The following is a 115,037-nucleotide window of genomic DNA, read 5'->3' on the forward strand; positions in this document are numbered from 1 at the left end:
GCGCCAACTTTGCCGGAAATATTTCCCGTCAGCCGATCAGCCGGTCGAAGTCCATGCGCAGGTCGTCCATCATCCTGATCGCGGCCGCGCGGCCTCCGCCGAACACGCCGCCGCCCGGATGCATGAACGGGCCCACCAGATAGAGCCCCTCCACCCCCGGCACGGCGATATTGCCATAATCGGCGGTCGGGCGATGCGCCATGGTCTGGTAGAAATAGGGCGCGCAGCCATGGATGTCGCCGCGAAGGAAGCTGTTGGGCGAATGCCGCTCCATATCCAGAGGCGAATGCACGACGCGCTTCAATATGTTGTCGCTGGTCAGGTTGGAGATGAACTTCTGATAATGCGCCAGCGTCTTGTCCGCTTCCGCTTCCTTGACTTCATCCCAATAGGAAGCGTCATGGCCTTCCAGTTCGTAGGGCGCGAACTGCACGCCGTAGAAGATGCCGCCCCCTGCCGGGGCGCGAGTGGGATCGTTGATCGCCATGTCGCCGCCACCGGCCAGCCGCCGTGCCGACATCCGCCCCCTGCGCAACTGGTCGAAATCATCGAGCAGTTCGCTGAGCTTGACCGTGTCGATCATTTCCAGCAGCACGCCTTTCTGCGCGTCGCCTCCGGCGATGAACCGGGCCGGTTCCTTCAAGGCATAATGGCTGACCTGCACGGAAAAGGCCGCCTGGGTGACCCGCTCGCCGCGTTGCAGGACGGGTTCGGGCACGCCTTCCACGAAGCGGCGCAATACCGCCGGGTGAAGCCCCGCCACGACGCCATCCCTGGCCGTGATGACGCCGCCATCAGCCAGTTCGACCCCCGTCGCCCGTCCGCCTGAGGAATGTATCCGCGACACCTGCGCGTTGCAGCGTATCTCCGCGCCGAAACTGACGAGCGCGCGGACCATCGCGTCGGTCAGCTTGCCGCTGCCGCCCACCGGCTGCGCGAGGCCGAAGGTGTGAACCAGCCCCGGCCACAGCACCGCGCCCATGCCGGTGCCCAGTTCATCGGGCATTTGGAGATTTTCAGTGATGAAGCGCGCCAGCAACAGGCGCAGCTTATCGCTCTTGAAGCGCTGGCATACGATATCCAGCGTGCTGCGCTGCATGGCGTTGAACAGGTCACGGCCTTCTTCGCTCTGGTCCAGCATCGCCATGAACGCGCCCATCGGCAATGGCGGCGAATAGAGGCCGTTCACGAACATCGGCAGCATCGCCATGGACGCCTTGGCAAAGGCGCGATAGGCCTCCGCATCTTCATCCCCGCAAGTTTCCGCTATGCTTTGGCAGGTGCGGTCCAGGTCCTTGTAGACGCTGATCGACGTCTGATCGATGAAGATCGCCGCCAGAGCGACGTCGGCATAGCGATATTCAAGGCCGAACTTGCTCATCAGGCCCAGCTCGTCCTGCGTGATCATGGGATTGCCCAGGATCAACTGGTGAGCGGTCGAATGCTCATCATGATAATAGCCGGGCAAGGTCAGTTCCGTGGTGACGACGCCGCCGCCCACATGATCTTTTGCTTCCAGCAGCAGGACCTTCTTGCCCGCTTTCGCCATGTAGCAGGCGGCGGTCAGCCCGTTGTGCCCCGCACCAACGAATATGATGTCGTAATCGGCCATTTCCGCATCCTCTCCGCGATATGTTGGCCCGGTCATACCGGCATGCGGAACCGCGATGAATTAGGCACATGAATGTTCCTGCCCGTCCCCCTTTGCGGAGCCCGCGCGCCTGTTTATCATCGCCCCATGATTTCAGAGCATGATGCCGGCAGCCTGATCCCGCCTGAGGAATTTCCCGCGCTAAGCGGCGAAAGGCTGGACGCGCTTTGCAGGCTGGCGGAAACCATCGAGGTGAACGGGGGCGATCGCGGCGCGCCCATCCGCCATATGTGCGCGCTGCTGGGCGACCGCTGGACCAAGCTGATCCTGCTGGTGCTGAACGCCGCCGCGCCGCTGCGCTATTCCGAATTGCAGCGCCTTATCTGGCGCCTGGGCAAGGATGAGCGCCCCATATCGCAACGCATGCTGACGCTGCGCCTGCGATCGCTGGAGCGGGACGGGCTTGTCGACCGGAACGTGCAGTGCGTCATGCCGCCGCATGTCGAATATTCGCTGTTGCCACTTGGCCAGCGGCTGAATGCGCAATCCGACCGCTTGATCAATTGGATCGCGGAGCATCGGGAAGAATTCATCGCCGCCCGGCGCGAATTGCCGGAGGATTAAGACGCGGATTGCCGAGCCGCGATGTCCTTTGATCCCGCCGCAGCTATCCAGACCCCCAATATAAGCTATCGAGCCAAATCGTTTTTCAGCCCCCATCCCCGGTTCTAGCCACGAGCAACGGACGGGAGAGGATATCATGGATCTGGCAGGACGGCGCATACTCATAGTGGGTGGCGGCATCGGCGGGATGGCCGCCGCGATCCGCTTTGCCGAAGCGCAGGCGGACGTGACCTTGATCGACATCGATACCAACTGGCGGGTCTATGGCGCAGGCATCACGATCACCGGGCCGACACTGCGCGCCTACCGGCGGCTTGGCCTTCTCGAACAAATCAGGGAGAAAGGCGCTATCACCAATGGTTCGCGCATCTTCCGCTATGACGGCCTGTTGCTGCACGATCTCGACGAGCCGGTGCTGGAAGAAGGCCTGCCCGCGACCGGCGGGATCATGCGCCCCGTCCTGCACCATATCATGCAAAGCCGGGTACGCGAGCTGGGGGTCACGGTTCGCCTGGGCATGACCGTCATGGAACTGAAAGAGTGGCAGGACGGAACAGAGGCGGTCTTCAGCGACGGTTACAGCGGGCGCTTCGACCTTATCGTGGGGGCGGACAGCATCTATTCCGGTGTGCGCCGCATCGCCTTTCCGCATATGGGCGAAGCAGCGCCCACCGGCCAGGGCGCGTTCCGGGTATCGATGAAGCGGCCGCCCGATGTGGAGCGCGGCGAATTTTACTTCGGGCATCGCTATCCGGTGGGGATCACCTGTTGCGCACCCGACTCCTGCTATCTCTATTTGCTGCCGCCGCACGAATATGGCGACCGCATCCTGGGCGATGATGAAGTCCGGTCGGAACTGCGTGAAAAGCTCGCCGATTTCGGCGGCAATGCCGGTTGGATACGCGACCATATGACGGACAGCGACTGGGTGAACTACCGCCCGCTCGCCGCCGCCTTGCAGCCCCGGCCCTGGTATAAGGGCCATATCGTCCTGCTGGGCGACGCGGTGCACGCCACGACGCCGCACCTTGCCTCCGGCGCGGGCATGGCGGTGGAAAGCGCGCTGGTGCTGGTGGAGGAACTGGCCCGCGCATCCCATGTGACGGAAGGGTTGCAGGCCTTTGAGGACCGCCGCTTCGATCGCTGCAAGCATGTCGTGGACACCAGCCTTGCAATCGGGCAGATTCAATTGTCCGGCGGCCCCGCCGAAGACGCAGGCGCGCTGCTGTCGGGCGCGCTCCACAGGCTGGCGGAGGAATATTGACGCCGCCGGGCTGCGCGGCCTGACCGCCATTCAGGCCGGTTCGATTTCCACCGGGACGCTGGCCAGCGCATGGAGCGTGTTGTTGATCCGCCGCTCCACTGGTCCCGCCAGCCTGATCGAAGCGATGCGGGGCAGCAGCGCCTCCAGCATCAGGTCGGCTTCCATGCGCGCCACCATTTGCCCCAGGCATTGATGGATGCCGAAGCCGAAACCGACATGCCCGCTCGTCTGGCGGCTGATGTCGAAACGGTCTGGCGCTTCCCATTTGCGCGGGTCGCGGTTGGCGGCCGCCAGGAACAGCAGCAGCTTCGACCCTTCCGGGATCACCATATCTCCAACCGGGACATCGCAAGCAGCGGTGCGAAAAAATGTCTGCACGGTCCCATCCCAGCGCAGGCTTTCGTCCAGCACGCGCCGCAGCAAGGCGGGGTGATCGCGCAGGGCCGTCCACTCACCGGGGAAACTCGCAAAGGCAAGCATCATCTGCGCCAGCCCGTTCACGGTCGTGTCGACGCCAGCCGACAGGAAGGACCGCACCAGCCGCTCGGCCTCGTCCGGCGTGCATTCTCCCCTGTCCGCCGCTTCATAGACCGCCATGCCCCACCCGCCGGGCGACAGATTCTCGCGCTTGCACGATGCGGCCACCCACCCGATAGCATCGGCCGCCTGTTCCATCGATCGGGCAAGCACAGCGTTGCGCGGGCCGAAGGCGTTGAATGTCGTCCCGGCGTAGGTCAGCAGATGCTCCCGCCCTTCCCTGCGCAGGCCGATCGTGTCCGGGAAGACCATCATCGGATAGACTTCGCCCAGATCCCGGACGGCATCGAAGCGGCGCATAGCCACCAGCCGTTCGGCCAGTTCCCCGGCCCGCTCCGCCCAGACCGGGCGCAGCGCGCGCAGGGCAGGCAGCGACACGATGCGGTTCATGAGCGTCCGCGTGCGATCATGCAGCGGCGGGTCCGCTTCCAGCAGCAGCGAGGGGGGACGCCATGGCTCCTCGCGCGCGAAATCGGTCAGGCCGACCCCGCGCCCCGAACAAAAACGCTGATGGTCGCGCAACGCCGCCGACACATCGTCATAGCGCGCCATCGCATAGCATTGCAGCCGCTCCAGCCACAGCAGGGGACCGGCGTCCCGCAGGGCGTGGTGATGGGAATAGGGGTCCGCCAGGAACGCCTCGTCAAAGGGATCGAGGTCGAGCGAGGGGACAGCCCCGGACCCGGACGGCTGGGTTGACATGGCGGCCTCCATCAAAAAAATCCGGCGGCGCGCGCCGTGTGGACCGCCTCTGGCGGGGCCGTGAAAAAGGGTCCCGCAAGCGCGCGCCATTGTGGAAAGGCCGGAGAGGCGCGAAAATGCTCCATATGATCTTCTATCCTGTCCCATCTCACCATGAGTTGGTAGCGGGCCGGATCGATCGTCAGGCTGGCGACTTCATAGATCATTCTTCGCTCTCCTCCCCTGCGGGTAGTTCAGGCGGCGCTGGAACGGGAATCCATTTTGTCGATAGCTGCCAGCAACGTCGCCGATCCCGGATCGGGCGCGCGGCCCCGCATGAGCGAAGCGAGCATCAACTCCCGTCACTGATCAGCGTGCCGCCGTCGACCACCAGATTATGGCCGGTGACGAATGCGCCCGCAGCGGACACCAGGAAATGCACTGCGCCCGCGACCTCCTCCGGCAGGCCGGGGCGGCGTAGCGGCGTCATCGCCATGCGCCGCCGCATGAAGGACTCGTCAGCCATTAGCGGCCTGGAAAGTTCGGTCGCGATGAAGCCGGGCGATACCGCGTTGACGCGCACGCCCCTTGGCCCCCACTCCACCGCCAGGTTCCGCGCCAGATGCGCAATAGCCGCCTTAGTCAAGGCATAGCTGTTGATCGCCCCATTGCCCCGCAACCCCGCCAAGCTGGAAATCAGGACCGCCGCGCCACCACCCGCATCCGCGATATGCGGCAGGGCTAGGTTGCACAGCATCACCTGGCTGCGCAGGTTGATCGCCATCACGCGGTCATAATCGGCCATGTCCAGGCTTGCGAAGGGACCGGGCCGTCCGGTGATCCCGGCATTGCAGACCAGAATGTCGATCCCGCCCAGCGCAGCCGCCGCGCCATCCACCAGCCGCTCCAGCGCCGCGTCGTCAGAGACATCGCACGCAATGCCCGTTTGCCCCAGTCCGGCCGCCACGCGGGCCGTATCCTCGCCATCCTCGCTGGAGATGATCACCCGAGCGTCCGCGGCGGCCAGCGCCTGCGCGATCGCCTTGCCGATGCCCCTGGTGGAACCCGTGACGATCGCCCGCTTGCCGGTCAAACCGAACATCGCGCCTCAGTCCGGCTTATGTTCGGGCAGGGGCTGGCCGTCATGCAGATAGGCGGGCGCTTCGATCAGGACGAAGGCGATGCGGCACGGCTTGTCGCTGGTATTGCGCCACAGATGGTTGGTGCCGCGCTGGATGATGATGCCGCCTTCGCCAATCGTCTTCTTGCGGCCGTCCTCCAGTTCCAGTTCGATCTCGCCCTTCATGACGATGCCGTAATCGATGCTGTTGGTGCGGTGCATTGGGCTTTCCTTGCCCGGCAGCATGTCCACGATCCGGATCACCGATCCCTGGTTCAGCGTCAGCCCGGCGTCGCGCTCCCTCCCGTCCGTTTCATCGTTATTGTCGGCGGGAACGGTCGCCGTCGTCCACAGCAGCAGGAAAGCCGCATCGCCGCCGGGGATCATCCGCGTCGGGCTCACATCCTCCGACTTGAACGTGGCGCGGCCATTGTCATCATGCCCCGTCACCACCCGCTGAACCGGCGGCAGCCCGGAATCGCTCGTCTCCATGAAAGCCTTCCTTTCTCCAGAATATGCGGGGCGCGGATCAGCCCTTCACGATCCTCTGTTCCAGAATCCCGAAGGGTGACCGGCCGCCGGGCCCGCGCCCTTCCATCCGCACGCGATCGCCAAAGGACATGAAGGGCGTGCGCGCCGCGCCTTCGTCCACGATCTCGATGCCCCGCCGCTCCGCAATGCAGGAGGAGCCGACCTCGCGAAAGTTCGCGTTGGACACGGTGCCTGACCCGATGACGGTGCCCGCCGCCAGATCGCGGGTGCGCGCCGCATGGGCGGCCAATTCGTGAAAGCCATAGCCCATGGGTTCGCCATTGGCCGCGCCGAACCTGTCGCCATTCCAATCCACCAGCAGGTCGATGCACACTCTGCCGTTCCGCCAGCCATCGCCCAGTTCGTCGGGCGTGATGGCGAAGGGCGCCATGCTGCATGGCGGCTTTGCCTGTATCCAGCCGAAGCCCGTCTTCATTTCCGGTCCCGCCAGAGCCCTCAACGACCAGTCGTTGATCTGCACGATCAGGCGGATATGCTCCATCGCCTGCTGCGGCGTCACGCCCATCGGCACGGCATCGACGATGACGCCGAATTCGCCTTCAAAATCGATGCCCAATTCCTCGTCCGGGAATTTCACATCATCATAGGGACCATAGAAACGATCGGACACGCCCTGATACATGAGCGGCCTGTCGGTCTCCACGGGGTCCATGCCGAAGACCTTCTGCATTAGGTCGCCATGGCTTTCATAAGCCGACCCGTCCAGCCATTGCCAGGCGCGCGGCAGCGGCGCGGCAAGCTGCGTCACGTCCAGCTTCGCGGGAAAATCGGATATGGCGCGCAACGCGGGTGCGGCACTGGCCCAGTCTTCCACGGCCTGTTGCAGCGTCGCGAACGGGGCAAAGGCATAATGGCCGCCGTCGGGCGAAACCAGGATCAACCTGCCATCCGCTGTCCCGTCCCGCAGGGTTGCCAAGCGCATGCCGTCTCTCCTTTCGCCCCTGCGGCTGGTCTAGGGCGCGGCACGATGCGGGACAATGCCATCTCATCAATAGGAGTCATCGCCGCCATGGTTGGATTCCGCATTGACCGGGATGATAGCAGGCATCCACGCTATCGCCTTCGGTTCGGCTCGCCGCTGAGCCATCGTGCGGCGGTTTTCGATTGTCATGGGAAAGAGGCATATGGCGCGCGCAATCGTCTTCGACGCTCCGGGAAGCGCGATATTGGAGGAACGCGATCTCGCGCCGCCCGCAGCCGGGGAGATCGCGGTGGAGGCGGATGTCTCCCTCGTCAGCGCGGGCACGGAAAGGTCGCTGCTGACCAAATTCCACCGCTATCCGGTGGAGCCGGGCTACAGCATGGCCGGGCATGTGACCGCCGTAGGACCGGACGTGACCGCCTTCGCCCCCGGCGACAGGGTGATCGTCCATAGCGGCCATGCCAGCGCCACCGTCATCGATCAGCGCTTCGCCCTTCGCATTCCCGCCAATGTCGCGTCGGAAGATGCCGCCTTCTTCACCATCGGGGCGATGGCCGTCTACACCATCCGCCTCGCCGCCCTCGACATAGGGTCGCCGCTGCTGATCCTGGGTCAGGGCCTGATCGGCCTCGTCACCACGCAGGTTGCGCGGATCGCCGGGGCCGCGCCGCTGATCGTCACCGATGTGGTGCAGGAACGGCTCGATCTGGCGCGCGAACTCGGCGCTGACCATGGCTTTCGCGCTGACCAGTCCGGCGAACTCGCCGCATTGGCCCGGTCGCTTCCCGGCGGCGGCCCAGCCGCGGCCATTGACCTCAGCGGCGTGCCCTCCACCATAGAGACCGCCCTTGCGCTGACGCGCCGGGGCGGACGTGTCATTCCCGCCTCGATGATCCCCGGCGGGCATCAGGTTGATATATTCGGCCGCGCCTGGATCGAAGGACTGTCGATCGTCGGAGCCTATTTCAACGCGCGGCCCTGGTCGCTGGACGCGACCGAAGTCACCTCTCCGCTCGACTGGCCGGTGCGGCCCTACAGCGCCGGGCGGCTCCAGGGCACGGCCATGCCCACCAGCCTGGAGGACGCCGCCATTTTCCTGCGCCTGCTGGAAAATGGCCGGATAAAGCTCGACCGCATCGTCACCGAAGGGGTCGACGCCGATGATGCGCCCGCCATGTTCATGCGGCTGCCGCAGAGCGACGCGCTGGGCAGCATCATCCGCTGGCGCTGACCTTGCCCGCTGCTATTTTCTGCTGCCCAGATAGGCGATGATCGCCCGGCGATCGTCTGCCTTGGGTATGGCCAGCGGCATGCGGTTGCCCGGCGCGACCTTGGCGGGCGCAGCCAGATAGGCGTCCAGATTGGCGGCCGTCCAGGAAAGGTTGAGCTTCTTGAGCGCGGGGGAATAAGCATAGGCCGTGCTCGCCGCCTTGCGTCCAGCTACGGTCGTCAGGTCCGGCCCGGCCTTTCCGCCCTTGCCACTCACGCTGTGGCACATGGCGCAGCGCTGCGCGAACAAACTGCCTCCCCGCGCGGCATCACTTCCGGCCTCCGCCTGAGCCGGTGCGAACGGCGCCGCCAGAAGGCAGGACAACAGGACGGCACCGGCCATCCTTGGTCCGGCTGCAAAATATGCGAATCGAAATGGCGGCATCAACCTCTCCTCTATTAATATAAATGAGTATACTCACTTTCTTAAGTTAGCAACCATGGCTCCCGTGAGCGACAGCGCGATAAGGCTACCGAAAAAGGCTGGCAATCCGGCGGAGATCGGGCGAAAGCGCGCTGAAACAACCGAAAAGGGAGCAGCGTCATGCCTTTCACCAGCCTTCTCGTCCCGTCCTACAAGCAGATGCTCCAGGCCCTGTCCCGCTGGCTGGACAAGGCGCAGGCCGAAATCCCGGAGAAGGGGGAAGCGCTGCTGTCCTCGCGCCTCGCGCCCGATATGTTTCCACTGGCGACGCAGATCCGCTTTGCCTGCGTGCAGGCCATCGAAGGCGTCCACCGGCTCAAGGGCGAGGAATTGCCTGCGCTGGTGAACACGCTCCTGGAGGAAGGGCGCAATGCGGGCGAGCGTCCCGGATCATTCGCCGACGCCAAGGCGCGTATCGATGAGACGGTGGCCTTGCTCGACGGCCTGTCGCCCACCGCGCTCGATGTCGATCCCGATCAGCCGATCGCGCATGAACTGCCCGCTGGCATCATCTTCGATCTGACGGCGGAACAATATGCCCGCGACTGGACGCTGCCCCAATTCTATTTCCATGTGATGATCGCCTACGCCATCCTGCGCAGCGAAGGCGTCAGCCTGGGCAAGCCGGATTATGTCGCGCATATGTTCCCCTATCTGCGCCCTGGCACCATGCCTGAAAATTGAACGGCAGGGGACAGGGGCCGGTCAGCCTCCGGTCCCCACTCCAAGGGCGGATACCGTCATCCACACCGCCATGCCGATCATCATCAGATTCTCGGTCAACGACAGGAAGCCGAGCGGCACATTGCTGGAGCCCCCGACGCAGGCGCATTTCAGTTCCCGCTTGTCGATGTAGACGGCCTTGATCACCGACACCGCGCCCACGGTTCCGATGAACAGCGCGATCGGCACCGACAGCCAGGTGAGCGCGCCAGCGATCATCAGCACGCCTGCCAGTCCTTCGGCGAAGGGATAGATGGTGGCATAGGGCACCCACCGCCTGGCCAGCAGGTCGTAGTTCAGGAACATGGTCGAAAAGCTTTCGACATTCTGGAGCTTGAGCAGCGCCAGCACCGCCATGCTGAACGCGATGAACCATTCGGCCGCATGGATCGTCAGCGCCGTTCCGAAGGCCGCATGGCTGGCCGCCAGCGCCATCAGCGCGGTCATAGCGAACAGGGCGATCACCGGCTTGTAAGTCGTCGCGTCGGGGTCAGCGACGGTCATCCCGAAATAGCGGCGCAGGTCGTCATAGCCGCCGATCCGCTTCCCGTCGATGAACGTCTGCGGGGTGGTTCTGACATTATGATCCGCCTTGAACGCGTCGGTTTCCTCGCGCGAGGTCAGCCATTTGTCATCGACCGCGAAGCCTTTGCTCTCCAGAAGATGCTTTGCCTTCAGGCCATAGGGACAGACATGCTTGTCCATCACCATCCGGTACAAGGTGGCGCGGCGGGGGTGGGTTGAACTGGTCATGACAGCGGCTTTCGACTGGATTGCACTGAGATGACACCCATATAGGGTCCGTACCATGGTACGGAGTCAAGAGGTGAAACAGCTTACCATAGCCGGTCTGGCGCAGGGTGCTGGCATCGGGGTCGAAACGGTGCGTTATTATCAGCGGCGCGGATTGCTGGAGACGCCGGAACGGCCCGGAAGCGCGAGCAGTGGCGGCGGCGTGCGGCGTTATGGCGAGGAGGATGTCAGGCGGCTGCGCTTCATCCGCTCGGCGCAGGCGGCGGGCTTCACGCTTGAGCAGATCAAGGAACTGCTGGCGCTGGACGCCACCGATGACCGGGCACGGGCGCGGGCGCTCGCCAGGGAGCGGATCGCGGCGCTGGACGTGAAGATCAGAGAATTGGAGCAGGCCCGCGCTTCCCTGCGGCGGCTCGCGGAAGAATGCGGCAGCGGCTCCGCGGGGCCCTGCCCCATCCTGACCTCTTTCGACCAGCGCTGAGGCTGGTCAGGCGTCGCGCCATTGTCCGGGTTGCAGCCCGTCCAGCGTCCACTCGCCGATCCGCCACCGCACCAGCCGCAGCGTCGGATGGCCGACCGCCGCCGTCATGCGGCGCACCTGCCGGTTGCGGCCTTCCCTGATGGTCAGCGCAATCCAGCAGTCCGGCACGCTCTTGCGAAATCGCACTGGCGGGTCGCGCGGCCACAGATCGGGAATGTCGATGCGCCGCGCCTCCGCTGGCAGGGTCATGCCGTCCTTCAGCCTCACTCCGCGCCGCAACTGGTCCAGCGCCGCCTGCTGCGGATCGCCCTCCACCTGCACCAGATAGGTTTTGGGCATCTTGAATTTGGGATCGGCAATGCGAGATTGCAGCCTGCCGTCATCGGTGAGCAGGAGCAGCCCTTCGCTGTCCAGGTCCAGCCGCCCCGCCGGATAGACGCCGGGCGCATCAATGAAGCCGGACAAAGTCGGCCGGGCTGTTTCGGATCGCGCGTCGGTGAATTGCGACATCACGCCATAAGGCTTGTTGAACAGGATCAGCCGCGCCACGCCGTCAATCCCCGTCCAGCGCGACGCTGCCCTGATCGATCAGGGCGGCGATCAGCGTCAGCCAGGCAGGATCATCGGCGGTCTCCGGGCCCGGCACGACATGATCCTTCGCGCAAATCTGCCGCGCAAAGGCGGCGGCTGCCCCGGCACATTCGAAACCTTGCCCATCGGCGAACAGGAACAGGCTGCCGCCGTCCCGCCGGATGAAGGAAAAGCGGCTGGCAGGATTGCGCAGCAGCCCGCCGCCCTCTGCCAGATGGGCTTGCAACTCCCGCCGTGTCACCGGCCGTTCGGGCCGCCAGTCCGCCTCGGCATATTTGGGGCTGCTATTATATTCGCCGAACCAGCGGGCAAAGCCGTCCGCATCCATCAGCCTGTCCGCGATCATGGCTTGCAGCCGGGCCAGAGCGGATGGAGCAATCTCGCCCGGGTTGTCCTGCGCCCGCAGGTCCGGGTCGGCATAGCGATCATCTTCCTCCAGCCGGTCGAGCAGATGATCGCACCAGCCGCCGATCAATTCGCTGCGGGACGGCGCGCGAAACCCGATGGAATAGGTCATGCAATCATCGCCCTCGGCGACGCCGTCATGGGCGAAGCCGGGCGGGACATAGAGGATGTCGCCCGGTTCAAGCACCCATTCGTCCACCGCCTCGAACTCCGCGAGCAGGCGAAGGTCGTCATGCGGCAGCAACGCGCTGTTTTCGTCGCAGCGCGGGCCGACCCGCCAGCGCCTTCTGCCCAAGCCCTGGAGCAGGAACACATCATATTGATCGAAATGCGGTCCCACCCCGCCCTGGTCGGCGGCATAGCTGACCATCACATCGTCGATGCGCCAGTTGGGCACGAAACGGAACGGATCGATCAGCGCGGCGACTTCGGGCACATGATGATCGACCGCCTGCACCAGCAAGGTCCAGCGCTGGCGGCCCAGCTTGCCGAACCGTTCCGCCGCGAAGGGCCCGTGATCCAGCGTCCATGTGCCGCCCTTCTGCCGGATCAGGCGGGATTCCACGCCTTCCTCGCAGGCGAGTCCCGCAAGCTCGTCAGGCTCCAGCGGATTGGCCCATGCCGTCCATGGATTGCGGATCAGCAGCGGTTTCTTCTGCCAATAGTCGCGGAGGAAAAGGTCGATGTCGAAATTCAGGATCTGCATGGTTGCTCGCACGGCTGACCGGCTTTCCCGTGCAGCCATCGGCCGGGAATGTCAAAGCGGGCCGCCACCCGCGCGGCGCCGGGCGTTGATCAGCCGAACCAGTTCTTCGTCCAGCGCCGACAGGAAGCGCGAACGGTCCGCCTTGCTGAAAGCGGCGGGGCCGCCGATCTGGTCGCCGCCCGCACGCAGGTCGGCCATGATCGCCCGGACGGCGATGGCGTTGCCGATCGATGCGCTGGTGAATGGCTTGCCATTGGGCGCGATCACCGCGCCGCCCATTTTCAGGCACCGATCCGCCAGCAGAATGTCCGCCGTCACGACGACCGTGCCTGCCGTCACCCTCTCCGCGATCCAGTCGTCCGCCGCGTCGAAGCCGTCGCTCACCACCGTGCGGCTGATCAGCGGGTGGGTGGGGATGCGAAGCGGGCTGTTGCTGACCACCATGACCGGCACCTCATGGCGAAAGGCGACCTTATAGATTTCCTCCTTCACCGGGCAGGCGTCGGCATCGACCAGTATCTGGATCATCGTCATTCGCCACGGCGTTCCGCCCGCGCGAGCCGCCGCCCGGTGCTCAGCGTCTGGATGACGAACAGCAGGATCAGGATCGTCCCCGCCGATCCCACGAAGATGTCGAAGCCCGATATTCTGCCGAACAATCCCGGTCCGTTCCCCAGCGCCATCATCGCCGCCGTCAGCGCGATCAGCATCAGCCGCAATTCCGTCGGCCCCGCGGCAAGGTAGGACAGTTTGAACTCGCCCAGCACGCGGGCGGAAAGATAGGCGTGGATCGACAGCAGCAGATATCCCGCCAGCGCCACCATCGCGATGTCCATCGTCACGAACGGACTGAACCCGATGCCCATCAGGATCAGCAGCGTCGCCAGCCCGTCGCAGCTATGGTCGATGAAATAGCCGTAGGATGGCCGCTCGATCCGGCGGAAGCGCGCGATGCTGCCGTCCATAGAATCCCCGAACCATTGCACGACATAGCCCGCAATCGCGAGCAGCAGCCAGGAGGAGCCGAAATTGCTGGCGGCATAGCCAAGGAAGATCATGAACGCACCGGCCATGCCCACCGCCGTCAGCAGGTCGGGCGTGACCCAGCGCGGCATCCGGGCGCAAAGCCAGTTCAGCAACTGCCGTTCCCTGGCGGCGAGCCAGTTTTCCTGAATCCTCGAAAGAGCGGGCGCGGGCCGTAATGGAATTGTCATATCGCCATATGGAACGATGCGCGGCGATGAGCAACGTTCGAAATCGCTCCACAGCGCGATCTCCGGCCACCTTGACGCGCTCCTTGACGAGCGTAATCTGCGCCTGATCCGCATCCGACAGGGTTGAAGCTCCATGGAAGACCATCTTCCCAGCGCCTGCCCCTTCGGTCAGAAGGGCGATGACCGCAAGTCCGCCGCCGCCTCAGCGGGCGGGGGCACGGTCGACCCGGACCTGCGCACCCGCGATTTCGCCGAGGCCCGCGCCGTCCTGCGCAGCGATCAGGCACGGCAGGCGGGTTTCCTTGCCGAGCAGGTGGGCCGGATCGGCAGCGCCACCCGCCAGCCCATCCTGTTCCTGGAGGGCGAGGCGCACCGGGTCCAGCGCAGCGCCACCGCCCGCTTCTTCACGCCGAAGATCGTTACCTCCCGCTATCGCGAGCTGATGATCGAACTGAGCGACAGCCTCATTTCCCGCTTCCGCAGGGACAGGCGCGCGCGGCTCGACCAGATGAGCCTGGAACTGGCGGTGGCGGTGGCCAGCCAGATCGTCGGGCTGACGAACAGCGACCCCGCCGGTCTCGCCAGGAGGCTGGACGTGTTCTTTACCGGCGACTTCCACCGTCCACGGGGCAAGCTGGCGGCCTTCGCCTTCTTCCTGCGCTCGCAGTTTCGCGTGCTGGCCTTCTATTATCGCGACGTCAGGCCCGCCATCCGGGCGCGCAAGAGGCAGCGGCAGGACGATGTCATCTCCCACCTGATCGGCCAGGGCTATAACGGGCGGGAGATATTGACGGAGTGCCTGGTCTATGGCGCCGCGGGCATGGCGACGACACGCGAGTTCATCGTCATGGCCGCATGGCACATGCTGGAGCGGGAGGATCTGAAAACCGCTTTCCTGACGGCGGACGAGGGCGGCCAGATCGCCCTGCTTGAGGAATTGCTGCGGCTGGAGCCGGTCGTCGGCTATCTCTACCGCCGCATGCCGCAGGATGCTCCCGCGCAGCCGGGCGCGGCCATCGCGGTCGATGTGCGGGCGGCGAATACGGACGCGGCCGCCTTCGGCGACCGGGTGTGCGAAGTGGTGCCGGGACGGCAGGTCAGCGCGAAATATGGCAATGCCGGGCTGTCCTTCGGCGATGGCGAGCATCGCTGTCCCGGCGCGCAGGTGGCCTTGCAGGAAAGCTGCCTGTTCCTGGACCGCCTGCTGCGCGTGCCGGGCCTGACGCTGGAACACGCGCCCTCCCTCGCCTGGAACCCGCTCGTCACCGGATATGAACTGCGCAACGCGGTGATCGCCTGCGATTGAGGGCGGCTGTTCGTCGCACAGGGTGGACACAATGCGGCGGCGGCGCAGAATTTCAAGCTGGCGGCCTGGGATGATATCGTGAAGGCTGGGCCTGACGGACTAGGCCCAGCCGCTCCAACCCGCAGCCACTTTGGGCGGCCCTTGCATCCTTTTGCCCGCCTGTGCCGTTTCGCCTACAGGGAGATCGTCTATGGCGGGGCCTTTGGAGGCGGGTTTCTGGGGTTTCGTCGGCGGATCGGCGCTGCTGATCGGGGCAGGCGTCGGCTATGCCGCCCGCCTGCCGCAAAGACTGATCGCCGCGATCATGGCGGTGGGATCGGGCGTGCTGATTTCCGCCGTCGCCTTCGACCTCATGGACGAAGCCTATGCGCGGGGCGGTTTCGATTCGACCGCGGCGGGCTTTCTGGCCGGGGCGCTGGTCTACACGATCGCGAATATCGCCGTTTCCCGCTCCGGCGCGAAGCATCGCAAGCGATCGGGATCGAACCCCGCTCAAAGCCAGGCATCGGCGGACAGCGGCTCCGGCGCGGCCATCGCCATCGGCGCGCTGCTGGACGGCATTCCAGAATCGGTGGTCATCGGCCTCAGCCTGCTGCATGGCGGCGGCGTCAGCACGGTGACGGTCGCGGCGGTGTTCCTGTCCAACGTTCCCGAAGGGCTGTCGAGCGCGGCGGGCATGAAGAAGGCGGGGCGGGGTCCGATCTACATCTTCGGCGTGTGGGGCGGCATCGCGCTTGCTTCCGGCATCGCCGCCCTGCTCGGCTATGTCCTTCTGGCGGACGCGAGCGCCGACCTGATCGCGGCCACCACGGCGGTTGCCGCTGGCGCGATATTGGCGATGCTGGTCGACACGATGATCCCCGAAGCGACAGAGGAAACGCATGAATTTTCCGGCCTCATCACCGTGGGCGGTTTCCTGCTGGCCTTCATGCTGTCGAAGCTGGGCGGCTGAACCCCTTTTACCCGATCATCATCAGGCTGGCATTGCCGCCCGCCGCCGCTATGTTGATGGAGGTGGAAACCTCCTCCAGCAATCGGTCGAGGCAATAACCCTCCCCTTCGGCATGGACGGGCACTATCGGACCTTCGCCACCGGCCAGTTCCTGCGCCATGGCGGTGATCATGTCCTCGTCCCCTTCGACAAGCGCGGCGGCATAGGGGCCGTCAGGGCGCGACGGGAAACAGGCGGCGACCGGGGCGGGCAGGCCGGATGGCAGGGCCATGCCCTCAACCACACCCCGGTTGCCGGTCGCCAGAACCGCCGCCATCTGCCGCAGCAGGCCATGGCCGGTGGAGGGGCGCAGCAGGATCAATCCGCGCGGATGCAGCGCATAAAGATTGCGTTCCCCCACCGGCCCCGGCAGCGTCAGTTCGACGCCAAGCGCCGAAGCGCTCCCCGCCCGCCGCGCATAGGCGGCCGCATCGCCTTCCCCCCGCTCCTCCAGCCACTGCGCGAACGCCTGTAGCGGCGGCGGCTGGCTGGCGCGCATGGGAAAGGCAGGCGCGGGCATAGCAAGGCGGCCAAGGTAGAGCGGCCCGCCCGCCTTGGGCCCGGTGCCCGACAGGCCGCGCCCGCCAAAGGGCTGCACGCCGACGACCGCGCCGATGACGTTGCGGTTCACATAAATGTTGCCCGCCTTCACCCGGCCCGTGACTTCGGCGATGGTGGCGTCCAGCCGCGTGTGCAGGCCGAAGGTCAGCCCGTAGCCCGTAGCGTTGATCTGGTCCACCAGCGCATCCATCCCCTCGCGGCGGAAGCGCAGCAGGTGGAGCACCGGCCCGAACACCTCCCGGCGGACATCGGCGATGGATTCGATCTCTATGATCGTGGGGGGCACGAAGGTGCCGTGGGCTGTTCCCGGCGGCAGCGGGCTTTGTTCGACCGCGCGGCCCAGCGCCCGCATGGCCGCGATATGCCGGTCGATGCCGTCGCGCGCCTCCGCCGTGATGACGGGGCCTATGTCGATGTTGAGCGCGTCGGTGCGGCCGATGCGCAGCTCCGCCATAGCCCCCTTCAACATGGTCAATATCCGGTCGGCGACCTCCTCCTGCACGCACAATATCCGCAATGCCGAACAGCGCTGGCCCGCGCTGTCGAAGGCGGATGCGATGACGTCCGCCACCACCTGTTCGGGGAGCGCGGAGGAATCCACGATCATCGCATTCTGCCCGCCCGTCTCCGCGATCAGCGGGATCGGCGCGCCCGATCGCGAAAGGCGCGGCGCAAGCTGGCGCTGGATCAGGCGCGCAACCTCGGTCGATCCGGTGAAAATGACCGCTGCGGTTTCCGGCGCATCGACCAGCGCCGCCCCGATGCTGCCGTCGCCGGGGACCAGTTGCAGCGCATCGCCGGGCACGCCCGCGTCATACAGCAGCCGCACGGCTTGCGCCGCGATAAGCGGCGTTTCCTCGGCAGGCTTGGCCAGCACCGGATTGCCCGCCGCGAGCGCCGCCGCGACCTGACCTGTAAAGATGGCGAGCGGAAAATTCCAAGGACTGATGCAGGTGACGGGGCCCAGGGCCGTCTGCGCGGGGCCGAAGGAAGCACGCGCCTGCACGGCATAATAGCGCAGGAAGTCGATCGCCTCGCGCACTTCCGCGATGGCGTTGGGCATCGACTTGCCCGCTTCGCGCACGATCAGCCCCAGCAACAGCGGCATCTCCGCCTGCATCGCATCGGCCGCCCGCTCCAACATGGCGGCGCGTTCCGCGACCGGCACGTCCGGCCAGCGTGACCCGGCCGCGCGGGCCGCAGCCGCGCGGGCATCGCCGGGCGTGGCGTCGGTGACATGGCCCACGACGTCGCGATGATCGGCCGGGTTCAGCACCGGGCGCGCCAACCCTCCCCCCTGCTCCGGCGCTGCGGCCCAGCCGGTCGCCGCGCTGTGGCGCAGCGCCTGAGTCAGGCTGGCGAGCACGCCTTCATCCGTCAGGTCCAGCCCCGCCGAATTGCGGCGGTCAGGATATAGCTTGGATGGCAGTGCGATCTGGTCATGCCCCCGCCCCGGATGAGGCATGGCCCGCACCAGAGAAACCGGATCGGCGATCATCTCCTCGACGGAAACGGCGGGATCGGCGATGCGATGGACGAAGCTGCTGTTCGCCCCATTTTCCAGCAGGCGGCGCACCAGATAGGCCAGCAGCGTCTCATGCGTCCCCACCGGGGCGTAGATGCGGCAGGGACGGTTCAGCCCGCCCGCGCCAGTGACCCGCTCGTAAAGCGGCTCGCCCATCCCATGCAGGCATTGGAACTCATAATCGCCGATCGCGAAATCCGGCCCGGCAAGGTGATAGACGGTGCTGAGCGTCTGCGCATTATGCGTGGCGAACTGCGGAAAAACCGCGTCCCTCACCGCCAGCAGCTTGCGGGCGCAGGCGATATAGGCGACGTCGCTATGCACCTTGCGGGTATAGACCGGAAATCCGGCCAGCCCGTCCACCTGCGCCCGCTTGATCTCCGCATCCCAATAAGCGCCCTTAACCAGCCGCACCATGATGCGGCGGCCGGTACGGCGGGGGGGGGGGGTCCAGTCGATGACGAAGGGGCAGCGCTTGCCATAGGCCTGCACCACGAAGCCAAGGCCGTTCCATCCGGCGAGGTCCGGGTCCAGCGCCAGGCCTTCCAGCAGGTCCAGCGACAATTCCAGCCTGTCCGCCTCCTCCGCATCGATATTGAAACCGATGCCATAGCCCTTCGACAGCAGCGCCAGCCGCTTCACGGCGGGCAGCAGTTCGGCCATGACGCGGTCCGCCTGCGCGCGGCTGTAGCGGGGGTGGAGAGCGGACAGCTTGATCGAAATGCCCGGCCCGGCATAGACGCCGCGCCCCTCCGACGCCTGACCGATGGCGTGGATCGCCCGCTCATAATCGGCATGATAACGGGCCGCGTCCGCAGCAGTCGCCGCCGCTTCGCCCAGCATGTCATAGCTGTAGGTGAACCCCCTGGCCTCCATCGCCTTCGCCCGCCTCAGCGCTTCTCCGATCGTCTCGCCGGTGACGAACTGCTCCCCCATCATCCGCATCGCCAGGTCCACCGCGCGCCGGATGACCGGCTCCCCGGCGCGAGCGACCAGGCGGGTGAGCGCCGCGCCCAGGCCGCGATCATCGATGCTGCCCGTCAGCTTGCCAGTGACCACCAGCCCCCAGGTAGCGGCATTGACGAACAGCGATTTGCCCCCACCCAGATGCGACGCCCATCGCCCATGGGCGATCTTGTCGCGGATCAGCGCGTCTCGCGTGTCATCATCGGGAATGCGCAGCAGCGCTTCGGCAAGGCACATCAGCGCCACGCCTTCCTGGCTGGACAGGGCATATTCCCGCACCAGCGCTTCGACGCCGCTGCCGCCGGGCTGCGCGCGCAACGCCGTGACCAGCGCGCGGGCGGTCCGCGCGATGGCTGCGCGCGTCTCTCCGGGCAAGGTGGCGGCGTCGATCAGCGGCGCCAGCGCTTCCGCCTCGTCGCGGCGGTAAGCGGCGGTGATCGCCTGCCGCAGCGGCGTCGCGGGACGGATCGGGGGCGCGAAATGCGCGAAGGGTGCGTGATGGGTCATGCGGCCGCCATGATAACAGCCCACACGGCATTTTGCCTCATCTCTACTGGTTCAGGGACCGGATTGTCCGCAAGCCATGCGCCCCAGCAAGGTTGACGGACGCGATTTCCGCAGTAGAGCTTCGCCGGGAAAGTGATCAGCCCTTCACCTTTTTGCGGGGCTGGTGCGGTGGAAATTGCATGATTGGCAAGGAAGCATGACAAACAGCAAGTCGGCCCTGGACGGCATCCGCGTTATCGACATGAGCCGTGTGTTCGCTGGCCCCATCGGCGCGCAGATATTGGGCGACCTTGGCGCTGACGTCATCAAGGTCGAACGGCCCAAGGTGGGCGATGACGGGCGCGGCTATGGCCTTGCATGGGTTCCGGGCAAGGATGGCCTCGACACGCGCCAGTCCAGCTTCTTCACCGCGTCCAACCGCAACAAACGGTCGATCACCGTCAATCATTCCAAGCCCGAAGGGCAGGCGATCATCCGCGAGCTTGTGAAGACGGCGGACGTCCTCATCGAAAATTACAAGGTCGGCGACCTCAAGCGCTTCGGCCTGGATTATGAAAGCCTCAAGGACATTAATCCGCGCCTCATCTACTGTTCCGTCACTGGTTTTGGTCAGACCGGGCCGATGGCGGCGCGGGCGGGATATGACGGGCTGTTCCAGGCGATCGGCGGCATGATGGCGGTCACCGGCATCCCCGATGGCCAGCCCGGCGCGGGGCCGTTGAAGGCGGGGCCGAGCCTTGTCGACTTCATCACCGGCCATAATGCCGCGCTCGCCGTGCTGGGCGCTCTCATGCACCGGGAACGGACGGGCGAAGGGCAGTTCATCGACATCGCCCTGCTCGACAGTTCGGTGGCGATGGTCAGCCACATCATGCAGGATTATCTGATCGGCGGCGTCGCTCCGCCCCGTTTCGGCAATGGCGGCAATGGCGGCGGCCCGGCCGACGTCATCTCATGCAGCGACGGCATCATGTATCTGAGCGCGGGCGGCGACGAGCATTGGCGGCGCCTGACCGTGCTGATGGAGCAGCCGGAACTTTACGAAGACGAACGGTTCAACTCCAACATGAAGCGCGCCAAGCTGAACCGCGCCGAGTTGATGGACATCATCAATGAATGGAGCCGCGCCTTCACCACGGCGCAGTTGCAGGCCATGTTCGACGATGCCGGCATCCCCGCCGCGCGCTACAACGATCTGGCCGAAGTCTGGGACGAACCGCAGGTCCAGCATCGCAAGCTGCGCGCGGCGACTCCTCATCCCTGGGCGGAAAGCGGATCGGTGGACCTGATCGCCAGCCCGCTCGCCCATATGTCCAGAACGCCCGCCACCATCCGCACGGCGCCGCCCCTGATCGGCGAACATACGCAGGAGGTGCTGAGCGCCATCGGCTATGACGACGCAGCCATAGCCGAATTGCGCGCCAAGGACGTGATCTGAGCTAATTCTTGCGCCGCTTCAGGCTTGGCACACGCATGTGAGATCGTCACCCCGGACCTGATCCGGCGTGATGATTCTTCTCTGAGGTTGCCAAAGCATCGGACCGGGGGCGACGGGAAAAGAGCCCGTAAGCCGATCGCGCCCTAACGTTCCTCCAACTCATTGAAGACGGAATGGACGATCGAGGCGCGTTCCTCATTGTTGAGGTCGATCGACACCGTGATCGCCGTGTCGATCGGCGCGTCCGTCCTGTCCTCTTCCAGCGGCGCGGCGGCATCGCCTCCGTTCACCGCCTCGCCGACGCTGTTTTCCCGGCCCACGGGCGTGACGAAGATGTCGGTGCGTTCAAAGCCATGTTCCTGCACCAGCCGCTCGATCGCCAGTTCGGCGTCGCGGCGCGTGGGGAAGACATGCTCTATCGTCGTGCTCATATGAACTCTCCAAATCTGGTCACTTCCGGCGTTCAGGTCGGTCCGCCGCTTCCGTCTGGCACGGCAAGAGTGGATCGCGGCCGCTTTGGTTCCTTGGGGATGGGGCAGGAACGCTGAACGGGCGGCTTTGCCCGATGGATCACGCGGCAGGAGGATGCGATTAGCGCTGCCGCTCGTCGCAAATCGATTGCGCTGTCCCGCTGGCCGGGCAAAGAGTGGGTGCAAAGGGCGGGGGAAGAAGCGATGTTCATGAAGTTCAGTCCGCTGGCATGCGCGGCCGCGATCCTGGCCGCCCTCATGCCCGCGGCGGCGCTTGCGGACGATCCGCAAGATCCCTCGATGCGCAGCGCGGCGGCACGCGCCCGCGACCGCGCCGCCATCAAGCAGATGAACCAGCGGCAGCTCGCCTATGTCCGCCAACGCGATGCGCGCAACGGCGTGACCTATCGCGTGCCGCGCCGGGACCGCGACGCCTATGAAAGCGCGCAGGCCGACTATGCGCAGAAAATGGCCGCCTGGCGGCGCGCGGTGGCCGCATGCAATGCGGGCCGCTGGGAATATTGCGACGATTGAGCAGACCAGCGCTGGGGCGGCACCGCACGGCGCATAATGGGTAAGCCCTTCGCCCTTCGGACGGCCCGGCCATTTTGCTCTATCGTCGCGCCATGCTTTTCAACCCGTCCTGCCGCAATCGGGCGAGTTCCCATTGTTTTGCATGGTTCGACCGGGGCAGGCGGATAGCGCGCCGTCTGGCGTTCCGCTATGCCCTGCACTCCATAATCGGGCTTCTGTTCCTCGCCCTGTTCCTGCGCCAGATTGACCTTGGCGGCGTGATCGCCATCGCCAGGCAAGTCTGGGTTGCGCCTCTCGTCATCGCCCTGCTCGCCTATGCGATGGATTTTCTGCTCCGGGCCGTGCGCTTCTGGATGGTGCTGGAATCGGTTTCCGGCCGCCGCCTGCCGTTCCGCCGCGTGCCCGGCCCGTTCGTCGCCAGCTTCGGGATCAGCGACCTGCTGCCGTTGCGCGCGGGCGACGTCTTCCGCCTGCTCTGGTTCCAGCGGCAGATGGCGCTGCCCGCGAGCGGGGTGCTGGGCGCGATGATGGTCGAACGCTTCCTCGACCTCGCGACGCTGCTTCTGCTCGCGGTCGCGGTGGCGGGCTGGCATCTGGACGGCCACTGGCTTTTCTACCTCGCCCTGCTCGCGGGCGGCTGCATCGCCACGCCGATGCTCACGGCCGCCGCCGGGCGGTGGGCCCGGCGCTCGCGCACAATGCGGTGGGCGTGGATCAGGGGGCTGGTGTCCGCGCTCGATACGTTCCGCATCCTCCGCTCGCCTGGGCTGGCGGTGAGCGTGACCGGCCTCTCGCTTGCGGCCTGGCTGCTGGAGGCGGCGGTGCTGCTGGGCGCGTGGATCAGCCTTGGCGGCGCGGCGGAGGCATGGGCCGCGCCCATGGCGGCGTTCGTGACCAGCACGCTTGGCACGCTGTTTCCGGGGCTTCCGGGGCATTTCGGCACGTTCGAACTGTTCGGACTGGAAATGTTCGCGCGGGTCGGCGTCGCGCCTGACTTCGCGGCGGCCGTGCTGTTGCTCGCCCATCTGATGCTGTGGGCGCCTACGGCCCTGTTCGCGATCGGCTGGCTGCCGTTCAGCCGGTCACGACAGGCGGCGCACTAAACCGATCGCGCGCTGCCGGATGCCGGAGCGGTGGGGCGAAGCGCTCTCGTCCCGCCCCCGATGCGCCCGGAACCAGTCATAGCTGTCCGCCAGCATGCCGCTATTGCCGTGGCGCGGTTGCCAGCCCAGCGCCTTCAGGGGCGCGACATCGAAATAGCAGTCACGATGATAGGTGCGATATTGCCAGGGCACCAGCGGCGACAATCCCGTCAGCCGCAGCGCCCCCAGCACGGCCATGGCGGGAGCGGCTGGCAGGCCGGTGACGCGCGACCGGCTTCCCGCATGCGCGATCAGCCCTTCAAGATCCCCTCGCAGCGTCCCGAACCTGTCGGTTCCCACATTGTAGCTTCCCGTCCGCCCGCGCGAGAGGAGCAGCAATATGGCGTCTATCAGGTCATCGACATGGATGAACTGGATGCGATTGCTCCCGTCGCCGATGATGTAGAGCCGCCGCCCCTCAGCGATCCAGTGGAACAGGATCTGGTAGATGCCCAGCCGCCCCGCGCCCAATGTCGCGCGCGGACGCACTATGTAGAGCGGCAGGCCCGCCGCGCCGCAGATCTCCGTCACGATCCGCTCCCCCGCCAGCTTGGACCGGCCATAGCTTTCGAACGGCCGTGGCACCGTCTCATCCGTGATCGGCCCCTGGGGAGGCAGGCCGTAGACGGCGGTGCTGCTGACATGGACGAAGGCGCTCGCCCCCGCCCGCACCGCTTCTTCCGCGACCAGGCGCGACCCTTCGACATTGACCCGCCAATAATCCTGCCCCGCCCCCGATTGCGCGACCAGCGCGGCATGGTGGTGCACGGCATCGACGCCCCGCATCGCTTCGGCAACCGTCCCACGGTCGCAAATCTCGCCCTGATGAAAGCCGATCCCGGCAGGCAGCGCGGGATCGCGCACGCGATCGAGCACGCGCACCCTGTCGCCCCTTTCATGCAGCCGCTGCGCCAGCCGCGCGCCGATGAAGCCCGACCCGCCGGTAACAAGATGCGTCTTCAAGCAAACCGCCTTTCAATCGCGTGCAGCGCGTTGCGGTGGGCGATGGCCATCACGGACCCCTGCGGATTGGCGATGGTCGGCCCGCACATCAGCGATGCGTCGGCGATGCGCAGCCCGTCGCCATCATGCACCCGCCCCCAGCTGTCCGTGGCGCTCAACCGCCGGTCCTCCCCCATCGGGCAGGACGCGAAGACATGCACCGACGTCAGCATGGCCGACCTGCGCGGCAGGCGGCCGGGCAGGGACGCGAGTTCATCCACCGAATGAAGCATGGGAAAGCCCGGCAGGCATGGCTGCACCGCCTCCGCCCCGGCGGCGAACAACGCGCGCATCAGGTGCCTCAGGCCGTCATACAGGTCGTCCAGCGCGCCGCCCTCGTGCCGCACCGACACCAGCGGATCGCGCATCAGCGGCAGGCCGCGCACCCGCGCATGGCCGGTGCCGTTCTGCACATAATAGATGCCCATGCGCGCCGCATCCGCCGCGATCCGCCGCCGCATCTGCGGGCTCCCCGCCAGCGCGAGCGCCAGCAGGGCGGGCGAACTGATCGAACAGCCGATGCCGAAGCACGGCTCGAACATCTTGATCTGGTGCACGGGATCGGGATCGCCCGGCCGGTTGACCGGCCTGTCGAACAGAGCCACTGCCTTCAGCATCGGATGAAAGCGCAGGCTGTTGCCGACATTATGCCGGAAGCCGGAACGCCGCAGCAGCGCGGGCGTCTGCACCGCGCCGCAGGCGATGAAAAGCGCGTCCGCCTCGATCGTCACCTCGCGCCCCTGGTGCAGCGTGGCGACATGCCACCTCTTGCCCAAGCGCCTTATGCGCAGCGCGCGCATGTTCGCCATCACCTGCCCGCCCGCCTTGCGGAACCGGGGGACGAAGGTCGCGCTCATCGACTGCTTCCGTCCGCTTTCATAGTCATAGAGGCGCGGGGCCTGGATCGTCTCCCACCCCAGCTCCCCGGCCCCGTCGCCCAGCCGTTGCGACAAGGGCGGCGCGCTGCCGGGCAGGAAGGCGATGCGCGCCGTCTCCTCGCAGGCGGCGAAGTGTGGGGCCAGCAGGTCCGGCGCCAGCTGCTCCACCCGGTACGCCTTCGCCCATTGCTCCAGCACATAGGGCGGCGTGCGGTGATAGAGGCCGCGATTGACCTCGCTCCCGCCGCCGACGCAGCATCCCTCGACATAGCTGATCGACGGCTTGCCGAACGCCATGCCGATGCCCGCATTGCGATATTTCCGCAGTATCTCGTCGCCGGAAAAATGCGCGCAGGCGTCCAGCGGCAGGTCGTCCCCCTCCTCCACCAGCAAGGTTTCGTAGCCAGCCTCGGCGCACAAGGTAGCGGTGACCGCGCCCCCCGGCCCGGAACCGATGACGGCGACATGCGCGCGCAGCCGGTCAGCCATGCGGGTCCTCGTCCGGCCACAGGCCAAACAGGGAAAGGCTGATGTAAAAGGTCATCAGCATCCGCGCGGCACCGATGGGCGATGCTTCCCAGCTTTCCATCTGCCGCAGCCTTTCCGCCGGTGGCAGCCGGTGAAAGGGCCGCCGCCGCCGGACGATGGGCCAGGCATCGAACAACAGCGTCGCCGCGCGCAGGGGCGGCCGCAGATAGGCGGGCATCCCGGCGAAGCTGTCCAGCACGAACCGGCTCGCCGCTTCGGACCGGCCGCTGGCGCCCTGCTCGCGCAAGGCTACCGTTTCGGCAAGCGCCCGCACGGTGGCGGCGAAATCAGCAGGCATGCTGGAACAGCGGATCGTTGAAGTCGCGGAAATCGCGGCCCCGGATCAGCACCCGCACGCCTGCCCGGCGCGCCGCTTCGCCGTCGCGATCGTCCCGGTCGCCGATCATCATGGTCCGTTCCGCCGTCGTGTTCGCCTGCGCCATCAGCCACAGCAGCCCCGCCGGGTCCGGCTTCAAACGGCCCACATCCTCCGCCGCAACGGTCAGATGCGCCGACAGGCCCAGCGCCGCCAGCTTGTCCTCCGCCTTGTAATCCGAAAAGACCGCGACCGCCCGCCGCCTGCCCAGCTTTTCGAACAGCCCATCCACTCCGGGCGTGCGGTGGCGGCGCAGCAGGGGCAGCGGCCGCCGCTCCATCCACTCCGCCACGGTGGCGCGCACGGCGTCGGGGCAGCGGCCCGCCAGCCTGTATTGTTCCGATACGAAGTCCGCCGTCATCCCGCTCCCCATCGTTTCGCGCTGACGGCGGTAGGCCGACAGGGTGCGCACCGCCGCAAGGCTGCGGGTGCGGATCGCGTCCCCCATCAGCAGCCTTGCCATCCGCCACCGCAGGCTGCGCTGGTCATAGAGCGTCCCGTCCATGTCGAAGACGATCAGGTCGAATGCGTCCCAGGCGATCGCCGCACTCATTGCCGTGCATAGACCGAACCGGGCGCGGACAGGTCGCGCAGGAAAGGCAGGTCGACCAGCGACAGCGCGGCCAGCGTCATCACCACGACCAGCGCCGCCGTCATCAGGCGGCGCGACCGGAACAGCCGTTCGGGGCGCGACGCCACCGACCCGCTGCGCATCGCCAGCCAGAAATAGCTGGCGAACAGGATGGCGATGAACGGCAGGGCGAAGATATATTCCTCCCGGTAACGGATGAAGAACACCGCCAGGAAGAATGCCGACAGCATGGCGTAGAGCAGGCAGGATACCGACAGGGTTTCGGCAGTATAGCGGCCGAACGACCGGCGGTAGCGGGCCAGCAGGTCGGCGCCGCCATCGGCCGTGATGTCGCGATATTCGGCCAGCCGCTTCGCCGCCATCAGGAACGCGCCGCCCATCCAATAGGCCAGCATCAACGTCATGGGCGCTCGGCTGAACGGTTCGACCATTGTCCAGCCCAGCATCAGGCGGATGGGGTTGTTGATGCTTTCGCTCAGCACATCCAAATAGACGCGATCCTTGGTCCGCACCGGCGGGACATTGTAGATCAGGCCCGACAGGACGAAGGCGGCCGCCGTCCATGTGAACAGCGCGCCCAGATGCGTCGCCAGCCAAAGCCCCACGATGACCAGCAGCAGATATTCGGTATAGACGATGGGCGGCGACAGGCTGCGGTGGACGGCGGTCCGCGCCGATTTCAACGGGTGGAATGCGTCGAAATCCCGGTCCAGCCATTCGTTCATGACATAGTTGGCCGATGCGATGGCGATGGCGCTCAAAAGGCCGATCAGCACCGTCAGCGCCTTCGTCTCCGTCGCCGGATCGCGCAGCAGATGCGCCAGGATGATGCCCGGCACGATGAAGATATGCTTCGTCATGTGATCGAGGCGGGCGATGGCGATATAGTCGCGCAGACGCCCTGGTTGCGAAGGAATCGTTCCGGCTGTCGCCGCTTTGCTGTTCATGTTTCTACCCCACCTCATTGCGTTTCACTCGCGTTCTTCTGCGGTGCGCCCCGATAGATGACGCCGTCGCCCAGACGCGCCACGCGGATCAGCTTCAACCGGTCGGCCAATTCATGCTCTGGCGGCATGTAGAAGCGCCAATCGACCTTGTTCAGGAACACGACATAGGCATCTCCTCGCATCAGATCGGCGCGCGCCCGGGCAAGCTGCGCCGCATAGGGAAAGGCGGGCTCGTCGCGGCCCGTGCGCAGTTCGAAGACCATGGGGATGTAGCGCGCCGGGCGGCGCAGCAGATACCCGATCGCATCCGCGCCATTGCTGTAGAGCACGGCATCCCTGGGCAACGCGGCGACGGCGGCGATGGCGGGCGAATGCCGCCAGCTCAGCGACGCATAACCTTCGCCATGGCGATAGACGTCATGGGTGCGCACCGCCGTGCGCACCGTATGTCCCGCGATCATGATGCAGGCGACGCCCGCCAGCGCGGCGCGCAGCCAGCGCGTCCCGCCCCGCGCCATTCGCACCCGCGCCAGCGCGATCGTGACCGCCATCACGCTGGTGCCGTAGATCGGATAGGCATAGCGGCTGTTGAGGTGCAGATTGGCCTCGATCGCGGTCGCCAGCACCATGAACGCCAGATAGGTGAAGAAGAAGAAGGCGAGCGGCAGGGCGATCAGCCCCGCATCCGCCCGTCCCTTGGCCGCCGCCCGCAGCGCGCGCCGCCCGTGCCGGACGACAAGCGCAAGCCCCGCCCCCAGCGCGATCAGGAACAGCGCGCCCCGGATCGGGCCGGGCACATTGCCGGGAACGATCCACGCCGTCAGCGCCTCGAAGCTCAGCCACCAGTCCCCGGCGGTCATATTGCCCAGCCATTCGAGCGGGCGTCCGGTCGAACGCCCGGCGGCCAGTTCGCTGACGACCGCCCAACCGGCGAACAGCAGCATCGAAGGAAGCGCCACGCGCGCCACATTGGCGATCCGCTCGCCAAGGGTGCGGCGCGGCTGGATCAGCAGGAACAATGCCATGGCCGCGCCCAGCGCCGGTCCGGTGAAGCGCGTCAGCGACGCCAGCCCGACGCCTATGCCGATGGCATAGAGCCAGCCTTTGTCATCGCTCTCCACAGAGCGGATGAAGGCGGCGAGCGTCGCCAGGATCATGGTGATGAACAGCGGTTCCGACATGGCGAGGCCGTAAAGTCCCACGCTCTGCGGGGCGATGATGATCAGCGCCGTGCCCACGGCCGCGGGAACGGTCCGGCCGCTCGCCACGCGCAGCACATGCCAGGTCAGGAAGGCGTTGAGCGCGGTCAGGACCAGCCCGATGCTCCACGCCGCCGCCGAAATATCCAAGCCCGCCGCCGCCACCATCTGGAGCAGCCCGGGATAGAGCGGCGCGTCCCATGGCATGGGCGACAGGTTCATGTAGCGCACGCTGTCGGGCCAGATGCCGATGCCATGGCGGGTGGACAGCATGAACAGCATGGTGGCCAGCAACGGAAAGCCCACGGCGCAGAGCTGGTCCTGCCACGGCCGGGATCTGGCCTGCGCAATCGCTTCGCCGGGCTGGTACGGGTACATCAGCCCTTCCCCCGCCCGCCGGAAACAAGGCGCTTCACATTGCCCGCGACGAAACGCAGCACGGAATCGGGGATGCCGCGCGCCAGGATGCTGTCCAGCCCGTCCACAAGCTGATCAATCTCCTCCCGCGTCACGGTGAAGGGCGGCATGAAATGCAGCATGTCGCGCGCGCCGGGCTGGAAATGCACCAGCACGCGGTGCTGTTCGAACAATTGCCGCGCCAGCGCGCCGATCAGGACGGTTTGATAGGTCAGGAACAGCGGATTGCTGGAGATGTCGACCAGCTTCGTCGCCAGATCCTCGCCGAAGTTGAAGCGAACCGCGCGGAACAGCCCGCGCCCCCGCACCTCCAGCAGCGTGCGCGGATATTTGATGTGCAGCGCCTCCAGCCGCGCCTCCAGATAATCGCCCATCAGCCGCGCATTGTCGATCAGCCCGTCTTCATGCAGCGTGTTCAGCGTCTCTATCGCAACGGCGCAGGTTTCGCCGATGCCGCTGAAGGTCGAGCTGTGCAGGTTGCAGTCGTTGCGGTTGCCATAGGCGCGTTCGAACAGGTCCCGCGACGTCACCATCGCGCCGATCGCCCGCTTTCCGCCCCCCAGCGTCTTTGCCAGGGTGACGATGTCTGGCACGGTATCTTCATGCATGAAGGCGCAGAAGCGGCCCGTGCGCCCGCAACCCACCTTCACCTCGTCGAAGATGGACAGGATGTCGTTGTCGCGGCACAGGCCGGCGAACTGCTCCAGATAATGGGGCGGCGGCACTTCGCAGGCCGTGCCCCGGATAGGTTCGATGATCGCGGCGATGATGCTGTTGCCTTGCGCGCCCGTCTCGGCCGCGATCGCGCGGCGCAGCGCGTCGATGTCGCCATAGGGCACATAGACGACATTCTCCTTCGGCACGCCCAGCAGGAATCCGGTATGGACGTCGGTGGCGGTGGTCAGCGCCAGCGCGCCATGCGTCTTGCCGTGGAAAGCGCCGCGCATGCACAGGAACTTGGTCTTGCCCTTGGGCGTCTGGATGCGTTCGGCCAGCTTCATCGCCGCCTCGTTCGCCTCCGCGCCGGACGTGGCGAAAAAGCTGGTGTCGAGCGGATCGGGCAGTATCTGCGCCAGATTATAGGCGAGCGCCGCTTGCAGCTTGTGCGGCGCCAGCTTGATGATGTCCAGCACCTGCCGGTCATGGCACAGCCGCTCCGCCGCGACGATGCGCGGGTGATTGTGGCCAAGGCCCGCCGCGCCCATCCCGGTGGAAAAGTCCAGCACCTGCCGCCCGTCCGCCAGATGCAGCACCGTCCCCTCGGCGGCGCGCACGTCCAGGCCGTCAAGGCCCAGCACCGCATAGATTTGAAGCAGATGGCGGTTGAGATGCGCCGCGTAGAGCCGGTTGGCGCGCCCCATGTCCATGTCCAGCGCCTGGTCCAGCGTCAGCAGGTCCGGCTGCTCGTCCCATGCCGTCGAATAAGCGTTCTTATATTGTGTCGCCATGGTGGCAGGCCCCCTTCTCTCGCTGTGACGGGGCCAGTCTATGCGGCGGAAATCGGCCGCGGAATCCATGGATTTGTATACGCCGGATGGGACGGGGGCCTACCCCTTTGAGCCATCCCCTTTTACCTCCGCCGCGCGCTCATAATAGATGGCGGCCAGCGCGGTGCGGTTGGTGATCCGCAGCTTCTGGAAGATATTGTGCAGGTGGATCTTCACCGTGCCTTCGCTCGCGCCCAGTTCGCGCGCGATCAGCTTGTTGGACAGCCCCCGGCAGGCATGACCGGCAATCTCCATTTCCCTGGGCGTCAGGGCCGAAAGGCCGGGCGCCATGTCCTCGTCCCAGACGGGATCGGCCATGCGCGCTATCTCGTCGCTCAGCCAGCGCTGGCCCTTTGCGACCTTGCGCAGGCAATCGATCAGCGCGTCGGGCGCGGATTCCTTCAGCAATATGCCCCATATGCCGTTCGCGACCGCTTCGGAAACCTGCGCCGGGGTGATGGTGGCGGTCAGGAATATCGGCCGCACCGCCAGGCCGGTGCCACGCAGCCGCCGCAGCAGCGCCAGCCCGCTGACATCGGGCAGGTTGATGTCGAGCACGGCGATGTCCGGCTTCACCCGGTCGATCATGGCGAAGGCGCCAGCCCCGTCGGTGGTCGCTCCCGCGATGCGGAAATCCGCCTCCATCCCCACCAGTTCGGCCAGCCCGCGCAGGACCACCGGATGATCGTCCATCAGAAAGACGGAATGGACGGTCACGACAGCGGCACCTCGATCGTCATGGCCAGTCCCGGCATATAGCGGTCGATCGACAAATTCCCGTTCATGTCGCGAATCCGTTCATGCAGCGAGCGCGGCCAGTTGGGCGTTTCCGCTTCGGGCACGGTCATGCCGCACCCATTGTCGGCAATGACCATCTTCAACCCTTTTTCCTGCCGCTGCAACTCCACCATCAGCCGGGTCGCGCCGCCATGCCGGACGGCGTTGGCGGTCGCCTCGCGCAGCAGCTGGGTCAATTCGCCGGAAATCGTCCCCGGCGCTTCCATGTCGGGCGGCATGACCGACAGCGCGATCTCGCAACCCCATTGGTCGCACAGCGCATTGACGCTCCTTGCCAGGGATGAGGACAGCATCTGCGGCGGCACGCTTTCCAGATTGCGGCTATTCTCCACGAACAGGCGGATTTTCCGCTGCTGCTCGATCATCATGCGGCTGACGCTGTTCAGCGGGTCGCGCGCCTTTTCCGGTATCGCCGCCCCCACCATCTTCAACTTGAGCGATGCGGCGGTCAGTTCCTGGAGGACGCTGTCGTGCAGGTCGCGCGCCAGCCGCACCCGTTCCTGATCGCGCGCATTGTCGGCAATGGCCTGCACCAGCGCCAGCCGCTCCAGTTCATGGCCGATCCGTTCCGCCGTGATCTTCGTCAGATGCTTGGCGTCCTCATGCAGGTCGCGCGCGTCGATGACGAACAGCCGCCCGGCGCTGCTGCTGCTGTTGAACGGGGCGGACCGCACTTCCGCCGGAGCGGGAGAAAGGAGGCCCCAGCCAGCGGCGGCGGCGATGGCCTGCAATTCGGACATCTCCGTCCTGCGGGACAGGTCGTCCTGCGCCAGCCCCCCGGCCCGCGCCTGCCAGAAGGCGGGGTCGGATATGTCGCGCAGCCGCAGCCCGTCCGGCTCCCGCAGCGCCACCGTCCCGCCATCCTGATCGTGCCACAGCAGCAGCAGGCGCTCCGCCCCCAGCAATCGCGATGCGTGGTCCAGCATGTCGCGCAGCCATGCCTCCCTGTCCGCCGACGCCGGGGCGAAGGACCAGGCCGCCAGTTGCGCGAAACGATGGCTGCTGCGCGTCAGGCTTGCGCCGAAATAGCCCAGCATGGCCGCCGCGATCAGAAAATAGGCCGACCGCATGATGACCACGTTAAGCTCGGATTCCCCGTCCTGAAGGTCCTGCCATCCCACCGCGACCAGCATGATCTCCATCGCCACCGCGCCCAGCACCGCGCCCTTGATCCCCCACCGCATGGTCGTCGCCAGCAATATGAAGGGCAGGAAGGGGAAGAAGGGGCTGGCCAGTTCGCCGGTGAAATAGACCAGCAGCGTCAGCGCCAGAACGTCCACGCCATGGTGGATGACGTGCAGCCCGCTCGTCAGCGGCCAGCGCGGCGACGCCAGCCTCAGCCACAGCGCGAAGGCGAGATAGGCGCCCAGAACGACATGCGCCTCGCCCAGGAGACCGGATGGCCGCGTCGGGTCCAGGTAAATGGCAAGGGCGGCGAACAGCGCGGCGACCAGCCTGCCGGTCGAAATCAGGCGTTCGGGATCGGTTTCTATCCTCAGCCCCCGCCACAACCGGCTATGCCACCTGCTGGCCGCCGGGGTGCTTGGCCGATGTCTTTGATGCCTGGGCAAGGTCATGATGCAGGCCGAAAATGTCACAGAAGGCCCGGAGCGGCAATTGCGATTCCGGCTATGCGCGGGAGGAAGGATCACCATGGCGCAGCCCCGATCGAACGCCCTATTCACTGGCGCGCCGCCGATCTATAGCGGGCCATGATCGCAATTCATCCCCTGTCCGATCTGCCGGAAATCCGTGCCGCCGACGACTTGCCGCTCCTGCTGCGCCACTCCCTTGAAAGCGCCGGTCTGTGGCCGCCCGCCGCCGGAGACGTGCTGATCGTCACGCAGAAGATCGTGTCGAAGGCGGAGGGCCGCCTTGTCGATCTGGAGACGGTGGAGCCCGGCCCGGCGGCGGTGGAACTGGCCGCAACCGTGCGCAAGGACCCGCGCCTTGTCGAACTGGTCCTGCGCGAAAGCAGCGCGGTGGTGCGCGCCGTGCCCAATGTGCTGATCACCCGCCACCGGCTGGGCCATGTGATGGCGAACAGCGGCATCGACCGGTCGAATATCGGCGCGGGCGGCGGAGAGCAGGCGCTGCTGCTGCCCGAAGACCCTGACGCGTCGGCGCTGGCGCTGCGTTCCGCGCTGGGCGGCGAACTGGCGGTGGTGATTTCGGACAGTTTCGGCCGTCCCTGGCGTCATGGGGTCGTGGGCGTCGCCATCGGCGCGGCGGGCCTGCCTTCGCTGGTCGATCGCAGGGGCGGGCAGGACCGCGACGGCCGCCGTCTGGAAGTCACGCAGATCGCGCTCGCGGATCAGGTCGCCACCGCCGCCACGCTGGCCATGGGCGAAGGGGACGAAGGGGTGCCCGCCGTCCTGATCCGCGGCCTGCCGGTCCCGGCGGGGGAAAGCGGCGCCCGCGCCCTCGTCCGTCCGCTGGAAGAGGATCTGTTCCGGTGAGCGGCCGCGTCACCGTCCTGACCGGCGGCGTGGGGGGAGCCAAGCTGGTGCTGGGCCTGATGCAGGCCGCCCAGCCCCGCCAAATCACCGCCATCGTCAACACCGGCGATGATTTCCGTCATCTGGGCCTCGCCATCTCCCCCGACATCGACACGCTGCTCTACACCTTATCGGGCAAGGCCAGCGCGGCGCAGGGCTGGGGACGCGAAGGCGAAACATGGACCTTCATGGACGCGCTCAAGTCTTTGGGGGGAGAGGACTGGTTCCTGCTGGGAGACGGCGACATGGCGTTGCATGTCCTGCGCACGCATTGGCTGGCGCAGGGCGAGACGCTGAGCGCCGTGACCGCCCGTTTCGCCGCCGCATGGGGCCTTGACCTCTCCATCCTGCCGATGAGCGACGATCGCGTGGCGACGCATGTGGCGGCTGATGGCGGCGAACTCCCCTTCCAGCGCTATTTCGTCGAGCAGCGCTGCGCCCCCGCCGTCCGCGCGATCCGCTTCGAAGGGGCGGAGCAGGCCCGCCCCGCGCCGGGCGTGATCGATGCGATCGGCGATCCCGAAGCCCGCGCCATCCTGATCGCGCCGTCCAACCCGTGGCTCAGCGTCGATCCCATATTCGCGGTGCCCGGCATCCGCGATGCACTGGCCGCCGCGCCCGCGCCTGTCGTCGCCGTCTCGCCGATCGTCGGGGGTCAGGCGGTCAAGGGCCCGACCGCCAAATTGATGGGCGAACTTGGGCTTGAGGTAAATAATCAGGCGATCGCCGCCCATTATGCGGGCATCATCGACGGGCTGCTGGTGGATGAGCGCGATGGCGGCGAAGGGCTAGCGATCCCCCATGACATCGCCGACACGCTGATGAAGTCGCTGGATGATCGCGTCCGGGTCGCGCGCGCGGCGCTGGCGCTGGCGGACCGGATCGCTGCCGGGCGATGAGCTGCTGGATCGTCATCCCGATCAAGGAACCCGCCGCCTGCAAGACCCGGCTCGCGCCCGTGCTGGACGAGGCGGGACGGCGCGAACTGGTGGCGGGGATGCTGCGGCGGACCTTCGCGGCGGCAAGCGAGGCGGGCGGCAAGGTGCTGCTCCTTGGTCCGTCGCGCCATGGCCTGCCCGGCGAGGTTCCCCTGCTGGCCGACGCAGGCCTTGGCCTCAACCCCGCGCTTGAAGGGGCGAAGCGCGTAGCGCTGCTTGAGCGCGTCGACCGGCTGGTCCTGCTGTCGGCCGACCTGCCGCTGGTCACGGCGCAGGATGTCGCGGCGCTCGCCGCCCTTCCCCCGGACGTCCTTGGCGCTGCGCCGGACCGGGCGGGCCTTGGCACCAACGCCCTTTCCCTTTCCCTTCCCGCGGCGGCGGACTTCCGTTTCCACTATGGCGAAGGCAGCTTCGCCGCCCATCGGCAGGAAGCAGCGCGGCACTCGCTGCCCTTCCTTCCCATCGTCCGCCCCGGCCTCCAGTTCGACATTGACGAGGCGGCGGACCTGACCGCCAGCGCTCATCCCGGCTAGACGAACGCGCACGGCTTTGCGACAACCGGCGTTGCAATAAAGCGGCGCGCGGCTAACATGCGGGCGAGGCCGGTAACTGGCGCAAATCATAAATGGAGACGGACAATGGCGGTAGGCAACGCAATCAAGCAGCAGGTGCGTCAGACGGGCATGGCGGACCCGCGTCCCGTCAAGCCGCTGGAATTTGACGGTCCGCTGCCCCAGCCGACGAAGGACATGCAGCAGATCCGCGCCGATCTGGACCGGGCGGGCTATGCGATCGCGGCGGAGGTGATCACGGCGGCGAAGGCGCGCGAGATGCGTGACTTTCTGGCGGCGGAAATCGCCCGCGACGAAGCGATTGACGAGGAACGGGTGCGCCGCTTCTACACCGACAGCGACGACCTCAACCGCCGCATGTCGGGCGCTGAACTGGTCAACCGCCATGCCTTCTTCCGCGACATATTGGAACATGAACTGCCCTTGCAGATCACGAGGGAATTGCTGGGGCCGCAGACCCATAATGAATCCTATCTGATCCACAGCTATGGCGCGAACGTCACGCGTCCGGGCAGCGCGCAGCAGGCCATCCATCGCGATCGTGGCGGCAATGTGCCGCTCAGCGCCGGGGCCGCCCAGACCCGCTTCATCTGGTGCCTCGACGATTTCGTCGAGGAAAATGGCGCCACCCGCATGGTGCCCGGCAGCCATCGCGATACGGAGCCGCAGTCCTGGACCGTGCGATATGAATCCGTGCCTGCCGAAGCGCCCGCCGGATCGGTGCTGATCTATACCGACATGCTGCTCCACGGCACGGGCTCGAATGTGTCGTCCGGTCTGGAGCGCGCGGGCGTCATCGTCGGCTATTGTCCGCCCTGGTGGAAGCCGATGATCAATTTCCCGATGACCACCGATCCGCAAGTCCTGAAAGGATCGTCCACGACGCTGCGGCAGCTGCTGGGCTACAGCTCCGTTGCGATCGGCTTCGACGAACCCTGGACCCATGCGCCCCAGGCGGTGAAGGACCTGCTCGTCACGCCGACCATGGAATGGTGAGCAAGCCGCTGTAGCGGCCTTCCACAGCGCAGCGAAAGATTCACGCCTGTTTCTACGCAAACAGGCGTGAATCGGCTGGCGCTAACCCGCGAATGCGGATAGAAACCGCTTCCGGCAGCAGAATCACCTGCCGCGGGGCCACCCCCATCGCGCCAAAAAACGGGAGAGCAGGATGCGATTTCACTATGCAGAAAGCATGACCCCCATCGCCAATTATATTCCCCTGGCGCAGGCGGCCGAGGCGAACGGCTATGCCGGTTTCACCATCCCCGACAGCCTCATCTATCCGCAGGCGTCCGATACCAGCTACAGCTATACCGACGATGGCGGCCGCGAATTTCTGGAGAACAAGCCCTTCATCGAAAGCTTCATCCTGGCGACCGCGATCGGCGTCGCCACGAAGACGCTGGAAATGACGACCAATGTCGTGAAGCTGCCCGTCCGCCCGCCGCTCTATTCGGCCAAGCTCGCCTCTTCGATCGCCGCGCTGACCGGCGACCGTTTCAACCTGGGCGTCGGCCTGTCGGTCTGGCCGGAGGATTACGCCGCCATGGGCGTCCCCTATGCCAAGCGCGGCAAGCGCTTCGACGAATGCATCGCCATCGTCCGGGGCCTGTGCGCGGGCGGCTATTTCGAATTTCACGGCGAATTTTACGATCTGCCCCCGGTCAAGATCAATCCCGTCCCCGGCAAGCCCCTGCCGATCCTGATCGGCGGCTTTTCCGACGCGGCGCTGAGGCGCGCGGCGCAGAATGACGGGTTCATGTATGCGGGCGGCAATGGCGGCACCGACGAACTGGCGGGCATGGTCGCCAAGATCAACGGCTACCGCGCCGAAGCGGGAACGCAGGACAAGCCGTTCCGCCTGTTCGCGACGGCGATGGGCAGGATCGATGCCGATGCGGTGAAGCGGCATGAGGATCTGGGCGTCACCGACATGCCGGTCGCGTTCCGGAACCTCTATGCGGTGGAGGAGGACACGCAGCCCCTGTCCGGCAAGATAGACGATCTCAAGCGCTTCGCCGACGAGGTGATCGCGAAACTCTGAGCGCGAAGGCCCCATGAGCAAGCCTCTCCCCAGCGAAGCGGAACTGCGGCGCATGGCCGCGCGCGAGCCGCTCGACGTGCTGATGGCGCGCGCGGCAGCGGTGCGCGATGAAGGGTTCGGCGCGCTCGTCACCTATTCGCGCAAGGTGTTCATCCCCCTGACGCGCCTGTGCCGGGACGTCTGTTCCTATTGCACCTTCGCCCGGCCGCCCCGTCCGGGGGAAAATTGCTACCTGACCCCGGACGAAGTGCTGGCGATCGCCCGCGCGGGCGAAGCGGCGGGGTGCCGGGAGGCGCTGTTCACGCTGGGCGACAAGCCCGAACTGCGCTACCGGGCGGCGCGCGAAGAACTGGCGCGGCTGGGCCATGCCAGCACCATCGACTATCTCGCCGCGATGTGCCGCCTCGTGCTGGCGGAAACCGGCCTGTTCCCCCACGCCAATCCCGGCGTGATGACGGCAGCGGACATCGCCGCACTGCGCGACGTCACCATCTCGCAAGGGCTGATGCTGGAAGGGACGGCGGAAAGCCTGACCGCGCGGGGAGGCCCGCATTTCGGCTCCCCCGACAAGATGCCCGCGGCGCGGCTGGAAACCATCCGGCTGGCGGGCGAAGCGCGCGTGCCCTTCACCAGCGGCATATTGATCGGCCTGGGCGAAAGCCGCGCGGAACGGATCGACGCGCTGCTGGCGCTGCGCGGCCTGCACCGGCAGCATGGCCATATTCAGGAAATCATCGTCCAGAATTTCCGCGCCAAGGCGGACACCCGCATGGCCTTCGCGCAGGAGCCGGACCGTGACGAACTGCTTTGGACGATCGCGGTGGCAAGGCTTGCCTTCGGCGCGGAAATGACGATCCAGGCGCCGCCCAATCTTGCGGGCAGCGGCTTTGGCGCGCTGATCGCGGCGGGCATCAACGATTGGGGCGGCGTGTCGCCGGTGACGCCCGATCACGTCAATCCCGAAGCGCCCTGGCCCGCCCTCACCCGTCTGCATGACGAAACGCAGGCGCATGGCGGCATCCTTGCCGAACGGCTGGCGGCGCATCCGCCCTATCTGCTCGACCTCGACCGCTGGCAGGCGCCCGGACTGCATGGCCGCCTGCGCGAAGCAATCGACACGCACGGCCTGCCGCGCGTCGACGGGTGGCGCGTGGGGGCCGCGATGCCTGTCCCCGCCCTGCATCTCACCAGCGCTCGCCAACCCCGCGACCCGCGCGTTGCTGGGGCGCTGACGGCGCTGAGCCGTGGGGAACCGCCCCAAGAAGCCACCGTGACGGCCCTGCTGGGGGCGCGGGGCGAGGACGTAAGCGCGGTCTGCGCCGCCGCTGACAGGCTGCGGGCTGCCACAGTGGGCGACGCGGTCAGCTTCGCCGTCAACCGCAACATCAACTACACCAACATCTGCTTCCACAAATGCGCCTTCTGCGCCTTTTCGAAGGGTAAGACCGCCGCCGAGCTGCGCGGCCCGGCCTATGATCTCGACTTGGCCGAAGTCACGCGCCGCACGGCGGAGGCATGGGCGCGCGGCGCGACCGAAGTGTGCATGCAGGGCGGCATCCATCCGCGCTATACCGGCCAGACCTATCTTGATCTGCTGGCGGCGGCAAAGGCTGGCGCGCCTAGCATCCATGTCCACGCCTTCTCGCCGCTGGAGGTGCGCCACGGCGCGGTCTCGCTCGGGATCGGGGTGCCCGCCTTCCTGTCGATGCTGCGCGACGCCGGGCTGGGCAGCCTGCCCGGCACCGCCGCCGAGATATTGTGCGACGATGTGCGGGACAGCCTGTGCCCCGAAAAGCTGACAGCGGGGGAGTGGCTGGACACGATCGAGGCGGCGCATCAGGCTGGCCTGCGCACGACCGCGACGATCATGTACGGCCATATCGAACGCGCGGAGCATCAGGCGCGCCACCTGCTCGCGATCCGTGCCTTGCAGGCGCGCACTGGCGGCTTCACCGAATTCGTGCCCCTGCCCTTCGTCGCCATGGAAGCGCCCATCTATCTGAAAGGCCGGGCGCGTCCCGGCCCGACTTTCCGTGAGGCGGTGCTGATGCATGCGGTCGCCCGTCTGGTGCTGCATCCGCTGATCCCGAATATCCAGGCGTCCTGGGTGAAGATGGGCGAAGCGGGCGTGCGCGCCGTCCTGGCCGCCGGGGTCAATGATCTGGGCGGCACGTTGATGGACGAGAGCATTTCACGCGCGGCGGGCGCGGCGCACGGTCAGGAATGGCCGCCTTATGTCATGGAGCGCGTGATCCGGGCGGCGGGCCGCACGCCTCGCCAGCGCGACACGCTCTACCGCGCGGTTCCGGCCGAACGCATGGGGGCCGGGCGGAACGCAGCGCCGCTGGCCGCCGCAGAACAGATGCCGCCACGGCGGCGGCAGCACAGAGTTTTGGAGGTAATCGAACGAGCATGACGCACGCAAAGCCAAGCATCGCGGTTCTGGGCGGCACCGGGCATGAAGGCGCTGGCCTCGCCGCGCGCTGGGCGCGGGCGGGGTACAGGGTCGTGATCGGCTCCCGCGACGCCGCGCGCGCGGCCGAAGCCGCCGGCGAGCTTGCGCGCGCATCAGGCGGCGATGTGACCGGCGCCAGCAATGCCGAGGCGGCCGCCGCTGGCGAGATCGTCGTGATCGCCGTGCCCTACGCCGCGCAACGGGCGCTGGCGCGCGAGGTGCGTTCCGAAATCGAAGGCAAGATTCTGATCGACGTCACCGTCCCGCTCATGCCGCCCAAGGTCGCACGCGTGCAACTGCCCGAAGGCGGATCGGCGGTAGAGGCGCTGCAACGCGAACTGGGCGAAGGCGTCCGCGTCGTCTCCGCCTTCCAGAACGTCGCCGCGCATCAGCTCTCCACCCTGGACGAGCCCGTCAATTGCGACGTGCTGGTCGCTGGCGACGATGTCGACGCGCGCGAAACCGTGTGCCAGCTGGCAAAGGCGATCGGCATCACCGCCTGGCACGCCGGGCCGCTCGCCAATTCAGCAGCGGCGGAAGCCCTCACATCGGTCCTGATCGCCATCAACAAGCGCTACAAGGTCGCGAACGGCGCAGGCATTCGCATCACCGGCATTCCCGGCCAGCCCTGATCCGGTCACCCGCTCGAAACGGACATCAGGCCGGGCAGGCGATGCGGGATATGTCCCGCGCATAGGGCATCGCGCCCCGGCCGGATGCCCTCAATCCTTCCCGGCCTGCTTTCCGCCATGGGCCAGCCCATCAGCGACTATCGCCGCCAGCGTTTCCTCGGCCCGGCTGCGAACCGCTTGATCCTTGGAATCAAGGTCATGGCGGAGCCATTGGGGAGCGCGCTCTATCACGCTCAGGATGATGGCCTTTGTCGTGTCGTCCATTGCCGGAGCTTATGGCGGCTTCACCGGACTTTGCAATCAACATCCGTTTACGGCCGCCACAGGCTGGCTTGTGATGAAATCGCCAAAACCACGCTCTGAGGGCAAGGACGCCGACCGCGGCCAACAATCTACCCTCTCGACGTCTTGCGTGGTTTGAATGCCGGTCCCGCATTGGCGTCAGGACGGGCAATCCCCTCCAGCGCGGCGGCGCCATAAAGCGCAGCAGCAGCCTGGAGCAGGGAGACGGGATAACGGGATGGGCCGGAATTGCGGTCGCCAAGGGTTCGTTCAGGCATGATGCCTCCTTCTCCCGCGCTCAGGCGCAGGCATGAAAGGATGGAGAGGGGCAGACAGGATCGCGCACGCGCCCGGCCGCCATTTGGGTCACGGCCCCGGAAGGCGGGGACTCAGGCCTGCATTGAAAATTCGCGCATCGCTTCACTCCCAACATGGTGGGGGAACACGATCCTGGCGTAGCCGCCCTGGCTCGTGCGCTTTAGCCGTTGGTCACGCGGAGCAAGCTGCATCCCTTCAAAAGCCGCGGGCCTGCCAATGTCATCATCCGGTGCGAAGCCACGCACACCGCAAAGGCATTCTCTACATAGCAAGTAGAGTTTTTAGCGCAAACCAAGATTTCCTTAACATCCGCGAAAGCTGGGTTTCACAACGGCTTCCCTTGCCCGACATTGCTCCAATCCACATTGCGCGTCGCGTACATCACGCTTGCAAGCGCGATCAGCAGCAGGACCGATCCGATGAGCAGCGACCATGCCTCCAGATTGAGGAGCACGAATAGCAATGCGTAAAGGCCGGTCAGCAACGCTCCTATGAACTGGCCGCGTTTCCAGCTTTTCAGGACTGCTGCGCTATAGGCGGAAAGCAGGGCGATGATCGTGCCCGCGCCCGCGATATAGGCGGCGGTGAACCCGATCAGTTCGGCGAAGGCGAGCAGCAGCACGAAGAACAGCACCAGCGCCGCGCCGGTCAGCAGATATTCCGCCGCCGCGACACGCGCGCCGCCGACGATGTCGAACAGCAGGAACGCCAGAAAGGTGAAGCCGATGAACAGGAAGCCATATTTCACTGACCGGTCCACCTTGGAATAAAGGTTGACCGGCTCGACCAGCCCGACGGTGACGGCCTGCGAACTGCCGCCGATGGCTTCCGCAGGCCGCGCGGCCGTCACGGACAGGCTGACCGGATCATCCAGAAGCGGCGGCCCCAGATCCTCCATCGCCACGGGCGGCTGGCCCAGCGCCAGCTTGTCGATCGCATAATGCGCCGCGAACCCCTTGTCCGAAATGTCGCGCTTTTCCGGCAGGAAGGCACCGCCGAAACTTGGGCTCGGCCAGCTTGACGACACGTCCCACCGGGTCGTGCCGCCGCGCGGCACAAGGCTCAATGACCGGCTGCCGCGCAGGCCGAAATCATAGGCGACGCTCAACTGCCCCTCGCCCGTCCAGGGGAGGAAGGCGAAGAAGCCCTGACCGCCTGTCGATCCCGGTCCCTTGCCCGGCTGCACCGCCAGCGCCTTGCCCCCGGCGGACAGGGAACCGCCATTGGTCAGCCCGCGCGCGTCCGAAGCGCCCATGCGCAGTTCCGCGCGCTCCCACAGCAACCGGTCGGCGGAGATGCCGAAGCGCGGCAGATCCTGCGGCAAGGCAAAGCGCGCGGTTCCCTTCACCCGCGCATCATACAACACGCTGCGATAGATGGATTTGCGCCGCTCCTCCGGCCCGACGGTGGTGGTGACGATATTTTCGACCGGCGAGATGTAGAGCAGCTTTTCGACCTCGACCGCGCGGGACACGGTCTGCCCGTTGACCTGTTCCGATTGCTGCTGCGTGGTGCGAAAGGGGACGACGATCACCGGGCCAGCGATGATCTGCGGCCCGCCCCACCCCGCATTGATGGCGTCCTGCGCGGTCCGCGACTGGTTCTGCCGGTCCCAGACAAGCGCATAGACCAGCATCAGGGGCACGATCAGCGCCAGCGCGACCAGGGCCGCGAACAGGAGCTTGATGCCGGGCGAACGCGCCTTGCGCGCGCCTTCAACTGAACCTTCGGTCACATCCGCTCCTCTGCAATCCGGTTCGCAAGTGATCCGTATAGGCAGCAGCGGGGCGCAGGCATAGACCCGCTGAGCCGTGGGCTGCCACAAGGTTTGACCCGCTTTCGCAAAGCGCGCTAGTCAGGCGGTCTCGCGAGACAGGAGAGGCGCGGCCGAACATGATCGATCCCAAGGCGCTTCGCACCTTCCTGGCCGTGTGCCGCGCCAATTCGATCAGCGGCGGCGCAAGGCTGCTCAACATATCGCAGCCATCGGTCTCCATCGCCATCGCCCAGCTGGAGCAGTCGGTGGGCACGCCGCTGCTGGAACGGTCGCGCGCCGGGATCGCGCTGACGCCGGAGGGGCGCGTCCTGCTCCGCCGCGCGCAGGCGCTCGACAGCCTGATCAAGGATGCCGATGAGGAACTGCGCCTCTTCAAACGCGGGATCACCGGGCCGCTGCGGGTCGGCGGAACGCCCGGCGCGCTGGTCAGCCTGCTGCCCGGCGCGGTGCGCTATCTGGAGGAAGAGGTCGGCGACTTCGCGCTGCACGTGATGGAACGGGCCGATTCCGATCTCGCATCGCTGCTGCGGCAGGGGGAAATCGAACTCGCCTTCGTCACGACCGGCATCGACGTGCCGCCCGATGATCTGGATGAGCTGACCCTTTCCCAGGACCCCTTTTCCCTGATCGTCGGACGCGCCAATGAGCATCTGCCCAGCCAATTGTCGTTGAAGGAAGTGGCCGGCCTGCGCTGGGTGCTGCCCGAAGCGCGCGGCGCTTTCCGCCGGCAGATCGACGCGCTGTTTCTGGCGGCGGACGCCCCGGTGCCGCGCGACAGCATCCGCTGCGATTCCCTCCTTTCGACCAAGGCGATCGTGCGCAGCACCAGCCGCGTCACCATCTTACCTAGGCAGGTCGCCGCCGCCGAACTGTCCATCGGCGTGCTGCGCGCCATCGCTGTCAAGGAAGCCGTCTTCCCGCGCAGCATCGGCATAAGGAAGATCAAGGGCAGGCCGCTCACGGGCATGGGGCAGCGGCTGCTGGACTATCTCATCCATAGTTCTGGCCTATATCCTGCCCAAGAATGATTATTTTTCCTTGATGGAAATTTGGCGCATGACGTCCCCGCCAGAATGACAAGGCCGGGAGAGTGGAACGTGCGGCAGCTTATCCATGATGTGCGCATCTTTGACGGGACAGGCAGCGCGCTCGTTCCCGGAGCCGTGCTGGTGGAAGGCGACAGGATCGCCGCCATCCTGTCCCCGTACGCGGATCTCGACGCCATCGCCGCCGATGTGCGGATCAACGGCGGCGGCGCAACGCTCATGCCCGGCATGGTCGACGCCCATTGCCATCTCAGCTGGGGCTCGTCGGTCGAGAAAATCTACCATCAATTCCTCCTCCCGGCCGATGAGCTGAAGGCCGCCGCCTGGCGCAACGCCCGCGTCCTGATCGACCATGGCTTCACCAGCGCCTATTCCGCAGGCGCGCTGGGCGAGGATATCGAACCGGACCTCGCCCGCGCGATCGAAGCCGGGGAAACGCCCGGTCCCCGCCTCGTCCCCTCGACGCTGGAGCGCAGCCCGGAGGGCGAGGAAGGCGTGGAGACCGGCGACGTCTTCAACGGACGCGGCCCCGATGCGATGCGCGCTTTCATGGCCCATTGCCGGGACACCGGCGTCAAGTCGGTGAAGCTCGTCATCTCCGGCGAAGATGCGCTCAAGCCCGGCTCGGCGCAGGACATTCTCTACACCGAAGAGGAAATCGAGGCCGCAGGCGAAGCCGCCAGGGCGAACGGCCTCTGGATCGCCGCCCACAGCTACAGCGGCCGCGCCATCAGCCTGGCGATCAAGGCTGGCGCGCGCATCCTCTATCACTGCTCCTTCGCCGATGAAGCCGCGATCGACTTCATGGCAGCGCATAAGGATGATTTCTTCTACGCGCCCGGCCCCGGCGTTTCGGTCGCCGCGCTGGAGGCTGCGCCCCCGCCCCATATCGACATGCGCGCCATGAAGGATAGCGCCACCGAACGGCTGCAACTGGAGGCGAACATCGTCCCGGAACTCAAGCGCCGGGGCGTTCGCATCCTCATAGGCGGCGATTATGGTTTCCCCTTCAATCCCCATGGCCGCAACGCCCGCGACCTCCAGCATTTCGTGGATTATTACGGCTTCACCCCCGCCGAAGCGCTGAGCGCCGCCACCATGCTGGGCGGCCAGTTGATGGGGCAGCCGGTAGGCCTTGTCCGCGAAGGCTATCTTGCCGACCTGCTGCTGGTGGACGGCGATCCCACGCAGGATGCCGCCATCCTTCAGGACCCGGCGCGCCTTATCATGATCATGCAGGGCGGCCGGATGCACAAGGCCCCGGCCGCCCGGACGGCCACGGCCTGAACCAAAAAGCGAGCCATTCGACACAATGTTCGACGTCGCCATCATCGGATGCGGCCCGGTAGGGGCATTTGCAGCGAACCTGCTGGGACAGGCGGGGCTTTCCATCCTGCTGGTGGAAAAGGAAGCGCATCCCTATCCCCTGCCCCGCGCCGTCCATCTCGATCATGAAATGATGCGCCTGTTCCAGTCGGCGGGCGTGATCGGCCGGGTGGCGGGCGACATGCGCGATACCGAAGGCCATCTGCATGTCGGCGCGGATCACGGCGTCATCCGCTACATGGGTACGGTCGGCCGCCCCCGCCCTTTCAGCTGGTCCAGCGATTATTTCTTCTATCAGCCCGAACTGGAGGAGCATCTTCGCGACGCGCTGACGGACCTGCCCAATGTGCGCCTGTGCTTCGGATCAGCCTTCGAAACGCTGGAACAGGGGGAGGATGGCGTCACCCTGACGCTGCAAGGCGGCCGCAGGGAACGCGCCCGCTACGTCATCGCCTGCGACGGATCGCGCAGCACGGTCCGCAAGACGCTGGGCGTGACGCTCGACGATCTGGATTTCGAGGAACCCTGGCTGGTGGTCGATGCCGAGGTGGACGGCCCTGTCCGCTTCCCGGACCTGTGGGGCGTGCCCGAAGCAGCCGACCTGCAAAATCTGTCGGTGATGATGTGCGATCCCCGTCGTCCCGCCACCATCGTGCCCGGCCGGGGCAATCACCGCCGCTGGGAATTCATGCTCCTTCCCGGTGAGGATGATGCCGCGATGATGGAGCCCGCCGCCGTTACTGCCCTGCTCGCCCCCTATCTGGACGGCGTGCCCCACCGGATCGTCCGCGCGGCGACTTACCGCTTTCATGGCCTCATCGCCGATGAATGGCGCAAGGGGCGCGTCTTCCTGGCCGGGGACGCCGCGCACCAGACGCCTCCCTTTTTCGGTCAGGGCATGTGCCACGGCCTGCGCGACATCGCCAACCTCGCCTGGAAACTGGAACTGGTGCTGGCGGGCCGCGCGCCCGAAGCCTTGCTCGACAGCTATCAGGCGGAGCGTGATCCGCATGTGCGCGCCGTCATTTCCGCCGCCGTGGACGCGGGCCGCTATATCTGCATGCTCGATCCCGGCGCGGCCGCCACGCGCGACGCCAGGATGCGCGATGCGGCCAGGGACGTGCCGCACGGCACCGCCGCCGACCTCATTCCACCCATCGAGGCGGGCATCATTGCGGCGGGGACGCCGGGCGCGGGCGAACGGTTCATCCAGCCCACCGTCGCAGGCCGCCTGCTGGACGACATGACCGGCGGCGGATGGCGTCTTTTCACCCGTATTCCCGCCGGTGCCCCCGATGGAGTGACAGTCGTCCCGACCGCCGGTCTCGACGACAATCATGCGATCGATGACTGGCTGGACGCGCAAGGCGCAGAAGCCGTGCTCGTCCGCCCCGACCATTATGTCTTCGGCACCGGCGAGCCTGCCGACCTCATCACCATATGGGAAGGAAAGCTCCGGCCATGACAATCACCCTGGCCCAGGCCCGTTCGATCATCGACGCCGCGCTCGCCCACGCCCGCGCGCAGGATGCACAGCCGCTCGCCATCATCATCCTGGACGCAGGCGCGCACCCCGTCGCCTTCGCGCGTGAGGATGGGGCCAGCCTCTTCCGCTTCGACATAGCCAGGGCAAAAGCCTCGGGCGCACTGGGGATGGGGGCGGACACACGGACCATCGCGACCCGCGCCGCCTCCAACCCCGCCTTCTTTCAGAGCGTGGTGGCCGTCACCGGCGGCCAGCTCGCTCTGTCACCCGGCGGCGTCATCATTCGCGATCTGGAAGGGCGAATGATCGGCGCCGCCGGGACCAGCGGCGACACCGGCGACATGGACGAAGCCTGCGCCATCGCCGGGATCACCGCCGCCGGCCTTACTTACGGAGCGCAATCATGAAGCTACGCAGCATCGAACTGGCGCTGCCCCACGCCGCGGAGGCCGCCGCTTTCCTGACCGGCATATGGGGCATGGCCCCTGCCGAAGTCCGGGGCGGCACCCATTATCTGCGCGGTTCCGGCCCCTTCCCCTATCTCGTCGCGCTCGAAGAGTCGGCGGAGCCCTATGTCCGCTCCACCACCTTCACCTGCTCGCCGGAACGGCTGGAAGACCTCAAAGCCAGCATCGCGCGCGCCAAGCTCCCTGCCCGGCCCGTCACCTCGGAAGATCCCGGAGGCGGCCATGGCATCATCGTCGAACTGGCCGAGGGCGAACTGTTCCGCTTCCTCGCCGATGCGAGCGAGGCCGCCCCGCTCGAAGGCAAGGACCTTCCCGTAAAGCTCACCCACGTCGTGTTCAACGCGACCGATGCCGAAGCCACCGGCGCCCTGATCGAACAAGCGCTGGGCTTTCGCGTCTCCGACCGGACGAAGGGCATGGTCTTCGTCCGCTGCAACGAATCCCATCACTCGACCGCCTTCGCCCGCGCGGGCTTTTCCTCGCTCAATCACATCGCCTTTGAGATGGCGGACATGGACGCGGTGATGCGCGGCATCGGCCGCCTGCGCGACCATGGCATGGCCCCCGCCTGGGGCCCCGGCCGCCATGGCCCCGGCGCGAACGTCTTCGCTTATTTCATCGCCCCCTTCGGCCCGGTGATCGAATTTTCCACCGCCGTCGAAAAGGTGGCGGACGACTATCAGCCGGGCGCGCCGGAAGACTGGACCTGGCCCGAAGGCCGCATCGACCAGTGGGGCATGTCCGACAAGGATTTCGCAGGGCTCCGCGCCGCCGAGGAAAAATTCCGCCACCGCCGCGACTGGACCCCGCAGCCCCTCAATGAGGAACAAGCCTGATGCGTTACATGAGCTTCCGCCGCCCGGACGGCACTCCCAGCTTCGGCCGTCTCGACGGCGGCACGATCATCGAACTCACCGGTGCGCCCAGCCTGAAAGCCGCGCTCGCCGCAGGCAATCTCGCGAGCCTCGACGAAGGCAGCCGCTACGACCGTGCCGACATCGTCCTGCTGCCGGTCATCCCCGACCCGGCCAAGATCCTCTGCGTCGGCCTCAACTATGCCGAGCATGTGAAGGAAACCGGCCGCGAGCAGAAGGAGCATCCCGCCATCTTCGTCCGCTATGCCGACAGCCTCGTCGCGGACGGCCAGCCGATGGTGAAGCCCAGCGTCACCAGCCGCTTCGACTATGAAGGCGAGCTCGCCGTCATCATCGGCAAGCCCGCGCACAAGGTCGCCCGCGCCGACGCCATGGCCCATGTCGCTGGCTACGCCTGCTTCAATGATGGCTCCGCCCGCGACTGGCAGCGCCATAATATCCAGTTCACCCCCGGCAAGACCTTTCCCGGCACCGGCGGCTTCGGCCCCGCGCTGGTGACGCCGGACGAGGCGGGCAGCCTCGCTTCGCAGCGCGTCCAGACCCGCCTCAACGGGGAACTGGTGCAGGATCAGCCGATCAGCGACATGATCTGGGATATCGCCACGGTCATCGAATATATCTCCGCCTTCACCCCCTTAAGCCCCGGCGACGTCATCGCCACCGGCACCCCCGGCGGCGTTGGCGATAAGCGCCAGCCCCAGCTCTACATGAAGGCGGGCGACAAGGTGGAAATCAGCATCGGCGTCATCGGCACGCTGACCAATCGCATCATCGACGAACAGTAAATAACAAGGGGAGAGGAAAACATCATGCGCAAGTTCACCACACATATAGCGCTGGGCAGCGCCAGCCTGATCGCGCTCGCCACGCCCGCCATGGCGCAGGATACCGCCACGGCATCGCCGCAGGCATCGGAAGACGCGTCCTCGGACATCATCGTCACTGCCCAGCGCAAGGCGGAAAAGGTGACGGAGGTGCCGATCTCCATCACCGTCGCCAATCAGGCGCAGCTGGAACGGCAGCAGGTCAACACCCTCAATGACCTGAACCGCGTCGCGCCCAGCCTTGAAATCCAGCAGGCGCCCGGCCAGAATACCGGCGGCGGCGGATCGATCCGCGGCATCGGCACCCAGACCTTCTCGGCAGGCGCGGTCGCTTCGGTCGGCGTCGTCGTGGACCAGGTCAGCCAGGGCAATGCGAACATCAGCGACCTGTTCGACGTCAGCCGCATCGAAGTGCTGAAGGGTCCGCAGGGCACCCTGTTCGGCCTCACCACCTCGGCGGGCGTCATCAACATCACCACCAACGCGCCCGATCCCAGCGGCTTTTCCGCCCGCCTGCGCGGCGAACTGTCCGACGCGGGCACCGTTGGATCGAAGTTCGGCAATCAGGTGCTTCAGGGCGTCGTCAACATCCCCCTCGCCCCCAACGCCGCCGTTCGCGTCTCCGGCGTCGCCAACTTCCGCCAGGGCGTCAACCGCAACGCGACCACCGGAAAGCTCAACGACAATGACCGCTGGGGCGTTCGCGGCCGCCTGTTGTGGGAGCCCACGGACAATCTCATCGTCAACCTGATCGGCGACTATGCCAAATCCCGCGCGGAAAATGGCGGCGACTTCTTCACCTTCGTGAAGACCAGCGGGCCGGGCACGGCGCTTGGCGGACTGCTCGCCGATCCGGTGGGCATCACCGCCCGCCTTGCAAGCTGCGGCGTCACGCCGCGCGAGGGCAATCAGGATTATTGCACCAGCCAGTCCTATGTCGGCCACACTGAAAATTACGGCGGCTCGCTCCAGCTTGATTATGACGCCGATCCCTTCACCATCACCTCCGTCACCGCCTATCGCCGCAGCAGCGAAACCGGCTTCGGCGCGGCGAGCTTCGTTTTCCGGGGTGACCCGCTGGAACTTCAGGTTGCCAACGGTCCGGTCAACCGGCGGCTGAGCCTATTCACGCAGGAATTCCGCATCTCCTCCCCATCGGATCAGTTTTTCGAATATACCGCTGGCGCTTTCTTCTCGCATCAGAAGCAGACGCGCGATCCTGAAACGCTGGCGGTTACGGTCGTGCCCTTCCCCGGTCTCGTGATCCCGATCACGTCCAATCCGGGCGCGGACGACACGATCATCGACCGGTCGCTGGCCTTCTTCGGCCAGGGCACCTTCCACCTGACGCCCGCCCTGCGCCTGATCGCGGGCGGCCGCTACACGACCGACCGGCTGTCATTGGACCGCTTCAATTACGCCCCCGAATTCGCCGCCGATCCGGTGCAGAAGGAGGTTCTGGACGTCGATAATTTCTCCTGGAAGCTGGGCGCTCAATATGACCTCGCCCGTAACATGATGGTCTATGCAACCGCCGCGCGGGGGTTCAAGGGCGGCCAGATCGCCACCCCGGCTTCCAGCGCCGCCAATCCGCGCCTGCCCTATGTCGTGCTGCCGGAAATCCCGACATCCTATGAAGCAGGTCTCAAGGCGACGCTGTTCGGCGGCTGGGTCGCCGACCTCAGCATCTTCTACAGCAAGATCAAGAATTTCCAGGCGCAGCAATGCACGGTCGACAATACGGGCGTCATTTCCTGCGATCAGCGCAACATCAACGGCGTGAAGTCACGGGGCGCGGAAATCAACTTCTTCGGCAAGGTCTTCGACGGCCTGTCTCTGAACACCGGCTTCATCTATGCCAAGGCGACCTATCCCGGCGGCTTCCTCGGCACCGACAGCACGAATATCGGCGGCACCCAGCTTGCCTATGCGCCCAAATATAAATTCACCCTGTCGGGAGAATATGAGGCCCCGGTCACCAGCAGGTTCAACGGCTTCCTGGCCGTCGACACCGTGTGGAAGTCGCGCGTCCGCTATGAAGCCAATTCGAACCGCGAAACGACCTTCCGGCCGCATTGGCTGGTCGGCGGGCGGATCGGCATCCGTACGGAAGATGATCGCTTCAGCGTGGCGGTGTTCGGGCGGAACCTGTTCAACGTGCATGAACCCTCACTCATGCAGAGCGCCTTCCCCTATACGACGGACACGGGAGAACAGAATATCGGCGCGATTTACGGTCCCCAGTCCTTCCGTCAGGTCGGCTTGAGCTTCGACGCCAAATTCTGATGAAGGAGAGGCCGCGCATGGACATGGCAGCGAAAATCGCGGCTCTGGGCCAATCCCTTGGCCCCGATGTGCTGCAATCCGTGCGCGATCTCTTCACCGAAGAACAGGAGAGGCTGGCCGCATCCCAGCCAGCCTCCTTCACCGGCATCTCCTACGGCCCGCACGAACGCCACCGCCTCGACCTCTACGCCCCCCAAGGCGCACTCTCAGCGCCCATCCTCATCTTCCTCCACGGCGGCGGCTTCCTGAAAGGCGACAAGGGCAGCGCAACTAACTGGCCCAACGCCAATGTTGGCCGCATGGCGGCGCAGTCTGGCTTCGTCGGCATCGTCCCCAACTACCGCCTCGCCCCCGATCACCAGTGGCCCGCAGGCCCCGAAGATGTCGCATCCGTCATCGCCTGGGTCAAAGCCAATGCCGCGCAGCATGGCGGCGATCCCGGCCGCATCGTCCTCGCCGGAACCTCGGCAGGCGCGGTCCATGCCGCTGGCTATATCAAGCGTTCAGGCACCGCCGATATCCGCGCCGCCATCCTGCTGTCCGGCCTCTACGGCTACACCCCGCTCGATGAACGCGACACGCTCTATTATGGCGACCCGTCCCTCTACCCCGGCCGCATGCCGCTGGAGGCCGTGGCCTCCACCACCCTGCCCCTCTTCATCGCCTGCGCCCAGCATGACCCCGCCCGTTTCCAGCAGGAATTCCTCGCCCTGCTCCAGGACCGTCTTGCCCGGCACGGCACGATGCCGCGCGCCATGATCGTCAGCGGCCATAACCACTACAGCCTGCCCATGCATCTCGGCACGGCCGACCGCCGCCTTGCCGACGAAATCAGCGCCTTCATTCACGACACAACAAACTAAACCCAAATAGGGAGAGAGACATGATCGACCGCCGGACCCTGCTCGCCACCGGCGCGGCGCTCGCCGCCAGCCCCGCGCTCGCCGCCGCCGACAGGCTGAGCAACCGCAGCTTTCCGCAAGGCTTCCTCTGGGGCGCCTCCACCGCCGGGCATCAGGTCGAAGGCAATAATGTCGCCAGCGACCAGTGGCTGCTCGAAAATATCCAGCCCACCATCTACTCCACGCCCTCCGGCGACGCCGCCAACAGCTTCGCCCTTTGGCCGCAGGACATGGACCTCGCCAAGGGCATGGGCCTCAACAGCTATCGCTTCTCGCTCGAATGGGCGCGCATAGAGCCTGAACCCGGCCTCTTCTCCATCGCCATGCTCGACCATTACAAGCGCATGATCGCAGGCGCTCGCGAGCGGGGCCTGAAGCCGGTCGTCACCTTCAACCACTTCACCGCGCCCCGCTGGTTCAGCGCCATGGGCGGCTGGACCAACAGCGAAGGCATCCGGCTTTTCGCCCGCTTCTGCGACCGCGCCGCCCGGCATCTGGCGGATGGCATCAGCCACGCCATCACCTTCAACGAGCCGAACATCCTCCTCGTCCTGCGCGCCGTCGTCCTGCCGCCGCAGGTGCTCGAAGCGCAAAAGGCCATGCTCGCCGAAGCCGCCCGCCGCATGGGCACGCCCAAATTCACCGCCCTTAACGCCGCCAACATGGACGATCTCAACGCGATGCAGGCGAACCTCGTCCCCGCGCACAAGGCCGCAAGGGCCGCGATCAAGGCGGTGCGCGGCGACCTTCCCATTGGCCTCTCCCTATCCATGTTCGATGATCAGGCCATCGGCCGCAACAGCATCCGCGACGCGAAGCGGCGGGAGCTTTACGGCAACTGGCTCGAAACCGCCCGCGCCGACGATTTCCTGGGCGTCCAGAATTACGAGCGCAATATGTGGAGCGGCAAGGGCAAGCTCCCCCCGCCCAGGGGCGCGCAGCTCAACTATAGCGGCGCGGAAGTCTACGCTCCCTCCCTAGCAGGCGCCGTCCGCTACGCGCATGAGGCGGCTGGCGTCCCCATCTTCGTCACCGAACATGGCGTGGGGACAGATGATGACAGCATCCGCGCGCGTTTCATCCCCGCGGCGCTCGCCGAACTGCAAAAGACCATCGCGTCCGGCGTCCCCGTCATCGGCTATTCCCACTGGTCGCTGATCGACAATTTCGAATGGATCTTCGGCTATCGCCCCAAATTCGGACTGCACAGCTTCGACCCGCAGACTTTCGCCCGCATTCCCAAGCCAAGCGCGGCTGTCTACGGTGCCATCGCGCGCGCCAATGCGGTCTGACGGAACATAAGAGAGGAGACCTGATCGATGAAGCATCTGGCCCTGGCCGTCCTGGCTCTGGCGATCGCCGCCCCCGCCGCCGCGCAGATGAATATCGAGCCTGCCGCCAGGCCGAAGCTCGCCGAAATCCCGCTCTACCCCGCTTCGAAGGATGCGGACAGGGAGCAGTGGGAGCGTATCAGCGGCAGATATGGTAACGTCGTGATCGACAACCGGACAGTCCGCAACGTCACCCGCCCGGCCATCACTCCCTATCTGCCCGATCCCGCCAAGGCGACCGGCGCGGCCGTGGTGGTCGCGCCCGGCGGAGCCTTCATGTCCCTGTCCATGTCGAGCGAAGGGGAGGATATCGCCCGCTGGTTCGCTGATCAGGGCATCGCCGCCTTCGTCCTCAAATACCGCCTCAACGAAACGCCGCGCGATCCGAAGGCTTTCATGGCCGCGCTGGGCCAGCGCATGGCCCAGGCCGCCCGCAACCGGGCCGGAGCGGATGTCAAGGAACCCCGCGCCACCCAGGACGCGCTCGCCGCCCTCGCCCTGATCCGCAGCCGCGCGAAGGAGTTCCGCATCGATCCCGCCCGCACCGGCATGATCGGCTTTTCCGCTGGAGCCATGACGGCCTTGAACGCCGCGCTGGAAGGAAAGGGCAGCGCCCGCCCCGCCTTCATCGGCTATATTTACGGCCCGATGACCGCCGTTGCCGTACCGGCCGATGCGCCGCCCATGTTCGCAGCCATCGCGATGGACGATGGCCTGTTCAAGAATCAGGGCTTCGCCATCGCCGAAGCCTGGCGCGACGCCCGCCGTCCGGTCGAGCTGCACGCCTATGAACGTGGCGATCACGGCTTCGGCATCGGCCGCCCCGGCACCACTTCCACCGGCGTCCTGCCCCAATTCGCCAGCTGGCTGCGGATGCACGGACTGCTGAACAAAGACACGCCCCAGTGACCGGGGCCATCTCGATCCGGCGCGAGGCCGCGATCAGCTTCCTCATCAATGCAGCGCTCAGCCTTGCCTTTTTCACCGGCACCTTCGGCCTTGCCTCCCGGCCCTTGAACTGGGGCGCGCCCGGCGGCCTGGCGTTCGACTTCATCCCCCAAAGCGCCGCCGTCGCGCTGATGAGCGCCCTTGTCCCCCCGCTCCTCGCCCGGCGGCACTTGTCCGGCCGGCCACTGCGCCCCGTCCTGCTACGCGCCCTCCTGCTCGCGGCCGGCGGCGCGATGCTGGGCGGCCTGCTTGCCTTCTTCACCCGGACCAACGCCCCCATCGCGCTCCCCGCCGCCCTCATCCTGAAGCTCGTCTATGGCGGCACGCTCGGCGCGCTCGTCACCACCGTCGCCCTGCGAAGCCTTCTCCGCCCCTGACCATCAGAGGACCAGTCCCATGATCCGCCGCCCCTTCCGCCTCGCACTGCTGCTCGCCTGCACCGCCTTTGCAACGCCGCTGCTCGCCGACGATCTGGCGGACGGCTTCCAAAATCCGCCGCAAAGCGCCCGCCCGCGCGTCTGGTGGCACTGGATGAACGGCAATATCACCAGGGAAGGGATCGACAAGGATCTCGACTGGATGGCCCGCATGGGGATTGGCGGCGTCCAGAATTTCGACGCCAGCCTGATGACGCCGCAGATCGTGCCCCGGCGCCTGTCCTACATGACGCCGGAATGGAAGGACGCCTTCGCCCACGCGGTCCGCACGGCAGACGCCAAGGGACTGGAATTCGCCATCGCCTCCTCGCCCGGCTGGAGCGAGACGGGCGGTCCCTGGGTAAAGCCCGAAGATGCGATGAAGAAGCTCGTCTGGGCGCAAGCCGATGTGAAAGGCGGCCGCCGCTTTACCGGCCCCCTGCCGGTGCCGCCGGGCGTCGCCGGGCCTTTCCAGAACGCGCCCCTCACTGAAGCGCTGCCCGGCGCGGGGGAGGGCGCAAAGGCCCTTCCGCCATTCTACCGCGACGCGCGCATCCTCGCCTATCCCGTAAAGCCTGCCGCCCTCCCTGTCCCTCAGGCGCGCCTGCCCGATGGCAGCACGGTCGACGCGGCCGCCCTCTCCGACGCCGATCTCACCAGCGAAGTGACGGTGCCAACGGGCAGCGCGGCCCAGCCCGGCGCGCTGATCCTGGACTATGGAAAGCCCGTCACCGTCCGCGCCGCCACCATCTTCATCCCCAATGCCAAGCCGCCCTTCCGCGATCCCGCTTACCGACCCGTTCTGGAGGCGGAGCAGGGCGGCGGCTGGCGCACCCTCGGCAGCTTCGCGCTGTCCGAAGCGGCGAGCACCATCTCCTTCCCGGCAGCCACCGCCCGCCGTTTCCGCGTCGTGCTGCGCCCCAATGACGCGCCGCCCGCGCCGGGCCTTGGCGATGGCGCGCCGGGCGCGCTGGTCGCGGACTTCTTCGGCTCTGCCACCAAGGCGGCGCTGCCGATCGGTGAGCTTCGCCTGTCCGCCGAACCCCGCCTTGACGGTTTCGAGGCGAAGGCGGGCTTCACCGTCCTGCGCGACTACAGCACTTTGCCGGTGCCCGCCGCCTCCGCCAAGGGCGCGATCGATCCGGCGAAGGTGATCGACATCACGAAGCACCTTCGCCCCGGCGGCACGCTCGACTGGACCGCGCCAGCGGGCAGCGACTGGCGCATCCTGCGGCTTGGCTATTCGCTGACCGGAAAGGTCAATCACCCCGCCACCGCCGAAGCGACGGGCCTCGAAGTCGACAAATATGATCCCGCCGCCGTCCGCCGCTACATCGAAACCTATCTCTCCATGTATCGCGACGCGGCCGGGCCCGACTGGATCGGCGCAAGGGGCATCCGTGCCCTGCTGACCGACAGCATAGAGGTTGGCCCGTCCAACTGGACCCCCCGCATGGTGGAGGAGTTCGCCGCCCGGCGCGGCTACGACCCGCTGCCCTATTTTCCCGCGCTCACGGGCGCGGTCGTCGGCTCGCCCGCCCGCAGCGAAGCCTTCCTCTACGATTTCCGCCGCACCCTCGCCGATCTGCTGGCGGACGCCCATTATGGCACCATTGCCAAGGTCGCCCATGAAAATGGCCTGAAAGTCTATGGCGAAGCGCTGGAGGATGGCCGCCCCGTGCTGGGCGACGACCTTGCCATGCGCCGCCACGCAGATGTGCCGATGGCGGCGCTCTGGACGTGGAACCGCGATGGCAAGCCGCGCCCGACCCTGCTCGGCGACATGAAGGGCGCGGCCTCCGTCGCCCATATCTACGGCCAGAATATCGTCGCGGCGGAATCGATGACATCGGCCTTCTCTCCCTGGGCCTTCGCGCCTTCGGACTTGAAGCGCATCATCGACCTGGAGTTCGCGTCCGGCATCAACCGCCCGATCGTCCACACCTCCGTCCACCAGCCCGCCGATGACAAGCTGCCCGGCCTGTCGCTCATGATCTTCGGCCAATATTTCAACCGGCATGAAAGCTGGGCGGAAATGGCCAGGCCCTGGGTCGATTACATGGCCCGCACCGCCTATCTGCTCCAGCAAGGCCGCGACCATGCCGACATCGCCTGGTTTCCCGGAGAAGACGCGCCGATCACCGCGCTTTTCTTTAATGGCGCGCCCGCTGGCCTGCCCAGGGGCTATGCCTATGACTTCGTCAACGCCGACATCCTCTCCAACGTCCTGAAGGTCGAGGATGGCCAACTCGTCGCCCCCGGCGGCGCCCGCTACCGCGCCCTCTATCTCGGCGGGTCCAGCCGCGTCATGACGCTGCCCACCCTCCGCCGCATCGCCGCGCTGGCGGACGCGGGCGTCCCGGTCATCGGCGAAGCGCCCCAGCGCGATCCGGCGTTCAAGGATGATCCGGCCGCCTTCGCCGCGCTGGCCGATCGCCTCTGGAAAGGCACCACCACGGCCAGGCCGCGCATCATCCCCGGCGCGGACCCGGACGCGGCCATGGCCCGCATCGGCATCGGTCCCGATTTCCGCATCACCGGAGGGGCAACCGACAGCGACTATCGCTTCGTCCATCGCAGGCTGCCCGATGGCGACCTCTATTTCGTCAACAACCGCCTCAACCGCGCGGAAAAGGTCGAGGCCCGTTTCCGCATCACCGGCCGCCAGCCCGAAATCTGGCGCGCCATGGATGGCAGCGCCGCGCCCGTCTCCTACCGCACCGAAGGACAGGAAACGGTGATCCCGATCGACGTGGGGGCGGAGGACGCCTTCTTCATCCTCTTCCGCAAGCCAGCCACCGCACCATCGGCGGCCATTCCCGCCCCCGCCCCGCGCCGGATCGCCACGCTGGACCGGGCCTGGCAGGTGCGCTTTCAGCCTGGCCGCGGCGCGCCCGCATCGCTCATGCGCCACCTCTCTCCGCTGAGCGAGGCGGCAGAGAACGGCGTCCGCTACTTTTCCGGCATCGCGACCTACAGCAGCCGTTTCACCTTGCCCAAAGCCGCAAAGCGCGGCCAGCCCCTGTGGCTCGACCTTGGCAAGGTCGGCGACCTCGCCGAAGTCCGCGTGAACGGCCAGCTAGCGGGCACCACATGGTTCGCGCCCTACCGGCTGGACATCGGCCGTTTCGTCACCTCCGGCAGCAATCAACTGGAAGTGAAGGTCGCCAACCTCTGGGTCAACCGCCTTATCGGCGACAAGCAGCCGGGCGCTGAAAAGATCACCTTCACCGCCGCTCCCACCTACAAACCCGATGCGCCCCTGCGTCCCAGCGGCCTCATCGGCCCGGTGACGCTATGGGCTGACTGAATGATCATGAACCGCAGACATTTCATGGGTTCGGCCGCCGCCTTCATGGCGGGCGCGGGTCATCATAGATAATGACTTTGCGGGAGACCCCGATGGCCTGTTTCAACTGGCCCATCACCTCCTATCCCCGTCCGTCCGCATCCCCATGATCATCAGTTCGCACCTGCCGCCCCGGTTCGGCGGCCCCGCGTCCGCCGCGGAGGGGATGGCGAAGGCGAAGGAACTGCTCGCCGTCATGAAGGCCACTGGCGCAGCGAAGCTGTTAGCGGGGTCTGAATCATCCATTCCCTCGCGCAGGTCGTGGAAACCAGGCCCGGCAACGGCCGCCATCGTCCATGAAGCGATGCGCGCGGGCAGGGACGATCCGCTCGTCTATGCCGCTGGCGCCGGGCTCACCGAACTGGCGCTGGCCTGGCTCGCCGAACCGCGAATTGGCCGCCGCCTGAAACTTGTGTGGATTGGCGGGGGCGAACATGCCGGAACCGGCTATCCCCCTCCCGGACCCGATGAGGCGGAGTTCAACGTCTCGATCGATCCCATCGCAGCCCAGATCATCTTCAACGAATCCGACATCGACATCTGGCAAGTGCCCCGCGACGCCTACCGGCAGATACTGTTCACATCGGCGGAGATGCAGGACCTCGCCACTTCAGGCCCGCTCGGCCGCTTCCTGCAAGGGCAACTGGACGGCATGGCGTCCAAGCTGGCGAAGATTCCCGGATTTTCCGCCATGCCCGCCACGGAAGTCCATATCTTGGGCGACAGCCCCCTCGTGACGCTGACCGCGCTGCTGACGCCGGTCCAGCCCGATCCGTCCTCCAGCCGCTACATCCTCAAGCCCACGCCGCATCTTCTGGCGGATGGACGCTATCGGGAAAACCCCAACGGCCGCCCGATGCGCGTCTACACATCGATCGACGCAAGTCTCACCATCCGCGACATGGTGAGCAAGTTCAGGGCGCGCCGCAAAATCCCGTGATGGTGATGTCCTTCCCAAACAACATTTGACCTGACGGCGCGATCTGGGCGAAGCCCTGCGCCATGCTGAAGGTCGATCACGCAGTCATCATCGGAGGAGGGTTCAGCGGAACCCTGCTCGGCATCAACCTGCTGCGCTATGGATCGCTCAAGGTCACGATCATCGAGCGGCAGGCGGACCGGCTGGGGCGCGGCCTTGCCTATGGAGCGGCGCAGGAGGGGCATATCCTCAATGTCCGCGCCGCCAATATGAGCGCACTGCCTGATCAACCGCGCCATTTCGTGGATTGGCTGGAACGCGAAGGACTGGGCCGTGAAAGCAGCTTCGCCACCCGCCGTGACTATGGCGCCTATCTCTGCGCCTTGCTGGAAGAGGTGAGCGGCGCGGCGCAAGGCAGATTGACGACATTGACCGGCGATGCCGTCGACCTGCTTCGGACCGGCGAAGGGGTCCGCGTCCTGCTACGCTCCGGCGAGCATGTGAATGCCGCCATCGCCGCGCTGGCGCCGGGCAATCTGCCGCCGCATGACCTGCCCGCCTTCACCGGCCTGCACAGCGCCGCCTATGTCAATGATCCCTGGGTTGCGGGCATTGCGGAGGGGCTGCGTCCGAATGACGAACTGCTGCTGCTGGGCAGCGGACTGACGGCGGTCGATTGCGCGCTCAGCCTTGACAGCGCCGGGTTTCGCGGCCGGATCATCGCGCTGTCGCGGCGGGGATTGTCGCCCCACGACCACCGGCCGCCCGCGCCCCATGATGCGCGCCGGGAACGGCCGAAAGGCAGCCTGTCCCAACTGGTCAAGACTGTCAGAACCCGCAGCGCGGACATCGGCTGGCGCAATGCCGTCGATGAATTGCGGCCCTTCATTCAGGATATGTGGCGCGCGGCAAGTCCCCAGGAACGAAGCCGCTTCCTGCGCCATCTGCGCCCTTATTGGGACGTGCACCGGCACCGCGTCGCGCCGCAGGTGGCGGAACGGCTCGCCCGGCTGCAAGCGGAGGGCCGCCTCCAGATCCGCGCCGGAAAGGTGGTGAAGGTCACGCCCGAAGCTGCGGCGCTGCATGTCCGGTTGCGCGGACGCGGCCAGTCGGCGGCGGAAACGATCCACGCCGCGAAGGTCATCAACTGCACCGGCCCGCTCGGCGACCTGCGCCGCACCGACGACCCGCTGTTGCGGCGTCTCGCCGGACGGGGCGACATCCGTCCCGATCCGCTGGCCATCGGCATCGATGTCGATCGCCAGTGCCGCGCGATCAGCAGGGACGGCGCGGCGCAGCAGCGACTGTTCGTCGTCGGCCCCATGACCCGGGGCGCGCATTGGGAAATCGTCGCCGTCCCCGATATCCGGCGGCAGGTCTGGGCCCTCGCCCGTGAGATCACCGGCGCCCACTGGGTCGCGGCGGAAGGTCTGTAGGCCCCCCACCCCGCCATCCACCTGCTGCTGACGGAGCAGCAACGATCATCAGCGCTGTGCAATTTCAAACAGCCGCCTGGCAGGACCGCATAGAACCCGCCGTGAAATCAGCCATTTAGCAAAATGGCACAGCCTTTGCGACGGCTCCCCCGTCCGATCCGCACAACGCGGACAAGTTTCAACATCAGGGGGAACCTCCTTGTCCAGAAAGACCCATTCGTCGCGAACGCGCCCTATCCTTGGGGCCAGCATCCTTGCCCTGTTCGCGGCTGGCCATGCGCCCGCCGCGCTCGCCAGCGAAGCCGCCGCTGCGGCGGACAGCGCCATCCCCGCCGATGCGGCTGATACTGCCGAAGCGGATTCCGGCTCCGGGATCGTCGTCACCGCGCAGCGCCGCGAGGAACGGTTGCAGGATGTACCCGTCGCCATCACCGCTTTCGACAAGGACCTGTTCACCGTGGGCGGCCTTGGCCGGTCGGCGAACGAAGTGCTGAACTATGTGCCCAACGCGTCGGCGGGCACGCAGCAGCATGGCCGCCCGCGCTGGTGGATTCGCGGCGTCGGCGCGGGCCAGCAGCAGCTCGACCTTGCCAGTCCGGTCGGCTTCTACCTGGACGATGTCTATATCAGCAACTCCAGCGCCACCGGCCTGCCGCTGTTCGACCTGGAGCGGGTGGAAGTCCTTCGCGGTCCCCAAGGGACGCTGTGGGGCAAGAACACGACCGGCGGCGCGATCAACGTCATTTCCAAGCGTCCCTCGCTGAACGGCCAGGACGACAGCTATGTGAAGCTGGAATATGGCAGTTACGACAACAAGATCGCTGAAGGCGGCATCGGCACGACAATCGTCGATGACAAGCTGGCGGCGCGCCTGTCCTTCCGCTTCGACGATCGCGGCGGCCGCTTCGACAATCTCTACACTGGCGGCAAGTCCAACGAGATCAAAGACAATGTGATCCGTGGCCAGCTGCTCGCGAAACCCACGGATAATCTTCAGGCGCTGCTGAGCGTCCATTATCGCGATTATGACACGGATGGCACTTACTGGACGACCGCCAGCTACGCCGCCAGCGGCGTGGTGCGCAACGGCTATGTGCCGTCGACCGATATCAACGACGTCAGCATCAACGCGCCAGAATATAGCCGCAACAAGCAGTTCGGCGGCTCGCTGCATGTCGATCTGGATCTGGGGGGCGCTGCGCTGACGTGGATCGCGGGCTATGAGCGGTTCAAGACGCGCGGCGCAGGCGATGGCGACTATACGCCGCTGGAAATCTCGCGCAGCTATTCGGCGGCGCGGACCAGCCAGTGGACGCAGGAACTGCGCCTCGCCTCCAACGGCAACGACCGGCTGAGCTGGATCATCGGCGCATTTTACTTCAACGAGAAGATCCGCTCCAACGCCTTCTCCGCGACCCTGCCGCAGACGGCGGTGCCAGCGCTGGCGATCACGCCCACGGCGCCCACGCCAGCCTTCAGCGAAACGGCCTACCGGCACAAGGCCGAAAGCGGTGCGGTGTTCGGCAGCACCACCTTCCGCTTCACCGACGCGATCAAGCTGACGCTGGGCGGCCGCTGGACGCGGGAGACGAAGACGCTGGATTTCGACAGGCGGGCGTCTGCTGGAGCTTCGTGGAGCAATTATGCCCAGTGGTGGAATAGTTACACTGGCGCTATCGGCGGTCCGGGCACTTTCGGCAATGATCTGAAACGCACCTGGGACGCCTTCACCTATGATGTGACACCATCGTGGAACATCGATTCCAACAACCTCATCTATGCGAAATTCTCCCACGGCGTGAAGTCGGGCGGCTTCAATACCGCCGCGACCTTGCCCGTCGCGCTAACGGCCGTACGGCCCGAAAAGCTCGACGCCTATGAGATCGGCTATAAATCGACATGGCTCGACGGGTTGCTGACGTTCAACGCAACGGCGTTCCATTATGATTACAAGGACGTGCAGGTGAATGTCGTCGGCCCCAATCCGGGCGCCGTGGGCGGAGCGACCGTGTCCTACCTCCAGAATGCGGAAAAGGCCAAGGTCGATGGCGCCGAGTTCGAACTGACGCTGGCCCCCGCTCAGGGACTGAAGTTCAACGCGGCGCTTGGCTTGCTGGACACCGAATATCAGAAGTTTCAGGTGCTGAACGGCGGCGCGAACCTGGCAGGCGCGCAGTTCGTCCGCTCGCCCAAGGTGACGCTCAATGCCGGTGGCTCCTATCGTTTCGCGCTGGCCGATCTTGGTACGATCGAACTGGCGGCCGATGCCCGCTACCAGTCGCGGCAATATTATTTCGTGACGCCGCAAGATGCGGACAATCGCTATTATCTGACGCAGAAGCCCTATACGCTGACCAACCTGCGCGTCACCTATACGACGCCCAGTGAGAATTTGAGCATCACCGGCTTCATCAACAATCTGTTCGATGTGCGCTACCTCAACCACTCGCTGCCGGGCGCCAACTTCGCGCAGCCGTCGAACCCGGCCTTTGGCCAGACAGGCGACACCGTCGCCTGGGCCGATCCCCAGACGCTGGGCGTGGCCGCGCTTTTCCGCTTCTGACGTGGAAGGGGCCGGGCGATCCCCGGCCCCTCCGCAAAAAGAATAGGCGCCGGGAGTCCTCCCGGCGCCTATTTAATTTATATTTCAATATGTTGCGTGATAACTTGCAAGAATAATCGGTTCGATCAATTTAATAGTTCACTCAGCAGCAACGGGCAATGCAGAAGCCTGACGGCCTAGCAGCGGCAGCACCTCTTCGCCGACGCGATAGGCTTCCTCCAGATGCGGCGTGCCAGCCAGGATGAAGGCATCCGTCCCGCGCGCGATCAGGTCATCCAGCCGCGCCGCGCATTGCTCATAGCTGCCCACGATGCCCAGCGCAGGCCCGCCGCGCAGCAGGCTGAAGCCGCCCCACAAATTGGGCGCGACGATCAGGTCGTCATAACGGCGCGCGTCGGCAGGGCGGAGCGCGGCCTGACGCGCCGCGCCCACGGAATCGCTCCCCTGCCCGCCCCAGCGCTGGCGCGCCTCCTCGCTGACATTGGAAAAGCCCTTTTCGATATCGGCCCAGGCTTCTTCCTCGGTGGCGCGGGCGACCAGGTCGACGCGGACCGCGCATTTCTGCTCGCCGCCCAAAGCCGCCGTGCGTTCCTTGACGCGCGCGAACTTCTCGCCCAGTTGCTCGAACGGCTCCAGCCAGGACAGATAATAATCCGCATGACGCGCAGCGGTCTGGAGCGCGGCGTCGGACGAGCCGGAGAACCAGATTTCGGGGAACTCCTCCCCCCGCAACGCTGGCGCGAGGCCGCCCGATCGCAACTGGTAGAAGGCTCCATCATAGGAGAAGTCCGAAGCGTTCCAGACGCCCTTGAAGATGTCCAGAAATTCGCTCGTCCGCCCATAGCGGTCGTCATGGGCGAAGCTGTCGCCCCACCAAAGCTGCGCCGGACCGCCCCCGCCCGTGATGATGTTGAACAACAGCCGCCCGCCCGTCGCGCGTTGAAGGCTGGCGGCCATGCGCGCGGTATGAACCGGATTGCCGAAGCCCGGCTGGAACGCGATCATGAAACGGAAGCTCTTGGTCTCGCGCGCGAGCAGGGAGGAGATCACCCAGGGATCGTCGGTGTTGGGAAAGGACGGGATCAGCCCGCCCTGAAAGCCCACAGCTTCCGCCGCCTGGGCGATGGCCGCCAGATGATCGATATAGGTGAAGCCATCAACCTCTCCGTCGCGGTCCCGGCCCGGCGCGATGTTGCCGGGCCGCAGCGGCGACCAGTCGCCCCGCTCATAACCGCTGGTCTGGATGCTGTTGTGGCAGCCATGGGTCGGCAGCCGCCAGTAAAAGTCGATGGACATGGATTGTCTCCTCAGGCGGCCTGCCGCGCTGCGCTGGTCAGCGCGCGCAGGCGAGGCAGAAGATGCTGGCCGATGCGGTAGGCTTCCTCCAGCGTGGGCGTAGCCTCCAGCACCAGTTCGGTGATTCCGATGGCCGCGAAACCGGCAAGGATTTCAGCGGCCTCGTCATAGCTGGCGACCAGCGTCCCCGGCGCAAGCGGGCGGTCCTGCGCGTCACGCTCCGCGGTCTGCCTGTCGTCCCGCACCAGCAGCGGCTGGATAAGACCAGCGGCGACGCTCCGGCCGTCCGCCAGTGCGTTGAGCCGGGCGATGTCCTTCGCCAGCGCCTCTGTGCTGGCGGGGGCGAAGAGATGCACATCCGCATGGCGGCCCGAAAGCGCCAGCGCCGCATCGCCGCTGCCCTGCAAATAGACGCGCGGGAAGGATGCGCGGTTGAGCGGCGCGTCAAAGCCGCCATTCTCAACCTCGAAATAGCTGCCCTTGAAGCTGAAGGGCCGTTCCCGATGCACGCCGCGCGCGACCGTCAGAAACTCGTCCAGCCTCTGCGCGAGATCGCCGTCGCTGACGAAGTCCGCCTGCGCCTCACGGCCCGCCGGGCCGGCATCGGGCGCGATGGCCCAGCCGAGGCGATCGTGGGCCGCGCGCTGGAAAGTCGTGGCCTGCTTGGCCGCATAGACGGCCGATCCCACCGAAGCGGGAAATTCCGGCACGACATGAATGTGCGGCACCGCGCGCGCGATGATGGCGGCGATGATGCGGCTTTCGTCGGCCTCGATCCGGTGACGCACGAACAGCCCGTCAAAGGCGGTCTGCGCTGCCGCTTGCGCCACTTGCAGAAAATAATCGAAGCGGTTCTGTGTGCTGACGCGGCGGTCACGCGCCAGCGCGGGCAGGCGTTGCCACGCGCCCGGTTCGGACCTTCGCGGTTCGGCGGCAGGATCGAGCCGCCAATGGATGGAGAGCGTCATGCCGCATCCCTTTCCTGCGGGAAGGCCGGGTTATCGAGCGTCCCGGCGAACACGCTTTCGCTGAGTGGACGGCGGCTGTTGGGCGCTTCTGCGCCGTGGAACTGCGGGTCCAGCCCTTCAAGATCGCCCCTGCGCCCCAGCGCGATGATCGCTTCGACCGCGAAATCCTCAGGGATGTTCAGCCGCTCGCGCGCGGCGTCCTTGTCGAAGCCGCCAATGCCATGCGTATGCCAGCCGAGCAGCAGCGCCTGATGCGCGAAATTGGCCCAGGCCGCGCCCGCGTCGAAACTGTGCGAGGGGTTCGGCGCGCGCTCGCCGCGATAATCCAGCTCCCTTGCCGACAGAATGATGATCAGCGCCGACGCCTTGGCCGCCCATAGCTGGTTGCGCGGCACCAGCAGGCTGACATAGGTTTCCCACAGTTCCTCTCCCGGCCGGGCGACCAGGAACCGCCACGGCTGCGCGTTCATTGCGGACGGCGCCCAGCGCGCAGCCTCGAAAGCGGTGTGGAGAACGGCGTCGGGCACCGCTTCGCCGGTGAAGCTGCGCGGCGACCAGCGGTTGGTGAAGAGGGGATCGATGGGGAAATCGGCTATACGGCTCATCAGCGGGCCTCTCTGCTGGGCAAATGGACAAGGTTGCCGGCGCTTTCTGCTGCATCCGCGCCGGATGTGAGTTCGGCCAGGATCTCATCCTTCAACCGGTGAAGCAACGGCGCGCGCCGGTCGCGCGGATGGGGAAGATCGACTTCCACTATCCGGCGGATGCGGCCGGGATTGGGCGACATCACGATCACGCGATCGCCCAGATACAGCGCTTCCTCCACATCATGCGTCACCATAACCATCGTCGATCGCTGCGCCATCCATATCCGCTGCAATTCATTCTGGACGTGAACACGGGTGAGCGCATCGAGCGCGCCCAGCGGCTCGTCCAGCAACAGCAGCTTGGGTTCCGTCACCAGCGCGCGGGCGATGGCGGCGCGCTGGGCCATGCCGCCGGAAAGCTGGTGGGGATAGGCTTTCTCGAACCCCTTGAGGTTTACCAGCGCAATGTGATCGGCGGCGATCTGCGCGCGGCGCGCCTTGGGCGTGCCGGTGTTGAGCAGGGCGAGTTCGACATTCTGCTCCAGCGTCATCCACGGGAACAGGCGATGATCCTGGAACACGATGCCCCGGTCCAGGCTGGTCGTGGCGATCCGCTCGCCATCCAGCCGCAGCTCGCCGCTATAATCGGTGTCGAGCCCGGCGATCAGCCGCAGCAAGGTCGATTTGCCGCAGCCCGACGCGCCGACGATGCTGACGAACTCGCCCGGACGGACATCCAGATTGATGTTGTCGAGTATCTTGCGCGGCGCGCCGCCGATATCGAAACTCTTGTGCAGGCCGCCAACCGTCAGCGCGCCCCGGCTGATGCTCGCGGGTGCGTGCTCGTTTCGGGCTTGGGGGTGAAGGCTCATGCCGTTACTCCGTGTCATGATTGCGCTGGTTGCCAGCGCAGCAGGGACTGGCGCAGGCTGCGGAACAGCTGGTTGATGATGAAGCCGAGGATGGCGGTGACGCTGATCACCACCAGCATGATGTCGAGCCGCTGCTGAACCTGCGCGGCCTGCATGGCGACGCCCAGGCCCGCACCCGCGCCCGTCAGCAATTCCGTGCCGATGGTGGAAATCCAGGCAAAGGCCAGCGCCTGGGTAAGGCCGGTCATCACCAGCGGCATGGCGGCGGGCAGCAGAATGAAGCGGATGCGCTGAAACGTCGAAAAGCGGTAGATGCCGCCGACTTCCAGATAGCGGCGCTCCACCTGCGCGACACCGGCATGGCTGTTGAGCATGGAGGGGAAGAAGGCGGACATGCTGACCACGATCAGTTCCGTCCCCTCGCCCACGCCGAACCACAGGCCGATGAGGGGCAGCCAGCCGATCATCGGCACCTGCCGCAGCGCATGCAGCAGCGGCCCCAGCAGCCGGTCGACCGGCTTCCATATACCCATGGCGATCCCGGCGGCCACGCCCAGCGGCGCGCCTATGGCAAGGCCGGTGAAGGCACGCTCAAGCGTCGCCAGCGTATCGCGCAGCAGTCCGCCGTTGCGCAACAGTTCCGCCAGCGCCGACGCCACTGCGGCGGGGGGCGCGAAGGCCGAAGGATGGGCGCTCCCCTGCCACTGCCACCAGAGGAAGAGGAACAGCGGCACGATCAGGCCGACGCCGAGGCGGACGGGCCAGCGGGTCAGTTGATGCTTCATGCCGCCCTCCAGCGCGTGGCGCGGCTTTCGACCCAGCGCGCGCCGCGATCGAGCAGGAAGCCGATCAGGCCGCTGACGACCACGCCCGCCAGCACCACATCGATCTGGAATAATTGCCGCCCCATCTCCATCATCTGGCCGATCCCGCTGTCCGCCGCGAGCAGTTCAGCCGCGACCAGCACGACCCAGGCGCGCGTCAGGGAAATGCGCAGGCCGGTCAGCACGGCGGGCACCGTCGCGGGCAGCAATATGCGGCGGACCAGTTGATGCAGGCGGAGCCGGTAGATTTTCGCCACGTCGAACCAGTTGCGCGGCACGCCCCGGATGCCGTCGAACGTCGCAAGCGCCATGGGGAAGAAAGCCGCGATCGCCACCACCGCGATCTTGAAAGGCTCGTCAATGCCAAGGAACATGACCATCAGCGGCACGAAGGCGATGACGGGCACTTGCCAAAGCGTCAGGAACAGGGGCGACAGAGCGGCATCCAGCAGGCGCGACAGCGCCAGCGCCGCGCCGAAGATCATGCCCGACACGGCGCCGATCGCGAAGCCCACCAGCAGCCGGTGCAGGCTGTCTCCCACATGCCGCTGCAACTCCCCGGACCCGGCCATATCGGCAAGCGCCTTGGCGACGCCGCTGGGGGGCACCAGCACCTGCTGCGGAAACAGTCCGGTCAGGCAGGCAAGCTGCCATGCGCCAAGGAGCAGGACCGGCGCGGCGAAAGCGCCAACAGGCAGGTTGCGCAGCCGCAGGACGGAAGCCCCGGAAGGAAAAAGCCGCCCCGCCATCAGTTCCGCGCTCCGCCTTCGCGCGCCCAGAACTGCTCCAGTTTCAGGTCCTTCAGCGCCTTGTCGACGAAGCGCTCGTCCAGCAGAGCGCCGGTATCGACCTTCTTGCGGATCAGGCCCCGCTCCAGCGCATAATCGGCGACCGACCGGTAATGCTCTCGCACCGCCGGCCCGAATATGGGCGAGAAACGCTCGCGCCAGGCAATGCCGGACTCGGCATAATCCTTCGCCACGATGTCCTCTGGCAAAGCGCCGCGCGCCGCCCGGCGGATCACTTCGGCCTTGTTCGCCTCATCCGACGCCCAGGCGGCGGCGCGAACGAAGGCTTCCACCACCAATTGAGTCAGATCGGGATGCGCATCGACGAAATCGGCCCGGCCGAACAGCTCCGCGCGCATCTTCCAGTCGGCGGGGGCCTGCTTGGTCGACCAGATCACCCGGCCGATACCCTTCTGCTCGACCAGCAGTCCGTCCGACAGCAGCACGGCCGCATCGACGCTGCCCGACTGCAATGCGGCCGGAGTGGCGGACGGGTTGATGTTGACGATCTTGAAGTCGCTCAGCTTAAGGCCGCTGCTGTCGACCAGCTTGGAAAAGGGCAACTCCCATGGCCGCCCGCGATGCAGCGCGATCCGCTTGCCCTTGAGGTCGGCGATGCTCCTGGCGGCAAGGCCCTTGCGCACGACGATGTAAACATCCTGGCCTTGCCCGACTGGCGCGACGATCTTCAGCGGCACGCCGCCAGCAACGGCGATCACGGCGGGGAAGTCGCCATAGGAAGCGAAGTCGATCCGCTTGCCGGAAAAGCCTTCGTTGATGAGCGGCCCGCCTACCGCCGTCGATACGGGAGTGAAGACCAGATCGACGCCCTTCTTGGCCAATTGCTCCTTCAGCCAGCCCTGTTCGATCACCACGCCGTTAACGCCATTATACACCTGCTTGCCCTGATAGGGATAAGCGATGGAGGCGATGGTGACCGTCTTGACCTCGCCGCCGCCAGCCGCTTCGCCCGATCCCCCGCACGCCGTCAGCAAAGCGCATCCGAGCAGCGCCATCGCGGCGGCAAGCCATGCGCGGGCTTGGGACAGGAAAGACACGCTGTTCTGATAGGCCACTATGAAAGGCTCCGTATTGCCGACCATGTTGAGCCTTTCCCTTGCATGTCGTGTGCCAACCCGGCTTTGCGCGGTCCTGCTGCGGTCCATGCGGCGCATGGGGCGTCACGCTGCTGATTTTGCCGCAGACGCGCGCGGCCGACTGCGCGAAATGAAGCGGCAGCGCTGCCCGGAACCGCGCCTCCGCGTCTGTTCTGCGGCTGGCATGAGCCTTGCGACGCAATTTGTCCTGATGTTGGATCCGGGATTGGCGCTATGCAGCGGCAGTCCCTAGATGGAGGAAGAGGATGGTGAACAGCGTCGCGGAGCGGGCCGCCCTGGACAGCGTCTGGGTGACGCGATGTCCGGTGCCCGCCGCGTCGGGCGTCGCTTGCGCCAAGGGCTGGATGGCGGAAGCCTTCGGCCAGCAGGGGATCGCGGTCAAGCGCGTCCATGAGCTGGGTTTGAACCTGGTCGCCAGCGATCCTGAAAACCAGGCGCGGCACCTGTTCCGCGAAGGCGGCAATATCCAGGCGCTGGCCGCCCGCGCATTGGGCGCGCCGACCCGCGTGATCGGGCTTACCTGGATCGACGAGCGGCAGGCGATCATGGTGCGCCCCGATGTCGGCGTCATGGACCCCGCTGGTCTGAAGGGATTGCGCTTCGCCCTGCCCGGCTATGGCCGGACCCATGGCGAAAGCATCGCGCGCGGCATGGCGCTCCAAGGCATCAAAAGCGCGCTGGCGCTGGGCGGGCTGACGCTGGAAGATGTCCAGTTGATCGAAGTCCCCGCACCGCCGGTGGAGCAGGCCAGCGTGGCGGGCATGCGCCGCCTGTGGCTGGGCCTTGAATGGCTGGCGGCGGGCCGCGTCGATGCGGTTTATGTGAAGGGCGCGGCGGGAGCGGAGGCGGCGCAGCGTCTGGGGCTCGAAACCGGGATCGATCTGGACGCCTATCCCAGCCGCCTCGCACGCGTGAACAACGGCACGCCGCGGCCGATCGTGGTGCACCAGCATATGATCGACCATCATCCCGGACTGGTCGAATGTTTCCTGGAACAAAGCCTGCGCGCGGCCGATTGGGCGGCGGGCAATCCGGGCGAACTCAAGGACATCATTGCCCAGGAAACGCTTTCCGGGCGGGATGGCGTGGAAGCCGCCTATCGCAACAATTTCCACCGCGCGCTGCATCCCGACCTGTCGGAGGAGCGTGTCGGCATGTTGAAGATTCAGGCGCAGTTCCTCTGGCTGCACGGCTTTCTGGAAGCGCCCGTGGACGTCGGCGCGTGGGTCTGCGCCGATCCCCTTCGCACCGTGCTGGAACGGAGATCGGCCCTTGCGGCATCCTTCTGACTGGCGCGTTGAAAGCTCAACTAGGCCCGCAAGATCATTTTCTACTAAAACAGAAGACAATTAGCTGCTATCCTCCGTGCGCCGGCAATGGAGGAAGCATGAACAACGGTTCGCACAGCCGCGCCGAAGACAGGGCGCAGGTCGGTCTGGTATCGGCAACCAATGGCGATGGCCGTCCCTTGCTGGCCTATGACAGCGACCGGCATCATGCCGTTGGCCCCCGCGCCCGCGCGCTGATATTCAACGATCCCCGTTCTCGCGCCCTGCTGCCGCTGATCGAGCGCACCGCGCCGAGCGATGCCAATGTGCTGATCATGGGGGAAACCGGCACGGGCAAGGAGCTGGTCGCCCGCTATGTGCACAGCCTCAGCAACCGGGCGCATACGCCCTTCGTCGCGGTCAATTGCGGCGCCTTCTCCGAATCCCTGATCGAAGGGGAACTGTTCGGTTATGAAAAGGGCGCCTTCACCGGCGCCAATGTCGCGCGGCCTGGCTGGTTCGAAGCCGCCAATGGCGGGACACTCTTTCTGGACGAGCTTGGCGACCTGTCGCTGCCCCTGCAAGTAAAGCTGCTTCGCGTGCTGCAAGAGCGGGAAGTCGTGCGCCTGGGATCGCGCAAGGCGGTGCCGCTCAACGTCCGCGTGATCGCCGCGACCAATGTGGAATTGCAGCAGGCGGTGAACGAAGGGCGCTTCCGTTCGGACCTGTTCTACCGCCTGCAAGTGGTCGCCATTCCGCTGCTGCCCTTGCGGGAACGGCGCGCGGACATCCTGCCGCTGGCCCGCCATTTCCTCGAAATCTACGGGACCCGCACGGGCGCGAACCGGCTGGAATTGAGCGCGGCGGCAGAGGAAGCGTTGTTCCAGCATGGCTGGCCCGGCAATATCCGCGAGCTGGAAAATGCGATCCATCGCGCCACGCTGATCTGCGAGGATGGCCGCATCCTGCCTGCCGATCTGGGATTGAGCGACCTTGGCGATCCGGGCGAACCGGCTGCTGACCCCGCTTCTCTGGAGGAAGCGGTCCGGCCCTTCATCGCCCGGCTGCTGAAGGGCGGCCATGACCAGTTGCTCGACCGGCTGGTGGCCTTCACGGTGACAGAAGCTTTCCGCCAATGCGGTGAAAATCAGATCAAGACGGCGGAGGCGCTTGGCATCACCCGCAATGTGGTGCGCACGCACTTGAAGAATCTGGATTTGATCTAGGCGTTAAATCCCCGATCCTCCCCATGCCGCAGGCGCAGGGAGGATTGATGACAGCGGCCCGCCCACGCTGAAAAACCAACAGCCCTGCTGCTCAATATGCCGCACTCCATTACGCGCCTCTCCCGCTAAACCCGCGCATATCCGCCATTTCCGCGATTGGCACGGCTCTTGCGATTTTCTCCCGGCAACCAAGTGGAGAGATGCGCGCCGTGCCGACTTCAGCCAACCCCGCCCCTGTAACAGCCAGCAAGCCGGATGAGATCTGGTTCACCCGCTGCCCCGTGCCCACCGCCACCGGCATCGCCTACAAGCTGGGCTGGCTGAGTGAAAGTTTCGAGGCTGACGGCATCGCGCTCAAGACCTTGCAGGAATCCGGGTCCGAACTTGGCCGCCACCATTATGACCACCGCCTGCCGACGCTGATACGCGAGGGCGGCAACATGCTGGCCATCGCCGCGCGGGCGCAGGGGGAACCAACCAGGCTGGTCGGCCTGACCTGGATCGAGGAAAGCCAGTTGATCCTCGCCCGGCCGGACTCCGGCATCCGTTCCGCCGCTGATCTCAAGGGCAAGCGGCTGGCGCTCCCCGGCTGGAGTCACAATGATATCCCCAGCCACGTGCGCGGCACCAGCATCGCGCGCGGCATGTCGCTGGCGGGATATAAGGGCGCGCTGGCATCGGCCGGACTGACCTTGGACGATGTGGACCTGATCGAAACGCCCGACCGGCTGCGCAACATCGGCGGCAGCGGGCGCGACCTGCAACCGCGCGGGCAGGGTCAGCGCAGCGCCGTCGGCCGCCTCTGGCCGATCGAGGCGCTGGTGGAGGGCAAGGTCGATGCCATCTATGTGAAGGGCGCCGCCGCACTGGATCAGGCGCGTGAAAATGGCCTTACCGTCGCGATCGACCTTGATGCCCTGCCGGACCGGCGTTTCCGCGTGAATAATGGCACTCCCCGCCCGATCACGGTCCACCAGAGCCTGATCGACGATCATTTCGATCTGCTGGTCCGCTTCCTTGCGGTCACGCTGCGCGCGGCGGATTGGGTGGCGGAACAGCCGGACCGGCTGCGCGACATCCTGGCCTATGAGACGGAAGGCAGCGCCGGGGCGGTCGACCAGGCCTATGCCCGCCTGCACGAAGGACTGCATCCCACGCTCGACGCGGAACGACTCTCCCTGTTCGAGCAGCAGAAGAAGTTCCTCTTCACCCACGGCTTCCTCGACGCGGATTTCGCCCTTTCCGGCTGGATCGACCCGCGCCCGCTGGAAGCCGCCCGCGCCCTCAATGAACAGCGTCCCCAACTGGCCGCACTCTCCGCCTGAAAGGAAAGATCATGTCTGACGTCAACGGACTTTCGAAAGATGCCATCGCCTTCGTGCTGGAAACGGAGAAGGACGCGCGCCGCGCCTTCCGCCTGCTGCGCGACAGCCGGACCATTTCCGCCAGCGGAACCCTGTTCTTCGCCGTCCGGGTGCCTGATGAAGAGAAGATCATCACGCTGAACTATGCCGGGCTGTGGGAAGACGACCCGGATCAGGCCGTCACCAGCGTCATCGGCTTCGACGGCACGCTATATTGGGGCAACGCTCCCGGCGGCGCGGCGCGCTACCTGAAAATCTTCAGGAAATATCCTGATTTCAAGGCGATCAGCCACGTCCACACGCCGCATCTGGGCGCTTATTCGCAGGCGCATTCGGAACTGCCGCTGCTCTACGTGCCCAACCGCCGCTTCCGCTTCACCGCGCAACTGCCCGTGTACATCAACCGCCGCCAGCCCGAACCCGACTTCATCCTCGATTCCATCGAGAAGGATCGCGAAGTGCCCGGCATTGTAGAGGCCAATGGCGGCGCGACGATCTGGAGCTGGAAGGGCCTGCGCGACCTCACCAACAATATCGTGCTGCTGGAGGAAGGCGCGCAGTTCCAGATATTGGGCCAGGCGCTGGGCGGCTCCAAGCCCTTCGGCCCCGGCGTGCTGGAACAGCAATGGAAGATGGGCAAGCTGGTGCCGCCCGATGCGCGCGTCGACGATGACGGCACGATCCACCTGCCGGAAACCGCGCAGGCTGCCGAGTAGGCAAAGGCGCCGGACCTGCTCTCATTCCGTTCGTCCTGAGCCTGTCGAAGCCGCTCCGCTCAGTAAAAAGGCTTCGACAGGCTCAGCCCGAACGAGGTCAGACAGTGCCATGCACAGCATAATGCCCAACGCCAGACAACACCGGAGCATCCCATGTCCCAGAAGAAGCGCCAGCTCGCGCTCGCCGTATTCCTCACGCGCCACGGCCATCATCCCGGCGCATGGCGTCAGCCGGGCACCGCAGACACCGGCAAGCCGGATTTCCGCTATTGGGCGAACCTCGTTCGCACCGCCGAGCGCGGCAAGCTGGACGCGGCCTTCTTCGCCGACTTCGTGGGCCAGAGCGGCGACAGCACCAGGGGGATCGAGCGGCGCCACGCCTTCCTCGATTTCGAACCGCTGACCGCGACCGCCGCGCTCGCCAGCATCACCAGCCATATCGGCCTGGTCGCGACGGTGAACACCAATTTCGAACAGCCCTACGCCCTCGCCCGCCGCTTCGCCTCGCTCGATCATATCAGCGGCGGGCGGATCGGCTGGAACATCGTGTCTTCGCTGGCGGACGGCGCGGCCAGGAGCTTCGGCATCAACCAGCCCGCCAGCCACGCCGAACGCTATGCCCGCGCCCATGATTTCGTGGAGCTGGCCAAGGTGCTGTGGAACAGCTGGGAAGACGACGCCTTTGAAGGCGCGGACAAGGAAAGCGGCGTCTACCTGAACGCCGATGCGGTGCATCCCGTCCATTATCGCGGGCCTTATTATCATATCGACAGCGTGCTGGACATGCCGCGCCCGGTTCAGGGCTATCCGGTCTTCGCGCAGGCGGGCAATTCGGAAGTCGGCCGCGATTTCGCCGCCCGCCATGCCGAGATGATCTATGCCGCCGCCCAGTTCATCGAGGATGCGCAGGCATTCTACAAGGATGTGAAAGCCCGCGTCGCTGGCTATGGCCGCGATCCCGATACGTTGAAGGTCATGCCTGGCCTTTCCTTCACCATCGGCTCCAGCCTTCAGGAGGCGCAGGACAAGTTCGGCGCGCTGGAGGAGAAGGTGGATTTTTCCGGCGACCTCAACCTCATGGGCCAGGATGTCAGCGCCTATCCGCTCGACGGGCCGCTGCCTGACCTGCCGGAGCCGGAAAACGGCAAGGGCCGCTGGCGGCAGCTCACCGCCTTGGCCCGGCGCGAGAATCTCACCATCCGCCAGCTTTTCCTGCGCTTCAATGCCGTGCGCGGGCATCGGGTGGTGCTGGGCACGCCCGGCGACATCGCCGACCAGATCCAGGACTGGTTCGAGCGTGATGCCGCCGATGGCTTCAACCTCATCCCGCCGCTGCTGCCGAGTTCGCTGGAGGATTTCGTGGACCTGGTGGTTCCCGAACTTCAACGGCGCGGCCTGTTCCGCACCGAATATGAAGGCGCGACCCTGCGCGAACATCTGAACCTGCCGCGCCCGGAAAATCCCAATGCACGAACAGCCCCGGCCGAGGCCATTCTGGAGTCTGCCGCTTAGCATCGCTGTGGCTCCCGCCTCCGCAGGAGCGCCTTGCACTGAAAAGGAGTGCCTTCATGTCCAACACCCTCGATACCCTCTGGTACACTCGCTGCCCCGTCCCGACCGGCCTTGGCATCGCCATTCAGCAAGGCTGGCTGGAAGAAGCCTTCCGCGCTCAGGGCACACGCCTTTCCTCGCTCCTCGAATCCAGCGATTTCGCCAAGCGGGAGTCGCATTTCTCCCACACCGTCCAGAACAGCGTCCGCCACGGCGGCAATATTCCTGCGATCAGCGCGCGGGCGCGGGGCCGCGACACGCGCGTCATCGGCCTGTCCTGGGCCGACGAAACGCAGTTGATCCTCGCCAGCCCGGAATCCGGCATCACCTCCGTCCGTGACCTGAAAGGACGGCGCTTCGGCCTGCCAAACTGGAAAAATGTGGAGATCGACTTCAGCCGCGCCCAGGCCATTCGCGGCCTTGAAAATGCGCTGCGGCTGGAGGGGCTGGAAGTATCCGATGTCGAACTGGTCGATCAGGATATCGAAACCCACTACAGCGATGGCCAGGCGCAGACCGTCGGCGGCACGCTCGCCTGGAACGGGCGCAGCACCAGCCGGGCGCGCGCCAATAATCTGGAGCTGATCGCCCTGCTGCGCGGCGAGGTGGACGCGATCTTCCTCAAGGGCGCGAGCGGCGCGCAGATCGCGCAGCAGTTCGGGCTGACGACCGTCATCGACACCGGCATCCATCCCGATCCGCTGGTGCGCGCCAATAATGGCACGCCGCGCACTCTGGCGGTGGACGGCCATCTGATCGACAATCGTTTCGATGCCGCCGTCACCATTGCCGAACAGGTGCTGCGCGCCGAACATTGGGCGCAATCCCACCCATCCGAAGTACGCCGCTATCTGGCCCGCGAAACCAACAGCAGCGAATATTGGGTGAGCATCGCCTATGGTGAGGATGCCCATACGAAGCTGAAGACCGGCCTCGCCGAACAGTCGATCGTGGCGCTCCAGGACTTCACCGACTTCCTGCACCGGTGGAACTTCATCCCGCAAAGCTTCGACGTGCGCGAATGGATCGACACGCGCCCGCTGGAAGCCGCGCAACCGCTCGCGCTGGCCAGCTGACGCAGCCCGTGGGGAAGAGGGCCGTGGGGGAGAGGGCCGTGGGGGAGAGCGGACTATTGCAACGCAGCCCGCTGCTGCGCTGCCTTGCCATCTATGGTGAGATGCCGGGCCGGTTCCTGTTGACCGCCGTCCTGCTGGCGGCGGTCAATATCGCGCTGGTCGGGCAACAGGTGCTGGTCGGCCATGCGGTGCAGGAAGCGCAGCATGGCAAACTGGTCGTCGCGGGGCCTGACAGGCTTGACTATCATCGCGCCTGGTTCTGGGTCGTACTGCTCATCGGCCTCTCCCTCGCGCGCGCGGTGGTGCAATATGGCGCGGGGCTCCTCTCCCTTTCCATCGGCCAGCGGCTGCTGACGATATTGCGGGCGCGCATTCTTGTGCAGATCCAGCGGCTCGACCTTGCCTATCACTGGCGGCACGGCGTCGGCGAGATGGTGACGCGGATGACCCGCGACGCCGACAAGGTGCGTGACGCGCTCATCAACTTCTGGCGGCAGATTTTCGAAACCGGGCTGATCGTCGCCATCTCGCTTGGCCTGCTCTGCGTCTATTCCCCCTGGCTGGCGCTGCTGCCCGCGCTGCTGCTGGCACTGGGCATCGCGCTCCTCTGGTCAGAGGCGGACACGCTGGTCGCGCTCGACCGGCGGATCGGCGACGCCTATGACGCAGTGACGCAGGATCTGTCCGAAGGCGTGAACGGCGTCCGCGTCATCAAGGCCTTTTCGCTCGGCGAAGCGCGGGCGGAGCGTTTCCGTGCCCATGTCGATCTGTTCCGCGCGGAAGCCAAGGCGGCGATCCGCCATGCCTCCCGCCGCGTGCCCCTGCCCCAGACGATCATCGCGCTGTCCCATGCCTGGGTGCTGGGCTTTGGCGCATGGATGGTGGCGCAAGGGACTCTGGGCGTGGGCGCGCTGGTCGCGGCCATGCTGGTGGTCAACACGCTCGTGCTGCGGATAGAGGGGATTGGCCGCCTGTTGCAGGTCATCGCCGACGCGCGCGCTTCGGCCGCGCGCATCTGGGAAGTGCTGGACGCGGAACCGGTGATCCGGTCAGGGGCAAAGCCGCTGCCTTCCGGCCCATTGGGCGTCCGTCTGCGCAACCTGTCCGCATCGCCGCTGGGCGATGGCGCGGCGGTTCTGCGCGATCTTGGCCTGACGGTGCAGCCGGGGGAAATCGTCGCGCTGGTTGGCGCAACCGGATCGGGCAAGAGCATCCTCACCGCCCTGCTCCCCCGGCTGGTCGAGGTGGACGGCGGCGCGGTTGAAATCGGATCGGACGAAAGCGGATGGCAGGATATTCGCGAGTTGGACCTGCGCGAACTGCGCCGCCGGGTGCATGTGCTGCCGCAGGAAAGTTTCCTCTTTTCCGATACGCTCGCGGCCAATCTGCGGCTGTGCGCGCCCGATGCGACGGAAGCGGAGCTGCGCGCGGCGCTGGACCATGCCGCGGCCGGAGAGTTGCTCGACCGCCTGAGCGAAGGGCTGGACACGCGGGTCGGCGACCGGGGCGCCACCCTGTCGGGCGGACAGCGGCAGCGTGTCTGCCTCGCCCGCGCGCTGCTTGCCGATGCGGACATTTTGGTGCTGGACGACGCCACCAGCGCGCTCGACGCGCGGACGGAGCGCCGGGCGATCGACAATATCCGCGGCCTGCGCGGCGGACGCGCCCGGCCGCTGACGATGCTGGTCGTCGCCAGCCGCCTGTCCACCGCCCTGATCGCCGACCGGGTTGCGGTGCTGGCCGGTGGACGGATCGTCGCGGAAGGCACCCATGCCGAACTTATCGAGCAGAGCGCTCATTATCGCGCGCTGATGGGACTGTAGGACGATGAACGGCTTTCGTGGCGACAGCGCCCTTTCCGATATCGAACTGGAGGAAACGCTTTCCAAAAGATCGCTGAACCAGAGCGTCGTATCAAGGCTGCTGCCCCTGATCGCGCCGGTGTGGCGGCCGATCGCGGCGGTGATCGGAATCGAACTGGTGCAAGTGCTGGCGATCTTCGCCCGGCCGCTGCTGATCGGGCTCGTCATCGACCGGGGGTTGAGGCAGGCGGGCGTCGACGCGCCGCTGATCGCCTGGGCCTGCGCCGGGCTGGCCGCGACCTGGGGCATTCGTTTCGCCCTCGGCGGCCTGTCGCAATATTGCGCGGGGTTGGCGGCGATCCGCGTCCTCAACGATCTGCGCACGCGCGTCTTCGCCCATGTCCAGCGTCTCAGCGTCGGTTATTTCGACCGGACCAAGGCAGGGCGCATCATCGCGCGCGCCGACCGCGACGTCGATACGCTGGAGCCGCTGCTGATCCAGGGGCCGCCCGAATTTCTGTCGGCCGTGCTGCGGCTCTGCCTGTCCGGCTTCCTCCTGTGGCTGATCGCTCCGGCGCTGCTCGCGGGGCTGGCGGCGGTGGTGCCGGTGCTGGTCGCCGCAACCTTCCTGTTCAAGCGGGTCGCGCAGCGCAGTTGGGCCAGGGTCGCTGAAAATCGCAGCCGCTTCACCGCTCATCTGGTCGAAACGGTCGCCGCCGTCCGCCTGATCAAGCAATCCGGGCGGGATCGCGAGAACCTCGCCAAATATCAGGGCCTGCTGGAAGACTTCAATTCTTCGCTCATCTTCGGTTCGGTGCGTTCGGGCTGGTTCGCGCCCTTCACCGGCCTGCTGACCACCGCCGGGCTGGCGCTGACGCTGGTGGTGGGCGGCCGGGGGCTGGCGCTGGGCACGCTGACCCTGGGCGAACTCACGCAAAGCCTATTCTACGTCTTCCTCTTCCTCGCCCCGCTCCAGGAATTCAGCGACCTGTTCGAACGCTTCGCCAACGGCACGGCCTGCGCCCAGCGCATCTTCCTGCTGCTGGATACCGAGCCGGAAATTGCCGACGCCCCTGACGCCCTGATCCCGCCCCTGGTGGAGGGGCGCATAGAGTTTCGCGATGTCAGCTTCGGCTATCGTCCCGGCCAGCCCGTCATCAGGGGCCTCAGCCTCACCATCGAGCCGGGCGAGGTGCTGGCGATCGTGGGGCCGACAGGTCATGGCAAGAGCACGCTCGTGCAACTGCTCACCCGCTTCTATGATGTTGATGAAGGCGCGGTGCTGCTGGACGGACAGGACATCAGGAGCTTTGCCGAACGGAGCCTGCGCAGCCATATCGGCGTCGTGCTCCAGGACAATGTGCTGTTCGGCGGCACCGTGCTCGACAATTTGCGGCTCGCCCGGCCCGATGCGTCCGACGAGCATCTCGTCACGGCATCGGAGCATATCGGCGCTCATGACGTGCTGAGCGCCCTGCCCCATGGCTATGCGACGCAGGTAGGGCCGCTGGGCAGCCAGCTCAGTCAGGGACAGCGGCAATTGGTCTGTCTTGTCCGCGCCTATCTGGCCGACCCGTCCGTGCTGGTGCTGGACGAAGCGACGTCGGCCGTCGACGTCAGCACCGAGCGCCGCATCCAGCAGGCCCTGCGCGTGCTGTGCGAAGGCCGCACCGCGCTGATCATCGCCCACCGCCTGGAAACCATCCGTTCGGCGCACAGGATCGCCGTCATCGAAAATGGGCAGGTGGCCGAAATCGGGAACCACGCCGCGCTGATCGCCAGGGGCGACCATTATGCCGCGCTCCATGCCAGCTACGAGCAGGCGGCGGGGCTCGACCGGACGAATGCGGCACCGGGCGAACCGCGACCGGCTATAGCGAATGCGGCATCATGAGCGCTCAGCCGCCCCGCTCAACGCAGGCTGAAATAGTGGATGCAGTTGCTGAACCTGCGGCCTGCCCGCGGGGCGGGACGGACGCTGGTCAGGATGGAAAGCGGCGGCCTGAAACCTGCGATGCTGCCGATTAGAACACTCACGAGATAGCGCCTCATCGCCCCAATGCCCGGTAAAGCTGGACATGGGCGAGGAGGACGGCGGTGCGCTGCCTTTGCGCCTGGGTTTCGGCCTCGATGGCAGCCGCCTGCGCGTCGAGGAGCGGCAGCAGGCCGGTCTCTCCCCGGCGTGCGCGGAGATCGCTCGTTTTGGCGATGACCGCGCGGGCATCGCGTTCGGCCTTGCCCAGTTCCAGTTGATCGTTCAGCGCGCGCAGGCTGGACAGCGCGTCTTCCACCTCCTGCCATGCCGCGACGACGGTTGCGCGATAGGCGAGCGCCGCGCTGCGCTGTTCGGATTTCCGAAGGTCGAGCGTGCGCTGGAGACGTCCGCCGCTGAAGATCGGCAGCGAGATCGCGCCGCCGATGCTGGTGTTGCGGGAGTCCCAGCCCAGATCCTTGAGGCTGAGCGCGTCAAGGCTGAACAGGCCGCTCAGGCTGATGGCAGGATAGAAGTCCGCCTTCGCCGCGCCAACCAGCGCGGTCGCGGCGTGAAGCCGCGCTTCGGCGGCGAGGATATCGGGGCGGCTGCGCACCATCTGCGAAGGCAAGCTGCTGGGAGGAGGCCCCAGCGCTGGCTCATCATCATGGATGTCCAGAATGTCGAGCGGGGCGTCCGGGCGGCCCTCGACCAGCACGGCCAGGGCGCGGCGCAGGCGGTCGCGCTGCTCCTGAAGGCTGCTCCCATTCCGGCGCGCCGCCCTGACGCGCGATTCCCGTTCGATGACATCCGCCCGCGATGCCAGTCCGCGCGCCTCAAGGGCCTTGAGCGCGGCCGCCGCCCGCTCCGCCAGGGCAAGGCTCCGCCTGGCCTGCATGAGTTCGCGGACCGCCTGCCGCCACTGGAAATAAGTGCGGGCGATTTCGGCCTGCACCGAAAGCCGCATGCCATCGGCATCGGCCTGGCTTTCCGCGACCTGCGCTCCGGCTGCTTCGCGCCTGCGGCGTATGCGGCCCCACAGGTCGATTTCCCACGACGCGCTGCCGCCAATCCCCACCATGTCGAAATCAACGCCCTTCGGCGCATCGCCATCGCCCTTCTCCAGTCCCAGGAGCGGGCGTGCGAAGTCGGCGATACCGGCCGTTCCCACCCGGTTGCGGCTGTAATTGCCCTGCGCGGTCAGGCTGGGCGCGCCTTCGGCCCCGTCAACCCCATATTGGGCCTGGGCGGCAGCGATCCTTTCCACGGCCTGCCGGATGTCGAGATTGTTCACCACCCCCCGCGCCTCCAATGCATCGAGCGCACGATCCTCGAAACCATGCCACCAGGCGGCGGCCACCGGCTTCACCGGCCCCTGCGCGCCCGCGAAGGTGGCGGGCAGGTCCGGCGCCGGACGCACGAAGTCCGGCCCGACCGTGCAGGCGGACAGCAGGAGCGCGAGGATCATCGCGCCGGTGCGGGGCAGGCATGTCCGGTCAGTCATGGCCGATATCCTCCGATGAGCCTGCGCGGGGCGTGAAGACGAGGGCGTAAAGCGCGGGCAAGGCCAGCAGCGTCAGCAATGTGCCCCCCACCAATCCCCCGATCATGACGATCGCCATTGGTCCCCAGAATATGTTGAAGCTCAAGGGAATGAACGCCAGCACGGCCGCGAACGCGGTGAGGACGACCGGGCGGGACCGGCTGATCGTGGCGTCAAGCAGCGCGGCGTTCAGGCTTGCCCCGCCCGCCTGATTGACCTGGACCTGATCGACCAGGATGATCGAGTTGCGCATGATCATGCCCGCCAGCGCGATAAGGCCGAGCAGCGCCACGAAGCCGAAGGGCGCACCCGTGACGAGCAGCGCCGCGACCGCGCCGATCAGGCCCAGCGGCGCTGTGGCCAGCACCAGCAGCACATGGCGGATGCTCTGGAGCTGGATCATGAGCAGCAGCAGCATGACCGCGAACGCGACGGGCAGAAGATCGACGATGGCCTTGTTCGCCTTGGCCGAAAGTTCCTCGTCACCGCCGATTTCGATGCGATAGCCGGGCGGAAGCGCCTGCGCGATGCGGTCGATGCGCGGCTTGGCGCGGGCGAGGATCTGCGACGCCTGGACATCGCCCGCCATATCGGCCTGCACCGTCATCACCGGTTCGCCATTGCGGGTCCAGAGGATCGGCTGTTCCTGCGCAATCGAAATGCGGCCAAGCTGGCCAAAGGGCGCGGAACCCTGCGCAGTGGTGACGGCGATGTCCTCCAGCCGGGCGGGGTCCGTGCGATCGGCCTGTGCGCCGCGCAGCAGGATGGCGGCGCGCTTGTTGCCGTCCAGCACTTCGCCCGCCTGCATGCCCGAAAGGACGATGTTCACATCATCCGCCATGCCGGTGCGATCGCCGCCGATATGCCCCAGCCGGGCCGCATCGAACCGCACGATCGCGGCGGGCGATGGCAGCCCCCAGTTCACCTGAACGGCGGTCGCGTCCTGCGTGGTGCGAAGCACGTCCGCGATCTCGCCAGAAATGGCGCGGAGCCGCTCCACATCCGGCCCGGCGACGCGATATTGCACGGGAAAGCCAAGGCTGGGACCCAGCGAGAGCCGCCGGGGATGGAGGTGGGCGTCGGGCGTGACGCGCAGTCTGCCGATCTTTTCGACCAGCCGCTCGCGCGCAGCCAGATCCCGTGCGACGATCATCACCGTGGCGGTGGCCGGATTGGGAAGCTGCGGACCGAATGGAAGATAGAAGCGCGGCACGCCATCGCCGATATAGCTGTTGAGCGAGGCGATGTCGCGATCGCGCGCGAGGCCCTTTTCGATCTGGGCCACGGCAGCGCTGGTCGCGCCGATCGACGATCCGGGCCGCATCGCGATGTCGACGATCAATTCGGGACGGTCCGATGCCGGGAAGAATTGCTGACGCACGAGGAGCCCGCCCGCCAGGCTGACCGCCAGCAGCCCGGCGGTCCCCGCGACGATCAGGCCACGCCGCGCGATGCACCATGACACGGCCGCGCGCAGCCTGCGGTAGACGGGGCGGTCATAAAGGTCGTGGCTTTCCGGCTTGTCCGGCATGGGCAGCAGCCTGACGCCAAGATAAGGCGTAAAGACCACGGCGACGATCCAACTGACCAGCAGGGCCGCGCCCGTCACCCAGAAGATGCCGCCCGCATATTCGCTGGTGGTCGACCGGGCGAGACCGGCGGGAAGGAACCCGGCGACGGTGAGGAGCGTGCCGGTCAGCATCGGAAAGGCCGTGTGGGTCCAGGCATAGGCCGCCGCGTCCATGCGGCTGGCCCCCTTCTCCAATTGCACGGCCATCGCCTCGACACTGATGATCGCGTCGTCCACCAGCAGCCCCAGCGACAGGATCAGCGCACCCAGCGATATGCGTTCAAGGCCGATGCCAGCCACGCCCATGAACAGGGCGACGATCGCGAGCGTCAGGGGCACCGACAATGCGACGACGATGCCGGTCCGCAGGCCCAGCGTCAGAAAGGCGACGATGAGCACCACGGTCAGGGCCGCGAAGAATTTGATGAGGAAGGTGTCGACCGCTTCCCTGATCGTCACGCTTTGATCCTCGACCTGCGACAGCATCATGCCTGCCGGAAGCTGGCTGCGCAGTTGATCCGCCTGCGCACGCAGCGCCTTGCCGAAGGCCAGGCCGTCCGCGCCCGGCCGCATGGCGACGGACAGCGAGACGGCGGGCTGTCCCTGATGGCGGACGAGCATGGGCGGCGGATCGGCATAGCCCCGGCTGACGGTGGCGATATCGCCGACCCGGACGGCGCCGCCGGGCGTTGCGACCATCGTGTTTTCCACCGCTCCCGCGCCATCGGCCTCTCCGGCAATGCGGACGGGCACGCGGAGCGGGAGTTGATAGGTCCCCGCTGGCGTCACCATATTCCGGCGGGAGAGCGCCCGCGCGACCTGCCCCGGCGTGATGCCCATCCCGGCGAGCCGGGCGGGATCGAAGGCGACGACAATCTGCCGCGGCACTTCTCCCGCGATCTGCACCTTTCCAGCGCCGGGGATGCGCAGGAAAGCCTTGCGCATATGTTCGGCCTGCTGGACGAGCCGCGCATTTTCAGCGCCGGTCAGAAGAAAGACATAGCCATAGACATCGGAATATTCATCGTTCGCGCTCAACGCCACGCCATCGGGCAGGCTGGGCCGCAGGTCCGACAGTTCACGCCGCACCTGTTGCCATATCTCCGGCACGCGCGCGGGCGGCGCGCCATCGAACAGGGACAGGGTGAGCACGCACGCCCCATCGACGCAGTAGGTCTGGATGGTCTCGATCGATTCGGTCGCGCGGAGCTTGCGTTCCAGCGGATCGGCGACCTGCGCCTGCATCTGCGCGGCGCTTGCCCCCGGCCAGCTTGCCGAAACGATCATGTCCTTGAGCGTGAAGCCGGGATCTTCCGCCCGGCCGAGGTGAAGGAACTGAACCGCGCCCGCCACGAACAGCAGCGCGATGAGGAAGCCGACCAGCGCGGGATGTCCGGTCGCCCAGCGGGACAGGTTGAAGCGCGACATTCGTTCAGCGCCCTTCCAGCATCTCGACAACCGTCACGGCCTGACCCGGACGAAGCCCGTGCGTTCCGCTGGCAACGATGGGCGTGCCGTCCTTCAGCCCGGCGACGATGGCATCCTCGCCGCGCAATGCGATGATGCGGACCGGCTGGGGACGGACATGGCGTCCATCGCCGGTCAGTGCCCAGACATTGGCGCCCTTCCCCGCATCCGCCACGCTGCCCAAAGCGGTAAGGGGCACGCGCATTCGCGTTCCTTCCGGGGCGTCCGCGATGGTGACGGTCGCGCTGCTGCCGAACGGCACGGCGGGCGCTGTGGCGGGCAGGGTGAACCATGCCTTGCGCATCCGCAGCGCGTCGCCTTGCGGACTGATGGCGCGCAACCGCCCCGCGACCGTTCCGGGACGGTTCCAGAATGTGATCGCAGCGGTCGCTCCGGGTTTCAGCATGACATCTTCCGGCACCCGCAATTCCACTTCGGACGCGCCGGTCGCGATGCGGACGACGGCGATCCCCGCGCTGACGACAGTGCCGGGTTCCGCGACGATTTCCGTGATCACGCCATCGGCTGGGGCAAGCAGCAGCCCCTCATCGGCCGTCGCCCTTGCCTGGCGCAGCCGCGCCTGCGCTGCCATCAGCCTGGCTCTGGCTGCGTCGGCGGCGAAGCGGCGCTGGCTGACATCTCCAGCGGCGACAGTGCCGTCGCTGCCCAGTCCCCTGACGCGGGCGGCTGCATCCTCCGCCTGCCGCAGATCGGCGCGGGCGCTCGCCTCTTCACCCAGCGCCTGATCCGCCGCAGCTTCGGCTTCCGGCTGGGCCAGACGGGCGATGACCTCGCCTGCGGCAACGATCTGCCCCACCTGAACCCTCAGGGCAGCCATGCGTCCACCCTGACGGAAAGCGAGATCGACCGAGCGCCTGGGGCGAACGACCGCATCGAAGCTGCGGCTCTCTCCGCTATCGCTGACCGCCGGGCGGATCGCTTCCACAAGGGCCGTGTCGGCGGAACGGGTCTGCGCCTGTTCGCCCGGTGAACAGGCGGGCAGCAGGACGAACAGGGAGAGGAGGAGGAAAGGACTGGTCGCGATGCAAGCGCGAGGCGGATGAGTCATGAAGGGCAGGTGTCCGGTCTGTTGGGCCGGGGACCGCCTTCACCCTTTCATGCTGCCTTGGCCTTGCGATCTCGAAATCGACAGGTCGAATTTCGAAATCGATCAGCTCGCCACCCGCATCCTCTGCTTGAAATCGCGCGGCGTTTCCCCGGCGGCGGCCTTGAAGGCGCGATTGAATGCGGGCAGGCTGCCGAAGCCCGCATCCATCGCGATGGTCAGGATGGGCACGTCCGTCTGCGCCGGGTCGGCAAGCGCCGCACGCACCTCCTCGATCCGTTTCGCGTTGAGATAGGCGTTGAAATTGCGAAACCCCATCCCGCCGTTGATCAGCCGCCGCAGCCGGTGTTCGGCGGTGCCCAGCCGGACCGCAAGCTGCCCTATCGTCAGTTCGGGATCGCGATACAGCCGGTCATGCTCCATGATCTGGTCCAGCCGGTGTTTCAGCACGGGATCGACAAGCTCCTCCTCCGGCGAGGACGGCTTTGCCTCCGGCCGCGCCGGGGCGATCCCCGGCCTCGCGGGATGCGGAAATGTTTCCGGGTGCGCGAGGCCGAACAGCGCGCTGTCGAGACCAAGGGTAAGAAGGAACAGCACCGCCGCATCGGCCAGGGAAAGCCATGGCAGGGGCGTGGCGAACCGGCTCGCCGCCTCGCTCCACAGCGACCAGACGATCGTCAGCGCGACGGCGATGACGAACAGCAGCCGCACGCGGCAGCGCGGCTCGACCAGATCGGACGCGCGGTCCCGCCAGGCGAGCCACAGCGCATGGACAGCAAGCATGGTCCCAAGGCCGTAGACGATGGCGTCGCTCGCCCCCGGATCGCCCGGCCGGTGTTTCGCCTGATGCTGCACGAGGACCGCGGCGACGAACGCGATCGCGACGGCTCCATCAATGCCGCCCGGCCGGTAATCATCGTCGAACCAGGCGCGGGCGAACAGCCAGAACAGCGGGATCACAAGCGCCGAACAAAGTTTGATGAACCAGTCGAGCGGCAGGAGTCCCTGGATCACCGGCACGCCTTCCAGCACGAAGGCGACGGTGCACAGCATCAGCATCATGCCAAGCCGGGATGCATAGGATACAGGCGCGCGGCACAGCATGATCGCCCCCAGCAGCAGGAGCCCGATGCTTCCCCCGCGCAGGCAGATATCGATGAAGACGGTATTCGCCTCGACCATTGTTCCTCATTCCGTGGCAGCATGCGCTGGCCGACCGATAGGGGATATGCGGGCGAAGAGGGAAGAATATTGATGATGGCAGCCGCCGTCATGAAGAAGCACCGGGCTTTCATCGCCCTTGAGCTATCCGCAGGAATATCTATATACTGACCGGTATGAAAAACGCTTCCGCCCCTGTCAGAGGCCGTCCGCGCGAATTTGATCCGGACAAGGCGCTTGCCGCCGCGCTGGAGATATTCTGGCGGCGCGGTTATGAGGGCGCGTCGCTCGCCGAACTGACCGAGGCGATGGGCATCACCAAGCCCAGCCTTTACGCCTGTTTCGGCAATAAGGAATCGCTGTTCCGCAAGGCGCTCGACCTCTATGAGCGCGATAAGCTCTGTTATGTGAAATCAGCGTTGGAAGCGCCGACGGCCAAGGAAGTGGCGGAACGGCTGCTGCGGGGCGCGCTCGCCATGCAGTGCGGCAGCACAGATCCCAAGGGGTGCATGGGCGTCATCAGCTCGGTCGCCAGTACCTCGCATGCCGAATGCATTCGCGAAGAGATTTTGGCGCGCCGCGCATCGTCCGACCATGCACTTGTCGAACGGTTCGAACGCGCGAAGGAGGAAGGCGATCTGCCCCCCGGTGTCGAACCGCGAGCGCTTGCCCTTTATCTTTCGACGATCCTCCAGGGCATCGCCGTGCAGGCCGGTTCCGGCGTGGCGGAGAGCCGGTTGACCCAGCTTGTGGATACGACCCTCGCCATGTGGCCCAGTGCGTAATATCAGTGCAATTTCTGCCTTCTAATAAAAAAGACCGGTCGGTACATAAAGCTACTTGACGCGCTATTGCCCTAGATTTATATGCCGTCTGGTAATTTATTCGACATGCTCTTGGTCAGGAGGTCGAATGCAAGACAGGGGTTGCCGTCAATAGCGGCGCAGGCACGGCCATTCGGAGAGGAAGGCCGTTCCTTTTCATCATCAAGAGACGCTGATCGTCCTGGCGCAACCATGCGAGGGGCGCGCAGGGGTTATTCATCTATCCGCGAAAGGCAGTGACTTTGCGGCGCGTTCCCTCGCGCCCCGGCTCTGCTGCCTTCCCAAAACAGGGGACGAGATCATGGTCTATCGTTCAGACATATTCCTGGCCGAAGGCGGCACCGGGGGGACGCTTTACAGCCCGGCGGCGAAGGCCGAAGCGGCCACCTTTTCTCCCTTGGAATGGCAGGTCGTGCAGCTTGCCCGGCAGGACAGCTTGGCGACGCTGCGGGAACCGGGCCGCTGGACCCGGCTGCAAAGGCTGATCTTCGGGCAAAAGCCCGACCCACGGCTTGCCGACAAGCGGTTGGAAGCACTGCGGCAGATCGCCGTCGAAGCCTGGCACCGCAGCTATGACGTCCATTCGCGCCGCATATCCGCCTTCCGGTCCGCAGGGTTCAGCGACGCTCATCTCGAACGGCTGCTTGCCGCCATCGCCGCGATGCGCGGCAGCCCGAAGGTCAGGAGTTTCGCATGAACATGCACAAGTCCATCGACGCCGACAGCAGCAACGCGGTGTCTTCCCCCCTCCTCCGCGCACGCAAGCGTCATGCCGCAATCGCAGCGATTGCGCTGGTTGTCGTCGGCGGCATTGGCTGGAAATTGGTCGATCGTCCGCAGGCGCAGGCGGCGCCCTCAGCGCTCGCGGTGGTGGGGGTCGCTGCGCCGCTCAGCCGCGCGGTCACGCAATGGGATGATTATGTCGGCCGGTTCGCGCCGAGCCAGACGGTCGATATCCGCCCGCGCGTATCGGGTTCGGTGACGGCGATCCATTTCCGCGATGGCGATTATGTGAAGGCGGGGCAGTTGCTGTTCACCATCGACCAGCGCCCCTTCCTTGCGGCTCTCGCCGAAGCCCGCGCCAATAGCGCAAGCGCGCGCAGCACCCTTCTTCTGGCGCAGAATGATTATAAGCGGGTTCAGCGCCTGACGGGCGACGAAGCGGTTTCGGCCAGCGAAGTGGATGCGCTGCGGTCGCGGCTGCAAGCGGCTCAGGCGGCGTTGGCGGCGGCGCAGGCGCGCGAGCGCCAGCGGGCGCTGGAGGTGGAGTTCACGCAGGTGCGCGCGCCGATTTCGGGGCGCGTGTCCGACCGGCGCGTCGATATCGGCAATCTGGTGTCCGGCGCGGAAGGCGCAGGCGCGACCTTGCTGACCACCATCAACAAGCTTGATCCCATCTATTTCAACTTCGACGCGTCCGAAGCGCTGTATCTCAAGTCCCAGCGGGACAAGGATGGCGCTGGCGCGGTCGAGGTGCGGTTGCAGGATGAAGCCGATTATCGCCACAAGGGCCGTCTGGATTTTACCGACAACGGACTTGATCCCCGGTCCGGCACGATCCGCATTCGCGCGGTGTTCGCCAATCCCGATATGTTCCTGACGCCCGGCATGTTCGGCAACATGCGCCTCGCCAATGGCGGCAAGGTGAATGCGCTGCTGATCCCGGATGAGGCGGTGCAGTCGGATCAGGCACGCAAGACGGTGCTGGTCGTCGGCAGGGATGACAGTGTTTCTGCCAAGCCAGTGGAGCTAGGGCCGGTGGTGGATGGGCTGCGGATTATCCGGGCTGGGTTGTCGCCTAATGATCGGGTGGTTGTGAGCAATCTTCAGTCGGCGGTGCCGGGTGGGAAGGTTGCTACGCGGGCTGTGGCGATCAAGGCGGTGGCTGCGCCGGTGGGGGCTGGTGAGAGTGTTGTGCCGGCTGCTTCGCAAGCGACTTTCTAGTTAACTTTAAGCCCTCCCCTTCAGGGGAGGGTTGGGTGGGGGCCCTCCCCCTGCGCCGCACTATCCGGCGAGCCCCCACCTTCTTTCCCTCCCCTGAAGGGGAGGGGCTAAAATGACAGTTCCCGCGATCCCCGGATCGCGCACCCTTTTTCACGCCATCGAGGAACAGACCGATGCGCCTATCCCGTTTCTTCATTGACCGGCCGATCTTCGCTGCGGTCATCGCGGTGGTCATCACCGTGGTTGGCGCGCTGGCCTTTATCGGGCTGCCCGTTTCCCAATATCCCAACATCGTTCCGCCAACGGTCACGGTGTCGGCGCAATATCCGGGCGCGTCGGCCGAGACCGTCGCGTCCACCGTCGCCGCGCCGATCGAGCAGGAAATCAACGGCGTCGATGACATGCTCTATCAGAGCAGCCAATCGACCGGCGACGGCAAGGTGACGATCACCGTCACCTTCAAGGTGGGGACCGATCTGGATGAGGCGCAGGTGCTGGTGCAGAACCGGGTCGCCGTGGCCATCCCCCGCCTGCCGGAAGAGGTGCAGCGGCTGGGCGTGGTCACGCGCAAGACGACGCCGGACTTCCTGATGGTCGTCAATCTGCAATCGCCGGACGGCACGTTCGACCGCAATTACCTGTCCAACTATGCGTTGACGCAGGTGCGGGACCGGCTCGCGCGGCTGGATGGCGTGGGCGATGTGCGGCTGTTCGGATCGCGCGATTATGCGATGCGCATCTGGATCGATCCCGACCGCGCCGCCGCGCTGGACCTGACGGCGGGCGAGATCGTCTCCGCGCTCCGTTCGCAGAATGTGCAGGTGTCCACAGGCGCGCTGGGCCAGCCACCCTATGATAAGGGCGAAGCTTTCCAGTTGGGCGTCGAGATGCAGGGCCGCCTGACCGAGCCCAGGCAGTTCGCCGACATCGTCATCCGCACCGATGCGGACGGGCGTCAGGTGCGCGTTGGCGATGTCGCCCGTGTTGAGCTGGGCGCGCAGGATTATGGCATCAACACCTATCTGTCCGGCACGCCCACGGTCGTGATCGCGGTGATGCAGCGCCCCGGCTCCAACGCTCTGGACGCGGCGGAGAAGGTGAAGGCGGAGATGGATGAACTCTCCAAGAGCTTCCCCAAGGGGCTGGAATATAGCGTCATCTACAACCCGACCGAGTTTATCAGCCAGTCGATCGACGCAGTGTATCACACCCTGTTTGAAGCGGTGATATTGGTCGTCCTCGTCATCCTGATCTTCCTCCAGAACTGGCGCGCGGCGATCATTCCGATCATCGCGATTCCCGTATCGTTGATCGGAACGGCGGCAGTGCTGGCGGCGCTCGGCTATTCGCTCAACAATCTGTCGCTGTTCGGACTTGTCCTCGCGATAGGCATCGTGGTCGATGACGCGATCGTCGTGGTCGAGAATGTCGAGCGGAATATCGAGCATGGCATGTCTCCGCTGGAGGCGGCACGCACGTCGATGGACGAAGTGTCGGCCGCGCTGGTGGCAATCGTGCTGGTGCTGTGCGCCGTGTTCGTGCCGACTTTGTTCATCACCGGCATTTCGGGCGCTTTCTATCAGCAGTTCGCCGTCACCATTTCGACTGCGACGGTGATCTCGCTGATCCTCTCGCTCACCCTGTCCCCGGCCGCAGCCGCCTTGCTGCTGAAGCCCAAGCATGGGGAGCATGATCTGGACAATGCGCCGCGCTGGCGCAGGGTAGGCGCGCGGGCGGCGGCGGGGTTCAACCGGGGCTTTGACCGCATGAGCGCTGGCTATGCCCGGCTGACACGCTTCCTGGTGCTGCGGCCCAAGAAGATGCTGCTGACCTATGCGGGGCTGATCGCCGCGACCATGGCCCTGTTCTGGGTGACGCCGGGCGGCTTCGTGCCTTCGCAGGATCAGGGTTATTTCCTGGCGGTGGTGCAATTGCCATCCGGCGCGTCGCTCGAACGCACGGACAAGGTGACGAAGGAGGTCGCGCAAAAGCTGCTGCCCATCAAGGGGCTGCGCGGCGCGGTGATGTTCGCGGGCTTCCATGGCCCTTCGCAGACGCAGGCGCCCAACAGCGCCGCCATCTACTTCCCGTTCAACAGCTTTGCGGAGCGGGAGAAGGAAGGCGTGACCTATGCCGGGATCATGGAGCAGGCGCACAAGGCCGTCGCGGGATATGACAAGGCGAGCATCCTGCTGCTGCCCCCGCCGACGATTTCCGGCCTCGTCCCTCCGGGCGGTTTCCGCATGCTGGTGCAGGATAAGGAGGAACGCGGCTATACCGAGCTGAACAAGGTCGCGCAGGACTTCATCGGCAAGGCGAACCAGACGCCCGGCCTGTCCATGGTCTATACGCTGTTCGACAATGCGACGCCGCGCGTCTTTGCCGATGTCGATCGGCGCAAGGCCGACCTGCTGGGCGTGCCGCCGGAACGCGTGTTCGAAGCGATGCAGGTCTATCTGGGGTCGGCCTTCGTCAACGACTTCAACTTGCTGGGGCGCACCTATCGCGTGACGGCGCAGGCGGATGCGGACCATCGCGGGACGGTGGCGGATATCGCGAACCTGAAGACGCGGTCGAACAGCGGGCAGATGGTGCCGATTGGCTCTGTTTCGACCTTCGAGGACAAGACCGGGCCTTATCGCGTGGTGCGTTACAATATGCTCCCGGCGATCGAGGTCGATGGCAATACTGCGCCGGGCTACAGCACGGGCCAGTCGCTGACTACCATGGAGAAGCTGGCCGATAGCAATCTGCCGGAGGGCTATGCCAAGGAATGGACGGGCGTCGCCTATCAGCAGGTGATGGCGGGCAACACCGCGGGCATCGTGTTCGGGATGGCGGTCTTCTTCGTCTTCCTGGTGCTGGCGGCGCAATATGAAAGCCTGACGCTGCCGCTGTCGATCATCCTGATCGTGCCGATGTGCCTGTTCGCGGCCATGCTGGGCGTGAACCTGCGGGGACAAGACAATAATATCCTGACGCAAATCGGGCTGGTCGTGCTGATCGCCTTGGCGGCGAAGAACGCCATCCTTGTGGTGGAATTCGCCAAGCAGGCGGAGGAGGAACAGGGGCTGTCGCCGGTTGAAGCGGCGGTGCAGGCGGCGCAGACCCGGTTGCGGCCGATCCTGATGACCAGCTTCGCCTTCATCCTGGGTGCGGTGCCTCTGGTGATCGCGAGCGGGGCGGGCGCGGAGTTGCGGCAGGCGCTGGGCACGGCCGTCTTCTTCGGTATGACCGGCGTGACGGCGTTCGGCCTGCTGTTCACCCCCACCTTCTACGTGGTGTGCCGCGCGCTGGGCGACCGCTTTTCCCGCAAGGGGAAGGGCGGAGCCGCCGTCGCGATGCAGCCCGCCGAATAGGAGACATATGAGATGAGAAAGACCCTACTTCCCCTTTTGCTCGGCGCTTCGGCTTTGACCGCCTGCGCGGCGGGGCCGGATTATAAGGCTCCGGCCACCCCAAGCGCGGCTGCGGGCGCGTTCATTGGGGCGGCTAGTCCGGCGGTGAGCGTGGCGGAGCCTGATGGCGACTGGTGGCGGCTGTATAATGATCCGGTGCTGGACGAGCTGGTGCGCGATGCGCTGGCCGCGAATACCGACATTCGCGTGGCTGTCGCTCGGCTGGAAAAGGCGCGGGCGGGGCTGCGTGGCGCGCGGTCGGACAGGCTGCCGCAGACGAGCCTTAGCGTGCAGCCGACCTATGGCCGGGCGTCCGCCGCGCAGACTTTGCCGGGCGCTGATCGAGAGAATTGGACCGTCAATGCCGGGCTGGACGTCGCTTATGAGGTGGACCTGTTCGGCCGGGTAAAGCGCAGCATCGAAGCGGCGAAGGACGACGTCAACGCGGCGGCGGGCGATGCTGACGCGGTGCGGGTGGCTGTGGTTGCGGATACGGCGCGGGCTTATGTGGATGCGACCAGTTCGGCGGAGCGTATCGCCGTGGCGGAGCAGACCGTGGCGCTGCTCGACAAGAGCATCCGCATCACCAATGCGCGGTTTGAAGTGGGCCGGTCCGACCGGCTGGATGTAATCCGCACGACTGCCTTGCGGGACCAACAGGCGGCGCTGATCCCAAGTCTGGTGGCGGATCGGGACAGTGCGCTGTTCCGGCTGGCGACGCTCACCGGACGGACGCCGCAGGAATTGCCTGCCGTGGTTCGGGAGCAGAAGGTGACGCCGGATCTCAAGCAGCCCATTCCGGTCGGCGACGGCCGCGCCCTGCTCGCCCGCCGCCCGGATGTGCGCGCAGCCGAACAGCGGCTGGCGGCGGACACGGCGCGCATCGGGGTTGCTACGGCGGACCTTTATCCCCGCATCACTTTGGGCGGCTCCATCGGCACCACGGCGATCGGCGGCGGCGACATATTGGGCGGCGGACCGTTCCGCTGGCTGCTGGGGCCGCTGATCAACTGGGCCTTCCCCAATCAGGAAGCCAACCGCGCCCGCATCGCCGCTGCAAAGGCCGACGCCAGCGCGTCCCTCGCGACATTCGACGGCACGGTGCTGCGGGCGCTGGAGGAAACCGAAACGGCGCTGTCGGTCTATGCCCACGCGCTGGAGCGGCGCGATACCCTCAAGGCCGCGCGCGAAGCCGCGGACCGGGCCGCACGCATCAGCCTTGCGCGGCAGCGGGAGGGAAGGATCGATTTCCTGACGGTGCTGGATGCTCAGCGCACGTTGGCGGCGGCGGAGAGCGAGCTTGCCACGGCGGAACGCGCGGTGGCCTTTGCTCAAGTTGATCTGTTCAAGGCACTGGCGGGCGGCTGGACCAGCGCATCGCCCGTGACCGCATCCCGAAGCGGACCGGCCCTGTAAAGGTTCAGGCGGACCAGCCGCCGCCCATTGCCTGATAAAGCGCGATCAGGGCGTTGAGCTGGTCGACCCGCAATTGGACGAGGCTCAGTTCCGCCGACAGCAAGGCCCGCTGGGCGTCAAGCTGCTCCAGATATGTCGTGTAGCCCGCCCTGTAGCGGTTCGTGGCAGGGCGCAGCGCGTCGGCCAGGGCGCTGCGCTGCGCTTCCAGCCGGACGTGCTGCGCCGCTAGGCGGTCGATGCCGATCAGGGCGTCGTCCACTTCGCGAAAGGCGGTCAACGCCGCCCGCTGGTAGGCGAAGGCGGCCTGATCGCGCCTTGCCGCCGCCCCTTCCACATTGGCGCGCAGCCGGCCGCCCTCGAACAGGGGGGCAAGGATGCTGGCGCCCAGAGACCAGATCGACAGCGGGTCGCTAAGCGCGGTCGACAGCGTCAGCCCGGCCGTGCCGGTGAGCCTGATGCTGGGCAGATATTGCGCGCGGGCCGCAGCCAGCGAACTGTCCGATGCCGCCAGAGTGCGCTCCGCCTGCGCCAGATCGGGCCGCCTGCGCAGCAGATCGGACGGCAGACCGGCGGGGACGGCCAACGGCCGCAGCCGGTCGAGCGACGCGCCACGCCCGATGGCGCGCGGAGACTCCCCGATCAGCAGGCTGAGCGCATTTTCCTGCCGCCCTATGGCGAGTTCGACCTGCGGCAGAAGCTGGGCCGCCGCTTCATATTCCGCCTGCGCCTGACGCAGTTCAAGGTCGGACGTATAGCCCGCCTCCGCGCGGGACCGCGCCAGCCGCAGCGCTTCCGCGCGGGAGGTGATGGTCGCCTGCACCACCGACCGCCGCATGTCGAGGCCAAGCAGCGTCACATATCCGGTGGCGGTGGCGGACGCGACCGCCAGGGCGGCCGCATCGCGGGCCGCTTCCGACGCTTGAGCGCTCAGGCGCGCGGCTTCCACCTGATTTGCGATCCGGCCGAACAGGTCCACCTCATAGGCGGCCTGGAACAGGGGTTGAGCGGATGTCGTCTCCGTGGACGTGCCCAGGGGACCGGCGCTGCGCGACCGCGTGACGCCCGCTCCCAGATCGAGCGACGGGAAAAGCTGCGCGCGGGCAAGCCGCTCATTGGCCCGCGCCTCCTGAACCCGCGCGGCGGCGATGGCCACATCCGGGTTGTTGGCCAGCGCCCGTTCGACAAGGCTGGTGAGCACGGGATCGCCAAAGCCCTGCCACCATCCCGGCGTTATGGCGGCGGCGGCAGGCAAGGGCGTCCGCCATCCGGGCGGCGGGCGGACCGATGACGATGCGGGACGCGGCGGATCGGGCGCGGTGCACCCCGCCAGCAGCACCGCCGTGCTCCACAGGGCCAGGGCCCCCTTCATCGCGGCGCTGGCGTGCCGCGCGTGACGACGCGTGCCTCGACCGACATGCCGGGGCTTAACCGGCGATAGAGCGGATCGTCCCGGTCTATCGCGATGCGGACGGTCAGCCGCTGGGGCACCTTGACGAAATTGCCGGTCGCATTGTCGGGCCGGATCACCGAAAATTCGCTGCCTGCCGCCGGGGCGAGGCTTTCCACCCGCCCCTTGATTTCGGCGCCGTTCAGTGCGTCGACGGTGAAGCTGGCGGGCTGTCCCGGCCGGATGAGCGCGGTCTGGCGCTCCTTGAAATTGGCCGAAACCCAAATGGCCGGCGGCACCAGGAACATGAGTTGACTGCCCGCCGTCACATATTGGCCCAGCCGGACCGACACTTCGCCCAGCCTGCCTGATTGCGGCGCGCGAATGATGGTGTTCGACAGGTCGATCTCCGCCAGCCGGAGCGCCGCCCGCGCATTTTCGACGCCCGCTTCCAGCCCGCCGCGCCCGACCAGCACCGATTGCACTTCCTCCCGGCCGATGGCGCGTTGCGCCTGCGCCTGCCGCACGGCGGCTTCCGCCTGCGCCAGCGCGGCGCGGGTCTGGTCACGCTCCCGCTCCGACACCGATCCTTCGTCCGCCAGTTCGTTGACGCGCCGCATGTCCGCCTGCGCGCGCAACAATTGCGCCCTTGCGCTGGCGATCGCCGCATCCTGTCCGCCCAGCGCCGCCTCGCGGGAACGCTGGTTCTGCTGGCTGTTCGCCAATGTGGCGAGTTGCGTCGAAAGATTGGCTTTCGCCTGGTCCACCCGCTGCCGGTAGATGCGATCGTCGATCCGCGCGAGTATCTGTCCCTGCTTCACATTGTCATAGTCGCGGACGAGGACCTGCGTCACATAGCCGCTGACTTGCGGCGCGATGATCGTGGTCTGCCCCCGCACATAGGCGTTGTCCGTCTCCTGCACATAACGGCGGAATGGAGGCAGGTCCCAGGCGTACAGGGCAAGCAGCGCGCCCGCGATCAGCAGCGCCACGAAGAAAATGGTGGCCCGGCGGCTCCCCCGTGGCGGCGCCCAGCCCCGCCGCGGCGCATCCGCATCCGTATCCGCGGATGGCTGGTCCGGCACCTCCACCGGATCGTCCAGCCGTCCCTTCGTTTCCGGCTGGGGCGTTCTGGACAGTTCATTCATTGCGCCGCTCGCTCCCGCATCCGCTGCATCGCGACCAACTCCTCAGCAACCGGATTGATGCCTTTTGCCCGCAAATAGATCCATCGCCCGCCCAGCCACAGCGTGACGAGCGACGCCACTACGCCGATCAGGAAGAAGACGTCATTATAGGCCAGGATATTCGCTTCGCGGCTGACCTGCTGGGCGAAAAGCGCGCCTCCTTCCGCCTGCCGCAGCAGCGGATCGCCCAGCGTCCGCGCATAGGCGCCGCCCAGTTGCTGGATGCGTTGCAGGACCAGCGGATCGGTCGCGCTCAGCGTCTCCACGATCTCCTGCGAATGCAGGCGCTCCCGCATGATCTGGTAACTGCCGAGCAGCGCCGTCCCGGCAAGGCCGCCGATCGTCTGCGCCATGCCGAACACGGCGGAAAAGCTGACGATATGGCTGGGTCCCCGCGAAAGGGCGCGCAATATGCCCACCATCGTCGCCGCGCCCATCCAGAACAGCGCCGCGAAGCCGATCAGGGCCTGGCTTGCATAGAGATTGGCCGGGCGGGTCAGGTTGGTGGCGTCCGCGTCCATGAAGGCGCCGATGGCGATGATCGCGACCGAAACGACGACAGGCCACAGAAGATCCTTGGGGTTGAGGGTCAGCACGCCCGCCGCGATGCCCGCGACAGCCGCCAGGGTAACGATCAGGTTCAATGTCACGAGCTGGTCGTTGGTCATCCCCGCCAGGGTCAGCAGGCCGATAGACCCGAAATTCTGTTCCGACAGCAGAATACGGATGATCGCGACGATCGCGATGAAGCGCAGCACGTTGCGCGTCCGCATCCAGCGCGTGTTGAGCAGCGGATTGGCGCGGTTATGCTCGATCAGCAGGGCAGCGCCGGTAAGGAGGATCGCCCCCGCCACCGCATAGCCAAGCCATGGCGTCGTCCACCACACCACGCGCCCCAGCGCAAGCACCGCGCAAAGCAGCGCCATGCCCGGCGCGAAAAGGCAGAAGGTGAGGAAATCGAGCGGCTCGAACGCCTTGATCCGCTCGCTCGGAGGCAGCCGCAGCAAAGCGGCGGACCCCAGGCAAAGCAGCGTCAGCCCCAGTTCAAGGACGAACAGATTCTGTATCTCTCCATTTCTGAGCAGCATGGGCGAAATGACGCGCGCCAGCGGCAAGGCCACCTGCGACAGGCCAAAGCCGATGATCATGCCCGCCAGACGCGCGGTCGCTGGCATGGCCTGCATGATGTAGAAGAAACAGAGGGTGGTAAGGCCGCTGCTCACTATCCCCGCCGCGCCCCGGACGATCAGTTCCACGGCATAGCTGTGCACGAACAGTTGCAGCACCGCGACGGTGAGGAAGCCGAGCAGCGACATTCTGATGAAGCGTTGCAGCCCGAATTGCTGCCTGAACTTGATGAGCAGCAGGCTCATGCACACGCTCGTCATCGAATAGATCGCGGTCAGCCACGCCCCCTCGACGGAGGTGAGGCCAAGGGAACCCTGTATCTGCGGCAGATTGGCGATGAGAAGCCCGTTGCCCAGACCCCCGGTCAACCCCAGCAGGGTGCCGATCGCGAAATATGCGGCGCGGCGGGCAGGCGGATGATCGGGCGTCGCGGGAGAGCCCGGCAGAAGGGGCCGCTCATGGGGAGCGAAGCTGTGCGCCATAGGCTCGCAATCCCTTCCGCCTGTTTGTCAAACGAGCCTTGCAGCAAGCCGCGCCATGCATGCCCAACCATTGTCGTTACCCAAGGGTTCCGAAATGCTATGGGTGAACCGCGGCCCTGACTAACATGGGGAGGCCGCGTAAAAGGCCGCCGCCCCACGGAGGAACTGGCTCATGCCAGCATCGAGCCGGTATCGATGAAGCGCTGGTGCCAGGACAGCGCTTCGCCGGGCAGCGACGGAGAATGCTGGCCATAGGCCCCTTTGCGGGCGCGCTCGAAATAGTCGGCAAGCGCCGGGCGATAGTCCGGGTGGGCGCAGTTTTCGATGATCAATGCGGCCCGCTGCCTGGGGCTGAGGCCGCGCAGGTCGGCAAGGCCCTGTTCGGTCACCAGCACCTGCACGTCCTGCGATATGTGATCGACATGGCTCGCCTGCGGCACGATGGCGGAGATCCTGCCCCCCTTGGCGGTCGAGGGCGTCATGAAGATCGAGATATAGGCGTTGCGTGCAAAGTCGCCCGACCCGCCGATCCCGTTCTGGATGCGCGAACCCATGACATGGGTGGAATTGACCGCGCCGTAGATGTCCGCCTCGATCAGGCCGTTCATGGCGATGCAGCCCAGCCGCCGGATCAGTTCGGGATGGTTGCTGATCTCCTGCGGGCGAAGGATCATCCTGTCGCGATAGCGCGCCATGTCCGCATTGATCCGGGCGGCCGCTTCCGGGCTCAGCGAAAAAGCGGTGGCGGACGCCATCAGCAGCTTGCCGGAATCCAGCAGGTCCAGCATGCCGTCCTGAATGACCTCCGTATAGGCGGTCATCTGCTCGAACGGGCTGGTCACCAGCCCGCTCAGCACCGCATTGGCGATATTGCCGACACCCGACTGTATCGGCAGCAGCGTGGCGGGCAGGCGGCCCCTTGCCACCTCATGCCGCAGGAATTCGAGCAGATGGCCCGCAATGGCATGCGCGGTGGCGTCAGGCGGCGCGAAGGGCAGGTTGCGGTCCGGCGCATCGGTCTCGACAATGGCGACGATCTTCTCTGGATCGCACCGGAAGCCCGGATCGCCAATCCGGTCGTCGGGCTGCGTGAGCGGAATGGGCACGCGATGCGGCGGCAGCGCCGTCCCGTAATAGATGTCGTGCATCCCCTCCAGCGCTTCATTCTGCCAGCGGTTGACCTCGATAATCACCTTCTGCGCCCGATCGAGCCAGGTCTTGTTGTTACCCACGGAGGAGGAAGGGATGAGGCTGCCGTCCGGGCGGATGCCCGACACCTCGACGACCGCCGTATCGAGCGGGCCCAGAAAACCCTGCCAGGCCATCGGCGCGACCTGGCTCAGATGCATGTCGAAATAATCCATCTGGCCCGCATTGATCTTCTCGCGCGCGACCGGATCGGAATTATAGGGCAGGCGGAATTCGATGCCGTCCGCCTTGGCCAGCGCGCCGTCCAGCTCAGGCCCTGTCGACGCGCCCGTCCAGACGCGCACGCGGAAAGGATCGCCCGCCGCATGCGCCGCTTCGATCCGGGCCGCAAGCGCGAGCGGCACTGCCTTGGGATAGCCGGACCCCGTGAACCCGCTCATCCCCACGGTGCTGCCCGGATCGATGAGGGCGGCGGCCTCTTCCCCGCTCATGACCTTCGTACGCAGCGCGGGGCAGGCAATTCGACTGTTCATTTTCGGTGAATCATCCTTGGTTTCAAATATGTTGACGGCTTAGCACAATCAGCGGGAAAGCGCCCTCCCCGGATCGGCCGCGTCCCTCTCCTTATGGGAACGCGGTCGAGTGCGTCAGCCTTGCCACTGGCCCTTCGGCGCGAGCAGCAGCTTGGCCCCGGCTTCGCCCTGTTCGAGCGTCAGAGCAACCAGCGCCCTCGCCACCGTGGCGAAGGTCAGAGTGGGATTTCCCGGCACCTTTTTCACCCGGTCGATGGGAATCAGGTCCCAATCGGGTTCGGCGGGTCCATCCTTCAGCACAACGGGATAGACCGCCGTCCAGCGGGCACGGCAATCATCAAGCGCCCGTTCCGCGATCTGCTTGTCACGGAACAGGTTCCTCGCGACGATGCCGGTGAGCAGAAGGCGGAGCATGGGGGATTGCCTGGACGCCGTATCGCCGACGCCCAGTGAGGACATGAGGACGAAGCGCTTCACGCCCGCATTGTTGATGGCTTCTATGACGCGTGGCAAGGTTCTTTGCTGAAAATCCACCCGCCTGAACAGCATGACCGGCGCCCAGCGCGCGCCAAGGCACCAAAGGACGGCATCGGCGCCCTTGAACGCGGCGGTCATTGCCGCTGCATCTTCGACGGGCCCGGTCACAATGGTGAGACCGGGCGAAGGCGCAAGCCTGGCAGGATTGCGGACATAGGCAAGCACTTCATGGCCCGCCGCCAGGGCTTCCTTCACCGCCAGAGCCCCGGTTGTTCCCGTCGCTCCCAAAATCACCAGCTTCATTTCGACCCACCCCTGCCGCTATCGAAGCGCACATAGCGGATCGCAGGATGCAACGTAAGGGGCCGCACCCGGCCGGATCTGGACATGGCGCTGCGCTGCTGGCCGCGCCTGCAACCTGTTCACGCCGCCTTCGCGCGGATCCTGTAGGCAAGGATGGCGAAGGCCCCCGTCAACAATCCATGGAGCAGCAGGAAATATTTCGCGATGTCCCGCGCTTCTCCGCTGCCCACGCCCCACGCGTCATTGGCGGCGACAGCGCCGAAACCGATCATGTTCGCCAGCACCACAGGGCGGATTTCCGAAGGATCAGCATTGCGCGACAGCCAGTTGAGCACGGCGATCCCCAGGAACGGCCCGCCCAGCAGCCGCAGCAGGGCGACAAGTTCGGGGCTGGCGTCCGGCGGAACCGCGCCGCGGCCGAACTGCAACGGCACGATCATGAGCGCGAAGCCCACCATCGCCAGGTAAATGGCCGAAAGGGTGAACAGCGCCTTTGCGTTCAAGCCTCATCTCCGTCCGCTGGAGCCGCTTTGGCGAAGGATTCCGGCTCCAAATGGTTCATGGTGCATTTCCTACCATATGCGCAGCAGGCGGCGAATATCATCACTCTTAATCCGGCGCGCTCCAATCCCGGCAGAGCTTCTGGAACTTGACCGGGGCTATCGCATATTCGTAGCGCTGGCCGCCCCTGCCTTCCACCTCGCCACCCGCTGAGGATCGACCATGCCCGTCACCGACATCGCCACTCGCGTCTATAATCATAGCTGGCGGCTCGATCCTGTCATTCGCAGCCTGCTCGACACGGATTTCTACAAGCTGCTGATGTTGCAGATGATCCGGCACCTGCATTCGGACGTGCAGGCGACCTTCTCGCTGATCAACCGCAGCACATCGGTACGGCTGGCGGACGTGATCGACGAAACGGAGCTGCGCGAGCAACTCGACCATGCCCGCACGCTCCGCTTCTCCAACAAGGAACTGATCTGGCTCGCGGGCAACAGCTTTTATGGCAAGAAACGCATGTTCTCGCCGGACTTCATCGAATGGCTGGCCGGTTTCCAGTTGCCGGACTATGAACTGCGCAAGACCGGCGGCCAGTTCGAACTGCACTTCGCCGGGCCGTGGACCCACACGACGATGTGGGAAATCCCGGCGCTCGCCATCGTCAACGAACTGCGGTCGCGCGCCGCGCTCAGGGGCAAGGGCCGCTTCGAACTGGACGTGCTCTACGCCCGCGCCAAGGCCAAGCTTTGGGAAAAGGTCGAACGGCTGCGCCAGCTTCCCGGCCTCGTCCTTTCCGATTTCGGCACCCGCCGCCGCCATGGCTTTCTCTGGCAACGCTGGTGCGTGGAGGCGCTCAAGGAAGGTTTGGGCAGCCGCTTCATCGGCAGTTCGAACGTGCTGCTCGCGATGGACAATGATCTGGAAGCGATCGGCACCAACGCGCATGAACTGCCGATGGTGCTGGCCGCCCTTGCCGGGGACGATGCCGGGGTGGCGTCCGCGCCCTACCGGGTGCTGGAGGAATGGCAGGCGCATTATGACGGAAACCTGCTGGTCGCGCTGCCCGACGCTTTCGGCACCACCGCCTTCCTCCGCAATGCGCCCGACTGGCTCGCCGACTGGACCGGCTTTCGTCCCGACTCCATGCCCCCGATCGAGGGCGGCGAGCAGATCATCGCCTGGTGGCAGGCGCATGGCCGCGATCCCCGCACCAAGCTGCTGATCTTTTCCGATGGCATGGACATCGACAGCATCGAAGCGACGTATCGCCACTTTCATGGCCGGGTGCGGATGAGTTTCGGATGGGGCACCAACCTCACCAACGACTTTCGCGGCTGCGATCCCGCTGGCGGGCATGGGCTGGAGCCGATCTCCCTCGTCGCCAAGGTGACCAGCGCCAACGGGCGTCCCGCCGTGAAGCTCTCCGACAATCCTTCCAAGGCGACCGGCGATCCTGCCGAAATCGAGCGATACCTGCGGATTTTCGGGCAGGATGGCCGCGCGGGAAAGGCGGTCGAGGTTTGATCGATCCCAGCCCTCAAGGCGCTGGTCCTTCACGGCCTGCCGCAGCAGCGCCGCCTGTCAACTGACCGCAAGATCTTGAGCGTCGGCCAGGATGGAATCCCACTCCGCCGCGGACATCGGCAGCAGGTTGAAATAGCGCAGGAAGAACGCGCCCTCCGTCGCGAAGAATGCCAGCCGCGCCAACCGGCTGCCTGGGTCATCGGCGGCCACTGGAACCGCGCGTTCGCCATACCATCGGCGCACCTCGTCCAGATGCGCCCCGGATTGCAGCAGGACCGCGATCAGATTGGCCGCGCGCCGGTGCTTGCCGTCGGCATAGCGCCTGGTCGTCGCCACATGCGCCGCCACGCGTTCGCCGGTGGTCGCCGATGTCCCGGCGGCCGCTTCGAACAGCGCGCGCTCCTCTTGCATCCAGCGGCCCAGCATGGCGGCAAGCATCGCTTCCTTGGTGCCGAAGCAGGATTGGACCCCGCCCTTGGTGATACCGGACGCCGCAGCGACCGCGCCTATGGTCAGCGCAGCCGCGCCGCGCGCAACGACGATCGCCTCCGCCGCATCGAGGACAGCGCCGCGATCGATCCTCTTGTTGCGCCCCATAGCATGCTTGCCTAATTCCAATACATGCGTATTCTTATTGCGCAGTTCCGGCCGTCCCGCAAGTCCCGCGGCGTCCGTGATGGCAAGGGATGGGAAGACGCGCATGAGCTGGATATATCTGTTTGCCGCCGGCCTGTTCGAAATCGGCTGGCCCGTCGGGCTGAAGATGGCGCAGTCGCCCGGACAACGCCTGCCCGGCATCACATTGGCGGTTGTCTTCATTATGGTGAGCGGCACGCTCCTCTGGCTGGCGCAGCGCCAGATCCCGATGGGGACGGCCTATGCCGTGTGGACCGGCATCGGTGCGGCAGGCACATTCGCGCTGGGGATCATCGTCTATGGCGATCCCGCCTCGCTTCTCCGCTTCCTGGGCGTGGCGCTGATCGTCGGCGGAGTGGCCGTCCTCAAACTCGCCAGCTGACCGCCCAACACCCTTCATCCAATCTGATATTTCATTCGCGAGATTTCCCTCGCCTACCCTGCTTCGCCTGGTCCGCCTTGACGACGAACGCAGCCTCTCGCCCGCGTCCATCGCCGCGCCAGCGTCAACTCCCGCGCGCCAGCAGACCGGGGTTCGCCACCGCAATTCCGGTACTCAGCACGATGGCGTCCTCGACGAAGCCGGTAGCGGTCTGGCCGTAGCGCCGCATGGCCGCGCAACGCAGACGCCAGCCAACATAGGATGAGGTCAAAGCCGTTCCCATCGCCACGGCAGCGCCCAACATTCGCTGGCCGCGCGGGGCGAGGGCGGCTCCTGCATAGGCGCTCGTGATCGCCCGCACGGCGAGACGGGCGGGCACGATCCGGTCGGGCGCCGACTTCATCTTGTCCCCGGCCATCTCCGCAGCCGCCAGAGCCGCCGTTCCCGCAGCGGCAAACGGATTGCGGAGCAGCCGTTGCAGCGGAAGCGCAACAGGCAGCGCACGGCGCCGCGTCGCCAGCGCGATCGATGCAAGCGGAATGATTCCGCGCTGCCCGGCCACCAGGCCGATGAGAAAGGAACGGATCATGCGCTGCCATCCTGTCTTGTGCTGAATGACCAAATGACCGGCGGCCCTGGTTTGATCCCGCAGCGGACAAATTGGTCATGTTCGCACTTGGTGGTTCTTCGCGGCCATGAGATGCTCAGGCATGAGCGTACAAGGCTGCGCCGCCGCAGGCGCAATATTCATGAGTGAATATCCCGCCTACCAGTGAGTTATATCGTCAGGTAAGGCTAAGGCCATAATAGGAGAGCAAGGATGCAGGACGATCCTGTCGTTATCGCTGGCTATGCCCGCACCCCGATGGGGGGTTTCCAGGGCGCGCTTTCGGCGCTCAAGGCCACTGAACTCGGCACGGTTGCGGTCAAGGCCGCTGTCGAGCGCGCGGGCGTGCCGCCGGACGCTGTGGACCGCATCTATATGGGCTGCGTGCTTCCCGCCGGGCTTGGTCAGGCGCCCGCACGGCAGGCGGCGCTGGGCGCTGGCCTTCCCCGGTCGGTCGACGCCACCACGGTCAACAAGATGTGCGGATCGGGCATGCAGGCGGCGATCATGGCGGCCGAAGCGCTTGCCGCTGGCGGCGCCGGGATCATCGTCGCGGGCGGCATGGAAAGCATGACGAACGCCCCCTATGCCCTGCCCAAGCACCGCTCCGGCGCGCGCATCGGCCATGACCGCGTCATCGACACGATGATGATGGACGGGCTTGAGGACGCCTATGAACCGGGCAAGGCCATGGGCGTCTTCGCTGAACAGGCCGTGCGCGACTATCAGTTCACGCGCGAGGAGCAGGATGATTATGCGATCCGCTCGCTCAACCGGGCCAGGGCGGCGATCGAGGCTGGCGCTTTCGTGCGCGAGATCGCGCCCGTCACCGTCCCCGGCCGGAACGGCGGCACGATCGTCGATACCGATGAACAGCCGGGCAAGGCAAAGCCGGACAAGATTCCCGCCCTCAAACCAGCATTCGTCAAGGACGGCACGATCACCGCCGCGAATGCGTCGTCCATCTCCGACGGCGCAGCCGCGCTCGTGCTGACGCGCAAAAGCGTCGCCGAAAGCCACGGATTGCCCATCGTCGCCACGGTCGCCGCCACAGCCGCCCACGCGCATGAGCCCGCACTGTTCACGACCGCGCCCGTGCCCGCGATCCGCAAGGTACTGGACAAGGCCGGCTGGTCGGTGGACGATGTCGATCTGTTCGAGGTGAATGAGGCCTTCGCCGTCGTCGCCATGATCGCGGCGAGAGACCTCGGCATCCCGGCGGACAAGCTCAACGTCAACGGCGGCGCGACCGCTCTTGGTCATCCGATCGGCGCGAGCGGCGCGCGCATCGTGGCGACGTTGATCGCCGCGCTTCAAAATCGCGGGCTCAAACGGGGCGTGGCGTCGCTGTGCATCGGCGGCGGCGAAGCGACCGCCATGGCTATCGAACTCAACTGATCGTCCGAAAAGGGGTTTGCATGATTATCGAAGGAGTTGCCGCCATCGTGACCGGCGGCGCATCGGGCCTGGGCGGCGCGACCGCAGCGCGACTCGCGAGGGCAGGCGCGAAGGTGACGATCTTCGACCTGAACGCCGAACTGGGCGAAGCGCATGCGAAGGCGATCGGCGGCCGTTTCACACAGGTCAACGTCACTGACGAAACCGCCGTGGAAACCGCGATCGAGAAAGCCGAGGCGCTGAACGGCAAGGCGCGCATCCTCGTCAACTGCGCTGGCATCGGCCCTCCGGCGAAAGTCATCGGCCGCGACGGCAAGGCAATCCCGCTCGCGGACTTTTCGAAGATCGTGACGATCAACCTGATCGGCAGCTTCAACGTCCTTTCAAAGTTCGCGGCGCGCATCCACGATGCCGACACGGTGGGCGTCGAGGAACGCGGCGTCATCGTCAACACCGCCAGCGTCGCCGCCTTCGACGGCCAGATCGGCCAGGCCGCCTACTCCGCGTCCAAGGGCGGGGTCGTCGGCATGACCCTGCCGATCGCGCGCGAGTTCGCCCGCTACGGCATCCGGGTGATGACCATCGCGCCGGGCATCTTCCTCACCCCCCTGCTCGCCAGCCTGCCGCAGGAGGCGCAGGATTCGCTGGGCAGCCAGGTCCCCTTCCCCGCCCGTCTCGGCCAGCCTGACGAATATGCGCTGATGGTCGAGCAGATCGTCGCCAATCCGATGCTGAACGGCGAGGTCATCCGCCTGGACGGCGCGATCAGGATGGCGCCGAAATGAGCGGCGCCGGACCAGAGCGCACCGCCGCCATCGCGGCCAGGGTGGAAGCCTTCGTCCGCGATGTGGTGGCGCCCTATGAAACCGACCCCCGCCGCGACCATCATGACTGCCCGGCGGAGGAACTGGTCGCCGAACTCAAGCAGAAGGCGCGCGAAGCCGGGGTTCTGACGCCGCACATCCTGCCGGACGGCAGTCACCTCACCCAGCGCGAGACCGCGATCGTGCTTGCAAAGACAGGCCTGTCGCCCCTGGGTCCGCTCGCCTGCAACACGGCTGCGCCCGATGAGGGCAATATGTATCTGCTGGGCAAGGTCGGTAGCCCGCAGATCAGGGAGCGGTTCCTGAGGCCCCTGGTCGAAGGACGCACCCGGTCCGCCTTCTTCATGACCGAACCGGCGCTGGAGGGCGGCGCTGGCTCCGACCCGTCGATGATGATGACGGCCTGCCATCAGGACGGCAATCACTGGGTCATCAACGGGCGCAAGGCCTTCATCACCGGCGCCGAGGGCGCGGGCATCGGCATCGTCATGGCCAAGTCGGCGGACGGCGCCTGCATGTTCCTGGTCGACCTGCCCGACCCGGCGATCCGCATCGACCATATCCCCGGCACGATCGACAGTTCGATGCCCGGCGGCCATGCCGTGCTGACCATCGACAATCTGCGGGTGCCCGCCGATCAGATGCTGGGGAATTCTGGCGAAGGCTTCCAATATGCGCAGGTGCGCCTCAGCCCGGCGCGGCTGTCGCACTGCATGCGATGGCTGGGCGCTTGCATTCGCGCGAATGAGATCGCGACCGACTACGCCAACCGGCGCATGGCCTTCGGCAAGACGCTGATCGACCATGAAGGCGTGGGTTTCATGCTCGCGGAAAACCTCATCGACCTGAAACAGGCCGAACTGATGATCGATTGGTGCGCGGATGTGCTGGACACAGGGTCGCTTGGCACGGCCGAAAGCTCCATGACCAAGGTCGCGGTGTCCGAAGCGCTGATGCGGGTCGCAGATCGCTGCGTCCAGGTAATGGGGGGCATGGGCGTCACCAAGGACACGATCGTGGAGCAGGTATTCCGTGAGATCCGGGCCTTCCGCATCTATGATGGCCCGACCGAGGTTCATAAATGGAGCCTCGCCAAGAAGATCAAGCGCGACTGGAAAGCGGCGCAAGCCGGGACGGAACAGCCGTGAGCGCCCTGGGGCAGGAGGCCAATGCCGGGACAAGCCCGGTGCGCGACGCCCATCGTTTTGACGAGGCGGCGCTGGAGCGCTGGATGACGGCGCATGTCGAGGGCTATCGGGGGCCGCTGACGGTCGAGCAGTTCAAGGGCGGGCAATCCAATCCGACCTACAAGCTGGTGACTCCGGGCCGCAGCTATGTGCTCAGGCGCAAGCCGCCGGGAACTACGCTAAAGGGCGCGCATGCGGTCGATCGCGAGGCGCGGGTGCTGACGGCGCTGGGCGGCACCGGCTTTCCGGTGGCGCGGGTCTATGGCCTGTGCACTGACGAAAGCGTGATCGGCAGCTGGTTCTATGTCATGGAAATGGTCCAAGGGCGCATCTTCTGGGATGCCACCTTCCCCTCCGTGTCCCGCGACGAGCGCCCCGCCTATTTCGACGCGATGAACGCCACGATCGCGCAGTTGCACGGCATCGATCATGCCGCGATTGGGCTGGAAGATTATGGCAGGCCGGGCAACTATTTCACGCGGCAGATCGGCCGCTGGTCGCGCCAATATCTGGAAGATCAGGATGCCGGGCGCGATCCGGACATGGACGCGCTGATCGCCTGGCTGCCGGATCATATTCCCGCTGGCGAGGAAAGCAGCATCGTCCATGGGGATTTCCGCTGCGACAATATGATCTTCCACCCCACCGAGCCGCGCGTGCTGGCAGTGCTCGACTGGGAACTCTCGACGCTTGGGCACCCGCTTGCCGACTTCGCCAATCACGCGATGATGTACCAGATGCCTCCCGATATCGTCGCGGGGCTGGGCGGGGCGGACCTCCAGGCGCTGAACATCCCGTCAGAGGCGGATTATGTCGCCGCCTATTGCGCACGCACCGGCCGCACCGGCATTCCCAATTGGGATTTCTACGTCGCCTTCAACTTTTTCCGGCTGGCGGCGATCTTCCACGGCATCAAGGGGCGCGTGATACGCGGCACCGCCGCATCAGCCCATGCACGCGAACGCGCCCAAGCCCTGCCCCGCCTGTCCGCTCTGGCACGCCAGGCAATGGAGAAATGCCGGTGAGCGGCGCGCCTGTCCTCGTCATGCCGGAAACAGCGTCAACCAGCCTCCTCGGCGATCTCGTCTAGCGCATGGATGTCGCCGCGTGCCCAGGCAGCGACCCGCGGATCGTTCAGGTCGAACTGAGGACAAAGATCAAAGAAGCTCTTGGCCGCAAGCGCTATTCGGCGCAGACGGCGGGGCGTATGCGTGGTCAGATCCGGGCGGCTGTGTTGAAGCGCGATATTGTCCCAGATCACCAGGTCGCCATCATACCAACGGTGTTCATAGACATTCTCCGGCGCATAGAGGGTCGAGAACAGCTCCTCCAGGAGGCTCTCGCCTTCCTCCTGCGGCAGTCCGCCGATCCTGGCGGTCTGCATCTGGCTTACATAGAGCACCGGCTCTCCAGTCTCCGGGTGCGGCAGGATCGCGGGACGGGTCTGCTGCGGGAAGAACGGGGGCAGCGTATAGGCAAGCTGACGATGCGATTGCACCGGCGAGATGAGCGCGACCGCATCCATTCCCGCGACACGCGCGCGAAGCGCATCGGGGAGCAACGTCACCGCGCGGGTGGCGCTGGCGAAACGCGTGGCGCTCTGCCCTGGATTGACCTCCAGTGCGTAGAGCGAAAGCCCCTTGAAGGGTTCGGGGGTAAAGGAAAGGTCGCTGTGCCAGCATAGCGGCCCCGCTCCAAGATTGCCGTCCGACGATATCTCCCGATACTCGCCCCTTGAACCCAGAACCGGCCCTATATGGGCCAGCAGCGCTGCATGCTGGTCTTCGGTGATGGACTGGTTGCGGAAGAGAAGCAGCTTCTCCCTGTAGAAAAGGTCGCGAAGCGCCTCCCCCTCGCCCTCGCTCATTGGAACGGAAAGGTCACGCACCACCTCGACCCCGAAGGGTTCCAAGGCTTTTGTCTCGAACGCGAAATTTCCCTGCATGCTTCATCTCCAGTTCGGCGCCACGGCCTGTTCGGCCTGACCCGCTGCTGCTGTGTGAATCCTGATGTCGCGCCCCGCCTAAGGCCCGCGCCCGCCCACGCTTGTGTCCGGGCTGACCTGCACGAGCAGCTTGCCGCCGCCCGACTGTCCACTCAGGCAATCCGCCAGCGCCTGCGGCACCTCTTCAAGGCCCTGATAAAGCTGCTGACGATAGGCCAGCGAACCTTCGCGCCAAAGCCGGACCACTTCCTCCCGGAAAGCGGGATAGTCGTCCTCATAATCGAGCACGACAAATCCCTGAACGCGAAGGCGTTTGCCAAGGATCGTGCCGGTCGGCAGGACGCTCTGCTCCGCGCCGCCATATTCCGCCGCCATCCCGCACACGATCAACCGGCCGAAGGGCTTCAGCCGGTCGAACACAGGGCGCTGGAGGAAACCGCCTGCATTGTCGAAATAAATGTCCACTCCCGCAGGCGCGAGCCGGTCGAGCGCTGCGCCAACATCTTCGGCCTTGCGATCGATGCACGCGCGCGCGCCGAGCGTCTGCACGAAATCGCATTTGCTGGCGCCGCTGGCTATGCCGATCACGTCCAGCCCCTCCCGCTTCGCAAGCTGAACCACCATCATCCCGACCGCGCCTGCGGCCGAAGATACCACGATCGTCTCGCCCGCTTTCGGGTCCGCTACCCGGCGGTAACCGCACCATCCCGTGAAAGCCGATCGGCCGAGCAGGCCAAGATCCGCCTCGATCGGCAACTGGGCTGGATCAAGCTTGATAGATGCGTCGCCATGGATCGCTTCATAGAGCTGGCAATAGCGGCCGCCGAAGACGAAATCTCCCGGCGCATAGTCAGGGTGACGGGATTGGATCACCTCGCCGACCGTCCCGCCCGCGAATTTGGACATGGACGGGACAATGCCCGATCGCATCCGCTCGCCTATGCCGATGCGCGTTGGGTTGGGCACATCATCGTCCGCGCCACCGACGCGGCCAGCCCCTGCTCCCTGCGCGACATCCGGCGCTTCTCCCTTGTAGGGCAGCAGCGGCCGGACCCCCGGCGCGATGCTGATGTAGATGGTGCGGACCAGCAGTTCCCTGTCGCCAATCTCAGGCATTGGCAGCGGCTCGACCGCGAAGTCTTCGGCAACGGGAAACCCGTCGATCGGCCGGGCGACGCGCAACACCCGGTTCGCATCGGCAGCAGGCATGCTCATGGCACCGCCACCGGCGTGACGAAATCGATTTCGGCCTTTACGATATAATCCTCCACCATCTGCGGCCCGCCGCGTGATGCGTCGATCGAATAGGCGCCCGTGTCAGGATCGTAGCCGGTCCGGCTGACGGCCTTACGTTCGGGATCGGCATAGTAGCGGGCAGCGCCTTCTGCGAAATTGTCGTGGCTTATCGCCCAGGTGAAAATGCTATTCTCGCGATCGGCATAGGCGAAGGGAATGTCGAAGCCACAGCGGCGGCGGATCACGGCGATCCGCTCCCAGACCTTCATATACTCGTCCCATCGATCAGGCGCGATCCAGTAACGCTTCAATTGTGTCGCGCGGCCAGCGGCAGGAGCCTCGTTCATGATGATGCTCCCTGGGCAAGCCGCTGTGCGGAGCCGCGCACCAATTTGCCTGGGCGTGCCTCGGTCGGCCGGTCGTTCCGGCGGATCGGCACGCCCGATACCAGCGTCGCGACATAGCCTTCAGCATCCTGCGTCACTCTGCGCCCGCCAGCCGGCAGGTCATGGCTCACACGCGGCGACAGCAGCTTCAGGCGATCGAAGTCGATGATGTTGAGATCGGCTTTCAAACCCGGAGCGATCCGCCCGCGATCATTCAGCCCGACCGCGGCGGCGGGATCGGAAGTGAGCCCCTGCACCACCTCAGACAGGCCGAGCCGTGGCCCCTTCTGCCGGTCCCGAACCCAATATTGGAGCATGAAGGTGGGCAGGCTTGCGTCGCAGAGGAAGCCCAGATGCGCGCCGCCATCGCCCAGACCGTAAACCGTATCCGGGTGCGACAGCATCTCGCGCGAGGGCTCCAGATTGCCGTAGGCGAAGTTGACGCTGGGCAGCATCAGCACGCCCTGCCCTTCCTCTTCAAGCATGGCGTCATAGGCCTCTGCCTCAGGGGTGGTGCCACGCCTTGCCGCGCGCGCCGCCATGTTGTCGCTGACATCCGGCTCGTAATCGGGCGAAGCGCCTAGCGCATACATATCCCCGAACCCGCGAATATAGTTCGCAGCGACATGGTCCGACGGATCGGGCGTCTCGCTGATGATCGCGGCGCGCGTCGCCGGATCGGCCAGCGCCCTGCGCCGTTCGGCCGGGGAAAGCTTCGCCAGCCGCTTGAAGCTGGGCGTGAAGCTGAAAGGGTTCATCCCCATCTCAAAGCCCAGAAGCATTCCAACGGGTCGGCCGCTGACCTGCCCCTTGACCGGCAGTCCGTCCGCGCGGCATCTTTCCAGCCAGCGCAGCACCGTGCGCCATTTTTCGGGCGAATGGTGCCACTGCATCAGGGAGATCGACAGTGGCCGCCCGGACCGCTCCACGATCCGGCGGATCATCGCGAGTTCACTCTCTACATCGTCGAGGTCGGAGACGAGTTGCAGCACCCCATGCCCGCTCGCCGCCACCGCCTCGGCAATGGTGGCAAGCTCCTCCTCGGCCGCTTCCAGGGTCGGAATGTGGGTGCCGTCGCTCGACCGGTGATTGATCGTGCGTGAAGTCGCAAAGCCGAGCGCCCCGGCGTCCATGGCCTCCTTCGTCAGCCGCGCCATCAGCTTGCGGTCCTCTGCCGTCGCGGGTTCCCGCTGCACGGCGCGATCCCCCATGGCATAGACGCGCAGCGCCGCATGGGGCACTTGCGCGGCGACATCGATGTCGAACCGGCGCGCTTCAAGGAAGTCGAGATAGTCTGGAAAGCTTTCCCAGCGCCATGGCAGCCCTGCGGTCAGCACTGGCTCGGGCAGGTCCTCCACCCCTTCCATCAGGTGGACGAGCTGCTCGCGGTCGCCGGGGCGGCAAGGCGCGAAGCCGATCCCGCAATTGCCCATGACAGCCGTGGTAACACCATGGCCTGAGGACGGCGTAAGCGTCTCCTCCCATGTGACCTGACCGTCATAATGGGTGTGGATATCGACAAAGCCGGGCGTCACGAGCAGACCTGCGGCCTCGATCTCCTCCGCCCCCCGCCCGTCGACGGCGCCCACCGCCGCGATGCGTCCTCCGGCGATCGCGACATCGCCCGTAAACGGCTCACCGCCCGACCCATCGACGATGGTGCCGCCGCGCACGACTAAATCATATAGATCAGTCACCACCCGATCCCATAAAGCCCGGCGGCATTGTCGCGGAGAATCCAGCGCTTCTGCTGCTCGCTAAGGTGCGCCGTCTGGCCCAGCAGCAACTCCCGGCTCCACGGCCAGGTCGAATCGCTGTGCGGGAAATCATTGGCCCACATCAGGCGCCGCGGATTGACCATGTCGATGACCCGGAAAGCGGTCCAGTCGTCCTGGAAGGTCAGATAGACATTCTCGGCCAGATACTCGCTGGGCAGCCGTTCCATGTCGCCCATCTTCATCCAGAAGCGGTGACGCTTGTAGCCGTGATCCATGCGATAGGCGAAGTGCGGCAGCCAGCCTGCGTCGGCTTCCACGCAGACGAGGCGAAGCTGCGGGTGGCGTTCGAACACGCGCCCCCACACGAAGGTGCCGACGATGTCCTGGATCGACTTGAGCAGCGCCTGGGCTGCGTTCTGCGGTGGCCCGCGATGCGCACTGATGCGCTGGCCCGCGCTACCGACGCTGTTCGCGCCGTCCGAGCGGCTGGTCAGAATGTGGAAGCTGACCGGCAGTCCGAGATCGACCGCCGCTTCCCACAAAGGATCGAAGACGGGCGAGTCATAATCCTCCTCAGTCGCCGGATTGCCGGGCATCATTACGCCTCGGAAACCCCATTCCTTGAACCGGCGAAATTCCTCTATGGTCTCCGGCACGGAGCGCACCGCCGTCTGGCCAACGCCGAACAGACGATCCGGTGCGGCCGCGATGAACTCCTCGCTCAACCAGCGATTGTAGGCCCACATGCAGGCATGTTTGAAGTCGGCATCGGGATGGTTGCATAGGACCATGCCGACCGATGGATAGATGATCTCGCCCGCAATGCCGTCACGCTCCTGATCGGCAACCCGCGCCGCGCCATCCCATCCGCCGCGATGCAGGTCGGCGAAACGTGTCTCGCCCTTGCGGATGTCGCGCGGATCCTTGCCCGCTGCGGCGACGATGCCCATCGGCACCGTGCCCGGCATTCCGTCAATGACGAAGGCGTCGCCACCATCATCGCCTGTGGCGATGCG

General features: G+C 66.0%; 101 protein-coding genes (1 of these 101 running past the window's edge). 51 read left to right on the forward strand and 50 right to left on the reverse strand.

Annotated features, from left to right (window positions below; translation table 11 throughout):
* Positions 1-28: 28 nt before the first annotated feature.
* Complete coding sequence (locus tag ET21_RS0111040; RefSeq protein WP_237751541.1) at positions 29-1,648, reverse strand: NAD(P)/FAD-dependent oxidoreductase; 1,620 nt, start codon at positions 1,646-1,648, stop codon at positions 29-31.
* Positions 1,649-1,738: 90 nt separating this feature from the next.
* On the opposite strand from ET21_RS0111040, the gene ET21_RS27070 reads away from it, so the two are divergent.
* Together ET21_RS27070 and ET21_RS0111050 are read left to right on the forward strand one after the other, a co-directional pair.
* Positions 1,739-2,215, forward strand: coding sequence for a helix-turn-helix domain-containing protein (locus tag ET21_RS27070; protein WP_156029116.1), 477 nt, complete (start codon positions 1,739-1,741; stop codon positions 2,213-2,215).
* Between the two features lie 136 nt (positions 2,216-2,351).
* On the forward strand, positions 2,352-3,479 hold the full coding sequence (locus ET21_RS0111050) for an FAD-dependent monooxygenase (RefSeq protein WP_030539725.1): 1,128 nt from the start codon (positions 2,352-2,354) through the stop codon (positions 3,477-3,479).
* Positions 3,480-3,509: 30 nt separating this feature from the next.
* Here the strand turns inward: ET21_RS0111050 and ET21_RS0111055 are convergent, their stop codons facing one another.
* The 5 genes from ET21_RS0111055 to ET21_RS0111080 form a co-directional block, all read right to left on the reverse strand.
* Entirely contained in the window at positions 3,510-4,718 is a 1,209-nt protein-coding gene (locus tag ET21_RS0111055; RefSeq protein WP_156029119.1) for a cytochrome P450, read from the reverse strand.
* An 11-nt stretch (positions 4,719-4,729) separates the two neighbouring features.
* Positions 4,730-4,924 (reverse strand): hypothetical protein, encoded by a 195-nt coding sequence (locus ET21_RS0111060; RefSeq protein ID WP_051768123.1) that lies wholly within the window; start codon positions 4,922-4,924, stop codon positions 4,730-4,732.
* A gap of 125 nt (positions 4,925-5,049) precedes the next feature.
* Positions 5,050-5,799, reverse strand: a complete 750-nt coding sequence (locus ET21_RS0111070; RefSeq protein WP_030539728.1) for an SDR family NAD(P)-dependent oxidoreductase — start codon at positions 5,797-5,799, stop codon at positions 5,050-5,052.
* A 6-nt stretch (positions 5,800-5,805) separates the two neighbouring features.
* Complete coding sequence (locus ET21_RS0111075) at positions 5,806-6,309, reverse strand: cupin domain-containing protein (RefSeq protein ID WP_030539729.1); 504 nt, start codon at positions 6,307-6,309, stop codon at positions 5,806-5,808.
* 37 nt (positions 6,310-6,346) lie between these two features.
* Positions 6,347-7,291, reverse strand: a complete 945-nt coding sequence (locus ET21_RS0111080) for a fumarylacetoacetate hydrolase family protein (RefSeq protein WP_030539730.1) — start codon at positions 7,289-7,291, stop codon at positions 6,347-6,349.
* 202 nt (positions 7,292-7,493) lie between these two features.
* Between ET21_RS0111080 and ET21_RS0111090 the strand changes: the two genes are divergently transcribed.
* Entirely contained in the window at positions 7,494-8,522 is a 1,029-nt protein-coding gene (locus ET21_RS0111090; RefSeq protein WP_030539731.1) for a zinc-binding alcohol dehydrogenase, read from the forward strand.
* A 12-nt stretch (positions 8,523-8,534) separates the two neighbouring features.
* Here the strand turns inward: ET21_RS0111090 and ET21_RS0111095 are convergent, their stop codons facing one another.
* Positions 8,535-8,903: a cytochrome c family protein gene (locus ET21_RS0111095; protein WP_030539732.1), complete on the reverse strand. Its 369-nt coding sequence runs from the start codon at positions 8,901-8,903 to the stop codon at positions 8,535-8,537.
* A 201-nt stretch (positions 8,904-9,104) separates the two neighbouring features.
* Between ET21_RS0111095 and ET21_RS0111100 the strand changes: the two genes are divergently transcribed.
* Positions 9,105-9,668 carry a DUF1993 family protein gene (locus ET21_RS0111100; protein ID WP_030539733.1) on the forward strand — a complete coding sequence of 188 codons (564 nt, stop codon included), beginning with the start codon at positions 9,105-9,107 and terminating at the stop codon, positions 9,666-9,668.
* A 21-nt stretch (positions 9,669-9,689) separates the two neighbouring features.
* On the opposite strand, the gene ET21_RS0111105 is transcribed toward ET21_RS0111100, so the two are convergent.
* Entirely contained in the window at positions 9,690-10,460 is a 771-nt protein-coding gene (locus tag ET21_RS0111105; protein ID WP_030539734.1) for a glutaredoxin family protein, read from the reverse strand.
* Between the two features lie 73 nt (positions 10,461-10,533).
* Here ET21_RS0111105 and ET21_RS0111110 point away from each other — a divergent pair, with 73 nt between their 5' ends.
* On the forward strand, positions 10,534-10,941 hold the full coding sequence (locus tag ET21_RS0111110; protein WP_156029122.1) for a MerR family DNA-binding protein: 408 nt from the start codon (positions 10,534-10,536) through the stop codon (positions 10,939-10,941).
* 6 nt (positions 10,942-10,947) lie between these two features.
* Here the strand turns inward: ET21_RS0111110 and ET21_RS0111115 are convergent, their stop codons facing one another.
* The 4 genes from ET21_RS0111115 to ET21_RS0111130 are packed head-to-tail and all read right to left on the reverse strand — an operon-like array spanning position 10,948 to position 13,857.
* The gene (locus ET21_RS0111115) at positions 10,948-11,490 is read right to left on the reverse strand and encodes a pseudouridine synthase (protein WP_021238946.1); all 543 of its coding nucleotides are present in this window, start codon (positions 11,488-11,490) and stop codon (positions 10,948-10,950) included.
* Positions 11,491-11,494: 4 nt separating this feature from the next.
* The gene (locus ET21_RS0111120; RefSeq protein WP_030539736.1) at positions 11,495-12,643 is read right to left on the reverse strand and encodes a cupin domain-containing protein; all 1,149 of its coding nucleotides are present in this window, start codon (positions 12,641-12,643) and stop codon (positions 11,495-11,497) included.
* A 51-nt stretch (positions 12,644-12,694) separates the two neighbouring features.
* Entirely contained in the window at positions 12,695-13,168 is a 474-nt protein-coding gene (locus ET21_RS0111125; RefSeq protein WP_051768139.1) for a YaiI/YqxD family protein, read from the reverse strand.
* A 5-nt stretch (positions 13,169-13,173) separates the two neighbouring features.
* Positions 13,174-13,857 carry a CDP-alcohol phosphatidyltransferase family protein gene (locus ET21_RS0111130; protein ID WP_030539738.1) on the reverse strand — a complete coding sequence of 228 codons (684 nt, stop codon included), beginning with the start codon at positions 13,855-13,857 and terminating at the stop codon, positions 13,174-13,176.
* 133 nt (positions 13,858-13,990) lie between these two features.
* On the opposite strand from ET21_RS0111130, the gene ET21_RS0111140 reads away from it, so the two are divergent.
* Both ET21_RS0111140 and ET21_RS0111145 read left to right on the forward strand, forming a co-directional pair.
* Positions 13,991-15,163 carry a cytochrome P450 gene (locus ET21_RS0111140; RefSeq protein ID WP_030539739.1) on the forward strand — a complete coding sequence of 391 codons (1,173 nt, stop codon included), beginning with the start codon at positions 13,991-13,993 and terminating at the stop codon, positions 15,161-15,163.
* Positions 15,164-15,353: 190 nt separating this feature from the next.
* A complete protein-coding gene (locus ET21_RS0111145; RefSeq protein WP_030539740.1) occupies positions 15,354-16,115 on the forward strand; it encodes a ZIP family metal transporter in 762 nt (253 codons plus the stop codon).
* 7 nt (positions 16,116-16,122) lie between these two features.
* On the opposite strand, the gene putA is transcribed toward ET21_RS0111145, so the two are convergent.
* On the reverse strand, positions 16,123-19,713 hold the full coding sequence (gene putA / locus ET21_RS0111150; protein WP_030539741.1) for a trifunctional transcriptional regulator/proline dehydrogenase/L-glutamate gamma-semialdehyde dehydrogenase: 3,591 nt from the start codon (positions 19,711-19,713) through the stop codon (positions 16,123-16,125).
* 196 nt (positions 19,714-19,909) lie between these two features.
* On the opposite strand from putA, the gene ET21_RS0111155 reads away from it, so the two are divergent.
* Positions 19,910-21,151, forward strand: coding sequence for a CaiB/BaiF CoA-transferase family protein (locus tag ET21_RS0111155; protein ID WP_021236646.1), 1,242 nt, complete (start codon positions 19,910-19,912; stop codon positions 21,149-21,151).
* A 143-nt stretch (positions 21,152-21,294) separates the two neighbouring features.
* On the opposite strand, the gene ET21_RS0111160 is transcribed toward ET21_RS0111155, so the two are convergent.
* On the reverse strand, positions 21,295-21,582 hold the full coding sequence (locus ET21_RS0111160; protein WP_030539742.1) for a hypothetical protein: 288 nt from the start codon (positions 21,580-21,582) through the stop codon (positions 21,295-21,297).
* Between the two features lie 249 nt (positions 21,583-21,831).
* Here ET21_RS0111160 and ET21_RS0111165 point away from each other — a divergent pair, with 249 nt between their 5' ends.
* Positions 21,832-22,155 carry a hypothetical protein gene (locus ET21_RS0111165; protein ID WP_030539743.1) on the forward strand — a complete coding sequence of 108 codons (324 nt, stop codon included), beginning with the start codon at positions 21,832-21,834 and terminating at the stop codon, positions 22,153-22,155.
* A 74-nt stretch (positions 22,156-22,229) separates the two neighbouring features.
* Entirely contained in the window at positions 22,230-23,258 is a 1,029-nt protein-coding gene (locus ET21_RS0111170) for a lysylphosphatidylglycerol synthase transmembrane domain-containing protein (protein WP_030539744.1), read from the forward strand.
* On the opposite strand, the gene ET21_RS0111175 is transcribed toward ET21_RS0111170, so the two are convergent.
* From ET21_RS0111175 to ET21_RS0111215, 9 genes are all read right to left on the reverse strand, one after another.
* On the reverse strand, positions 23,238-24,260 hold the full coding sequence (locus tag ET21_RS0111175) for an NAD(P)-dependent oxidoreductase (protein ID WP_030539745.1): 1,023 nt from the start codon (positions 24,258-24,260) through the stop codon (positions 23,238-23,240). The two genes, ET21_RS0111170 and ET21_RS0111175, sit on opposite strands and share 21 nt — an antisense overlap.
* A complete protein-coding gene (locus tag ET21_RS0111180) occupies positions 24,257-25,666 on the reverse strand; it encodes a GMC family oxidoreductase N-terminal domain-containing protein (RefSeq protein ID WP_030539746.1) in 1,410 nt (469 codons plus the stop codon). The genes ET21_RS0111175 and ET21_RS0111180 overlap by 4 nt, the downstream gene beginning before the upstream one ends.
* Positions 25,659-26,003: a hypothetical protein gene (locus ET21_RS26605; protein ID WP_021236652.1), complete on the reverse strand. Its 345-nt coding sequence runs from the start codon at positions 26,001-26,003 to the stop codon at positions 25,659-25,661. The genes ET21_RS0111180 and ET21_RS26605 overlap by 8 nt, the downstream gene beginning before the upstream one ends.
* Positions 25,993-26,634, reverse strand: coding sequence for an HAD family hydrolase (locus ET21_RS0111190; RefSeq protein WP_030539748.1), 642 nt, complete (start codon positions 26,632-26,634; stop codon positions 25,993-25,995). Before ET21_RS0111190 ends, ET21_RS26605 begins: the two co-directional genes overlap by 11 nt.
* Entirely contained in the window at positions 26,631-27,620 is a 990-nt protein-coding gene (locus tag ET21_RS0111195; RefSeq protein WP_021236654.1) for a UbiA family prenyltransferase, read from the reverse strand. Before ET21_RS0111195 ends, ET21_RS0111190 begins: the two co-directional genes overlap by 4 nt.
* A 14-nt stretch (positions 27,621-27,634) precedes the next feature.
* Positions 27,635-29,197, reverse strand: a complete 1,563-nt coding sequence (locus ET21_RS0111200; RefSeq protein ID WP_030539750.1) for a glycosyltransferase family 39 protein — start codon at positions 29,195-29,197, stop codon at positions 27,635-27,637.
* Entirely contained in the window at positions 29,197-30,684 is a 1,488-nt protein-coding gene (locus ET21_RS0111205) for an aspartate aminotransferase family protein (protein ID WP_030539751.1), read from the reverse strand. Before ET21_RS0111205 ends, ET21_RS0111200 begins: the two co-directional genes overlap by 1 nt.
* Before the next feature lie 99 nt (positions 30,685-30,783).
* Positions 30,784-31,440 (reverse strand): response regulator, encoded by a 657-nt coding sequence (locus ET21_RS0111210; protein WP_021239459.1) that lies wholly within the window; start codon positions 31,438-31,440, stop codon positions 30,784-30,786.
* Positions 31,437-33,032: a sensor histidine kinase gene (locus ET21_RS0111215; protein WP_081856690.1), complete on the reverse strand. Its 1,596-nt coding sequence runs from the start codon at positions 33,030-33,032 to the stop codon at positions 31,437-31,439. Before ET21_RS0111215 ends, ET21_RS0111210 begins: the two co-directional genes overlap by 4 nt.
* A gap of 201 nt (positions 33,033-33,233) precedes the next feature.
* Here ET21_RS0111215 and cofE point away from each other — a divergent pair, with 201 nt between their 5' ends.
* The 7 genes from cofE (at position 33,234) to npdG (ending at position 40,660) form a co-directional block, all read left to right on the forward strand.
* Positions 33,234-33,980, forward strand: a complete 747-nt coding sequence (gene cofE / locus ET21_RS0111220; RefSeq protein WP_030539754.1) for a coenzyme F420-0:L-glutamate ligase — start codon at positions 33,234-33,236, stop codon at positions 33,978-33,980.
* Positions 33,977-34,918 (forward strand): 2-phospho-L-lactate transferase, encoded by a 942-nt coding sequence (gene cofD / locus ET21_RS0111225; RefSeq protein WP_030539755.1) that lies wholly within the window; start codon positions 33,977-33,979, stop codon positions 34,916-34,918. The genes cofE and cofD overlap by 4 nt, the downstream gene beginning before the upstream one ends.
* Positions 34,915-35,490 carry a 2-phospho-L-lactate guanylyltransferase gene (gene cofC / locus ET21_RS0111230; RefSeq protein ID WP_030539756.1) on the forward strand — a complete coding sequence of 192 codons (576 nt, stop codon included), beginning with the start codon at positions 34,915-34,917 and terminating at the stop codon, positions 35,488-35,490. The genes cofD and cofC overlap by 4 nt, the downstream gene beginning before the upstream one ends.
* Before the next feature lie 105 nt (positions 35,491-35,595).
* On the forward strand, positions 35,596-36,525 hold the full coding sequence (locus tag ET21_RS26610; protein ID WP_051768124.1) for a phytanoyl-CoA dioxygenase family protein: 930 nt from the start codon (positions 35,596-35,598) through the stop codon (positions 36,523-36,525).
* A 196-nt stretch (positions 36,526-36,721) separates the two neighbouring features.
* The gene (locus ET21_RS0111240) at positions 36,722-37,573 is read left to right on the forward strand and encodes an LLM class flavin-dependent oxidoreductase (RefSeq protein ID WP_237751542.1); all 852 of its coding nucleotides are present in this window, start codon (positions 36,722-36,724) and stop codon (positions 37,571-37,573) included.
* 82 nt (positions 37,574-37,655) lie between these two features.
* On the forward strand, positions 37,656-39,989 hold the full coding sequence (cofH, locus tag ET21_RS0111245; protein ID WP_237751544.1) for a 5-amino-6-(D-ribitylamino)uracil--L-tyrosine 4-hydroxyphenyl transferase CofH: 2,334 nt from the start codon (positions 37,656-37,658) through the stop codon (positions 39,987-39,989).
* The gene (gene npdG, locus ET21_RS0111250) at positions 39,986-40,660 is read left to right on the forward strand and encodes an NADPH-dependent F420 reductase (RefSeq protein WP_030539760.1); all 675 of its coding nucleotides are present in this window, start codon (positions 39,986-39,988) and stop codon (positions 40,658-40,660) included. The genes cofH and npdG overlap by 4 nt, the downstream gene beginning before the upstream one ends.
* Positions 40,661-40,750: 90 nt before the next feature.
* On the opposite strand, the gene ET21_RS28180 is transcribed toward npdG, so the two are convergent.
* The 3 genes from ET21_RS28180 to creD form a co-directional block, all read right to left on the reverse strand.
* Positions 40,751-40,924, reverse strand: coding sequence for a DUF6771 family protein (locus ET21_RS28180; RefSeq protein ID WP_193378973.1), 174 nt, complete (start codon positions 40,922-40,924; stop codon positions 40,751-40,753).
* A 128-nt stretch (positions 40,925-41,052) separates the two neighbouring features.
* A complete protein-coding gene (locus tag ET21_RS27680) occupies positions 41,053-41,220 on the reverse strand; it encodes a hypothetical protein (protein WP_156029125.1) in 168 nt (55 codons plus the stop codon).
* Between the two features lie 365 nt (positions 41,221-41,585).
* Entirely contained in the window at positions 41,586-42,995 is a 1,410-nt protein-coding gene (gene creD, locus ET21_RS0111260) for a cell envelope integrity protein CreD (RefSeq protein ID WP_030539761.1), read from the reverse strand.
* 158 nt (positions 42,996-43,153) lie between these two features.
* On the opposite strand from creD, the gene ET21_RS0111265 reads away from it, so the two are divergent.
* The 15 genes from ET21_RS0111265 to ET21_RS0111335 all read left to right on the forward strand — a co-directional run bounded on the left by ET21_RS0111265 (position 43,154) and on the right by ET21_RS0111335 (position 63,211).
* Positions 43,154-44,065, forward strand: coding sequence for a LysR family transcriptional regulator (locus ET21_RS0111265; protein WP_030539762.1), 912 nt, complete (start codon positions 43,154-43,156; stop codon positions 44,063-44,065).
* A 69-nt stretch (positions 44,066-44,134) separates the two neighbouring features.
* On the forward strand, positions 44,135-45,370 hold the full coding sequence (locus ET21_RS0111270; RefSeq protein WP_030539763.1) for an amidohydrolase family protein: 1,236 nt from the start codon (positions 44,135-44,137) through the stop codon (positions 45,368-45,370).
* Between the two features lie 25 nt (positions 45,371-45,395).
* On the forward strand, positions 45,396-46,874 hold the full coding sequence (locus tag ET21_RS0111275) for a bifunctional 3-(3-hydroxy-phenyl)propionate/3-hydroxycinnamic acid hydroxylase (protein WP_030539764.1): 1,479 nt from the start codon (positions 45,396-45,398) through the stop codon (positions 46,872-46,874).
* On the forward strand, positions 46,871-47,302 hold the full coding sequence (locus tag ET21_RS0111280; RefSeq protein ID WP_030539765.1) for a heme-binding protein: 432 nt from the start codon (positions 46,871-46,873) through the stop codon (positions 47,300-47,302). Before ET21_RS0111275 ends, ET21_RS0111280 begins: the two co-directional genes overlap by 4 nt.
* Positions 47,299-48,198 (forward strand): VOC family protein, encoded by a 900-nt coding sequence (locus tag ET21_RS0111285; RefSeq protein ID WP_030539766.1) that lies wholly within the window; start codon positions 47,299-47,301, stop codon positions 48,196-48,198. The genes ET21_RS0111280 and ET21_RS0111285 overlap by 4 nt, the downstream gene beginning before the upstream one ends.
* A complete protein-coding gene (locus tag ET21_RS0111290) occupies positions 48,198-49,022 on the forward strand; it encodes a fumarylacetoacetate hydrolase family protein (RefSeq protein WP_030539767.1) in 825 nt (274 codons plus the stop codon). Before ET21_RS0111285 ends, ET21_RS0111290 begins: the two co-directional genes overlap by 1 nt.
* Before the next feature lie 24 nt (positions 49,023-49,046).
* Complete coding sequence (locus ET21_RS0111295; protein WP_030539768.1) at positions 49,047-51,347, forward strand: TonB-dependent receptor; 2,301 nt, start codon at positions 49,047-49,049, stop codon at positions 51,345-51,347.
* A gap of 17 nt (positions 51,348-51,364) precedes the next feature.
* Positions 51,365-52,210 (forward strand): alpha/beta hydrolase, encoded by an 846-nt coding sequence (locus tag ET21_RS0111300; protein ID WP_030539769.1) that lies wholly within the window; start codon positions 51,365-51,367, stop codon positions 52,208-52,210.
* 20 nt (positions 52,211-52,230) lie between these two features.
* Positions 52,231-53,541: a family 1 glycosylhydrolase gene (locus tag ET21_RS0111305; protein ID WP_030539770.1), complete on the forward strand. Its 1,311-nt coding sequence runs from the start codon at positions 52,231-52,233 to the stop codon at positions 53,539-53,541.
* A gap of 27 nt (positions 53,542-53,568) precedes the next feature.
* Positions 53,569-54,489 (forward strand): alpha/beta hydrolase, encoded by a 921-nt coding sequence (locus ET21_RS0111310; RefSeq protein ID WP_030539771.1) that lies wholly within the window; start codon positions 53,569-53,571, stop codon positions 54,487-54,489.
* Entirely contained in the window at positions 54,486-54,905 is a 420-nt protein-coding gene (locus ET21_RS0111315) for a hypothetical protein (RefSeq protein ID WP_030539772.1), read from the forward strand. The genes ET21_RS0111310 and ET21_RS0111315 overlap by 4 nt, the downstream gene beginning before the upstream one ends.
* A gap of 19 nt (positions 54,906-54,924) precedes the next feature.
* Complete coding sequence (locus tag ET21_RS0111320; protein ID WP_030539773.1) at positions 54,925-58,254, forward strand: glycosyl hydrolase; 3,330 nt, start codon at positions 54,925-54,927, stop codon at positions 58,252-58,254.
* A 145-nt stretch (positions 58,255-58,399) separates the two neighbouring features.
* A complete protein-coding gene (locus ET21_RS0111325) occupies positions 58,400-59,233 on the forward strand; it encodes a nucleoside hydrolase (protein WP_051768125.1) in 834 nt (277 codons plus the stop codon).
* Positions 59,234-59,295: 62 nt separating this feature from the next.
* Positions 59,296-60,648: an FAD/NAD(P)-binding protein gene (locus ET21_RS0111330; RefSeq protein WP_030539775.1), complete on the forward strand. Its 1,353-nt coding sequence runs from the start codon at positions 59,296-59,298 to the stop codon at positions 60,646-60,648.
* Between the two features lie 199 nt (positions 60,649-60,847).
* Entirely contained in the window at positions 60,848-63,211 is a 2,364-nt protein-coding gene (locus ET21_RS0111335) for a TonB-dependent receptor (protein WP_030539776.1), read from the forward strand.
* Positions 63,212-63,349: 138 nt separating this feature from the next.
* On the opposite strand, the gene ET21_RS0111340 is transcribed toward ET21_RS0111335, so the two are convergent.
* Genes ET21_RS0111340 through ET21_RS0111370 form a run of 7 tightly spaced genes read right to left on the reverse strand, consistent with a single transcriptional unit; the run spans position 63,350 to position 69,649 of the window.
* Positions 63,350-64,507, reverse strand: a complete 1,158-nt coding sequence (locus ET21_RS0111340; RefSeq protein WP_030539777.1) for an LLM class flavin-dependent oxidoreductase — start codon at positions 64,505-64,507, stop codon at positions 63,350-63,352.
* Between the two features lie 11 nt (positions 64,508-64,518).
* Positions 64,519-65,475 (reverse strand): LLM class flavin-dependent oxidoreductase, encoded by a 957-nt coding sequence (locus ET21_RS0111345; RefSeq protein WP_051768126.1) that lies wholly within the window; start codon positions 65,473-65,475, stop codon positions 64,519-64,521.
* Positions 65,472-66,080: a nitroreductase family protein gene (locus tag ET21_RS0111350; protein ID WP_030539779.1), complete on the reverse strand. Its 609-nt coding sequence runs from the start codon at positions 66,078-66,080 to the stop codon at positions 65,472-65,474. The genes ET21_RS0111345 and ET21_RS0111350 overlap by 4 nt, the downstream gene beginning before the upstream one ends.
* Positions 66,080-66,934: an ABC transporter ATP-binding protein gene (locus tag ET21_RS0111355; protein WP_021239443.1), complete on the reverse strand. Its 855-nt coding sequence runs from the start codon at positions 66,932-66,934 to the stop codon at positions 66,080-66,082. The genes ET21_RS0111350 and ET21_RS0111355 overlap by 1 nt, the downstream gene beginning before the upstream one ends.
* A gap of 14 nt (positions 66,935-66,948) precedes the next feature.
* The gene (locus ET21_RS0111360; protein ID WP_030539780.1) at positions 66,949-67,719 is read right to left on the reverse strand and encodes an ABC transporter permease; all 771 of its coding nucleotides are present in this window, start codon (positions 67,717-67,719) and stop codon (positions 66,949-66,951) included.
* Positions 67,716-68,507: an ABC transporter permease gene (locus ET21_RS0111365; RefSeq protein WP_081796255.1), complete on the reverse strand. Its 792-nt coding sequence runs from the start codon at positions 68,505-68,507 to the stop codon at positions 67,716-67,718. The genes ET21_RS0111360 and ET21_RS0111365 overlap by 4 nt, the downstream gene beginning before the upstream one ends.
* Positions 68,507-69,649, reverse strand: a complete 1,143-nt coding sequence (locus tag ET21_RS0111370) for an ABC transporter substrate-binding protein (protein WP_223308121.1) — start codon at positions 69,647-69,649, stop codon at positions 68,507-68,509. Before ET21_RS0111370 ends, ET21_RS0111365 begins: the two co-directional genes overlap by 1 nt.
* A 260-nt stretch (positions 69,650-69,909) precedes the next feature.
* Between ET21_RS0111370 and ET21_RS0111375 the strand changes: the two genes are divergently transcribed.
* The 8 genes from ET21_RS0111375 (at position 69,910) to ET21_RS0111410 (ending at position 80,561) form a co-directional block, all read left to right on the forward strand.
* Entirely contained in the window at positions 69,910-70,953 is a 1,044-nt protein-coding gene (locus tag ET21_RS0111375) for an ABC transporter substrate-binding protein (RefSeq protein ID WP_030539783.1), read from the forward strand.
* A gap of 98 nt (positions 70,954-71,051) precedes the next feature.
* Positions 71,052-72,158, forward strand: coding sequence for a sigma-54-dependent Fis family transcriptional regulator (locus tag ET21_RS0111380; protein ID WP_081856692.1), 1,107 nt, complete (start codon positions 71,052-71,054; stop codon positions 72,156-72,158).
* Between the two features lie 209 nt (positions 72,159-72,367).
* Complete coding sequence (locus ET21_RS0111385; protein ID WP_037470818.1) at positions 72,368-73,483, forward strand: ABC transporter substrate-binding protein; 1,116 nt, start codon at positions 72,368-72,370, stop codon at positions 73,481-73,483.
* Between the two features lie 11 nt (positions 73,484-73,494).
* A complete protein-coding gene (locus tag ET21_RS0111390) occupies positions 73,495-74,238 on the forward strand; it encodes a class II aldolase/adducin family protein (protein ID WP_030539786.1) in 744 nt (247 codons plus the stop codon).
* Positions 74,239-74,391: 153 nt separating this feature from the next.
* Positions 74,392-75,750 carry an LLM class flavin-dependent oxidoreductase gene (locus tag ET21_RS0111395; protein WP_037470752.1) on the forward strand — a complete coding sequence of 453 codons (1,359 nt, stop codon included), beginning with the start codon at positions 74,392-74,394 and terminating at the stop codon, positions 75,748-75,750.
* A 56-nt stretch (positions 75,751-75,806) separates the two neighbouring features.
* Positions 75,807-76,865 (forward strand): ABC transporter substrate-binding protein, encoded by a 1,059-nt coding sequence (locus tag ET21_RS0111400; protein ID WP_030539788.1) that lies wholly within the window; start codon positions 75,807-75,809, stop codon positions 76,863-76,865.
* Between the two features lie 56 nt (positions 76,866-76,921).
* Entirely contained in the window at positions 76,922-78,688 is a 1,767-nt protein-coding gene (locus tag ET21_RS0111405; protein ID WP_037470755.1) for an ABC transporter ATP-binding protein, read from the forward strand.
* 4 nt (positions 78,689-78,692) lie between these two features.
* Positions 78,693-80,561, forward strand: a complete 1,869-nt coding sequence (locus ET21_RS0111410; RefSeq protein WP_030539790.1) for an ABC transporter ATP-binding protein — start codon at positions 78,693-78,695, stop codon at positions 80,559-80,561.
* A 154-nt stretch (positions 80,562-80,715) separates the two neighbouring features.
* On the opposite strand, the gene ET21_RS0111415 is transcribed toward ET21_RS0111410, so the two are convergent.
* From ET21_RS0111415 to ET21_RS0111430, 4 genes are all read right to left on the reverse strand, one after another.
* Positions 80,716-82,143: an efflux transporter outer membrane subunit gene (locus tag ET21_RS0111415; RefSeq protein ID WP_030539791.1), complete on the reverse strand. Its 1,428-nt coding sequence runs from the start codon at positions 82,141-82,143 to the stop codon at positions 80,716-80,718.
* Entirely contained in the window at positions 82,136-85,180 is a 3,045-nt protein-coding gene (locus ET21_RS0111420; RefSeq protein WP_030539792.1) for an efflux RND transporter permease subunit, read from the reverse strand. The genes ET21_RS0111415 and ET21_RS0111420 overlap by 8 nt, the downstream gene beginning before the upstream one ends.
* A 4-nt stretch (positions 85,181-85,184) precedes the next feature.
* Positions 85,185-86,288: an efflux RND transporter periplasmic adaptor subunit gene (locus ET21_RS25810; protein WP_051768128.1), complete on the reverse strand. Its 1,104-nt coding sequence runs from the start codon at positions 86,286-86,288 to the stop codon at positions 85,185-85,187.
* Between the two features lie 102 nt (positions 86,289-86,390).
* On the reverse strand, positions 86,391-87,467 hold the full coding sequence (locus ET21_RS0111430; protein ID WP_021239427.1) for an AraC family transcriptional regulator: 1,077 nt from the start codon (positions 87,465-87,467) through the stop codon (positions 86,391-86,393).
* Positions 87,468-87,622: 155 nt separating this feature from the next.
* Between ET21_RS0111430 and ET21_RS0111435 the strand changes: the two genes are divergently transcribed.
* The 5 genes from ET21_RS0111435 (at position 87,623) to ET21_RS0111455 (ending at position 95,028) form a co-directional block, all read left to right on the forward strand.
* Positions 87,623-88,231, forward strand: a complete 609-nt coding sequence (locus ET21_RS0111435; protein ID WP_030539794.1) for a TetR/AcrR family transcriptional regulator — start codon at positions 87,623-87,625, stop codon at positions 88,229-88,231.
* 340 nt (positions 88,232-88,571) lie between these two features.
* Positions 88,572-88,967 carry a hypothetical protein gene (locus ET21_RS0111440; protein WP_021239425.1) on the forward strand — a complete coding sequence of 132 codons (396 nt, stop codon included), beginning with the start codon at positions 88,572-88,574 and terminating at the stop codon, positions 88,965-88,967.
* Positions 88,964-90,214, forward strand: a complete 1,251-nt coding sequence (locus ET21_RS0111445; protein ID WP_030539795.1) for an efflux RND transporter periplasmic adaptor subunit — start codon at positions 88,964-88,966, stop codon at positions 90,212-90,214. The genes ET21_RS0111440 and ET21_RS0111445 overlap by 4 nt, the downstream gene beginning before the upstream one ends.
* 173 nt (positions 90,215-90,387) lie before the next feature.
* Positions 90,388-93,573 (forward strand): efflux RND transporter permease subunit, encoded by a 3,186-nt coding sequence (locus ET21_RS0111450; protein ID WP_030539796.1) that lies wholly within the window; start codon positions 90,388-90,390, stop codon positions 93,571-93,573.
* Positions 93,574-93,585: 12 nt separating this feature from the next.
* Positions 93,586-95,028 (forward strand): efflux transporter outer membrane subunit, encoded by a 1,443-nt coding sequence (locus ET21_RS0111455; RefSeq protein ID WP_037470757.1) that lies wholly within the window; start codon positions 93,586-93,588, stop codon positions 95,026-95,028.
* Between the two features lie 4 nt (positions 95,029-95,032).
* Here ET21_RS0111455 and ET21_RS0111460 read toward each other — a convergent pair whose 3' ends face one another.
* The 6 genes from ET21_RS0111460 to ET21_RS0111485 all read right to left on the reverse strand — a co-directional run bounded on the left by ET21_RS0111460 (position 95,033) and on the right by ET21_RS0111485 (position 102,177).
* The gene (locus ET21_RS0111460) at positions 95,033-96,397 is read right to left on the reverse strand and encodes an efflux transporter outer membrane subunit (RefSeq protein WP_030539798.1); all 1,365 of its coding nucleotides are present in this window, start codon (positions 96,395-96,397) and stop codon (positions 95,033-95,035) included.
* Positions 96,394-97,563 (reverse strand): HlyD family secretion protein, encoded by a 1,170-nt coding sequence (locus ET21_RS0111465; protein WP_081856694.1) that lies wholly within the window; start codon positions 97,561-97,563, stop codon positions 96,394-96,396. The genes ET21_RS0111460 and ET21_RS0111465 overlap by 4 nt, the downstream gene beginning before the upstream one ends.
* Entirely contained in the window at positions 97,560-99,212 is a 1,653-nt protein-coding gene (locus tag ET21_RS0111470; protein ID WP_030539800.1) for an MFS transporter, read from the reverse strand. Before ET21_RS0111470 ends, ET21_RS0111465 begins: the two co-directional genes overlap by 4 nt.
* A 170-nt stretch (positions 99,213-99,382) precedes the next feature.
* The gene (locus ET21_RS0111475; RefSeq protein WP_030539801.1) at positions 99,383-100,894 is read right to left on the reverse strand and encodes an acetyl-CoA hydrolase/transferase family protein; all 1,512 of its coding nucleotides are present in this window, start codon (positions 100,892-100,894) and stop codon (positions 99,383-99,385) included.
* Positions 100,895-101,008: 114 nt separating this feature from the next.
* On the reverse strand, positions 101,009-101,674 hold the full coding sequence (locus tag ET21_RS0111480; protein WP_030539802.1) for an NAD(P)-dependent oxidoreductase: 666 nt from the start codon (positions 101,672-101,674) through the stop codon (positions 101,009-101,011).
* Between the two features lie 119 nt (positions 101,675-101,793).
* Complete coding sequence (locus tag ET21_RS0111485; protein ID WP_030539803.1) at positions 101,794-102,177, reverse strand: hypothetical protein; 384 nt, start codon at positions 102,175-102,177, stop codon at positions 101,794-101,796.
* A gap of 220 nt (positions 102,178-102,397) precedes the next feature.
* On the opposite strand from ET21_RS0111485, the gene pncB reads away from it, so the two are divergent.
* On the forward strand, positions 102,398-103,702 hold the full coding sequence (gene pncB / locus ET21_RS0111490; RefSeq protein WP_030539804.1) for a nicotinate phosphoribosyltransferase: 1,305 nt from the start codon (positions 102,398-102,400) through the stop codon (positions 103,700-103,702).
* Between the two features lie 57 nt (positions 103,703-103,759).
* Here the strand turns inward: pncB and ET21_RS0111495 are convergent, their stop codons facing one another.
* Positions 103,760-104,299 (reverse strand): TetR/AcrR family transcriptional regulator, encoded by a 540-nt coding sequence (locus ET21_RS0111495; RefSeq protein WP_030539805.1) that lies wholly within the window; start codon positions 104,297-104,299, stop codon positions 103,760-103,762.
* A gap of 103 nt (positions 104,300-104,402) precedes the next feature.
* Between ET21_RS0111495 and ET21_RS0111500 the strand changes: the two genes are divergently transcribed.
* Entirely contained in the window at positions 104,403-104,720 is a 318-nt protein-coding gene (locus ET21_RS0111500; protein WP_030539806.1) for a multidrug efflux SMR transporter, read from the forward strand.
* A gap of 124 nt (positions 104,721-104,844) precedes the next feature.
* Here the strand turns inward: ET21_RS0111500 and ET21_RS0111505 are convergent, their stop codons facing one another.
* Positions 104,845-105,309, reverse strand: coding sequence for a membrane protein (locus ET21_RS0111505; RefSeq protein ID WP_030539807.1), 465 nt, complete (start codon positions 105,307-105,309; stop codon positions 104,845-104,847).
* Between the two features lie 231 nt (positions 105,310-105,540).
* Between ET21_RS0111505 and ET21_RS0111510 the strand changes: the two genes are divergently transcribed.
* Genes ET21_RS0111510 through ET21_RS0111525 form a run of 4 tightly spaced genes read left to right on the forward strand, consistent with a single transcriptional unit; the run spans position 105,541 to position 109,761 of the window.
* On the forward strand, positions 105,541-106,725 hold the full coding sequence (locus tag ET21_RS0111510) for an acetyl-CoA C-acyltransferase (RefSeq protein WP_030539808.1): 1,185 nt from the start codon (positions 105,541-105,543) through the stop codon (positions 106,723-106,725).
* Positions 106,726-106,745: 20 nt separating this feature from the next.
* Positions 106,746-107,510 (forward strand): SDR family NAD(P)-dependent oxidoreductase, encoded by a 765-nt coding sequence (locus ET21_RS0111515; RefSeq protein ID WP_030539809.1) that lies wholly within the window; start codon positions 106,746-106,748, stop codon positions 107,508-107,510.
* Positions 107,507-108,697 (forward strand): acyl-CoA dehydrogenase family protein, encoded by a 1,191-nt coding sequence (locus ET21_RS0111520; protein ID WP_030539810.1) that lies wholly within the window; start codon positions 107,507-107,509, stop codon positions 108,695-108,697. Before ET21_RS0111515 ends, ET21_RS0111520 begins: the two co-directional genes overlap by 4 nt.
* Complete coding sequence (locus ET21_RS0111525) at positions 108,694-109,761, forward strand: phosphotransferase (protein ID WP_030539811.1); 1,068 nt, start codon at positions 108,694-108,696, stop codon at positions 109,759-109,761. Before ET21_RS0111520 ends, ET21_RS0111525 begins: the two co-directional genes overlap by 4 nt.
* Before the next feature lie 35 nt (positions 109,762-109,796).
* Here the strand turns inward: ET21_RS0111525 and ET21_RS0111530 are convergent, their stop codons facing one another.
* From ET21_RS0111530 to ET21_RS0111550, 5 genes are all read right to left on the reverse strand, one after another.
* Positions 109,797-110,681 (reverse strand): TauD/TfdA family dioxygenase, encoded by an 885-nt coding sequence (locus ET21_RS0111530; protein ID WP_030539812.1) that lies wholly within the window; start codon positions 110,679-110,681, stop codon positions 109,797-109,799.
* 78 nt (positions 110,682-110,759) lie between these two features.
* Positions 110,760-111,896 (reverse strand): NADP-dependent oxidoreductase, encoded by a 1,137-nt coding sequence (locus ET21_RS0111535; RefSeq protein ID WP_081856697.1) that lies wholly within the window; start codon positions 111,894-111,896, stop codon positions 110,760-110,762.
* Positions 111,893-112,264, reverse strand: a complete 372-nt coding sequence (locus ET21_RS0111540) for a hypothetical protein (protein ID WP_051768129.1) — start codon at positions 112,262-112,264, stop codon at positions 111,893-111,895. The genes ET21_RS0111535 and ET21_RS0111540 overlap by 4 nt, the downstream gene beginning before the upstream one ends.
* Entirely contained in the window at positions 112,261-114,000 is a 1,740-nt protein-coding gene (locus ET21_RS0111545; protein WP_030539815.1) for an amidohydrolase family protein, read from the reverse strand. Before ET21_RS0111545 ends, ET21_RS0111540 begins: the two co-directional genes overlap by 4 nt.
* On the reverse strand, positions 113,997-115,037 hold the 3' portion of the coding sequence (locus ET21_RS0111550; RefSeq protein WP_081856698.1) for an amidohydrolase family protein. It continues 165 nt past the right edge of the window; 1,041 of the gene's 1,206 nt are visible here — the last part of the coding sequence; its start codon lies beyond the right edge, outside the window; its stop codon occupies positions 113,997-113,999. Before ET21_RS0111550 ends, ET21_RS0111545 begins: the two co-directional genes overlap by 4 nt.

Source organism: Sphingobium sp. DC-2, assembly GCF_000722555.1.
Taxonomy (GTDB): Bacteria; Pseudomonadota; Alphaproteobacteria; order Sphingomonadales; family Sphingomonadaceae; genus Sphingobium; species Sphingobium quisquiliarum.

Bases quoted from the DNA above. Each gene is read 5' to 3' on its own strand.
- ET21_RS0111280 (WP_030539765.1), top strand. From the start codon at position 46,871: ATGACAATCACCCTGGCCCAGGCCCGTTCGATCATCGACGCCGCGCTC.
- ET21_RS0111460 (WP_030539798.1), bottom strand. From the start codon at position 96,397: ATGAAGGGGGCCCTGGCCCTGTGGAGCACGGCGGTGCTGCTGGCGGGG.
- ET21_RS0111465 (WP_081856694.1), bottom strand. From the start codon at position 97,563: ATGAATGAACTGTCCAGAACGCCCCAGCCGGAAACGAAGGGACGGCTG.
- ET21_RS0111415 (WP_030539791.1), bottom strand. From the start codon at position 82,143: ATGACTGACCGGACATGCCTGCCCCGCACCGGCGCGATGATCCTCGCG.
- npdG (WP_030539760.1), top strand. From the start codon at position 39,986: ATGACGCACGCAAAGCCAAGCATCGCGGTTCTGGGCGGCACCGGGCAT.
- ET21_RS0111370 (WP_223308121.1), bottom strand. From the start codon at position 69,649: ATGGTCGGCAATACGGAGCCTTTCATAGTGGCCTATCAGAACAGCGTG.
- ET21_RS0111295 (WP_030539768.1), top strand. From the start codon at position 49,047: ATGCGCAAGTTCACCACACATATAGCGCTGGGCAGCGCCAGCCTGATC.
- ET21_RS0111160 (WP_030539742.1), bottom strand. From the start codon at position 21,582: ATGAGCACGACGATAGAGCATGTCTTCCCCACGCGCCGCGACGCCGAA.
- ET21_RS0111475 (WP_030539801.1), bottom strand. From the start codon at position 100,894: ATGAACAGTCGAATTGCCTGCCCCGCGCTGCGTACGAAGGTCATGAGC.
- ET21_RS0111510 (WP_030539808.1), top strand. From the start codon at position 105,541: ATGCAGGACGATCCTGTCGTTATCGCTGGCTATGCCCGCACCCCGATG.
- ET21_RS0111205 (WP_030539751.1), bottom strand. From the start codon at position 30,684: ATGGCGACACAATATAAGAACGCTTATTCGACGGCATGGGACGAGCAG.
- ET21_RS0111380 (WP_081856692.1), top strand. From the start codon at position 71,052: ATGAACAACGGTTCGCACAGCCGCGCCGAAGACAGGGCGCAGGTCGGT.
- ET21_RS0111155 (WP_021236646.1), top strand. From the start codon at position 19,910: ATGACAAACAGCAAGTCGGCCCTGGACGGCATCCGCGTTATCGACATG.
- ET21_RS0111420 (WP_030539792.1), bottom strand. From the start codon at position 85,180: ATGTCGCGCTTCAACCTGTCCCGCTGGGCGACCGGACATCCCGCGCTG.
- ET21_RS0111410 (WP_030539790.1), top strand. From the start codon at position 78,693: ATGAACGGCTTTCGTGGCGACAGCGCCCTTTCCGATATCGAACTGGAG.
- ET21_RS0111180 (WP_030539746.1), bottom strand. From the start codon at position 25,666: ATGGCTGACCGGCTGCGCGCGCATGTCGCCGTCATCGGTTCCGGGCCG.
- ET21_RS27680 (WP_156029125.1), bottom strand. From the start codon at position 41,220: ATGCCTGAACGAACCCTTGGCGACCGCAATTCCGGCCCATCCCGTTAT.
- ET21_RS0111470 (WP_030539800.1), bottom strand. From the start codon at position 99,212: ATGGCGCACAGCTTCGCTCCCCATGAGCGGCCCCTTCTGCCGGGCTCT.
- ET21_RS0111040 (WP_237751541.1), bottom strand. From the start codon at position 1,648: ATGACCGGGCCAACATATCGCGGAGAGGATGCGGAAATGGCCGATTAC.
- ET21_RS0111060 (WP_051768123.1), bottom strand. From the start codon at position 4,924: ATGATCTATGAAGTCGCCAGCCTGACGATCGATCCGGCCCGCTACCAA.
- ET21_RS0111345 (WP_051768126.1), bottom strand. From the start codon at position 65,475: ATGACGCTCTCCATCCATTGGCGGCTCGATCCTGCCGCCGAACCGCGA.
- ET21_RS0111435 (WP_030539794.1), top strand. From the start codon at position 87,623: ATGAAAAACGCTTCCGCCCCTGTCAGAGGCCGTCCGCGCGAATTTGAT.
- ET21_RS0111325 (WP_051768125.1), top strand. From the start codon at position 58,400: ATGATCATCAGTTCGCACCTGCCGCCCCGGTTCGGCGGCCCCGCGTCC.
- ET21_RS0111355 (WP_021239443.1), bottom strand. From the start codon at position 66,934: ATGAGCCTTCACCCCCAAGCCCGAAACGAGCACGCACCCGCGAGCATC.
- ET21_RS0111310 (WP_030539771.1), top strand. From the start codon at position 53,569: ATGAAGCATCTGGCCCTGGCCGTCCTGGCTCTGGCGATCGCCGCCCCC.
- ET21_RS26610 (WP_051768124.1), top strand. From the start codon at position 35,596: ATGGCGGTAGGCAACGCAATCAAGCAGCAGGTGCGTCAGACGGGCATG.
- ET21_RS0111300 (WP_030539769.1), top strand. From the start codon at position 51,365: ATGGACATGGCAGCGAAAATCGCGGCTCTGGGCCAATCCCTTGGCCCC.
- ET21_RS0111530 (WP_030539812.1), bottom strand. From the start codon at position 110,681: ATGCAGGGAAATTTCGCGTTCGAGACAAAAGCCTTGGAACCCTTCGGG.
- ET21_RS0111330 (WP_030539775.1), top strand. From the start codon at position 59,296: ATGCTGAAGGTCGATCACGCAGTCATCATCGGAGGAGGGTTCAGCGGA.
- ET21_RS0111480 (WP_030539802.1), bottom strand. From the start codon at position 101,674: ATGAAGCTGGTGATTTTGGGAGCGACGGGAACAACCGGGGCTCTGGCG.
- ET21_RS0111120 (WP_030539736.1), bottom strand. From the start codon at position 12,643: ATGCAGATCCTGAATTTCGACATCGACCTTTTCCTCCGCGACTATTGG.
- ET21_RS26605 (WP_021236652.1), bottom strand. From the start codon at position 26,003: ATGCCTGCTGATTTCGCCGCCACCGTGCGGGCGCTTGCCGAAACGGTA.
- ET21_RS0111140 (WP_030539739.1), top strand. From the start codon at position 13,991: ATGGAAGACCATCTTCCCAGCGCCTGCCCCTTCGGTCAGAAGGGCGAT.
- ET21_RS0111535 (WP_081856697.1), bottom strand. From the start codon at position 111,896: ATGAGCATGCCTGCTGCCGATGCGAACCGGGTGTTGCGCGTCGCCCGG.
- ET21_RS0111190 (WP_030539748.1), bottom strand. From the start codon at position 26,634: ATGAGTGCGGCGATCGCCTGGGACGCATTCGACCTGATCGTCTTCGAC.
- ET21_RS0111070 (WP_030539728.1), bottom strand. From the start codon at position 5,799: ATGTTCGGTTTGACCGGCAAGCGGGCGATCGTCACGGGTTCCACCAGG.
- ET21_RS0111390 (WP_030539786.1), top strand. From the start codon at position 73,495: ATGTCTGACGTCAACGGACTTTCGAAAGATGCCATCGCCTTCGTGCTG.
- ET21_RS0111540 (WP_051768129.1), bottom strand. From the start codon at position 112,264: ATGAACGAGGCTCCTGCCGCTGGCCGCGCGACACAATTGAAGCGTTAC.
- ET21_RS0111265 (WP_030539762.1), top strand. From the start codon at position 43,154: ATGATCGATCCCAAGGCGCTTCGCACCTTCCTGGCCGTGTGCCGCGCC.
- pncB (WP_030539804.1), top strand. From the start codon at position 102,398: ATGCCCGTCACCGACATCGCCACTCGCGTCTATAATCATAGCTGGCGG.
- ET21_RS0111320 (WP_030539773.1), top strand. From the start codon at position 54,925: ATGATCCGCCGCCCCTTCCGCCTCGCACTGCTGCTCGCCTGCACCGCC.
- ET21_RS0111285 (WP_030539766.1), top strand. From the start codon at position 47,299: ATGAAGCTACGCAGCATCGAACTGGCGCTGCCCCACGCCGCGGAGGCC.
- ET21_RS0111200 (WP_030539750.1), bottom strand. From the start codon at position 29,197: ATGTACCCGTACCAGCCCGGCGAAGCGATTGCGCAGGCCAGATCCCGG.
- ET21_RS0111340 (WP_030539777.1), bottom strand. From the start codon at position 64,507: ATGTCCATCGACTTTTACTGGCGGCTGCCGACCCATGGCTGCCACAAC.
- ET21_RS0111090 (WP_030539731.1), top strand. From the start codon at position 7,494: ATGGCGCGCGCAATCGTCTTCGACGCTCCGGGAAGCGCGATATTGGAG.
- ET21_RS0111055 (WP_156029119.1), bottom strand. From the start codon at position 4,718: ATGTCAACCCAGCCGTCCGGGTCCGGGGCTGTCCCCTCGCTCGACCTC.
- ET21_RS0111145 (WP_030539740.1), top strand. From the start codon at position 15,354: ATGGCGGGGCCTTTGGAGGCGGGTTTCTGGGGTTTCGTCGGCGGATCG.
- ET21_RS0111290 (WP_030539767.1), top strand. From the start codon at position 48,198: ATGCGTTACATGAGCTTCCGCCGCCCGGACGGCACTCCCAGCTTCGGC.
- ET21_RS0111515 (WP_030539809.1), top strand. From the start codon at position 106,746: ATGATTATCGAAGGAGTTGCCGCCATCGTGACCGGCGGCGCATCGGGC.
- ET21_RS0111305 (WP_030539770.1), top strand. From the start codon at position 52,231: ATGATCGACCGCCGGACCCTGCTCGCCACCGGCGCGGCGCTCGCCGCC.
- ET21_RS0111450 (WP_030539796.1), top strand. From the start codon at position 90,388: ATGCGCCTATCCCGTTTCTTCATTGACCGGCCGATCTTCGCTGCGGTC.
- ET21_RS0111455 (WP_037470757.1), top strand. From the start codon at position 93,586: ATGAGAAAGACCCTACTTCCCCTTTTGCTCGGCGCTTCGGCTTTGACC.
- cofH (WP_237751544.1), top strand. From the start codon at position 37,656: ATGGCGCGCGCGGCAGCGGTGCGCGATGAAGGGTTCGGCGCGCTCGTC.
- ET21_RS0111165 (WP_030539743.1), top strand. From the start codon at position 21,832: ATGAAGTTCAGTCCGCTGGCATGCGCGGCCGCGATCCTGGCCGCCCTC.
- ET21_RS27070 (WP_156029116.1), top strand. From the start codon at position 1,739: ATGATTTCAGAGCATGATGCCGGCAGCCTGATCCCGCCTGAGGAATTT.
- ET21_RS0111240 (WP_237751542.1), top strand. From the start codon at position 36,722: ATGACCCCCATCGCCAATTATATTCCCCTGGCGCAGGCGGCCGAGGCG.
- ET21_RS0111275 (WP_030539764.1), top strand. From the start codon at position 45,396: ATGTTCGACGTCGCCATCATCGGATGCGGCCCGGTAGGGGCATTTGCA.
- ET21_RS0111500 (WP_030539806.1), top strand. From the start codon at position 104,403: ATGAGCTGGATATATCTGTTTGCCGCCGGCCTGTTCGAAATCGGCTGG.
- ET21_RS0111375 (WP_030539783.1), top strand. From the start codon at position 69,910: ATGGTGAACAGCGTCGCGGAGCGGGCCGCCCTGGACAGCGTCTGGGTG.
- ET21_RS0111130 (WP_030539738.1), bottom strand. From the start codon at position 13,857: ATGACAATTCCATTACGGCCCGCGCCCGCTCTTTCGAGGATTCAGGAA.
- ET21_RS0111360 (WP_030539780.1), bottom strand. From the start codon at position 67,719: ATGAAGCATCAACTGACCCGCTGGCCCGTCCGCCTCGGCGTCGGCCTG.
- ET21_RS0111105 (WP_030539734.1), bottom strand. From the start codon at position 10,460: ATGACCAGTTCAACCCACCCCCGCCGCGCCACCTTGTACCGGATGGTG.
- cofC (WP_030539756.1), top strand. From the start codon at position 34,915: ATGAGCTGCTGGATCGTCATCCCGATCAAGGAACCCGCCGCCTGCAAG.
- cofE (WP_030539754.1), top strand. From the start codon at position 33,234: ATGATCGCAATTCATCCCCTGTCCGATCTGCCGGAAATCCGTGCCGCC.
- ET21_RS0111430 (WP_021239427.1), bottom strand. From the start codon at position 87,467: ATGGTCGAGGCGAATACCGTCTTCATCGATATCTGCCTGCGCGGGGGA.
- ET21_RS0111445 (WP_030539795.1), top strand. From the start codon at position 88,964: ATGAACATGCACAAGTCCATCGACGCCGACAGCAGCAACGCGGTGTCT.
- ET21_RS0111080 (WP_030539730.1), bottom strand. From the start codon at position 7,291: ATGCGCTTGGCAACCCTGCGGGACGGGACAGCGGATGGCAGGTTGATC.
- ET21_RS25810 (WP_051768128.1), bottom strand. From the start codon at position 86,288: ATGACTCATCCGCCTCGCGCTTGCATCGCGACCAGTCCTTTCCTCCTC.
- ET21_RS0111505 (WP_030539807.1), bottom strand. From the start codon at position 105,309: ATGATCCGTTCCTTTCTCATCGGCCTGGTGGCCGGGCAGCGCGGAATC.
- ET21_RS0111365 (WP_081796255.1), bottom strand. From the start codon at position 68,507: ATGGCGGGGCGGCTTTTTCCTTCCGGGGCTTCCGTCCTGCGGCTGCGC.
- ET21_RS0111520 (WP_030539810.1), top strand. From the start codon at position 107,507: ATGAGCGGCGCCGGACCAGAGCGCACCGCCGCCATCGCGGCCAGGGTG.
- ET21_RS0111350 (WP_030539779.1), bottom strand. From the start codon at position 66,080: ATGAGCCGTATAGCCGATTTCCCCATCGATCCCCTCTTCACCAACCGC.
- ET21_RS0111440 (WP_021239425.1), top strand. From the start codon at position 88,572: ATGGTCTATCGTTCAGACATATTCCTGGCCGAAGGCGGCACCGGGGGG.
- putA (WP_030539741.1), bottom strand. From the start codon at position 19,713: ATGACCCATCACGCACCCTTCGCGCATTTCGCGCCCCCGATCCGTCCC.
- ET21_RS0111100 (WP_030539733.1), top strand. From the start codon at position 9,105: ATGCCTTTCACCAGCCTTCTCGTCCCGTCCTACAAGCAGATGCTCCAG.
- ET21_RS0111095 (WP_030539732.1), bottom strand. From the start codon at position 8,903: ATGGCCGGTGCCGTCCTGTTGTCCTGCCTTCTGGCGGCGCCGTTCGCA.
- ET21_RS0111495 (WP_030539805.1), bottom strand. From the start codon at position 104,299: ATGGGGCGCAACAAGAGGATCGATCGCGGCGCTGTCCTCGATGCGGCG.
- ET21_RS0111075 (WP_030539729.1), bottom strand. From the start codon at position 6,309: ATGGAGACGAGCGATTCCGGGCTGCCGCCGGTTCAGCGGGTGGTGACG.
- ET21_RS0111195 (WP_021236654.1), bottom strand. From the start codon at position 27,620: ATGAACAGCAAAGCGGCGACAGCCGGAACGATTCCTTCGCAACCAGGG.
- ET21_RS0111050 (WP_030539725.1), top strand. From the start codon at position 2,352: ATGGATCTGGCAGGACGGCGCATACTCATAGTGGGTGGCGGCATCGGC.
- ET21_RS0111400 (WP_030539788.1), top strand. From the start codon at position 75,807: ATGTCCAACACCCTCGATACCCTCTGGTACACTCGCTGCCCCGTCCCG.
- ET21_RS28180 (WP_193378973.1), bottom strand. From the start codon at position 40,924: ATGGACGACACGACAAAGGCCATCATCCTGAGCGTGATAGAGCGCGCT.
- ET21_RS0111395 (WP_037470752.1), top strand. From the start codon at position 74,392: ATGTCCCAGAAGAAGCGCCAGCTCGCGCTCGCCGTATTCCTCACGCGC.